99 protein-coding genes, 2 tRNA genes, 3 rRNA genes, 1 pseudogene and 1 riboswitch (1 of these 106 running past the window's edge) are annotated in these 113,127 nt (G+C 71.6%); of the genes and pseudogenes, 55 read left to right on the forward strand and 50 right to left on the reverse strand.

The features are described from left to right. Window positions 1-732 precede the first annotated feature (732 nt). The 4 genes from DNK56_RS36085 to DNK56_RS19115 all read left to right on the forward strand — a co-directional run bounded on the left by DNK56_RS36085 (window position 733) and on the right by DNK56_RS19115 (window position 5,592). On the forward strand, window positions 733-2,334 hold the full coding sequence (locus DNK56_RS36085) for an IS1634 family transposase (protein WP_241989718.1): 1,602 nt from the start codon (window positions 733-735) through the stop codon (window positions 2,332-2,334). A 150-nt stretch (window positions 2,335-2,484) separates the two neighbouring features. Beyond that, window positions 2,485-3,861 (forward strand): IS1380 family transposase, encoded by a 1,377-nt coding sequence (locus tag DNK56_RS19105; RefSeq protein WP_111329981.1) that lies wholly within the window; start codon window positions 2,485-2,487, stop codon window positions 3,859-3,861. A gap of 198 nt (window positions 3,862-4,059) precedes the next feature. Then, window positions 4,060-5,319, forward strand: coding sequence for an IS30 family transposase (locus DNK56_RS19110; RefSeq protein ID WP_111329923.1), 1,260 nt, complete (start codon window positions 4,060-4,062; stop codon window positions 5,317-5,319). 199 nt (window positions 5,320-5,518) lie between these two features. After that, window positions 5,519-5,592, forward strand: a tRNA-Lys gene (locus DNK56_RS19115). Window positions 5,593-5,681: 89 nt separating this feature from the next. Here the strand turns inward: DNK56_RS19115 and DNK56_RS19120 are convergent. The 4 genes and pseudogenes from DNK56_RS19120 to DNK56_RS19135 form a co-directional block, all read right to left on the reverse strand. Continuing rightward, window positions 5,682-6,236: a peptidoglycan-binding domain-containing protein gene (locus DNK56_RS19120; protein ID WP_111339393.1), complete on the reverse strand. Its 555-nt coding sequence runs from the start codon at window positions 6,234-6,236 to the stop codon at window positions 5,682-5,684. Between the two features lie 111 nt (window positions 6,237-6,347). After that, window positions 6,348-7,798: pseudogene (locus tag DNK56_RS19125) on the reverse strand (protein kinase domain-containing protein). Further along, on the reverse strand, window positions 7,795-8,538 hold the full coding sequence (locus tag DNK56_RS19130; RefSeq protein ID WP_111336411.1) for an FHA domain-containing protein: 744 nt from the start codon (window positions 8,536-8,538) through the stop codon (window positions 7,795-7,797). The pseudogene DNK56_RS19125 and the gene DNK56_RS19130 overlap by 4 nt, the downstream one beginning before the upstream one ends. 157 nt (window positions 8,539-8,695) lie before the next feature. Beyond that, entirely contained in the window at window positions 8,696-9,112 is a 417-nt protein-coding gene (locus DNK56_RS19135) for an SHOCT domain-containing protein (protein ID WP_111336414.1), read from the reverse strand. Window positions 9,113-9,316: 204 nt separating this feature from the next. Between DNK56_RS19135 and DNK56_RS19140 the strand changes: the two genes are divergently transcribed. From DNK56_RS19140 to DNK56_RS19150, 3 genes are all read left to right on the forward strand, one after another. Beyond that, a tRNA-Met gene (locus tag DNK56_RS19140) sits at window positions 9,317-9,390 on the forward strand. 186 nt (window positions 9,391-9,576) lie between these two features. Beyond that, window positions 9,577-10,743 carry a PP2C family protein-serine/threonine phosphatase gene (locus DNK56_RS19145; protein ID WP_241989995.1) on the forward strand — a complete coding sequence of 389 codons (1,167 nt, stop codon included), beginning with the start codon at window positions 9,577-9,579 and terminating at the stop codon, window positions 10,741-10,743. Between the two features lie 211 nt (window positions 10,744-10,954). Then, a riboswitch (cyclic di-AMP (ydaO/yuaA leader) is annotated at window positions 10,955-11,108 on the forward strand. Between the two features lie 11 nt (window positions 11,109-11,119). Beyond that, window positions 11,120-12,292, forward strand: a complete 1,173-nt coding sequence (locus DNK56_RS19150) for a M23 family metallopeptidase (RefSeq protein ID WP_241989996.1) — start codon at window positions 11,120-11,122, stop codon at window positions 12,290-12,292. A gap of 61 nt (window positions 12,293-12,353) precedes the next feature. Here DNK56_RS19150 and DNK56_RS19155 read toward each other — a convergent pair whose 3' ends face one another. From DNK56_RS19155 to DNK56_RS19170, 4 genes are all read right to left on the reverse strand, one after another. Beyond that, window positions 12,354-13,832, reverse strand: a complete 1,479-nt coding sequence (locus DNK56_RS19155) for a PrsW family intramembrane metalloprotease (RefSeq protein ID WP_199564809.1) — start codon at window positions 13,830-13,832, stop codon at window positions 12,354-12,356. Window positions 13,833-13,885: 53 nt separating this feature from the next. After that, window positions 13,886-14,731, reverse strand: a complete 846-nt coding sequence (trmB, locus tag DNK56_RS19160; RefSeq protein ID WP_111336420.1) for a tRNA (guanosine(46)-N7)-methyltransferase TrmB — start codon at window positions 14,729-14,731, stop codon at window positions 13,886-13,888. A gap of 24 nt (window positions 14,732-14,755) precedes the next feature. Further along, window positions 14,756-16,006, reverse strand: coding sequence for an L-2-hydroxyglutarate oxidase (lhgO, locus tag DNK56_RS19165; RefSeq protein WP_111336423.1), 1,251 nt, complete (start codon window positions 16,004-16,006; stop codon window positions 14,756-14,758). Window positions 16,007-16,117: 111 nt separating this feature from the next. Then, window positions 16,118-17,689: a sporulation protein gene (locus DNK56_RS19170; RefSeq protein ID WP_111336426.1), complete on the reverse strand. Its 1,572-nt coding sequence runs from the start codon at window positions 17,687-17,689 to the stop codon at window positions 16,118-16,120. A 1,266-nt stretch (window positions 17,690-18,955) separates the two neighbouring features. On the opposite strand from DNK56_RS19170, the gene DNK56_RS19175 reads away from it, so the two are divergent. Continuing rightward, window positions 18,956-21,067: an asparagine synthase-related protein gene (locus DNK56_RS19175; RefSeq protein WP_111336429.1), complete on the forward strand. Its 2,112-nt coding sequence runs from the start codon at window positions 18,956-18,958 to the stop codon at window positions 21,065-21,067. Window positions 21,068-21,131: 64 nt separating this feature from the next. Next, window positions 21,132-24,638, forward strand: coding sequence for an AfsR/SARP family transcriptional regulator (locus DNK56_RS19180; RefSeq protein WP_111336432.1), 3,507 nt, complete (start codon window positions 21,132-21,134; stop codon window positions 24,636-24,638). Here the strand turns inward: DNK56_RS19180 and DNK56_RS19185 are convergent. Both DNK56_RS19185 and DNK56_RS19190 read right to left on the reverse strand, forming a co-directional pair. After that, entirely contained in the window at window positions 24,625-26,610 is a 1,986-nt protein-coding gene (locus DNK56_RS19185; RefSeq protein ID WP_199564820.1) for a sigma-70 family RNA polymerase sigma factor, read from the reverse strand. The two genes, DNK56_RS19180 and DNK56_RS19185, sit on opposite strands and share 14 nt — an antisense overlap. Window positions 26,611-26,858: 248 nt before the next feature. Next, complete coding sequence (locus DNK56_RS19190) at window positions 26,859-27,728, reverse strand: helix-turn-helix domain-containing protein (RefSeq protein ID WP_199564810.1); 870 nt, start codon at window positions 27,726-27,728, stop codon at window positions 26,859-26,861. A gap of 338 nt (window positions 27,729-28,066) precedes the next feature. Between DNK56_RS19190 and DNK56_RS19195 the strand changes: the two genes are divergently transcribed. Together DNK56_RS19195 and DNK56_RS19200 are read left to right on the forward strand one after the other, a co-directional pair. Next, on the forward strand, window positions 28,067-29,464 hold the full coding sequence (locus DNK56_RS19195; RefSeq protein WP_111336441.1) for an NAD(P)/FAD-dependent oxidoreductase: 1,398 nt from the start codon (window positions 28,067-28,069) through the stop codon (window positions 29,462-29,464). A gap of 191 nt (window positions 29,465-29,655) precedes the next feature. Then, window positions 29,656-31,317, forward strand: coding sequence for an ATP-binding SpoIIE family protein phosphatase (locus DNK56_RS19200; protein WP_111336443.1), 1,662 nt, complete (start codon window positions 29,656-29,658; stop codon window positions 31,315-31,317). 9 nt (window positions 31,318-31,326) lie between these two features. Here DNK56_RS19200 and DNK56_RS19205 read toward each other — a convergent pair whose 3' ends face one another. Next, window positions 31,327-32,622: an MFS transporter gene (locus tag DNK56_RS19205; protein ID WP_111336445.1), complete on the reverse strand. Its 1,296-nt coding sequence runs from the start codon at window positions 32,620-32,622 to the stop codon at window positions 31,327-31,329. Between the two features lie 157 nt (window positions 32,623-32,779). Here DNK56_RS19205 and DNK56_RS19210 point away from each other — a divergent pair, with 157 nt between their 5' ends. From DNK56_RS19210 to rrf, 4 genes are all read left to right on the forward strand, one after another. After that, a complete protein-coding gene (locus DNK56_RS19210) occupies window positions 32,780-33,334 on the forward strand; it encodes a MarR family winged helix-turn-helix transcriptional regulator (protein WP_111336448.1) in 555 nt (184 codons plus the stop codon). A gap of 701 nt (window positions 33,335-34,035) precedes the next feature. Next, window positions 34,036-35,561 (forward strand): 16S ribosomal RNA (locus DNK56_RS19220). Between the two features lie 301 nt (window positions 35,562-35,862). Next, a 23S ribosomal RNA gene (locus tag DNK56_RS19225) occupies window positions 35,863-38,988 on the forward strand. Between the two features lie 81 nt (window positions 38,989-39,069). Next, window positions 39,070-39,186 (forward strand): 5S ribosomal RNA (gene rrf, locus DNK56_RS19230). The 16S, 23S and 5S rRNA genes sit together here, the layout of an rRNA operon. Window positions 39,187-39,246: 60 nt before the next feature. Here the strand turns inward: rrf and DNK56_RS19235 are convergent. From DNK56_RS19235 to DNK56_RS19250, 4 genes are read right to left on the reverse strand one after another with little or no spacing between them, the layout of a single operon-like run. After that, on the reverse strand, window positions 39,247-39,912 hold the full coding sequence (locus DNK56_RS19235) for a response regulator (RefSeq protein ID WP_111336451.1): 666 nt from the start codon (window positions 39,910-39,912) through the stop codon (window positions 39,247-39,249). Further along, entirely contained in the window at window positions 39,909-41,183 is a 1,275-nt protein-coding gene (locus tag DNK56_RS19240) for a sensor histidine kinase (protein WP_446750471.1), read from the reverse strand. Before DNK56_RS19240 ends, DNK56_RS19235 begins: the two co-directional genes overlap by 4 nt. 32 nt (window positions 41,184-41,215) lie before the next feature. Next, complete coding sequence (locus tag DNK56_RS19245; RefSeq protein WP_111336455.1) at window positions 41,216-42,004, reverse strand: ABC transporter permease; 789 nt, start codon at window positions 42,002-42,004, stop codon at window positions 41,216-41,218. Continuing rightward, window positions 42,001-42,951, reverse strand: a complete 951-nt coding sequence (locus DNK56_RS19250; RefSeq protein WP_111336458.1) for an ATP-binding cassette domain-containing protein — start codon at window positions 42,949-42,951, stop codon at window positions 42,001-42,003. Before DNK56_RS19250 ends, DNK56_RS19245 begins: the two co-directional genes overlap by 4 nt. A 167-nt stretch (window positions 42,952-43,118) precedes the next feature. Here DNK56_RS19250 and DNK56_RS19255 point away from each other — a divergent pair, with 167 nt between their 5' ends. Next, the gene (locus DNK56_RS19255; protein ID WP_111336461.1) at window positions 43,119-43,676 is read left to right on the forward strand and encodes a GNAT family N-acetyltransferase; all 558 of its coding nucleotides are present in this window, start codon (window positions 43,119-43,121) and stop codon (window positions 43,674-43,676) included. A 10-nt stretch (window positions 43,677-43,686) separates the two neighbouring features. On the opposite strand, the gene DNK56_RS19260 is transcribed toward DNK56_RS19255, so the two are convergent. The 9 genes from DNK56_RS19260 to DNK56_RS36475 form a co-directional block, all read right to left on the reverse strand. Beyond that, entirely contained in the window at window positions 43,687-45,333 is a 1,647-nt protein-coding gene (locus DNK56_RS19260; RefSeq protein WP_111336464.1) for a type IV secretory system conjugative DNA transfer family protein, read from the reverse strand. Between the two features lies 1 nt (window position 45,334). Next, complete coding sequence (locus DNK56_RS19265) at window positions 45,335-46,753, reverse strand: ATP-binding protein (RefSeq protein WP_111336467.1); 1,419 nt, start codon at window positions 46,751-46,753, stop codon at window positions 45,335-45,337. 39 nt (window positions 46,754-46,792) lie between these two features. Then, a complete protein-coding gene (locus tag DNK56_RS19270) occupies window positions 46,793-48,343 on the reverse strand; it encodes an SCO6880 family protein (protein ID WP_111336470.1) in 1,551 nt (516 codons plus the stop codon). Next, window positions 48,340-49,686, reverse strand: coding sequence for a hypothetical protein (locus DNK56_RS19275; RefSeq protein WP_199564811.1), 1,347 nt, complete (start codon window positions 49,684-49,686; stop codon window positions 48,340-48,342). The genes DNK56_RS19270 and DNK56_RS19275 overlap by 4 nt, the downstream gene beginning before the upstream one ends. Continuing rightward, entirely contained in the window at window positions 49,676-50,542 is an 867-nt protein-coding gene (locus tag DNK56_RS19280; RefSeq protein ID WP_111336475.1) for a hypothetical protein, read from the reverse strand. The genes DNK56_RS19275 and DNK56_RS19280 overlap by 11 nt, the downstream gene beginning before the upstream one ends. A gap of 154 nt (window positions 50,543-50,696) precedes the next feature. After that, window positions 50,697-51,005: a hypothetical protein gene (locus tag DNK56_RS19285; protein WP_111336477.1), complete on the reverse strand. Its 309-nt coding sequence runs from the start codon at window positions 51,003-51,005 to the stop codon at window positions 50,697-50,699. A 294-nt stretch (window positions 51,006-51,299) separates the two neighbouring features. Next, window positions 51,300-51,974, reverse strand: a complete 675-nt coding sequence (locus tag DNK56_RS19290; RefSeq protein ID WP_111339396.1) for a DUF402 domain-containing protein — start codon at window positions 51,972-51,974, stop codon at window positions 51,300-51,302. Between the two features lie 89 nt (window positions 51,975-52,063). Next, entirely contained in the window at window positions 52,064-52,501 is a 438-nt protein-coding gene (locus DNK56_RS19295) for a DUF6892 domain-containing protein (RefSeq protein ID WP_111336479.1), read from the reverse strand. Between the two features lie 77 nt (window positions 52,502-52,578). Further along, a complete protein-coding gene (locus tag DNK56_RS36475; RefSeq protein ID WP_111336481.1) occupies window positions 52,579-53,382 on the reverse strand; it encodes a DUF4232 domain-containing protein in 804 nt (267 codons plus the stop codon). A gap of 341 nt (window positions 53,383-53,723) precedes the next feature. On the opposite strand from DNK56_RS36475, the gene DNK56_RS19305 reads away from it, so the two are divergent. From DNK56_RS19305 to DNK56_RS19340, 8 genes are all read left to right on the forward strand, one after another. Beyond that, complete coding sequence (locus DNK56_RS19305) at window positions 53,724-54,887, forward strand: hypothetical protein (RefSeq protein ID WP_111339397.1); 1,164 nt, start codon at window positions 53,724-53,726, stop codon at window positions 54,885-54,887. 188 nt (window positions 54,888-55,075) lie between these two features. Beyond that, entirely contained in the window at window positions 55,076-56,323 is a 1,248-nt protein-coding gene (locus DNK56_RS19310) for an RNA-guided endonuclease InsQ/TnpB family protein (protein WP_111336483.1), read from the forward strand. 30 nt (window positions 56,324-56,353) lie between these two features. Beyond that, a complete protein-coding gene (locus DNK56_RS19315) occupies window positions 56,354-57,967 on the forward strand; it encodes a hypothetical protein (protein ID WP_111336485.1) in 1,614 nt (537 codons plus the stop codon). A gap of 171 nt (window positions 57,968-58,138) precedes the next feature. Beyond that, entirely contained in the window at window positions 58,139-58,564 is a 426-nt protein-coding gene (locus tag DNK56_RS36100; RefSeq protein WP_241989998.1) for a hypothetical protein, read from the forward strand. Further along, on the forward strand, window positions 58,561-60,360 hold the full coding sequence (locus tag DNK56_RS19325) for an alpha/beta hydrolase (RefSeq protein WP_111336487.1): 1,800 nt from the start codon (window positions 58,561-58,563) through the stop codon (window positions 60,358-60,360). The genes DNK56_RS36100 and DNK56_RS19325 overlap by 4 nt, the downstream gene beginning before the upstream one ends. Then, complete coding sequence (locus DNK56_RS19330) at window positions 60,357-60,824, forward strand: hypothetical protein (RefSeq protein ID WP_241989999.1); 468 nt, start codon at window positions 60,357-60,359, stop codon at window positions 60,822-60,824. Before DNK56_RS19325 ends, DNK56_RS19330 begins: the two co-directional genes overlap by 4 nt. An 80-nt stretch (window positions 60,825-60,904) precedes the next feature. Then, window positions 60,905-61,912: a C40 family peptidase gene (locus DNK56_RS19335; protein ID WP_274578648.1), complete on the forward strand. Its 1,008-nt coding sequence runs from the start codon at window positions 60,905-60,907 to the stop codon at window positions 61,910-61,912. Window positions 61,913-62,153: 241 nt separating this feature from the next. Continuing rightward, window positions 62,154-62,882 (forward strand): phosphatase PAP2 family protein, encoded by a 729-nt coding sequence (locus tag DNK56_RS19340; RefSeq protein WP_111336489.1) that lies wholly within the window; start codon window positions 62,154-62,156, stop codon window positions 62,880-62,882. A 69-nt stretch (window positions 62,883-62,951) separates the two neighbouring features. On the opposite strand, the gene DNK56_RS19345 is transcribed toward DNK56_RS19340, so the two are convergent. Both DNK56_RS19345 and DNK56_RS35465 read right to left on the reverse strand, forming a co-directional pair. Further along, entirely contained in the window at window positions 62,952-64,541 is a 1,590-nt protein-coding gene (locus DNK56_RS19345) for an FAD-binding oxidoreductase (RefSeq protein ID WP_111336491.1), read from the reverse strand. 40 nt (window positions 64,542-64,581) lie between these two features. Continuing rightward, window positions 64,582-64,755 (reverse strand): hypothetical protein, encoded by a 174-nt coding sequence (locus DNK56_RS35465; protein ID WP_199564812.1) that lies wholly within the window; start codon window positions 64,753-64,755, stop codon window positions 64,582-64,584. 247 nt (window positions 64,756-65,002) lie between these two features. Here DNK56_RS35465 and DNK56_RS19350 point away from each other — a divergent pair, with 247 nt between their 5' ends. Then, entirely contained in the window at window positions 65,003-65,863 is an 861-nt protein-coding gene (locus tag DNK56_RS19350; RefSeq protein WP_111336493.1) for a hypothetical protein, read from the forward strand. Window positions 65,864-66,048: 185 nt separating this feature from the next. Beyond that, complete coding sequence (locus DNK56_RS19355; RefSeq protein ID WP_111336495.1) at window positions 66,049-66,297, forward strand: hypothetical protein; 249 nt, start codon at window positions 66,049-66,051, stop codon at window positions 66,295-66,297. 20 nt (window positions 66,298-66,317) lie between these two features. On the opposite strand, the gene DNK56_RS19360 is transcribed toward DNK56_RS19355, so the two are convergent. Next, entirely contained in the window at window positions 66,318-66,695 is a 378-nt protein-coding gene (locus DNK56_RS19360) for a metal-sensitive transcriptional regulator (RefSeq protein WP_111336497.1), read from the reverse strand. A 200-nt stretch (window positions 66,696-66,895) separates the two neighbouring features. Between DNK56_RS19360 and DNK56_RS19365 the strand changes: the two genes are divergently transcribed. Together DNK56_RS19365 and DNK56_RS19370 are read left to right on the forward strand one after the other, a co-directional pair. Continuing rightward, window positions 66,896-67,516, forward strand: a complete 621-nt coding sequence (locus tag DNK56_RS19365) for a DUF47 domain-containing protein (RefSeq protein WP_111336499.1) — start codon at window positions 66,896-66,898, stop codon at window positions 67,514-67,516. A gap of 5 nt (window positions 67,517-67,521) precedes the next feature. Next, the gene (locus DNK56_RS19370) at window positions 67,522-68,520 is read left to right on the forward strand and encodes an inorganic phosphate transporter (protein ID WP_111336501.1); all 999 of its coding nucleotides are present in this window, start codon (window positions 67,522-67,524) and stop codon (window positions 68,518-68,520) included. A 110-nt stretch (window positions 68,521-68,630) separates the two neighbouring features. Here the strand turns inward: DNK56_RS19370 and pstB are convergent, their stop codons facing one another. The 11 genes from pstB to mshD form a co-directional block, all read right to left on the reverse strand. After that, window positions 68,631-69,407 (reverse strand): phosphate ABC transporter ATP-binding protein PstB, encoded by a 777-nt coding sequence (gene pstB, locus DNK56_RS19375; RefSeq protein WP_111336503.1) that lies wholly within the window; start codon window positions 69,405-69,407, stop codon window positions 68,631-68,633. 27 nt (window positions 69,408-69,434) lie between these two features. Next, a complete protein-coding gene (pstA, locus tag DNK56_RS19380; RefSeq protein ID WP_111336505.1) occupies window positions 69,435-70,520 on the reverse strand; it encodes a phosphate ABC transporter permease PstA in 1,086 nt (361 codons plus the stop codon). Next, complete coding sequence (gene pstC / locus DNK56_RS19385; protein WP_111336507.1) at window positions 70,517-71,503, reverse strand: phosphate ABC transporter permease subunit PstC; 987 nt, start codon at window positions 71,501-71,503, stop codon at window positions 70,517-70,519. Before pstC ends, pstA begins: the two co-directional genes overlap by 4 nt. A 137-nt stretch (window positions 71,504-71,640) precedes the next feature. Continuing rightward, window positions 71,641-72,774 (reverse strand): phosphate ABC transporter substrate-binding protein PstS, encoded by a 1,134-nt coding sequence (pstS, locus tag DNK56_RS19390; RefSeq protein ID WP_111336509.1) that lies wholly within the window; start codon window positions 72,772-72,774, stop codon window positions 71,641-71,643. Window positions 72,775-73,004: 230 nt separating this feature from the next. Beyond that, the gene (locus DNK56_RS19395) at window positions 73,005-73,418 is read right to left on the reverse strand and encodes an NUDIX hydrolase (protein WP_111336511.1); all 414 of its coding nucleotides are present in this window, start codon (window positions 73,416-73,418) and stop codon (window positions 73,005-73,007) included. Next, window positions 73,415-74,440: a CHAD domain-containing protein gene (locus DNK56_RS19400; RefSeq protein WP_241990001.1), complete on the reverse strand. Its 1,026-nt coding sequence runs from the start codon at window positions 74,438-74,440 to the stop codon at window positions 73,415-73,417. The genes DNK56_RS19395 and DNK56_RS19400 overlap by 4 nt, the downstream gene beginning before the upstream one ends. Beyond that, a complete protein-coding gene (locus tag DNK56_RS19405) occupies window positions 74,427-76,679 on the reverse strand; it encodes an RNA degradosome polyphosphate kinase (RefSeq protein ID WP_111339401.1) in 2,253 nt (750 codons plus the stop codon). Before DNK56_RS19405 ends, DNK56_RS19400 begins: the two co-directional genes overlap by 14 nt. A 253-nt stretch (window positions 76,680-76,932) precedes the next feature. After that, window positions 76,933-77,706, reverse strand: a complete 774-nt coding sequence (locus tag DNK56_RS19410; RefSeq protein WP_111336515.1) for a hypothetical protein — start codon at window positions 77,704-77,706, stop codon at window positions 76,933-76,935. Then, on the reverse strand, window positions 77,703-78,593 hold the full coding sequence (locus tag DNK56_RS19415; RefSeq protein ID WP_111336517.1) for an ABC transporter ATP-binding protein: 891 nt from the start codon (window positions 78,591-78,593) through the stop codon (window positions 77,703-77,705). The genes DNK56_RS19410 and DNK56_RS19415 overlap by 4 nt, the downstream gene beginning before the upstream one ends. Continuing rightward, entirely contained in the window at window positions 78,590-79,000 is a 411-nt protein-coding gene (locus DNK56_RS19420; RefSeq protein ID WP_111336519.1) for a GntR family transcriptional regulator, read from the reverse strand. The genes DNK56_RS19415 and DNK56_RS19420 overlap by 4 nt, the downstream gene beginning before the upstream one ends. An 88-nt stretch (window positions 79,001-79,088) precedes the next feature. Beyond that, on the reverse strand, window positions 79,089-80,027 hold the full coding sequence (mshD, locus tag DNK56_RS19425; RefSeq protein WP_111336521.1) for a mycothiol synthase: 939 nt from the start codon (window positions 80,025-80,027) through the stop codon (window positions 79,089-79,091). A gap of 214 nt (window positions 80,028-80,241) precedes the next feature. On the opposite strand from mshD, the gene DNK56_RS19430 reads away from it, so the two are divergent. From DNK56_RS19430 to DNK56_RS19440, 3 genes are all read left to right on the forward strand, one after another. Beyond that, window positions 80,242-82,119, forward strand: coding sequence for a bifunctional metallophosphatase/5'-nucleotidase (locus DNK56_RS19430; RefSeq protein WP_111336523.1), 1,878 nt, complete (start codon window positions 80,242-80,244; stop codon window positions 82,117-82,119). Window positions 82,120-82,282: 163 nt separating this feature from the next. Beyond that, window positions 82,283-82,729, forward strand: coding sequence for a helix-turn-helix domain-containing protein (locus DNK56_RS19435; RefSeq protein WP_111336525.1), 447 nt, complete (start codon window positions 82,283-82,285; stop codon window positions 82,727-82,729). Window positions 82,730-82,767: 38 nt separating this feature from the next. Then, a complete protein-coding gene (locus DNK56_RS19440; protein WP_111336527.1) occupies window positions 82,768-83,310 on the forward strand; it encodes a PIN domain-containing protein in 543 nt (180 codons plus the stop codon). Window positions 83,311-83,336: 26 nt separating this feature from the next. On the opposite strand, the gene DNK56_RS19445 is transcribed toward DNK56_RS19440, so the two are convergent. The 5 genes from DNK56_RS19445 to DNK56_RS19465 form a co-directional block, all read right to left on the reverse strand. After that, window positions 83,337-84,746: a HAMP domain-containing sensor histidine kinase gene (locus DNK56_RS19445; RefSeq protein ID WP_111336529.1), complete on the reverse strand. Its 1,410-nt coding sequence runs from the start codon at window positions 84,744-84,746 to the stop codon at window positions 83,337-83,339. Further along, window positions 84,743-85,474, reverse strand: a complete 732-nt coding sequence (locus DNK56_RS19450; protein WP_111336531.1) for a response regulator transcription factor — start codon at window positions 85,472-85,474, stop codon at window positions 84,743-84,745. The genes DNK56_RS19445 and DNK56_RS19450 overlap by 4 nt, the downstream gene beginning before the upstream one ends. A gap of 77 nt (window positions 85,475-85,551) precedes the next feature. Next, entirely contained in the window at window positions 85,552-86,565 is a 1,014-nt protein-coding gene (locus DNK56_RS19455) for a S1C family serine protease (protein ID WP_111336533.1), read from the reverse strand. Between the two features lie 157 nt (window positions 86,566-86,722). Beyond that, window positions 86,723-87,769 (reverse strand): LacI family DNA-binding transcriptional regulator, encoded by a 1,047-nt coding sequence (locus DNK56_RS19460; RefSeq protein ID WP_111336535.1) that lies wholly within the window; start codon window positions 87,767-87,769, stop codon window positions 86,723-86,725. A gap of 24 nt (window positions 87,770-87,793) precedes the next feature. Further along, window positions 87,794-88,579 carry a response regulator transcription factor gene (locus tag DNK56_RS19465; RefSeq protein WP_111336537.1) on the reverse strand — a complete coding sequence of 262 codons (786 nt, stop codon included), beginning with the start codon at window positions 88,577-88,579 and terminating at the stop codon, window positions 87,794-87,796. Between the two features lie 242 nt (window positions 88,580-88,821). Between DNK56_RS19465 and DNK56_RS19470 the strand changes: the two genes are divergently transcribed. The 8 genes from DNK56_RS19470 to DNK56_RS19505 all read left to right on the forward strand — a co-directional run bounded on the left by DNK56_RS19470 (window position 88,822) and on the right by DNK56_RS19505 (window position 94,249). Further along, window positions 88,822-89,646, forward strand: coding sequence for an alpha/beta hydrolase family protein (locus tag DNK56_RS19470; protein ID WP_199564813.1), 825 nt, complete (start codon window positions 88,822-88,824; stop codon window positions 89,644-89,646). A gap of 64 nt (window positions 89,647-89,710) precedes the next feature. Next, window positions 89,711-89,965, forward strand: a complete 255-nt coding sequence (locus tag DNK56_RS19475) for a MoaD/ThiS family protein (RefSeq protein ID WP_111336539.1) — start codon at window positions 89,711-89,713, stop codon at window positions 89,963-89,965. 10 nt (window positions 89,966-89,975) lie between these two features. Beyond that, the gene (locus tag DNK56_RS19480) at window positions 89,976-91,226 is read left to right on the forward strand and encodes a hypothetical protein (RefSeq protein WP_111336541.1); all 1,251 of its coding nucleotides are present in this window, start codon (window positions 89,976-89,978) and stop codon (window positions 91,224-91,226) included. 168 nt (window positions 91,227-91,394) lie between these two features. Continuing rightward, a complete protein-coding gene (locus DNK56_RS19485) occupies window positions 91,395-92,090 on the forward strand; it encodes an LmeA family phospholipid-binding protein (RefSeq protein ID WP_111336543.1) in 696 nt (231 codons plus the stop codon). 199 nt (window positions 92,091-92,289) lie between these two features. Then, window positions 92,290-92,397: a putative leader peptide gene (locus tag DNK56_RS36790; RefSeq protein WP_353962123.1), complete on the forward strand. Its 108-nt coding sequence runs from the start codon at window positions 92,290-92,292 to the stop codon at window positions 92,395-92,397. Window positions 92,398-92,550: 153 nt separating this feature from the next. Continuing rightward, window positions 92,551-93,396 carry a sulfurtransferase gene (locus DNK56_RS19495; RefSeq protein WP_111336545.1) on the forward strand — a complete coding sequence of 282 codons (846 nt, stop codon included), beginning with the start codon at window positions 92,551-92,553 and terminating at the stop codon, window positions 93,394-93,396. Between the two features lie 74 nt (window positions 93,397-93,470). Next, on the forward strand, window positions 93,471-93,758 hold the full coding sequence (locus DNK56_RS19500; protein ID WP_018101653.1) for a DUF1416 domain-containing protein: 288 nt from the start codon (window positions 93,471-93,473) through the stop codon (window positions 93,756-93,758). Window positions 93,759-93,919: 161 nt separating this feature from the next. After that, complete coding sequence (locus DNK56_RS19505; protein ID WP_111336547.1) at window positions 93,920-94,249, forward strand: DUF3099 domain-containing protein; 330 nt, start codon at window positions 93,920-93,922, stop codon at window positions 94,247-94,249. Window positions 94,250-94,256: 7 nt separating this feature from the next. Here DNK56_RS19505 and DNK56_RS19510 read toward each other — a convergent pair whose 3' ends face one another. Next, the gene (locus DNK56_RS19510; protein ID WP_111336549.1) at window positions 94,257-94,619 is read right to left on the reverse strand and encodes a DsrE family protein; all 363 of its coding nucleotides are present in this window, start codon (window positions 94,617-94,619) and stop codon (window positions 94,257-94,259) included. Window positions 94,620-94,725: 106 nt separating this feature from the next. Between DNK56_RS19510 and DNK56_RS19515 the strand changes: the two genes are divergently transcribed. The 6 genes from DNK56_RS19515 to ygfZ all read left to right on the forward strand — a co-directional run bounded on the left by DNK56_RS19515 (window position 94,726) and on the right by ygfZ (window position 99,604). Beyond that, on the forward strand, window positions 94,726-95,565 hold the full coding sequence (locus tag DNK56_RS19515) for a hypothetical protein (RefSeq protein WP_111336551.1): 840 nt from the start codon (window positions 94,726-94,728) through the stop codon (window positions 95,563-95,565). Continuing rightward, window positions 95,562-96,380: a hypothetical protein gene (locus DNK56_RS19520; protein ID WP_111336553.1), complete on the forward strand. Its 819-nt coding sequence runs from the start codon at window positions 95,562-95,564 to the stop codon at window positions 96,378-96,380. The genes DNK56_RS19515 and DNK56_RS19520 overlap by 4 nt, the downstream gene beginning before the upstream one ends. Beyond that, window positions 96,377-97,192: a hypothetical protein gene (locus tag DNK56_RS19525; RefSeq protein ID WP_241990002.1), complete on the forward strand. Its 816-nt coding sequence runs from the start codon at window positions 96,377-96,379 to the stop codon at window positions 97,190-97,192. Before DNK56_RS19520 ends, DNK56_RS19525 begins: the two co-directional genes overlap by 4 nt. A gap of 270 nt (window positions 97,193-97,462) precedes the next feature. Further along, entirely contained in the window at window positions 97,463-98,035 is a 573-nt protein-coding gene (locus DNK56_RS19535) for an FABP family protein (protein ID WP_111336555.1), read from the forward strand. A gap of 98 nt (window positions 98,036-98,133) precedes the next feature. Then, window positions 98,134-98,616, forward strand: coding sequence for a Fur family transcriptional regulator (locus DNK56_RS19540; RefSeq protein WP_111336557.1), 483 nt, complete (start codon window positions 98,134-98,136; stop codon window positions 98,614-98,616). A gap of 22 nt (window positions 98,617-98,638) precedes the next feature. After that, a complete protein-coding gene (gene ygfZ, locus DNK56_RS19545) occupies window positions 98,639-99,604 on the forward strand; it encodes a CAF17-like 4Fe-4S cluster assembly/insertion protein YgfZ (RefSeq protein ID WP_111336559.1) in 966 nt (321 codons plus the stop codon). 18 nt (window positions 99,605-99,622) lie between these two features. On the opposite strand, the gene dtd is transcribed toward ygfZ, so the two are convergent. Further along, window positions 99,623-100,072 (reverse strand): D-aminoacyl-tRNA deacylase, encoded by a 450-nt coding sequence (gene dtd / locus DNK56_RS19550; protein ID WP_111336561.1) that lies wholly within the window; start codon window positions 100,070-100,072, stop codon window positions 99,623-99,625. 117 nt (window positions 100,073-100,189) lie between these two features. Here dtd and DNK56_RS19555 point away from each other — a divergent pair, with 117 nt between their 5' ends. From DNK56_RS19555 to DNK56_RS19565, 3 genes are all read left to right on the forward strand, one after another. After that, entirely contained in the window at window positions 100,190-100,819 is a 630-nt protein-coding gene (locus DNK56_RS19555; RefSeq protein ID WP_199564814.1) for an RsiG family protein, read from the forward strand. A 48-nt stretch (window positions 100,820-100,867) separates the two neighbouring features. Beyond that, complete coding sequence (locus DNK56_RS19560; RefSeq protein ID WP_111336565.1) at window positions 100,868-101,854, forward strand: asparaginase; 987 nt, start codon at window positions 100,868-100,870, stop codon at window positions 101,852-101,854. 88 nt (window positions 101,855-101,942) lie between these two features. Then, complete coding sequence (locus DNK56_RS19565) at window positions 101,943-103,196, forward strand: GNAT family N-acetyltransferase (RefSeq protein WP_111336567.1); 1,254 nt, start codon at window positions 101,943-101,945, stop codon at window positions 103,194-103,196. Window positions 103,197-103,257: 61 nt separating this feature from the next. On the opposite strand, the gene DNK56_RS19570 is transcribed toward DNK56_RS19565, so the two are convergent. After that, window positions 103,258-103,968 carry an N-acyl homoserine lactonase family protein gene (locus DNK56_RS19570; protein WP_111336569.1) on the reverse strand — a complete coding sequence of 237 codons (711 nt, stop codon included), beginning with the start codon at window positions 103,966-103,968 and terminating at the stop codon, window positions 103,258-103,260. A gap of 55 nt (window positions 103,969-104,023) precedes the next feature. Here DNK56_RS19570 and DNK56_RS19575 point away from each other — a divergent pair, with 55 nt between their 5' ends. From DNK56_RS19575 to DNK56_RS19590, 4 genes are all read left to right on the forward strand, one after another. Then, complete coding sequence (locus DNK56_RS19575) at window positions 104,024-104,383, forward strand: VOC family protein (RefSeq protein ID WP_111336571.1); 360 nt, start codon at window positions 104,024-104,026, stop codon at window positions 104,381-104,383. Between the two features lie 86 nt (window positions 104,384-104,469). Then, window positions 104,470-104,859, forward strand: a complete 390-nt coding sequence (locus DNK56_RS19580; protein WP_111336573.1) for a helix-turn-helix domain-containing protein — start codon at window positions 104,470-104,472, stop codon at window positions 104,857-104,859. A 50-nt stretch (window positions 104,860-104,909) separates the two neighbouring features. Then, window positions 104,910-105,569: a hypothetical protein gene (locus DNK56_RS19585; RefSeq protein WP_111336575.1), complete on the forward strand. Its 660-nt coding sequence runs from the start codon at window positions 104,910-104,912 to the stop codon at window positions 105,567-105,569. Between the two features lie 117 nt (window positions 105,570-105,686). Further along, window positions 105,687-106,022 (forward strand): DUF2516 family protein, encoded by a 336-nt coding sequence (locus tag DNK56_RS19590; RefSeq protein ID WP_111336577.1) that lies wholly within the window; start codon window positions 105,687-105,689, stop codon window positions 106,020-106,022. On the opposite strand, the gene DNK56_RS19595 is transcribed toward DNK56_RS19590, so the two are convergent. From DNK56_RS19595 to DNK56_RS19605, 3 genes are all read right to left on the reverse strand, one after another. Next, window positions 106,004-107,347 (reverse strand): PP2C family protein-serine/threonine phosphatase, encoded by a 1,344-nt coding sequence (locus tag DNK56_RS19595; protein WP_111336579.1) that lies wholly within the window; start codon window positions 107,345-107,347, stop codon window positions 106,004-106,006. The genes DNK56_RS19590 and DNK56_RS19595 overlap by 19 nt on opposite strands. 268 nt (window positions 107,348-107,615) lie before the next feature. Next, window positions 107,616-108,698: a C40 family peptidase gene (locus tag DNK56_RS19600; protein WP_111336581.1), complete on the reverse strand. Its 1,083-nt coding sequence runs from the start codon at window positions 108,696-108,698 to the stop codon at window positions 107,616-107,618. 287 nt (window positions 108,699-108,985) lie between these two features. Beyond that, window positions 108,986-109,765: a class I SAM-dependent methyltransferase gene (locus DNK56_RS19605; protein ID WP_111336583.1), complete on the reverse strand. Its 780-nt coding sequence runs from the start codon at window positions 109,763-109,765 to the stop codon at window positions 108,986-108,988. Window positions 109,766-109,975: 210 nt separating this feature from the next. On the opposite strand from DNK56_RS19605, the gene mshA reads away from it, so the two are divergent. From mshA to DNK56_RS19620, 3 genes are all read left to right on the forward strand, one after another. After that, window positions 109,976-111,340, forward strand: coding sequence for a D-inositol-3-phosphate glycosyltransferase (gene mshA / locus DNK56_RS19610; protein WP_111336585.1), 1,365 nt, complete (start codon window positions 109,976-109,978; stop codon window positions 111,338-111,340). A 57-nt stretch (window positions 111,341-111,397) separates the two neighbouring features. Next, window positions 111,398-111,922, forward strand: coding sequence for a YbjN domain-containing protein (locus tag DNK56_RS19615; protein ID WP_111336587.1), 525 nt, complete (start codon window positions 111,398-111,400; stop codon window positions 111,920-111,922). A gap of 227 nt (window positions 111,923-112,149) precedes the next feature. After that, the gene (locus tag DNK56_RS19620) at window positions 112,150-112,953 is read left to right on the forward strand and encodes a hypothetical protein (RefSeq protein ID WP_111336589.1); all 804 of its coding nucleotides are present in this window, start codon (window positions 112,150-112,152) and stop codon (window positions 112,951-112,953) included. A gap of 7 nt (window positions 112,954-112,960) precedes the next feature. Here the strand turns inward: DNK56_RS19620 and DNK56_RS19625 are convergent, their stop codons facing one another. Then, window positions 112,961-113,127, reverse strand: the 3' portion of a protein-coding gene (locus DNK56_RS19625) for a hypothetical protein (RefSeq protein WP_111336591.1). It continues 76 nt past the right edge of the window; only the last 167 of its 243 coding nucleotides appear in the window; its start codon lies off the right edge, out of view — the gene reads right to left on this strand; it ends in the stop codon at window positions 112,961-112,963.

Genomic DNA, 113,127 nt, shown 5'->3' on the forward strand with positions numbered 1-113,127 from the left:
AATTTGAAGTCGGCTGGCGTTTATTGCGTCGACATCGCAGAGGTTCAAGAGGTAAACCTCAGAGCCGTTGACGATTCTCAAGTTGAGGACGACGAAGAGCGTCCTCCGGCACATGCCTTCGTTGACTTCAAGGCTGTTGCGAGCCCCAAGCAACGGAAGAAGCGAGCGAGCCTCTTGCGCGACAAGGCAGAGAAGCGAGGGTGGCAATACGGGCCGACAGTTTGAGGGATTTTCCTTGGCAACCAGCCGGCGACCGCGGGCCGCGCCATGGCGTACTGGAACGACTGGGGGACACGCCGTGAACACTGGGATGCATCCTTCGGGCGCGGGCCTGGCCTCGTAGAGGTTGGATTTTGTGGTCTCAATTCTGGTCTCATTCATCCCCGTCCGACCGCGTTCAGACGAGGCCACCCCGAACGTTCCGCCGCAGGTCAGGACACGTACGGCCCCCGCCGGACCCCCATACGAACATTTGGAAAGCGTGTTGGGGGCAACCCCTCACGAGTTCGAATCTCGTATCCTCCGCCAGTGCCTCACCGGGCACGTTGTCGAAGGGCCCCACCGCTTGCTTCAGTTCTAGTCCCGTACTTCGCGGGTCGTTGATTCGTATGGTGTGACCGGTCTGGGAGTGTCCCGGGCCGGTCGTATGGCGTTGGTCCGGATGTGTCGATGACTTCCCGGTCCCCGCGGCCACGATCTGAGCGTCAGCGCCTTGAAGTGGTGGTGACGTCCGTGGTGGAGAAGCGTCTGGGCGCTCTGCCTGTCGCTGCCGAGTTTCTGCGCCGGCTGGACGTCGCGGGGATCGTCGACGAAGTGTGTCCAGGCGGTGCGAGCGCCCATCTGACGCACGGGCAGGTCATCGAGGCACTGGTGGCCAACCGGCTGACCTCGCCCGCACCACTGGTGCGCGTCGGGGACTGGGCGAGGACCTGGGCGGTGGAGGAGGTCTTCGGTATCACGCCGGACCTCCTCAATGATGACCGCCTGGCCCGCGCCCTGGACGCGATCGCTCCGAAGCTGGAGGTCATCGCGGGCACGGTCGGCGCTCGGGCGATCACCGAGTTCGGGATCGATGTCTCGCGGCTGCACTGGGACATGACCAGCATGTCCGTCCATGGCGCTTTCCCTGCCGAGGAGCAGGACGAGCGGTACCCGCTCATCGCCTGCAACGGGCATCCAAAGGACCGGCGCGTGGATCTGAAACAGATCCAGTCCGGGCTCGCGGTCTCGGCCGACGGCGGTATCCCCGTCCACTCCCGGGTCTTCGACGGCGCCGCGGCCGAGGCCAGCCAGGTCGTCGGGGCGATGAAAGACCTGCGGTCGATGGCCGGCACCCACGAGTTTCTGATGGTCGCCGACTCCAAACTGGTGTCCTACTCCAACATCACCGCCCTGCTTGAGGCCGGTGTGGAGTTCATCGCGCCCGTCCCGGCCGCGCAGATCAAGGACGAGGTCTACGCGGTCCTGGATCCCCAGCAGGCGCAGGCCGTCGACTGGGTGCCCGGGCGGGACGAGAGGAAACCGGAGACGGAACGGGAGACCTACCGAGTCCTGGAGGACATTCACACGCTGACCGGGCGCCGCAAAAGCGACCCGTCGCTGACGGTGCGCCGGATCCTGGTGCATTCCACCGCCGTCGCGGCCGGCCAGCGGGCGGCCCGGGCCAAGCGACTGGCCAAGGCCGCCGAAGACCTCGACAAGCTCGCCGGTGCGGCAGGCGGACGGCACTACAAGACCCGGGAGAAGATCGTCGCCCGGATCGGCGTCGTCACCGCCAAGCGCCGTGTCACCTCCTGCCTGCGCTGGCAGATCACCGCCGACGAGCAGGGCACCCCGGGCCTCACCTGGCACTTCGACCAGGACGTGCTGGAAGCCGAAGCCGCCGTTGACGGCTGGTGGGCGCTGATCACCAGCGTCCCGGCCGAGAAGGCCGGACCCGCCCACGTCCTGATTCAGTACAAGGGCCAGGGCACCGTCGAGCGGCGCTACCACGACTTCAAGGGCCCCCTCGCGGTCGCACCGGTCTTCGTGCAGCACAACCGGCGCGTCGCCGCGCTCATCCAGGTCATCTGCCTGGCCCTGCTCGTCTTCTGTCTGATTGAGCGGCAGGTCAGACGCGCTCTGGGCCCCGACGAGACCATGGCCGGCCTCTACCCGGACAACCGACGGGTCCGCCCTACCGGCCGCATGATCCTCTACCACCTCGGCGAACTCACCCTCCGGATCGGAAACGTCACCGACCCGCCAACCGTCCAGATCAACCGCGGCGTCCAACTCCACCTCCTCGACCTCCTCGACACCGACATCGGACAAACCCGCTGGCCACAGACCTGAAACGGTCACCCGCGAAGTACGGGTCTAGCCTCGGGCTTTCATGAGGTGGGCTGTCCGAAGCGTGATCGAAAACGTGAGAAGTGCTCCTGACCTGCAACGATGGGACTTGTCGAAGGTCCAGATCGTGCCGTGGAAAGAAGCACTTCTCAGGTGAAGAAGCGTATCGGGTCGTACCCGCGTATCCGCATCGAGGGCGGCGGCCGGGCGGTGGTCTCCCAGGCCGGGGGCGTGCTGCTGGTCGAGACGGTCCGCAAGGCCGGGCTGGACACCGCGATATCCGCGGCGCTGGCGCCGTGGCGGAAGGCTCGGGCGGTGCACGACCCGGGCAAGATCCTGCTGGACGTGGCCCTCGCGGTCGCGCTGGGCGGCGACTGCCTGGCCGATGCCGGGATGCTGCGGGCCGAGCCGGCCGTGTTCGGCCCGGTGGCCTCCGACCCGACCGTCTCCCGCCTCGTCGACACCCTGGCCGAGTCCGGCCCGAAGGCTCTGAACGCGATCCGGTCCGCGCGGGCCGAAGTACGCGAACGAATATGGAAGTTGGCGGGATCCTCGTCGCCGGACGCCTCCGGGCAGGTGATCGTCGACCTGGACGGGGTGCTGGTACTGGCCCACTCCGACAAGCAGGACGCGGCCGCGACCTGGAAGAAGACCTTCGGACATCACCCGCTGGTGGGCTTCGTCGACCACGGAAGCGGCGGCACCGGCGAGCCGGTGGCCGCGCTGCTGCGGCCCGGGAACGCGGGCAGCAACACCGCCGCCGACCACATCACCACGGCCCGACTCGCCCTGGCCCAACTGCCGAACAAGTACCGGCGCGGACGCCAGACGCTCATTCGTACCGACTCCGGCGGTGGCACCCACGAGTTCGTCGCCTGGCTCGCCCAGCGGGGCAGGTGGCTGTCGTACTCGGTCGGCATGACCATCACCGACGCCATCCACCAGGCCGTCCTCAAGATCCCGCCCGCCGCCTGGACAGTGGCCGTCGAACCGGAAGGTGAGATCCGTGACGGCGCCTGGGTCGCCGAACTCGACGGTGACGTCCTCAAGGGCTGGCCGCAGGGGATGCGGCTGATCGTCCGCAAGGAACGCCCGCACCCCGGCGCCCAGTTGCGCCTCACCGATGCCGACGGACTGCGGCTCACGGCGTTCGCGACCAACACCACCGGCGTTCCGATCGCCGCACTCGAACTCCGGCACCGCCAACGCGCGAGAGCCGAGGACCGCATCCGAAACGCCCGCGCCACCGGCCTGCGCAACCTGCCACTCCACGACGCCGCACAGAACCAGATCTGGCTGGAGATCGTCCAAATCGCCCTCGACCTGCTGGCCTGGATGCCCATGCTCGCCCTCACCGGGCAAACCCGCAGGTGGGAGCCCCGGCGGCTGAGGCTCCGACTGTTTTCCGCCGCCGCTCAGCTCGTCACCACCGCCCGCCGCCGACACCTGAGATTCGCAGGCCACTGGCCCTGGACCGACCTGATCACCGACGCCATCGCCCGACTCGAAGCTCTCCCGAACCCCGGCTGACCAGCACGTCCCCGCCCCTGCGAGCAGCACCACCCCGACCGGAGCCGTGGAACCCGGCGCCCACCCGACGCGACAGCCGGGCCATCAGCCTGCCCGCCACCCGCCCGAACAGCCGAAACGGCCCGCCGGAGGAACCGACGGACCGTCACGAAAGATCGAGGCTAGTGGTCGTCGCAACACCCCAGCTCAAGGGGTGTCATGGACTTCGAAATCCGCAAGGACAGGAACCGGCAGGGGCGCAAGCCGTTGACCCGGGAACGGGCCGCATACTTCCAGCTCATGGAGCAGGGTTACAGCACCCGGGAAGCGGCCCGGATCGTCGGCATCGACCGCCGCACGGGCAAGAAGTGGCGCAACGGTCACAAGAGGGGCCGCAAGGCAGTTCCTCCGATCTACCCGCAGCACGGGCACGGGTCCGTGGCTGCGGGAGATCTGGAGGCGCCGTCTTGCGGCCCCTCGCGGTTTCTCCAGGAGCGCGACCGCATCCACATTGCCGACCGGCTGCGCGAGAGGGCGTCCATCCGGCAGATCGCCGCCGAGCTGGGCCGCAGCCCGTCCACCATCAGCCGCGAGATACGCCGCAACCGGCGGACCATGCCCAAGGGAGGCTGGTACTACCGGCCTCACACCGCCCAGGCCCGCGCGGACGCCCGCCGGCCCCGCCCGAAGACCGGCAAGATCGGCCACAACCCCGAACTGCGGGACTTCATCCAGGACCACCTCACGATGCGGTGGAGCCCTGAGCAGATCTGCCAGGCTCTGCGGGCACGCTTCCCCGACCGGCCGGAGATGCACGTGACCCACGAGACGATCTACCAGGCCCTCTACGTCCAGGGCCGCGGAGAACTCCGCCGGGAGCTGACCAAGTCCCTGCGCACGGGCCGGGCCCGCCGGCGTCCGCGGCGCCAGGCCCACAAGCGCACCTCCCGCCCCATCAAGGACATGGTCCTGATCAGTGAACGCCCTGCCGAAGCCGCTGACAGGGCCGTCCCCGGTCACTGGGAAGGCGACCTCATCATCGGCAAGGACGGCCGCTCCGCCATCGGCACCCTCGTCGAGCGGGCCACCCGCTACGTGATGCTCGTGCACCTGCCGATCGGGCACAGTGCTGTCGCGACCCGCAACGCGCTCGCCGCCACTGTCCAGGCCCTGCCGCCGCATCTATGGCGTTCCCTGACCTGGGACCAGGGCTCGGAGATGGCCGCCCACAAAGCCTTCACCGTGGCCACGAACATCCCCGTCTACTTCTGCGACCCGGCCAGTCCCTGGCAGCGGGGATCGAACGAGAACACCAACGGCCTGCTGCGGCAGTACTTCCCCAAGGGCACCGACCTGAGCGCTCACACCCCCGACCACCTGGAGCTCGTGGCCGCCGAACTCAACAGCCGCCCACGCAAAACGCTCGGCTGGGAAACCCCAGCCGAGCGCCTCGCTAAGCTACTGGACCTAGCCAGCTGACCAGCAGTGTTGCAACGACCCCTCGAATTCGCCCCCGGACGGGCCCGCTTCCGCATGTTCCGGCGAAGTCCGCGCTCACGCCCGCCACGCCGTACCGGAGGATCTGCACCGGCTGGAACCCCCCGTCCACCGCGCCGCGCGGCCGATACCCGATCGGCTGCACGGCCGGGGCGGGCTATGCTCGGGGGTGATGTGCCGAGGGCCGTTAGCTCAATTGGTCAGAGCAGCGGACTTTTAATCCGTTGGTTGTGGGTTCGAGTCCCACACGGCCTACCGAACATCGGGGCGGAACGCTCCCCCTGAACAGCGAAGGAGCGCCCCGTCCGGCTTGTGCCGGGCGGGGCGCTCCGTCGTGTGCGGGGTCAGTCGCAGTAGTTGGCGGTGTACGAGGCGAAGACCGGGCTGCCCTGGTCGCGGTCGCCGTTCTTGTAGATGATGTAGCGGCCGGTCGTGGCGCGGAGCAGGTCGAGGTCGTGGGCGGCGCCGTCGTAGCGGACGCGGAGGGACTTGCCGTCGGCGGTGCTGCCGGAGACGTAGCGGAGCTTGCTGTCGGCGTGGCCGAAGGTGTTCTTGCCGACCCGGCCGTCGGCGCTCAGGCCCCAGGTGGCCTGGAGCTTCTTGGTGGCGTACGTGGTGTTGGGGCCGAAGTTCCCGTCGATGTCCGAGAGGTCGAAGTCGGAGCCGTTCGACTCGTTGGCGCCCTCGGCCCACAGGATCTGCTGCCAGAGGCAGACGGCCGACGAGCTGGAGTAGGACGAGCTGGTCAGCTCGCCCTCGTCGCCGAAGTCGTCCGTCCAGGTGCCGGCGCCGCTGATGTAGCCGCCGCTCGCCGAAGCGGAGGCGGGCGAGGCGCTGACCGCCAGGGCGGTGGCGGCGAGCGTGGCCACGACGGTGGCGCCGAGGCGGGTGCGTGTCATGCGGAGGTTCATGGGTCTGTCTCCCCGTTCGTCCGGTGCTGCGGGCGTCTGCAGGGACATCGTGCGGGCGGTGACCGGCCACGGGTACCTGCATAGTTGCAGGGTCCGGGGTCAGGACTCCGCCGGGCCCTCGCGCAGCGCGCGCCAGGTCGCGGGGCCGACCATGCCGTCGGCGTCCAGGCCCGCCCGGGTCTGGAACGTGACGACGGCCCGGTGGGTCATCGGGCCGAAGTCGCCGTCCACCTCGCCGACCTCCGTGACGCCGTGCAGGTACCGCAGGAGGCATTGCAGCTCGCGGACCTGGCTGCCGCCGTCGCCGCGCTGGATGGTGAAGTCCCAGGTGCCGCTGTTGCCGGCCATGTAGCCCGTACGGTGCGAGGCGTCCTCGTACAGCACCGTCCGTTCGCAGGTCGGCGGCTCGGCCGCGGCCGCGTCCGGGTCCCAGGGCGAGGCGAGCAGCAGCGCGGCCGTGCCCGCGACCCCGTGCCCGCGACCGCAGCCGCGAGGCCCGTGACGAGGGCGGGGCGCGTCCACTGCCGGGGCCGCAGCCTGGGCAGCCGGGCCGAGCGTGCGGCACCGGCGGCGGCCTCGACCCGGCGGAGCAGGTCCTCGGTGCCGGTGGCGCGGGCACGGTGGTCCGGGGCGAGGCAGTCGTGCAGGATGTCGCGCCAGGCGTCGGGGAGGGCGGGCGAGAGCCGCAGCCCCTCGGTGCCGCGCGCGTACCGGGTCGCCGCGTCGGCGCGGGCCTCGGCGGAGGCGCCGGGGAGCGGGAACTCGCCGGTCAGGACGACATGGGCGAGGACGCCGAACGCCCAGACGTCGGCGGAGGGGCGGATGCGGGTGCCGCGCTCGTCGACGACGGGCCAGAGCAGTTCGGGCGGGGTGTAGTCGGGGGTGGCGAAGGCCGGGGTGTAGGCGTGGGTGCCCTGCATCTCGGCCGCCATGTTGAAATCGGCGAGCCGGGCGGAGCCGTCCGCCATGAGCAGCACGTTGGCCGGCTTCAGGTCGCCGTGCACCCAGCCCGCGTGGTGCAGCTGGTGCAGGCCCTCGCAGACCTGGGCCAGCAGGGCGGGCCCGGCGTCGGGAACGGCGGTACGGGCCAGCAGGGCGTCCAGGGAGCCTTCCGCCCGTTCCAGTACGAGGACGGTCGCGCCGTCCAGTTCGGGGTGGTCCGGGTCGTCGACGGTCAGGGTGTCGTACATCCGGATCAGCCGGGGCGAGCGCAGCCGCCGCAGCAACTGCACCTCGCGCTCGGCGAGGTCGCGCAGATGCTCCAGCTGGCGCGGGGTGCGGGTGCCGGTGGGCAGGAACTTGAGCGCGGCCCGGAGCGGGGGTCCGCCGTCGTGCGCGTCCTCGGTGCTCCGCCCGGCCCGTGCGCCGCGTGCGCCCCTGACGCCCCGTCCGTCCAGCCCGTCCCGTCCGTCCCGCTCGTCCTTCGGTTCCCGGTCGCGGGTCGCTTCGTACACCGTGGCGAACGCGCCCGACGCGATGGGTTCGCGTACCTCCCACGGGCCGACGCGGTAGCCCCTGGGCACGGGCACCGCGTACGGCGGCGCGGTCATCGCGCGGCCTCGGCGCGCGCGGGGCCGAGCACCACGAGGTCGTCCTCGCGGACCAGGTCGAAGCGCAGGGCGAGGGAGGCCAGGGACTCCTTCTTGCCGTGGGTGCGGCGGCCGGGCTCGGCGGTGTCCGCGTCGGGCCGCAGCCGGAGCTTGAGGGCGAGGTAGTCGATGTTCCAGTACACCGCCGAGCGGCTGGCCTTGGGCCAGCCGGGGCGCAGCCGCTCCACGATCTCCTCGACGGCGGGCAGCGGGGCGTTCGGCTCACCGCGCAGCCGGCGTTCGCACAGGGCGACGAGGACGGCGAAGTACCGTTTGGTGCGGTCCAGGGCGAACGCCGGCAGCGTACCGACGCCGTCGAGGCCGTGGCGGCGCACGCTGCGGAAGGCGTGCCGGGGCGCCCAGACGTCGAAGGTGAGCAGATCGCCGGCGGCGGGCAGGGTCACCCGCGACAGCTCGAACGGAACGGGCGCTTCCACCCGGCCCGGCGGCACCTTGACGTGTTCGCCGGCGCCCTCCGGGTTCTCCACGACGTAGGTCTGGTCCTCGCTGAGGTTGCTCAGCAGCCAGAACGTCCGGTGGGCCGTGATCTCACCCGCGTTGCGCGGGACGCCCGGGTGGTCGATGAGGAGGTCGCCGGGCCCGTGGCAGGCCCGGCCGAAGGCGACGCGTTCCCCCGAACCGATCCTGAGCTGTTCGGCGACGCTGCCGCACGAGGGTGGCACGATGATGACGCTGTACATGGAGTCGTCCCCCTTCCCCGGCTGCCCGGGGTCGTTCTCTCCAGCCAACTTTTCGGCAGAGTAGGGGAGTCGCGGGGGGACGGACGACGCATTCGGGCGGCCCGGCGCGTCATCCGGCGCGGGGCGCCGGGGCCGCTCGCCGGGCCGCCGGGTCCGTTCAGACCAGGAGCTTCGACTTCGCCCGCTGGTACTCGTCCTCGGTGATCGCGCCCTTGTCCTTGAGGTCGGCGAGTTTCGACAGGTCCTCGACGTGGTTGCCGCGATGGCCGCCGCCGCCTCCGCCGCCGTCCGTTCCCGCCGCGTCCCTGATGTACGCCTTGAAGGCCGCGTCGCGTTCCTTCGCCTCCTGGATGTCCCGCTTGCCCATGGACTTGCCGCGGGCGATCACGTAGACCAGCACGCCCAGATAGGGCAGCACCAGCGCCAGGATCAGCCACCCCGCCTTGGCCCAGCCGCTCAGGTCATGGCTGCGGAAGATGTCCATGATGACCCGGAAGAGGAGGAAGAGCCACATGATCCAGAGGAAGAACCAGAGCATCGTCCAGAACAGGTTGAGCAGGGGATAGTCGTCCATCGTCCACTCCCGTTGTCGCCGTCGAATGACGGTGAATGACTGCGAATGACTGAATCCAAAATCAGTCATATCACCACATTCACTCCACTGCTCGGCGGTGCGGACCGGGCGAGGGGGCCCGGGCGATGAGAGGGGCGGGGCGGGGCCGGCCGTCGCGCCGTGGTCATCGGGGCCGCGAACATGCCGTAGAGTTGTGTTCACCGACGCGGGGTGGAGCAGCTCGGTAGCTCGCTGGGCTCATAACCCAGAGGTCGCAGGTTCAAATCCTGTCCCCGCTACTGAACGATCAGGCCCGGCACGCAGACAGCGTGCCGGGCCTGACGCATGGTGGGGCCCCGGCGGGCCGGTGGGTAGGCGCGGCTTCGCCCCATCGGCGGCCGAGGAGTCGCCCGCCGGCCGTGCTGCGGCGAGGCTGGAGGGGGTGCGCGGTACCGTCCGCGGCAGCACCGGGCAGGAGACCGCAGGTGGGGAAGTGGGCGCGACGGTGGCGAGGACGCGGCGGCGACGCGGGCAGCCGCCGGTTCGTCCGGGTGCTTCCGGTGGCCATGATCGTCGTCGGGGTGGTGTTCGACCTCCTCACCCCGGCCGCCTTCACCGCCGTCCCGATCTTCGCGGCCGCCCCGCTGATCGCCGCCCCCTTCTTCGGTACCTGGTCGACGATCCGGATCGGGGCCGCCGCGCTGATCGCCGTCGCCGGCATCCGGATCGGCACCGGGGCGCTGGCGGGCGCGGTCCCGTTCATCGAGATGCTCACCGTGCTCACGGTCGCCGTCCAGGCCGTCGTGATCAACCGGGTCGTGCTGCGCGGCAACGAGCGCCTGGCGTCCGCCCGGATGATCGCCGAGACCGCGATGCGGGCCGTGCTGCCGGTGCCGCCCGAGCGGATCGGCGGACTCCAGGTGGCCGCGCGGTACGAGGCGGCGCAGGCGGACGAGTTCGTCGGCGGCGACCTGTTCGCGGCGGCCGGCACCCCGTACGGGGTACGCCTGCTGCTCGGTGACGTACGCGGCAAGGGGATCGAGGCGGTCGGCGCGGTGGCGGTGGTGATCGGCGCGTTCCGGGAGGCGGCCGAGCAGGAGAAGTCGCTGGCGGGGGTGGCGCGGCGGCTGGAGCGGGCGCTGGCGCGCGAGTCGGCCCGGCGGGGCGATCCGGACGCCGGTGAGGGGTTCGTCACCGCCGTGCTCGCGGAGATTTCGCCGGGCGCGCGGACCGTACGGATGGTCAACCGCGGCCACCCCGACCCGCTGCTGCTGTACGGGGACGGGGCGGTGGAGGCGCTGACGCCCTCGGAGCCGGCGCTGCCGCTGGGCATGGACCTGGGGGTGCGGGCGGACCGCCAGGACGAGTGGGGGATGCCGCCCGGCGGGACGCTCCTGTTCTACACGGACGGCCTGTCCGAGGCGCGGGACGCGGACGGCGTCTTCTACGACCCGGCGGAGCGGTTGCGCGGGCGCCTGTTCCCCGGCCCCGAGGAGCTGCTGTCGGCGCTCGCCGACGACGTGCGGCTGCACACCGGGGGCGAGTCGACGGACGACATGGCGCTGCTCGCGGTCGCCCGGCAGGCGAAGGGACAGCCCGACCGGCGCAGGACGGTGAAGATCGTCAAGCGGGACACCACCCTGAGTGACTGAGGGGCCCCGCTGCGCATAACATTTGACGCACCGTCAGAAACCGCGTAGTGGGTGAACGCTGATCAACTCGCCCGGTTCCGCCCGGTTCTGTCCCGTAAAGTCCAGGCCGTAGGCATGAACGATCAGTGGGAACAGCTTGGAATCGGAGCCGTCTGTCTATTAACGTTCGATAACGCAGCGCGGTTGTCCCAGCCGCCGTCAGTGGCGGCACCGTGCGCGAGCGCCGAATTCCGCAAGGGAACCGGGGAACCACCAACATGGGGTGAATCGGGCGAACCTGCCTTCACAAGAGGCGGAGGAACCCGTAGGAGACCTTCCTGCTCCGAACCCGTCAGCTAACCCGGTAGGCGAGAAGGAAGGAAAGGAGTGCGCCCGCGTGGCGTCCAACAAGCCTGCCCCCGAAGCCCCCTCACGGTTCGTGCCCGAGTACGGCGCCGACTGCGCGGCCACCCCCGGCACCCCGTACTTCCCGGAACAGGGCGGCGACCACGCCACCGATCGGGGCAACGGCTTCGGCACCGACGCCGGTTACGGCAGCGGCTTCCGCACCGAGGAGACCGCCCCCGAGCGCAGCTGGGACGAGTGGAACCCCACCGAGGAGACCGTCCGTCCCGTCCGGGGCAAGCACCGTGTCGCCAAGCAGCGCAACGCTCTGGCCCGTAGCTCCACCGTCCTCGGTGTCGGTGTCATCGCGGCCGTCGGTGCGGGAGGCATGGCCACCGCGCAGAGCAAGCCGCCGGTCTCCATCTCTCTTCCCGATTCCATCCAGGACAATCTCCCCGACGCCAAGTCCCTTCCCGGCGTAGGTGCGTTGTTCTCCGGCGAGGCCGAGACCGAGGCCCCCGCCACCACCACGGCCGCCGCCGCTCCGCTGACCACCGCCGGTATCACCACCGCCGAGGCCGAGCAGGGCACCACGGACGCCGGTGAGGCGCTGCGTGCCCGCATCCTCCAGCAGGCCGAGCAGCAGTCCGCCGCCGCCGACGCGGAGGCCAAGGCGGCCGCCGAGAAGGCCGCGGCGGAGAAGGCCGCCGCCGAGGCGAAGAAGCAGCAGGACGAGGCCGAGGCCAAGGCCGCCGCCGAGAAGAAGAAGGCGGAGGAGGAGGCGAAGAAGAAGGCCGAGGACCTGCGCCTGGCCAAGCTCGCCGCCAGCTACTCCCTCCCGACCTCCTCGTACACGATCACCTCGACCTACGGCCAGGCCGGTTCGATGTGGTCCTCCGGCCACCACACGGGCCTGGACTTCGCGGCCCCGACCGGTACGCCGGTCAAGGCGGTCCACGGCGGCACCATCACGTCGGCCGGTTACTCCGGCTCGTACGGCTACCGCACGGTGCTGGAGCTGGAGGACGGCACCGAGGTGTGGTACTGCCACCAGTCCTCGATCGGTGTCTCGATCGGCCAGAAGGTCACCACCGGCGACACCATCGGCCGGGTCGGCGCGACCGGCAATGTGACCGGCCCGCACCTCCACCTCGAGGTCCACACCCCGGACGGCACGGGCGTCGACCCGATGTCCTGGCTCCGGGCCCGCGGTCTGAACGTCTGAGCCCCGCTCGACGGATCGCGGCCCCACGAACCCCGGCAGCCCTGACGCACACCCCCCGACGTCAGGGCTGCCGGTCTGTGTACGGGTAGGGCCCGCCGTACGGATTCGGGACGCGGTACGAGTACGGGACGCTCGCGTACGGGTACGGGTACGGGTACGGGTGCGGGGTGCCGGGCGGCCGGCGGTGCGTGGCGCGGGCCGCGTACGCCAGGGCGGGGCCCGCGATCTCCCGGCGCTGCCACAGATGGTGCAGCAGCTCCAGCTCGCGGGCGGCGAAGTCCGGGTCCGCCGTGCCCCGGCGGGCCTGCCGCCGCAGCAGGCCGAGGGACGTCGCGAACGCCTCGTACTCCGCGACCGTGCGCGCCGCCGCCCTGCCCCGCTCCTTCGCCCCGGGCGGGGAGAAGGAGGCCGCGTGGGCCGGGTGGTACGGATGTCCGGGGAAGCCGCCCGCCGCCTCGTACCTGCGGCGGGCCGCGTTCCGGGCGAGGGCGCGGGCCCGCATCGAGGCGAGGGCGAGCGGTTCGGCCGGGGAGATCCATCCGGCCTCGGCGTACGCGGGCAGCTCGACGGCCAGGGAGCGCAGCTCCCGGCGGCGGGCCCGGATCACCAGCCAGGTCACCACGCCGAAGACCGGCACCATGAACGTTCCGTAGACGATGTAGAAGCCGTACCGGCCGAAGGTCGCCGAGCCGTTCCACAGGGCGTGCATGCCCATCGCGAGGAGCAGCCCGCCGAGCGGCGCCGCGATCCGCCGGACCCGTCCGCCGGGCGCGGCGCTCGCGGCGATGCCGAGGCCGATGCCGGTCAGCACGGTGAAGAGCGGGTGGGCGAAGGGCGTCATCACGGCCCGTACGAGGAACGTCGTCACGGTCGCCGAGGCGAAACCGGAGTCCGTCTGCTGGTCCTCGCCGAAGGCGTTGCCCAGATAGAGGATGTTCTCGGTGAAGGCGAAGCCCGTCGCGGTGAAGCCGGCGGCGACCGCGCCGTGCACCACCCCGGTGAACTCCCGTCTGCGGAAGAGGAGGAGCAGCAGGACGGCGGCGCCCTTCGCGCTCTCCTCGACGATCGGGGCTATGACCGTGGCGCCCAGGGTGTCCGCGTTGGCCGGGTCGGTGCCGGCTATCCACCGGGTCGCGAAGGAGTTGGCGAGGATCGCGACCAGGGCCGCCGCGCACGCTCCCCAGGCGAACGCGAACAGCAGGTTGCGCCATGGGCCGGGATCGACCCGGTCCAGCCAGCGGAACGCGGTCATCAGCACCGGGACGGGCAGCACGGCCAGGCCCAGGCCGACGAGGAAGCCCTCGGTCCCGGTCTGGTCGCGGACGAGGGCGAGGATCACCACCCCGCACAGCGCCAGCAGCGTGAAGACCGCGACCACCCGGAACGTGCGGTTGCGCCAAAGCGCGCCGACGCGGCGGGGCCGGTAGCGCCACTGCTCCCGGCCCGGCACGGCGGCCAGGATCTCGCCGACCCGCTGCTCCTGGAGCACCGGGACGGACGGCTGATCCCGCCGTTGTCGCTGAACAGACCCGTCGGACACCCTTCGCACCCTAACGAGCGGCACCGACAGCGGCCACGGTGCGTCGGGACGGGTCAGACGCGGGCGAAGAGGAGGTCGTGGACCACATGGCCCTTCCCCAGGCCCTGGCCCTCGAAACGGGTCTGCGGCCGGAACGCGGGGCGTGGGGCGTAGCCGCCGCCGGCCACCGTGTTCTCGAAGCGGGGGTGGGCGGTCAGCACGTCGAGCATCTGCTCCGCGTACGGCTCCCAGTCGGTCGCGCAGTGCACGATCGCGCCGGGCTTGAGCGGGCCCGCCACCAGGTCCAGGAACTCCGGCTGGATCAGCCGGCGCTTGTGGTGGCGGCTCTTGGGCCACGGGTCGGGGAAGTACACGCGCAGCCCGTCCAGGGACTCCGGCTCCAGCATTTCGCGCAGCAGGATGATCGCGTCCCCGTTGGCGACCCGGACGTTGGTCGAGCCGTTGCGGTCGGCGAGCCCGAGGAGGTTGCCCTGGCCGGGCGTGTGCACGTCCACGGCGAGGATGCCGGTGCCCGGATCGTCGGCCGCCATCCGCGCGGTGGCCTCGCCCATGCCGAAGCCGATCTCCAGCACCACCGGGAGCCCGTCGAACATCGCGGGCAGGTCCAGGACGCGCAGCCCGTCGATGTCCAGGCCCCACTTGGGCCACAGCCGTTCCAGGGCGTTCTGCTGGCCGGGCGTGACCCGGCTGCGGCGCGGCTGGAAGCTGCGGATGCGGCGCTCGTGGTGCGAGCCGGCCGGGTCCGCCGCGGGTCCGCCGGGGAAGCGGGGCTCCTGGCGCATCCGGCGTGCCCGCTCCAGGGACGCGATCCGCAGGTCGTCCGGGATTCCGGCGGTGGTGGGCGTGGTGGTGCCGTCCGGGCCGGTGGGGGTGCCGGGCGTCGGGCGGGAGGGGTTCATGGGCTCAGACACAATGCCCTGATTCTACGGGGCGGCCCGGAGGCGGGGCGTCCGTTCGGTGGCCGCCCCGGCCCGGAGCAGCGCCCGGCGGGCCACCTCGCGGCCGATGGGCAGGGCGGCGGTGGCGGCGGGCGACGGGGCGTTCAGCACATGCACGGTGTGCGGGGCCTCGCGGATCAGGAAGTCGTCCACCAGGGTGCCGTCCCGGAGGACGGCCTGGGCGCGGACCCCGGCGGGCGAGGGGCGCAGATCGTCCTCGGTGACCTCGGGCAGCAGGCGCCGGACCGCTTCGGTGAAGGCGCGCTTGGAGAGCGAGCGGTGCATCTCGCCCGCGCCGTAGCGCCAGTGCCTGCGGGCGATCCGCCAGGAGCCCGGCCAGCTCAGTGTGGACAGCAGCTCGCGGGGCCGGACGACCGAGCGGTCGTAGCCCTCGCGGGCCGCCGCCGGCACCGCGTTCGGGCCGATGTGCACGGAGCCGTCGAAGCCCCGGGTCAGATGGACGCCGAGGAAGGGGAACGCCGGATCGGGCACCGGGTAGACGAGCCCGCGCACCAGCTCGGGCCGCGCCAGCTCGTAGTACTCCCCCCGGAACGGCACGATCCGCATCCCCGGCTCGTCGCCCGCCAGCCGGGCGACGCGGTCGCAGTGCAGCCCGGCGCAGTTGACCAGGACGCGGGCCCGGACCACCAGGCCGTCGGCCGTGCGCACGGCGACGCCCCAGGGGCGGCGGTCGATCGCCGTGACCTCCGCGCCGAACCGGATCACGCCGCCCGCGCCGCGCACCTCGTCGGCCAGGCGAGCGGCGACGGCCCGGAAGTCGCACACGCCGGTCGTGCCGACCCGGATCGCGGCGAGGCCCCGGACCTTCGGCTCGTACTCGGCGATCTGCGCGGGGCCCAGCTCGCGCACCGGCAGCCCGTGCTTCCGGCCGCGCTGGACCAGGGCGTGCAGCCGGGGCAGCTCGGCGCGGTCCGTGGCGACGATCAGCTTGCCCGTGACGGCGTGCGGGATGGCGTGCTCACGGCAGAAGTCGACCATCTCCGCGCCGCCGGTCAGCGCGTACCGCGCCTTGAGCGAGCCGGGCGGGTAGTAGATCCCGCTGTGGATCACCCCGCTGTTGCGGCCCGTCTGATGGCGGGCGGGGCCCTTCTCCTTCTCCAGGACCGTCACCCGCGTCCCCGGCGCGGTCCGGGTGAGCGCGTACGCGGTCGACAGGCCGACGATCCCGCCGCCGATCACCAGCACGTCGCAGTCGTACGCCGCGTGCGTCATCATCACGCCACCTCCCACCCCGATAGTGCACTGACCCACTGACAACGCACTCAAACCCGCACGGCCCCGGTGGCGCTTCCCCGGAGCGGAATCCCCCCGGCCGGCGCCGGCTCCCTACGCCTGGGCGACCAGCAGGGGGCGGGCGCGTTCGCGCAGCTCGGCGACGCGGGGCTCGTCCCCGTACGGCTCCAGCCGGTGCAGCAGGTCGCGTACGTACTCGGTGGTGCGCGCGGAGGAGATGCGGCCCGCCACCTCCACGGCCCGCGTGCCGGCCGCGCAGGCCGCGTCCAGGTTGCCCGACTCCAGCTCGGCGACGGCCGACACGACGAGCCGCAGCCCGTGCGAGCGGACGAACTCCTCGGTGGGCCGGGACAGCGCCTGTTCCGTGAAGCGGCGCACCTGGCGCGGGGCCTTGAGGTCGAGGTGGCACTCGGCGGCGTCGGCCGCGAATCTGTCGTACGAGTAGAAGCCCAGCCAGGCCGGGTCGGCGTCGCCCTCGCGGGACCGCTCCAGCCAGCTCTCGGACGCCTTGAGCGCGGCCCCCGCGGCCGGCGCGTCGTTCGCCTTGGCGTGGGCGCGGGCCTCGACCAGGCGGAAGAAGCTCATGGTGCGCGCGGTCGCGAGGCCCCGGTTGCGCTCGACGGCGGCCTGCGCGAGGTCCACGCCCTCGTCGGCGAAGCCGCGGTAGGTCGCCTGGAGCGACATGGACGCCAGGACGTAACCGCCGAGCGGTACGTCGGCCGCCGCCCGGGCCAGGCGCAGGGCCTGGATGTAGTAGCGCTGGGCCGCTTCCTGCTGGCCGGTGTCGAAGGCCATCCAGCCCGCGAGCCGGGTCAGCTCGGCCGCCGCGCCGAACAGCGCCCGGCCGACCTCGTCGCTGTACGAGCCGAGCAGCAGCGGAGCCGCGTCCACGCGTAAGCACTCCGGGACCATCGAGGAGCGCCAGTCGCCGCCGCCGTACTTGGAGTCCCAGCGGCGCGCGTCCTGGGCGGCCTCGCGCAGCTTGGACACGTCGCTGTGGCCCACGCGCAGCGACGAGGCGTCGGCCGCGGCGTCGGGGCCGGGCTGTGCGGGGATGAGCAGGCTGTGGCCGGGGGCCGGCGGGGCGCCGTTGCCGGCGGGGGCGCCGGGCTGCGTGGGTGTGCCGGCGGCGCCGTGCGCCCCCGGTGCGCCCTGTGCGCCGGGCGGCTGTCCGCCGACCGCCGCCGGGGTCCGCGCGACCGACGGGTCGGCGGGGGATATCAGCCAGCGGGACGCGGGCGTGGCGTACGCGCTCACGGAGAAGGAGCCCGCGAGCGACTGCCAGATGCCACCGCCGCCGGCCCGGCGTCCGGCCAGATCCAGCCGGTACAGCTCCGTCGCCGACCGCACCGCCGCGTCGACGTTGCGCGGGAAGGCCAGGCCGACCTCCGGCGCCGGATCGGCGTCGGCGAGCCCGATCTCGTGCAGCGGGACGGGCCGGCCGAGCTTGGCGCCGATCGCCGCCGCGATGAGATGGGGCGCGGCGCCCTGCGGGACCATGCCCTTGGAGACCCAGCGGGCCACCGACGTCTTGTCGTACCGGAGGGTCAGACCACGCTGCGCGCCGAGGTCGTTGACCCGCCGCGCGAGCCCGGCGTTACTGATTCCCGCGAGGGCGAGAACGGTGCCGAGCTTCTCGTTCGGTCCGCGTTGCTCCCTGGACATGGCCACCCCTCGACACACAGACGGCAGCCGCGTCACCGTCACGGCGCGCGGCATTCGTACCGTGTTCTCCCCAGGGACGAGGCCCGTCACTCCGCCCGCACACGCATTTGGCCGTGCCACGGGGAATATGCCGCCCTGCCGAGAACATCAGTGCACCCAGCGTAGTTCGTCGCATCCCTACCGTTAAGGGCTGGACGTCCGTATGGCGGGATTGTTGTCCACGCAGACGGGACGCGGGGAACGCGGGGACGACAGGCGACGCGAGTGGCGCATGGGACACCAGGGGTGAACACACGACGGAGGAGGGGCGGCGGACGAGCGGAGGCGGGGCGAGAGGGATGAGGGGGCGCGGGGGAGGGTACGCGGAGGTCCGCCGGCCCCCGTCCCCCACCGGCCCGGAGTGGTGTGCGGACCGCTCGCGCCGCTGCTCCGGGCCGCCCGCCGCCGCGCTCCCCGACCCCGCCGACCAGCGCCGACCGGCGCGCGGGTGTACGGGTGCGGAGCCGTTCCCCACCGCTCCCGGCCGCCGTCGCGAGGTCCGTCGGCGGCGGTCCGCGTGTGCCCCCCGGTGTGTGGCCGTGCGCCCGCATGTGCGCTCTGGCCGGGCCCCGGGGGCGGCGCTTGCATGGGTGCTGCGTGGATCGGCTCGCTGTGCTGGAAGCAGGGAGCTGGGGGAAATCGCCGCCTCATTCCCCGCAGGCGGTGGGACCGGTCCGGGAGGCGAGGCCCGCCTCCCGGACCGTGCGTTCGGGGGTGCGGGGGCGTCCTGCGGGGGAGGACGCCCCTGTGGGGCCGGCCGGGCGGGCCGAGCGCGGAAGCGCCGACCGAACACGGGCAGATGCGGATGAACGGGGCGGCCGGTCGGGAGGTCGGCGGTTCCCTCCTCGCGTGAGAATGGCCGGATCTCGACGGTCGGTCGGGGTCGGGCCGGGGGACGCGCGGGCATCCCGGCAGCCGCGCCCACCGCGTGCGGGCCCTGGCCGGAAGGGGGCGTTCGCACCCGGCGGGAACGGGGAACACAACGCCCGCCCGCCGCCCCCGCGTTGCCCTCCCGGACGACGCGCGGAGGCCGCGCGCGGGACGCGCGCCCCGCCGTTCGCCCCGCGGCCTTTGCCAGGGGCGCATGCGCGCACGACGTGCGCCGTCCGTAGCCACTCCCGCACGCCGTTGTCGTGGCAGCATGTCCGCAACGGCGCCGATCGCCACCGGAGTTCTCCGGGTGCCTGCCTGCCGCGCCGTTTTTGTCCACAGCCTGTGGAGGCGGCGATGCGTTGGTTGGTGGGTTGGAGCAGTATCGCCGCGCGCTTCGGCACGGCCGGGGCGGTCGGCGGCGGTGACGACGGGCGCACGATGCACCCCGTGGGCTCCCAACTCCTGTGGAGCGACCCCGATCCGCTCTGGGCGGTCGGCGACTGGCGGCCAGACGAGATCCGCACGATCCGGGTGGACACCGCCGAAGGCGCCCCCACCGTCCGGCTCGCCGTCCTCGGCTGCTGCGGCGCCACCGACGAACAACTGCGCGTCGGCCTCCTCGCCGCGCGCGGCGGCGCCCTGCGCCACCTCACCGCATGGACCGGCAGCTACACGGCCGTCGTCCAGATCGGCCGCCGCATCACCGTCGTCGGCGACCTCGCCGGAGCCCGCCCCGTCTTCTACACACCCTGGGCGGGCGGCACCGCGTACGCCACCGCCGCACTGCCGCTGGCCGACCTGATCGAGGCCCAGCTGGACATCGGGCACCTGGCCGCACTGCTGGCCTGCCCCGAGACCCCGGAGGCGCTGGGCGACGGCACCCCGTACGCGGGCGTGAAACGCATCCCGCCCGGCCACGCCCTGATCCTCCGCGAGGGCTCCCGCGAGATCACCGGCTACGAGGCCGTCGCCTCCCTCGCCGTCGCCGCGCCCGAACTCGACCCGGTGAGCGCCGTGGACGGCGTCCGCGACGCCCTGGTCGAAGCGGTACGCGCCCGGCTCCTGGCCCCCCGCCACGCCCCGGAGACCCTGCCCCCCGACCCCGGCCCGGTCCCCGGCATGGGGCCCGCCGAACGCCGTGCCGCCCGGGGCGCCCCCGTGCCCGGCATCGGCGCCGACCTCTCCGGCGGCAGCGCGTCGGCGACCCTCGCCCTGCTCGCCGCCGGACTCCCCGGACTGCCCGGCACGATCCTGGGCCACGGCACCGGCGCCGGGGAGCGGCTGCTCGCCGTCACCTTCAACGATCTGACGACCCGCGCCCACGAGCCCGAACTCGAACGCGCCCGCGCCATCGCCGCCAACCCCCGCCTGCACCACGTCGTCGTCGCGGCCGGTGAGGAGGCCCTGCCCTACGCCGCGCTGGGCACCGGCGCGCTCACCGACGAGCCCGCCCCCTCCCTCGTCCTCGCCGAACGCCACCGCCGCCGGCTCTCCGCAGGCAGCGCCGACCATTTCGTGGGCGCCGGTGCCCGCCAGGTGCTCGACGCCCACCCGGCCCGCCTCGCCGACCTGCTCATGGACCGGCGCCGACGCCACCTGCTGCGCCCGGTCGCCGCGCTCGCCAAGGCCGAAGGCCCCTCCGCCCAGTCGTTGTTCGTCCCGCTCACGGTCTACCGGGCGGCCCGCCGGCTCGCCCGTACGTCGTACCGGACCGGCCTCGAAACGGCCGCCGGACGGCTGCCCGAGGCCAACCGCCTCGCTCCGGGGCTCGACACCCCCGCCGACGCCTCGCTCGCCGCGCTCGCCTGGTCCCGGCCGGGGCCCGCCGCCCGCTGGCTGACCGGGGAGGCGCTCGCAGAAGTATCGGTTCGTCTCCAGGAGGCGGCGATCCGCCCCTCCTCCGTCCAGCGCCCCGGCGAGGCACGGGCCCGCGCCGCCCTCGCCCGCAGCGCCGCCGACCACCGCATCCTGGAGCAGGCCGCCGAGATCCGCTCCCAGCGGCTCCACGCCCCGTTCCTCGACAACCAGGTCGTACGCGCCGCCCGCGCGCTCCCCGAATCCCTGCGCGTCCAGCCGGGCGCCCGCGCGGCGATCCTGCGCCGCGTGCTGGCCGGCGCGGGCATCCACGAACTGCCTCCCGGCTGGGGCGCGCCCTCGCAGCACACCTCCACCACGGTGACCCGGACCGGGCTGCGCGCCGCGCTGCCCGAGCTGATCGCCCTCTTCGACGCCCCGCTGCTCGCGGACGCCGGACTGGTGGAGGCCCGCGTCGTCCGCAAGGCCCTGCGCGCCGCCTCCGAGGGCGAGCCGCTGCCGCTGGACGGCCTCGCCGATCTCGCCTCCACGGAACTGTGGCTGCGCCGTCTCATCTCCCGGCGCGGCACCTGCTGGACGGGCTCGGCGGCCCCCCGCCAGCGCGCGGTGGCCGGTGGAGTCGTCCCGGCCCGGCGCTCGCTCCAGGGATGAGCCGGGGGCGCCCGCGCCCTTCCGAGCCCTGCTGGCCGGGCACGGTGCAGGACACAATGGTGACGTGCGGTATCTGATCCTGGGCGCCAGCGAGGCGCGAGACGAGAACGGTGACGCGCTGCCCCTCGGCGGCAGCAGGCTGCGCGCTCTTCTCGCCGCCCTCGCCCTGCGGCCGGGCCGCCCCGTTCCCGTCGCCGATCTGGTCGACGACGTCTGGGCGGACGAACCCCCGGCGGACGCCCCGGCGGCCCTCCAGGCCCTCGTAGGCCGGCTGCGCAAGGCACTCGGCCGGGAGGCGGTGGCCAGTACGCCGGGCGGCTACCGCCTGACGGCGGGCCCGCAGGACGTGGACCTGTACGAGTTCGAGCGGCTGGCCCGGCAGGGCGGCGCCGCGCTCGACTCCGGGGCGCTGGAGGAGGCCGCCCACGATCTGCGGAGCGCGCTCGCCCTGTGGCGCGGCCCGGCCCTGGCCGACCTCCCGGACGGCGACCACGGCCACGCCCTCCGCCCGGAGGCCCACCGCCTGGCCACGCTGGAGCGCCGCATCGAGACGGACCTGCGGCGGGTGACGGCCGGCCGGTCCACCGCGCCCGCCTCCGCGGCCTCCGCCGCCGATCTGGTTGCCGAGCTGACGGAGCTGGTCGCCGCCCACCCGTACGACGAGCGCTTCCGGGCGCAGCTCATACGGGCCCTGCGCGCCGACGGCCGACAGGCCGACGCGCTCGCCGCGTACGAGGACGCGCGCCGCGCCCTCGCCGATGGGCTCGGCACCGACCCCGGACCGGAGCTGGCGGCTTTGCACCGCGAACTACTGGCGCCCGCGCCCGCGTTCACACCGGCTGCCGATGTGTCCGCCGCCGCGCGGGCTGCCGGGTCCGTACCGGCTGGTGGCTTCGCCCAGGCTGCCGGGTCCGCATCGGTATCCAGGTCCGCTGAGGCATCCGGGCTTGCTCAGCCTGCCGGGTCCGGTGCCGGGTCCGCGTCCGGTGAAACCGGGTTGTTTCACGTGAAACCCGCCCGGAGCAATCTGCGCCCCCGGCTCACCTCCTTCGTGGGGCGCGAGCCCGAACTCCGCGCCATCCGCGACGACCTGACGCGCTCCCGGCTGGTCACGCTCACCGGCCCCGGCGGCTCCGGCAAGACCCGGCTCGCCGAGGAGGCAGCGGCTCGCCAGGAGCCCGCCTCCGGGCCCGGCGCGGCCCCGCCCGAGGTCTGGATCGCCGAACTCGCGCCCGTGGAGGACCCGGAAGCCGTCCCGGACGCCGTGCTCTCCGCGCTCGGGCTGCGCGAGACCACGCTGCTGCGGGACAACACCCTCGACGGGGCACCCCCGCGCACCGACCCGGTCGATGTGCTGGTGGACCGGCTGGGCCACGGCTCCCGCCCCGCGCCGGTGCTCCTCATCCTGGACAACTGCGAGCACGTCATCGGCGCCGCCGCCTTACTGGCCGAGACCCTGCTGACCCGTTGCCCGCAACTGCGCGTCCTCGCCACCAGCCGGGAACCGCTCGCCGTCCCCGGCGAGTCCGTACGGCCGGTCGGGCCGCTCCCCGCCGACCCGGCGCACCGCCTGTTCACCGAGCGCGCCAGGGCCGTACGCCCCGGATTCGACCCGGAACAGGGGGCCGCGCACGACGCGGACGCCGTCGCGGAGATCTGCCGCCGGCTGGACGGGCTGCCGCTGGCCATCGAACTGGCCGCCGCCCGGCTGCGCCTGCTCGGGCCACGGCAGATCGCGGACCGGCTCGACGACAGGTTCCGCCTGCTGACGGGCGGCAGCCGGACCGTACTGCCCCGGCAGCAGACCCTGCGCGCGGTGGTCGACTGGTCCTGGGACCTGCTGGACGAGGATGAGCGCACGGCCCTGTGCCAGGTCTCCGTCTTCGCGGGTGGCTGGGACCTGGCCGCCGCCGAGGCGGTGATCAGCACCCCGGCCGCGCCCGGCAGGCCCGCCGCCGGCACCGCCGACCTGCTCGGCGCGCTGGTGGACAAGTCCCTGGTGGTGGCCGCCCCGGCGGCCGACGGCGCGATGCGCTACCGCCTCCTGGAGACGATCCACGAGTACGCCACCGAGCGGAGCGCCGAGACCCCGGACGTACGCGCCGCCGCCGAGCGCGCGCACACCGGGTACTTCCTCGCCCTGGTCGAGGAGGCGGAGCCGCGGCTGCGCTCCGGCGACCAGCTGCCCTGGATACAGCGCCTGGAGACCGACCTCGACAACATCCGGGCCGCTCTCCAGCGCACCACCGCGCCCACCGCACCGTCCGAAACGGAGGCCGCCCGCCTGGTGCTGGGCATGGGCTGGTTCTGGTGGCTGCGCAACTACCGATCCGAGGGCCTGTCCTGGACCCAGCGGGCCCGTTCGCTCGGCCCCGAGCCCACCGACGAGTCGGACCCCCGCTTCTGGCCCCGGATGAACCTGCATCTGCTGTGGTTCTTCTACGCGGCGGAGAGCGGGCACTCCGCGATGGCCCACGGCGACACCGGACTCCACGCGCTCGTGACACGGGTGGCCGACGTGTTCGCCGGCTCTCCCACCCACGGCGTGCGCTTCCCCGGTCTGCTCTGGCCGATGACCTCCTATCTCACCGGTTCCTCGGAGGACACGCGGGAGAAGATCAACGAGGCGGTCGACAACGCCCGTGAGCACGGCGAACCGTGGGAGTACGGCGTCATCCTGATGTTCCGCGCGCACATGCTGGTGGACATGCCCGGCGGGATGCCCGGCATCGACGACGACCTCGAAGAACTGCGCGACCTGAGCCGCCGCGTCGGCGACCGCTGGATGCGGGCCCAGGTGGCCAGCGCGGTGGCCGAGGCGGGCATGATGCGCGGGCGTTACGAGGAGGCCCGGACGGCGTACGAGGAGGCGCTGGTGCTGTGCCGGGAGGTCGGCGCCCACGCCGAGGCGCCGTTCCACCTGGCCCGCCTCGCCGAACTCTCCTACCGCACTGGTGACCCGGCCGATGCCCAACGGCGGCTGGATGCCTCGGAGGTCGAGGCGGAGCGCCACCAGGCGCACGACGCCATGGCGTACATCCGCTATCTGCGCGCCACCATGGCGTTCTACCGGGGCGACATCGCGGAGGCCCGGCGGCATATCACCGCCGCGATGGAGGAGGCCGGGCGCGGCGGGCCGCCGTCGCACTTCACGGTGACGATGGCCGGTCTGGCGGCCCGGATCGCCGTGTACGAGCCGGAGCCCGGGGGCGGTCCGGCCGTGGGTGCGCGCGGGCTGGCCGAGTGCCTCGTGGCGGCACGCGACGCGCAGTGCGCCGAGAGCGTCACGGGGCTGCTGGCGGACGGCGCGGTGACGGTCCTGGCGAAGCTGGGCCACCATGCGGCCGCCGTCCGCGTCTTCGCCGCCTCCGACGAGTGGCGGCGGGTGTCGAGCCCGAGGAGCGCGGGGGAGCGGGCCGAGATCGACGCGGCGGCGCACCTGTGCCGCGAGGAGCTGGGCGCCGCCCGCTACGAGCGGGAGCGCACCGCAGGCCGCGCGCTGACCCTGGACGACGTCATCGACGTGCTGGACGAGGTCGTCGCGGAGGGGCCGGCCCTCAGCGGCAGCTGATGCGGGACGCGGCCCAGTCCGCGAGGGCGATTCCGCGGAACGGCCGCTCCGGCTCCACGACGAGGCGAATCCGCTGCTGCCCCTCGACGTTCACCGCGACCGGCACGGCGGGTTCGCCGCCGCGCATCACCGGTGACTGCCACAGCCGCGTACCGTCACCGCCGAACACCGAGAACCGCATCGCGCCGAGCCCGCGCGTCAGGTCGTCGACCCCGGCCATCGCCTCGTACCGGGTGCACTGGCGGTTCAGCTGGATGACCACCGAGGAGCGGCTGCTGACGGTCACCCCGTGCGCGTACCGCGTGCCGCCGATGGACAGGTTGGAGCGCTGCCAGACCCAGCCGCTCTCGCCGATGACGACCTCGGGCGCGGTGTGGTCGCCGACGACGGTGTAGTCCAGCTCGTTGACCTGGTAGACCTCCGGCTCCGGCGCGGGAGGCGGGGGTGTCTGCGTGGGGCTCGGCGTTGGCGTTGGCGTTGGCGTGGGCGTGGGTGTCGGGGTGGGGGTGGGTGTCGGCGTGGGCGTGGGTGGGGGCGGTGTGGGCTTCGGGGGCGTGGGAGCCGGCGGCGCGGGGCGCGGCGGCGTCGGCGCGGGTTTCGGAGGAGTCGGCTTCGGCGGTGTCGGCGAGGGCACGGCCGGCGCCACGGCCGGTGGCTTGGGGACCGGCTTCGCCTCGGGCCGGGGGCTGTCGTCGCCCACCAGGGCCCAGACGAGCCCGGCCGCCGCCGCGACGGCCACCGCCGCCGCGATCCCGGCCTTGGCCGGCGCGCCGAGCCCTTCGGAGGCCGCCGCGCCACCGGCCGAACCCGCCGAGGAGCCCCCGCCGGTCGCCGCCGCGGCGGCACCCGCCCCGGCGGCCCCGGAGGCTCCTCCGGCCACCACTCCGGCGGCCTTGAGGGCGTACCCGGCGGCGAACCAGCCGATGACCGCGACCGGAAGCAGCGCGGGGATACCGGCGTTGACCTGGGCCAGTTCGCCCGCGGCCACCCGGCACTTCACGCACTCGTCCAGATGGCTCCGCAGCCCGCGCTCCGCCCGCATTCGCAGCCCGCCGCGCGCGTACGCGCCGAGCCGGTCCGCGTACCGTGCGCAGTCGCCGCCCGAGGTGAGCGCCTGGCTCACATGGGCCTGGAGGTAGGCCTGCTTGAGCCCTTCGCGGGCCCGGCTGGCCAGCACCGATGTGGCGTTCGCGGTCAGCCCGAAGAGCGGGGCGACGTCGCTGGGCGACTCCTCCTCGACGGTGGTGTGCCAGAGGACCGCCTGCCAGCGCTCCGGGAGGCTGCGGAAGGCCTGCATGGCCATCGACTGCTCGGCCTCGTGCATCGCCAGCACATCCGCGCCGAGGTCGAGGGTGTCCGCGTCCGACACCTCGGACGAGCGCGCGGCCTGGGCGGCGAACGCGGCGAAGTCGTCGACCAGTTGCTCGCGCTTGGCGGTCTTCGTCCAGGCGGCGGCCACATGGCGGACCGCCGTCATCAGATAGGCGCGCACCGCCTCCTCGGGCCCCTTGCCGCCCCGTACCGCCTGCAGGGTGCGGGCGAACACCTCGGCCGTCAGGTCGTCTGCGGTGTGCGCGTCCCGGCAGCAGGTGCGGGCGTAGCGGCGGACGGCCTGGGCGTGGCGCCGGAACAGCTCGTCGTACGCGAGGTCGTCGCCCTCGCGCATGCGCTGGATCAGCTCGGCGTCCGAGCCGCGTCCCGCCCGCTGCATCGGCACGGCGGCCGGCTGCTCCGCCGCTGCCCCTGCCGCCGCCGTGCCCGGGGCCCCGGAGGCGTCCGGTGCGTCGTCGTCGGCGGCGGGCGGCCAGGGGCCCGGCAGGACCGTTCCGCCACTGTCGTCCTCGTCGACGTCGTGGTGACCGGGGACGGCCTGGCTCGGCACCTGATGGCCGGGCGGGCCGACCGCTCTCGTACCGTCGCCCGTGACGGACACACCGTCGTGCGACTCTTCCCTCTGCCCGTCACCGCTCATCGCGGACGCCCCCGTATGCGCCATCGGACCCGAATACCGGGCAAGCGTGCCACAGAGCGCCGAGGAGGCGGGCCCACAGCCCCGCCAACCACTCATCCGGGGACGCCTTCCCCGAATATGAGCCCTGCGCGGCACTCATTCGGGGAAGGGGCGCACACTCGAAGTTGACGTCCGGACCCGCATCGGAGCCGGTACCCGCACGCGCGTCGCGCCCGCCGCCCGTCCCCCGGGCCGCGGGCGCGCACCCGTCACACGGGGCGGGAGCGCAGGCCCTCCAGCAGGATGTCCAGCAGCCGGGACGAGGCCGCCGCCTGCTGAGCCGCGTCCGGCAGCGAGGGCGCCGCCGTCGCGATGACCAGCAGCACGTCCGACACCGTCACATCGCGGCGCAGCTCACCCGAGGTCCGCGCGCGCTCGACCAGCCGCCCCACGACCTCCAGCAGTTCGGCAGCACCGGCGCCCAGGTCCTCGCCGCCCGTCTCCGGAGCGGGCCGCTGCCCGGCCACCCGAGCCGCGCCGGTCTCCTGGCGCTGCTGGGGCACGCGGGGCTCGTCGCCCGCGGCCTCCCCGGCCGCGAGGCCACCGGCCTCGCCGACCGCCGTCGAGTCCTCGGGCTCCACACCGACCCGCAGTATCTGCGGCGGCAGGAGCCGTCCGGCCCCCGACGCCACCGACGTCCGCAGGAAGCGGGAGAGCGCCGACCAGGGCTCGTCCTCCTGCCCGAGCGCGGACCGGGCCTGATCGGTCAGCCGGGAGGTCTCCTCCTCGGCTATCCGGCGCACCAGCACGTCCTTGCTGGGGAAGCGCCGGTAGACCGTTCCCACGCCGACCCTGGCGCGACGGGCCACGTCCTCCATCGGGGCGCCGTAACCCAGCTCCCCGAACACCTCGCGCGCGGCTCGCAGCACGTGTTCCAGATTGCGCTGCGCGTCCACCCGCAGCGGGGCCGACCGCACATGCGCCGACGCGGAACCCATGCCGTTGTTCAGGGGGCTGCCCGCCGCCTGAGACGTGGTCGCCGGGCCGCCCACCCCGTTGAGGGTGCCGACTGCCCCGATGTGTCCGCTTTCTTCAGGCGCGACAGCAGTTGTCGGCCAATGCGATTCCTGAATATCCATAACTGTTCCCCCGGTTATGACGTCTCCCCCCGGAGACTCCCGCCGTGTCTGTCGAGCGCGGACCGATCGTCACCGTCCGACACCCTGACGACATACGAACATAGTTGAGCCAGGGTCAATTCAGAAGAGGGCAGTTCCGCCCGGAGCGCCCCCCGATCGGAGCAAGGACCGGTTGGTCACCACTTGAACCCCGGCCCTGCCGCGTACCGCGATGCCTGACCTGCGGGGCTTGCACACCAACGGTCCGGCCCGCGGAGGCGACCCGTTCACGAAGTCCGGTCACACAATTTGCCGGGGCTGTGGACAAACTCCGGTGCACGTTGCGTCATGGGGTGGTGATGGCTTCAGCTTCCGGGGGCACACCCCCCGGCCCCCCGCCGGGTGCGCGCGTCCTCGTCGTCGGCGGAGGCTACGTCGGGATGTACACAGCGCTGCGTCTCCAGCGGAAGCTGAAGCGGAGACTCAGAAGCGGCGAGGCGGAGATTATCGTCGTCACGCCCGAGCCCTACATGACGTACCAGCCGTTCCTCCCGGAAGCGGCCGCCGGCTCGATCTCACCCCGCCACGTCGTCGTACCGCTGCGCCGCGTCCTGCCGCACTGCACCATCGTCATCGGTGAGGCGAAGAGCATCGACCACGTCAAGCGCACCGCCACCGTCACCACCCTCGCCAGCGGCGAGGACGGCACCGGCGCCCTGGAGATCGAGTACGACGAGATCGTCCTCGCCCCCGGTTCCGTCTCGCGCACCCTCCCCGTCCCCGGCCTCGCCGACCACGGCGTGGGTTTCAAGACGATCGAGGAGGCCATCGGGCTGCGCAACCACGTCATCGAGCAGATGGACATCGCCTCCGCCACCCGCGACCCCGACGTCCGGGACGCGGCCCTGACCTTCGTCTTCGTCGGCGGCGGCTACGCCGGAGTGGAGGCGCTCGCCGAACTGGAGGACATGGCCCGCTACACCTCGCGGTACTACCACAACATCAAGGCCGAGGACCTGAAGTGGATTCTCGTCGAGGCCACCGGCCGCATCCTGCCCGAGGTCGGTGAGTCCCTGGGCCGCTACGCCGTACGGGAACTGCGCGGCCGCAACATCGACGTACGGCTCGACACCCGGCTGGACTCCTGCGAGGACCGGGTCGCCGTCCTCAGCGACGGCTCCCGCTTCCCCACCCGGACCCTCGTGTGGACGGCCGGCGTCAAACCCGCCCCGCTCCTCGCCGCCACCGGCCTCCCCCTGGACGAGCGCGGCAGGCTCGTCTGCACCGCCCGCCTCACCGTCGAAGGCACCGAACACGCCTGGTCGGCGGGCGACGCCACAGCCGTTCCCGACCTCACCGCCGCCGAAACCGGCCGCACCACCGCGCCCAACGCCCAGCACGCCGTCCGCCAGGCCAAGGTCCTCGCCGACAACCTCGTCGCCGCGCTCGACGGCACACCCCTCACCGAGTACCGCCACGGCTACGCGGGCTCCGTCGCCTCGCTCGGACTGCACAAGGGCGTCGCGCACATCTATGGACGCCGGATGAAGGGCTATCCGGCCTGGCTGATCCACCGCATGTACCACCTGAGCCGGGTTCCCACCTTCAACCGGAAGGCACGCGTCCTTGCCGAATGGACACTCGCGGGCCTCTTCAAACGCGAAATCGTCTCCCTCGGCTCCCTGGAGCATCCCAGGGCCGAGTTCGAACTCGCCGCAGGCCGCCGGCCGCGGCCCGACGGGGACGACTGTCAGTAGGGTCCGACACACTGGACGTGTGACCATGGGTGGGCCCGCATCTGCACAGAGTGACCCGGCCGGCAGCAACCGACAGTGACCAGCGAAGACCGCCCCCCGGGGCCGCCGAACACCCTGGCAAGGTGGGACGCCCCGGCAGAGGAAGCAGCCCGCCCGAGCGGACCAGACCGACACATGAGGCCAGAAATTCCGTGAACTTCACGCGTTGGAGCGCCCGCCTCCCCGGTACGCAGCGTCGCGCCGCCCGGGAGGACCACAGCTCCGTACCGGCGGCCCGCGCCGAGTACAACCGGGCCGAACCGGGTACGGGCCCGCCCCGGGACAGACCCGCCGGAAGCCCCCTGCCCGGGGCGCCGGACCTGGAGGACCTCTCCGCCCGCGACATCCTGGGCCGGCTGCCCGCCCTCGTCGCCCTGGTGCACGGCCCCGACCACCGCATCGCCTACGTCAACGACGCCTACACCGCCGCCTTCGGCCCCCGCCCCTGCGGTGCCCCCGCAGCCGAAGCGATGCCCGAGCTGACCGCGATCGGCCTGCTCCCCCTCATGGACCAGGTCCTGCGCAGCGGCACCCCGCGCACGGTCAAGTCCCGCAAGGCCACCGACGGCCGCTCGTACACCGTGACCTGCACCCCCGTACGGCCCGACGAGGAGAAGGGCCGCGACAGCGGAGTCCTGGTGTACGCCGCCGACGTCACCGACCACGCCGAGGCCGCCGAACGGCTGCGCGCCAGCGAGGGCCGCCACCGCGAAACCGCCGTCACCCTGCAACGCTCACTCCTCCCGCAGGAGCTGGAACAGCCCGACGACCTGCGGATCGCCGCCACCTACCAGCCGGGCGGCACGGACGCCGCGGTCGGCGGCGACTGGTACGACGTCATCACCCTCGGCGCCGGCCGCACCGCCCTGGTCATCGGCGACGTCATGGGGCGCGGGGTGCGCGCCGCCGCCGTCATGGGCCAGCTGCGCACCGCCGTGCGCGCCTACGCCCGGCTCGACCTGCCGCCCCACGAGGTCCTCCAGCTGCTCGACGGGCTCGCCGCCGAGATCGACGCCAGTCAGATCGCCACCTGCGCCTACGCCGTCCACGATCCCAACGAGGGGCATCTCGTCTACGCCTCCGCCGGGCATCTGCCGATCCTGGTGCGCGAGGAGGACGGCACGGTGCGCCGCGCCGAGGACCCGATCGGGCCCCCGCTGGGCACCGGCGGCTGGCTCCACACCTCGGGCACGATCCCGCTGCCGCCCGGCTCCACGGCCGTCCTCTACACGGACGGGCTCGTCGAGCGCCGCAGCGAGGACATCGACGAGGGCGTGGCCGCGCTGGAGCGCGCGCTGTCCGGCGCGCGGGGCGCACCACAGGTGGTGTGCGACCGGCTGATCCGCTCCCTGAACGTCACCGCCGAGCACGACGACGACGTGGCGGTCCTGGTCGTCCAGCACCCGGCGCGCACGGGCGCCGCCGCCGAACTGTTCCACAACGCCTCGCTCGATCTGCTCGGCGGCATCGAGGCGGCGCCCCGCGCCCGCTCCTTCGCGACGGGGGTGCTCACCTCGTGGCGCTTCCCGGTGGAGCTGCGCGACCTAGGGGTGCTCGCGGCGGGGGAGCTGGTCGCCAACTCCCTCCAGCACGGCACCCCGCCGATGCGCCTGGGGCTGCGGCGTACGGACCGCCGCCTGATCATCGAGGTGACGGACGGCGACGACCACCTGCCGCGCCGCCGCCGCGCCGACCCGGCGGACGAGGCGGGCCGGGGCATCGAGATCGTCGCCTCGATCGCCACGGCGTGGGGCAGCCGCCGTACGCCGGGCGGCGGCAAGGCGGTCTGGTGCGAGTTCGCCCTGCCGCGGTAGGGGGCGCGGTCAGCGCGCGGCGGCCACGGGGGCCGACGCGCTCTCCGGCATGGACACGGCCACCACACGGGACGGCACATTCGCGAGCGCCGGCTGGTCCTGTACGGGGGTGAGCCGCCGGCCCAGCTTGAGCGCGAGCGCGGTGATCCCGAGCGAGAACAGCACGAACGTCACGATGTACGGGCCGTGCAGCGAGGCGCCCATGGGGCCGCCGACCGCCGGGCCGACCGCCAGCGCGAGCTGCTTGCACAGCGCGAACGCCGAGTTGTACTGGCCCACCATCGACTCCGGCGCCAGGTCCGCGACCAGCGGCGCGACGGTCGGCGACAGCATCGACTCGCCGAGCCCGAACAGCGCGTACGTCGAGATCATCGCGGCCGTCGCCATGGTCTGGCTGCCGTGCCCGAGCCCCGCGTAACCGGCCACGATCCAGGCGAAGGCCCAGATCAGACCGACCGCGGCGATGACCCGGGTGCGCCGGCGGCGCTCCACGAGCCGCAGCACCACGAACTGCGCGATGACGATGACGGCCGTGTTGGCCGCCAGCGCCACGCCGAGCGTGGAGGGCTCGATTCCGGCCGCCTCGGTGCCGTACGCCGCGAGCCCGGACTCGAACTGCCCGTAGCAGGCGAAGAACAGCACGAAGCCCAGCACGCACAGCTGCACCATCGCCCGGTGCGAGAGCAGCACCCGCAGCCCGCCGCGCCCGGCCGCTGAACCCGCCGAGCCTTCCGGCACGGCCGCGGGGGTACGCGGCATCCGCACGGTCGCCGCGATGGCGCCGAGCACCAGGAACATCACCGCTTCGATCAGGAACAGCAGCGTGAACGACGCCGGGCTGCTCGTGTCGACGATCTGCCCGCCGACCAGACCACCGATGCCCAGCCCCAGGTTCTGCAGGAAGAACTGCATGGCGAAGGCCCGCGTGCGGGTGGCGGGGCCGGTGCACCGGACGAGCATGGTGGCCAGCGCCGGCTGCATCACGGCCGTACCCGCGCCGAGCACGGCGGCCGACAGCACAGCGCCGGTGACCTGCGAGGACAGGCCGAGCGCGACAGCGCCCAGGGAAGCGACGGCGGAGGCGACGACCAGGACGGGCAGCGGCCCGCGCCGGTCGATCACCCGGCCCGTGAACGGCAGGACGGCCAGCGCCGCCATGGCGAACACCGCCAGGACGATCCCCGCCGTACCGGCGCCCAGATCCCGTACCTGCGCCACATAGACGTACAGATACGGAACGGTGAACCCGAGCCCGAACGCGCTCAGCGCGCTCCCCAGCTGAATCCGCCGGAGCGCTGCGCCCATTTCCCTGGTCACACTCACCTACCTCAAGCTCTCGAAACCTCTGAGCCGTACCCAAGTGAACGACTCGAACCCGAAGATTTTATCACTAAAGTTAGACGTCGAACACTATGACTCGAAGGACTTCGACGGCTACGGGCGACGTGCCATACTGCGCGCCATGTCTGACACCAGCGAGCCCGGACTCCACGAGCCGAGCCTCGACGAGCAGATCGCCGCCTACCAGCGCGAGTACCGCGACCTGGACCCCCAGGTCGAACAGGTCGTCTCCGCCCTCGGCCGGCTGAACCGCCGGATGAACGTGGCGTACGGGAGACAGCTCGCCACCCTCGGCATCAGCAACGCGGAGTGGGAGGTCCTCAAGACCCTCGTCCTCAGCGGGGAGCCGTACCGGCTGGGCCCCGGTGAACTCGCCAAGCGGCTCGGCCTCACCCCGGCCGCCATGACGCACCGCATCGACCGCATGGCCGGTGAGGGACTGGTGACCCGCGACCGCGACGAGAACAACCGCGTCCGCGTCATCGTCGAGCTGACGGACGAGGGGCGGACGAAGTGGATGGAGGCGATGCGGATGGCGACCGCCTTCGAGGCGGACCTGCTCCAGGACCTCGGGGGCGAGGAGCGCGGACTGCTCGGCGAGATGCTGACGCACCTGCTGCGCCGGGTGGAGCACGCCCAGCCGGACGCCGGCGGCCGCCTTACCGACCTGGACTGACGGGGGCCTTGGGAGGGAGACGGGGCGGGGGTTGACACGCCCTTCCCCGATCCGTAGTGTTCTCCGGGTTGCCACAGAGCCTGAACGGTTCTGCGGCAACCGATCCCGCCGCAACAGCGGCCAACCAAAACTCCGCACGATCTCCCGGCTCGGGAAGATTTCGGCATGCCGAAATTCATTTCGAAAGACTCGATTATGAGTCGCCGGGAAAATCCGCTAGAGTTTTGGACGTCGGAACGGCCCAACGGCCGGGAGGACAAGCCCCGCTGACTGGGAATCAGGCCCGAAAGGATCTGATAGAGTCGGACTCGCCGGAAAGGGAAACGCGAAAGCGAAGACCTGGAACGCGAAAAAATGATTGACCCGCTTCGGCCGGGAATCGGACACGAAAGAGTCTGATAGAGTCGGAAACGCAAGACCGAAGGGAAGCGCCCGGAGGAAAGCCCCCAGAAAGTGTTCTGCGGGTGAGTACAAAGGAAGCGTCCGTTCCTTGAGAACTCAACAGCGTGCCAAAAGTCAACGCCAGATATGTTGATACCCCGGCCTGCTTCGGCAGGTTGGAGGTTCCTTTGAAAGCCCTGTGCGATCCCTTTGCGGATCGGGCAGGCAAAAAACACAGCGAGGACGCAGTGGACGACGGGTCATATTCCGACCCGGTTCGTTCCGCTCTCGTGATGTGTGGTCCCGATTACGGGAAAACATTCACGGAGAGTTTGATCCTGGCTCAGGACGAACGCTGGCGGCGTGCTTAACACATGCAAGTCGAACGATGAAGCCCTTCGGGGTGGATTAGTGGCGAACGGGTGAGTAACACGTGGGCAATCTGCCCTTCACTCTGGGACAAGCCCTGGAAACGGGGTCTAATACCGGATACCACTTTCTCCCTCCTGGGAGAAGGTTGAAAGCTCCGGCGGTGAAGGATGAGCCCGCGGCCTATCAGCTAGTTGGTGGGGTAATGGCCTACCAAGGCGACGACGGGTAGCCGGCCTGAGAGGGCGACCGGCCACACTGGGACTGAGACACGGCCCAGACTCCTACGGGAGGCAGCAGTGGGGAATATTGCACAATGGGCGAAAGCCTGATGCAGCGACGCCGCGTGAGGGATGACGGCCTTCGGGTTGTAAACCTCTTTCAGCAGGGAAGAAGCGAAAGTGACGGTACCTGCAGAAGAAGCGCCGGCTAACTACGTGCCAGCAGCCGCGGTAATACGTAGGGCGCAAGCGTTGTCCGGAATTATTGGGCGTAAAGAGCTCGTAGGCGGCTTGTCGCGTCGGTTGTGAAAGCCCGGAGCTTAACTCCGGGTCTGCAGTCGATACGGGCAGGCTAGAGTGTGGTAGGGGAGATCGGAATTCCTGGTGTAGCGGTGAAATGCGCAGATATCAGGAGGAACACCGGTGGCGAAGGCGGATCTCTGGGCCATTACTGACGCTGAGGAGCGAAAGCGTGGGGAGCGAACAGGATTAGATACCCTGGTAGTCCACGCCGTAAACGTTGGGAACTAGGTGTTGGCGACATTCCACGTCGTCGGTGCCGCAGCTAACGCATTAAGTTCCCCGCCTGGGGAGTACGGCCGCAAGGCTAAAACTCAAAGGAATTGACGGGGGCCCGCACAAGCAGCGGAGCATGTGGCTTAATTCGACGCAACGCGAAGAACCTTACCAAGGCTTGACATACACCGGAAAGCATCAGAGATGGTGCCCCCCTTGTGGTCGGTGTACAGGTGGTGCATGGCTGTCGTCAGCTCGTGTCGTGAGATGTTGGGTTAAGTCCCGCAACGAGCGCAACCCTTGTTCTGTGTTGCCAGCATGCCCTTCGGGGTGATGGGGACTCACAGGAGACTGCCGGGGTCAACTCGGAGGAAGGTGGGGACGACGTCAAGTCATCATGCCCCTTATGTCTTGGGCTGCACACGTGCTACAATGGCCGGTACAATGAGCTGCGATGCCGTGAGGCGGAGCGAATCTCAAAAAGCCGGTCTCAGTTCGGATTGGGGTCTGCAACTCGACCCCATGAAGTCGGAGTTGCTAGTAATCGCAGATCAGCATTGCTGCGGTGAATACGTTCCCGGGCCTTGTACACACCGCCCGTCACGTCACGAAAGTCGGTAACACCCGAAGCCGGTGGCCCAACCCCTTGTGGGAGGGAGCTGTCGAAGGTGGGACTGGCGATTGGGACGAAGTCGTAACAAGGTAGCCGTACCGGAAGGTGCGGCTGGATCACCTCCTTTCTAAGGAGCATCTAGATTCCGCAAGGAATCCAGAGCCACTACGTCGGCAAACGTCCGACGGTGGTCAGCTCATGGGTGGAACGTTGACTACTCGGCACGGCAAGTTGGTTGTCACTAGTACTGCTTCGGCGTGGAACGTGAACAAGTAACGGGTCGGGTCGGGCACGCTGTTGGGTATCTGAAGGTACGGCCGTGATGGTCGTCCTTCGGTTGCCGGCCCCAGTGAACTCGTCCCGGTTGGGATGGGGTGGTGGGTGGCTGGTCGTTGTTTGAGAACTGCACAGTGGACGCGAGCATCTGTGGCCAAGTTTTTAAGGGCGCACGGTGGATGCCTTGGCACCAGGAACCGATGAAGGACGTGGGAGGCCGCGATAGGCCCCGGGGAGCTGTCAACCGAGCTTTGATCCGGGGGTGTCCGAATGGGGAAACCCGGCAGTCGTCATGGGCTGTCACCCGCTGCTGAACACATAGGCAGTGTGGAGGGAACGCGGGGAAGTGAAACATCTCAGTACCCGCAGGAAGAGAAAACAACCGTGATTCCGGGAGTAGTGGCGAGCGAAACTGGATCAGGCCAAACCGTATGCGTGTGATACCCGGCAGGGGTTGCGCATGCGGGGTTGTGGGATCTCTCTTTCACGGTCTGCCGGCTGTGAGACGAGTCAGAAACCGTTGGTGTAGGCGAAGGACATGCGAAAGGTCCGGCGTAGAGGGTAAGACCCCCGTAGCTGAAACATCAGCGGCTTGTTTGAGAGACACCCAAGTAGCACGGGGCCCGAGAAATCCCGTGTGAATCTGGCGGGACCACCCGTTAAGCCTAAATATTCCCTGGTGACCGATAGCGGATAGTACCGTGAGGGAATGGTGAAAAGTACCGCGGGAGCGGAGTGAAATAGTACCTGAAACCGTGTGCCTACAAGCCGTGGGAGCGTCGCGCATCGAGCTTGCTCGGTGCGTCGTGACTGCGTGCCTTTTGAAGAATGAGCCTGCGAGTTAGCGGTGTGTAGCGAGGTTAACCCGTGTGGGGAAGCCGTAGCGAAAGCGAGTCCGAACAGGGCGATTGAGTTGCACGCTCTAGACCCGAAGCGGAGTGATCTAGCCATGGGCAGGTTGAAGCGGAGGTAAGACTTCGTGGAGGACCGAACCCACCAGGGTTGAAAACCTGGGGGATGACCTGTGGTTAGGGGTGAAAGGCCAATCAAACTCCGTGATAGCTGGTTCTCCCCGAAATGCATTTAGGTGCAGCGTCGTGTGTTTCTTGCCGGAGGTAGAGCACTGGATAGGCGATGGGCCCTACCGGGTTACTGACCTTAGCCAAACTCCGAATGCCGGTAAGTGAGAGCGCGGCAGTGAGACTGTGGGGGATAAGCTCCATGGTCGAGAGGGAAACAGCCCAGAGCATCGACTAAGGCCCCTAAGCGTACGCTAAGTGGGAAAGGATGTGGAGTCGCAGAGACAACCAGGAGGTTGGCTTAGAAGCAGCCACCCTTGAAAGAGTGCGTAATAGCTCACTGGTCAAGTGATTCCGCGCCGACAATGTAGCGGGGCTCAAGCGTACCGCCGAAGTCGTGTCATTCCAGCATGTACCCCCAACGGGGGCTGGGATGGGTAGGGGAGCGTCGTGTGCCGGGTGAAGCAGCCGTGGAAGCGAGTTGTGGACGGTTCACGAGTGAGAATGCAGGCATGAGTAGCGATACACACGTGAGAAACGTGTGCGCCGATTGACTAAGGGTTCCTGGGTCAAGCTGATCTGCCCAGGGTAAGTCGGGACCTAAGGCGAGGCCGACAGGCGTAGTCGATGGACAACCGGTTGATATTCCGGTACCCGCTTTGAAACGCCCAGTACTGAATCAGGCGATGCTAAGTCCGTGAAGCCGGCCCGATCTCTTCGGAGTTGAGGGTAGTGGTGGAGCCGACGAACCAGACTTGTAGTAGGTAAGCGATGGGGTGACGCAGGAAGGTAGTCCAGCCCAGGCGGTGGTTGTCCTGGGGTAAGGGTGTAGGACGCACGGTAGGCAAATCCGTCGTGCACATGAGTCTGAGACCTGATGCCGAGCCGATTGTGGTGAAGTGGATGATCCTATGCTGTCGAGAAAAGCCTCTAGCGAGTTTCATGGCGGCCCGTACCCTAAACCGACTCAGGTGGTCAGGTAGAGAATACCGAGGCGTTCGGGTGAACTATGGTTAAGGAACTCGGCAAAATGCCCCCGTAACTTCGGGAGAAGGGGGGCCATTCCTGGTGATAGCATTTGCTGCTTGAGCTGGGGGTGGCCGCAGAGACCAGCGAGAAGCGACTGTTTACTAAAAACACAGGTCCGTGCGAAGCCGTAAGGCGATGTATACGGACTGACGCCTGCCCGGTGCTGGAACGTTAAGGGGACCGGTTAGCTGCTCTTCGGGGTGGCGAAGCTGAGAACTTAAGCGCCAGTAAACGGCGGTGGTAACTATAACCATCCTAAGGTAGCGAAATTCCTTGTCGGGTAAGTTCCGACCTGCACGAATGGCGTAACGACTTCTCGACTGTCTCAACCATAGGCCCGGTGAAATTGCACTACGAGTAAAGATGCTCGTTTCGCGCAGCAGGACGGAAAGACCCCGGGACCTTTACTATAGTTTGATATTGGTGTTCGGTTCGGCTTGTGTAGGATAGGTGGGAGACTGTGAAGCGGCCACGCCAGTGGTTGTGGAGTCGTCGTTGAAATACCACTCTGGTCGTGCTGGATGTCTAACCTGGGTCCGTGATCCGGATCAGGGACAGTGTCTGATGGGTAGTTTAACTGGGGCGGTTGCCTCCTAAAGGGTAACGGAGGCGCCCAAAGGTTCCCTCAGCCTGGTTGGCAATCAGGTGTTGAGTGTAAGTGCACAAGGGAGCTTGACTGTGAGACCGACGGGTCGAGCAGGGACGAAAGTCGGGACTAGTGATCCGGCAGTGGCTTGTGGAAGCGCTGTCGCTCAACGGATAAAAGGTACCCCGGGGATAACAGGCTGATCTTCCCCAAGAGTCCATATCGACGGGATGGTTTGGCACCTCGATGTCGGCTCGTCGCATCCTGGGGCTGGAGTCGGTCCCAAGGGTTGGGCTGTTCGCCCATTAAAGCGGTACGCGAGCTGGGTTTAGAACGTCGTGAGACAGTTCGGTCCCTATCCGCTGTGCGCGTAGGAATATTGAGAAGGGCTGTCCCTAGTACGAGAGGACCGGGACGGACGAACCTCTGGTGTGCCAGTTGTTCTGCCAAGGGCATGGCTGGTTGGCTACGTTCGGAAAGGATAACCGCTGAAAGCATCTAAGCGGGAAGCCTGCTTCAAGATGAGTATTCCCACCAACTTGATTGGTTAAGGCTCCCAGTAGACGACTGGGTTGATAGGCCAGATGTGGAAGCCCGGTAACGGGTGGAGCTGACTGGTACTAATAGGCCGAGGGCTTGTCCTCAGTTGCTCGCGTCCACTGTGTTGGTTCTGAAATAACGAACAGCCGTGTCCATGTCCGGTTCTGTTCAGAATTTCATAGTGTTTCGGTGGTCATTGCGTTAGGGAAACGCCCGGTTACATTCCGAACCCGGAAGCTAAGCCTTTCAGCGCCGATGGTACTGCAGGGGGGACCCTGTGGGAGAGTAGGACGCCGCCGAACAATCATTGTGGGAAAGCCCCGTGCCGCTGGCACGGGGCTTTTCTGCGTTTCCGGGGCCTTTCAGCCCGGTGTCACCAGATGGGTGTCGTACGCCAGGATCACCGCCTGGACGCGATCCCTGGCCCCCGTCTTCGCGAGAACACGGGAGACATGCGTCTTCACCGTCGACTCCGCGAGGTGCAGGCGCTCCGAAATCTCGGCGTTGCTCCAGCCCTGCCCGATGACGGTGAGGATTTCCAGCTCCCGCCCCGTGAGCCCCGCGATCCGCGGGTCCTGGGTGGCGGGTTCGCCCGGCGCGGCCGGCAAGTGCTGTACGTACGCGTCCAGCAGACGGCGAGTCAGGCTCGGGGCGACCACCGCGTCCCCGCCGGCCACGGCCCGTACCCCGGAAAGCAGCTCCTCCGGCAGGGCGTCCTTGATGAGGAAACCGCTGGCGCCGGCGCGGAGCCCGTCGTACGCGTACCGGTCCAGGTCGAACGTGGTGACGATCAGGACCCGGGTGCGGGAGCCCGCCCTGATGATGCGGCGGGTCGCCTCGATGCCGTCCAGGAGCGGCATCCGGATGTCCATCAGCACCACGTCCGGCTGGTGCCGGGCGACGAGCTGGAGCGCTTCGTGGCCGTTGGCGGCCTCACCGACGACCGTCAGGTTGTCCTGGCTCTCCAACAGCATGCGGAAGCCGAAACGTTGCATCGGCTGGTCGTCCGCGATGAGCACGGTCGTCACGAGGGGGAGTCCTCCAGGGGGAGCCGCAGCCGTACCTGCCAGCCGGGTCCGGCCGGCGACGGTCCGGCTTCGAGTGTGCCGTCGTACAGGGAGGCGCGGGCGCGCATCCCGGTGATGCCCTGCCCGGTGCCGGTGGCGGATGCCTCCGAGGCCGGGCGCGGGCTGCCATTGTCCGTGATGAGGGCTTCGAGGGCGCCGGGCCGGTGGTCCAGGGTGACTTCGGCCGCGAGTTCCGGTGCCGGGTCCGCGTGTTTCATGGTGTTCGTCAGGGCTTCCTGCACCACCCGGTACACCGTCAGCTGCCGCCCCGGACTGGGCGCATGGGGCGGCGGTGTCCCCCGTACACACAGCCGTACGGGCAGACCTGCCCGGCGTACGCCGTCCAGCAGTGCGTCGATGTCGTCGAGCGTGGGCTGCGGGGTGCGGTCGGCGTCCTCCGGGTCGTCCCGCAGCACACCGAGCAGCCGGCGCAGCTCGGCGAGGGCCTGGCGGCTGGTGGTGCCGATGGCCTGGAACGCCTGGGCCGCGCGTTCCGGGTTGCGGGCTGCGGCGTACGAGCCGCCGTCGGCCAGGCCCGTGATGACGGAGAGGTTGTGGCCGATGATGTCGTGCATCTCCCGGGCGATGCGGGTCCGTTCCTCGGCGGCGGCGAGGCGGGCCTGCTGGTCGCGTTCGCGTTCCAGCCGGTCGGCCCGGTCGACCAGGGCCTCCGTGTACTCCTTGCGCGTGCGCACCACGATGCCGGCGAGGGCGGCGATGGCGAACATCCAGACGTGCGGGAGCAGCAGCTGCGACCACTCGTCCGGGAAGCGGGCCGAGGCGATGACCAGCGGGGCGGCGATCAGGGCGCCGGATCGGGCGAGGGTGCGCATCGGCAGCCGTACCGCGATGTTGAAGACCGCGATCTCCTGGAGCAGCGATGCCTGGACGACCGCGCCCGTCCAGGCGTTGGCCAGGGAGAACGGTGCCATGAAGGCGAGCACGGCCAGCGGGTGGGAGCGGCGCCACAGCAGCGGTGCGGAGAACGCGACGCTCATCGTGAGCACCAGCGGCGTCGGCACCTGCGCGTCGATGGCGACCGTTCTCCAGCCGCCGGTGGAGACGTCGAGTACGGCGAACAGCACCCAGAACGCCGTGAGCGTGCTGTTCCAGACGGCGGGGCGGCGGCGGTCGAAGGCGCGGACGCGCTGGAGCAGGCGTTGCAGGTGCCGGGTCAGCGGGGTGGGGCCGGAGGTGGGCGGCGGCAGCCGGTCCGTGGCGTCGTCCGTCACTCGTACCCTCCGGCGTTTCCGCTGCGTACGGTTCATGCGTCCCGGCGGCGCAGGAGTACGGCCGCCGCGACCAGTGTGGCCGAGGCCCACAGGAGCAGGGCGAGCAGGGCGGGGCCGGGTGCGGCGGCGTCCGGCAGCGGGGTCGAGGAGCCGAGGACGCCCGCGGCCTGGGTGGGGAAGTAGCGGACGGCGGTCTCCACGATGTCGTACGGGAGCATGGTGATGACCTCGGGGAGGATCATCACACCGCCGACGAAGGCGCCGATGGCTCCGGGGACGGAGCGCAGGAGGGCGCCGAGGCCCAGGGCGATCAGGCCGAGGAGGGTGACTCCGGCGGCGTTCCCCGCGATGGCGCGCAGTACACCAGGATCGGTGAGGGAAGCGGCCTGGTCCGTGTCCTGGAGGAAGTACTGGGCGGTGACGAAGGTGAGGAGCCCGGTCGCGAGCATGAGGATGAAGACAGTGGCTGTGAAGACGGCCGCCTTCGCCCACAGGACGGGGAGCCTGCGGGGGACCGCGGTGAGCGAGGCGCGGATCAGGCCGGTGGAGTACTCGCCCGCGGTGACGAGGATGCCCAGGACCACCGTGCAGAGCGAGGCGAGGAGTGAGCCGTAGAGGACGAGGATGACGGTGTCGACGTCCGAGTCGCCGCCGTCGGAGGAGTAGGTCGCGCCCATGGCGATGCCGACGCCGAGGACGAGGGCGACGGCCAGGCCCAGGGTGATCCAGCTGGAGCGCAGGGTGCGCAGCTTGTGCCATTCGGAGTGGAGCACCCGCGGAGGTGTGACCCGGTAGGGGTGGGGAAGGGCGGTGGCGGTCATGCGGGGGCTCCGGTCGGTGCGCTCGGTGTGGTGGATGCGGGGGCGGTGGTCCGGTAGTCGACGGACTCGTGGGTGAGGTCCATGAACGCCTGTTCGAGGGATGTGGTGCGTGGGGTGAGTTCGTAGAGGGGGATGGCGTGGGCGGCTGCGGTGCGGCCGATGTGTTCGGCGTCCGTGCCGCGTACGTCCAGCCGGTCGGAGCCGGGCGCGGTGGTGATGTCGATGCCGGGGCCGTGCAGCAGGTCGCGCAGGGCGGCGGGTTCGGGGGTCACGACGGTCACGGAGCCGCCGCCGGCGGTTGCGGTGAAGTCGGTGACCGTGGTGTCGGCGAGGAGGCGGCCGCGTCCGATGATGACGAGGTGGTCGGCGGTGAGGGCCATTTCGCTCATCAGGTGCGAGGAGATCAGGACCGTGCGGCCCTGGGCGGCCAGGTCGCGCAGGAGGGTGCGCATCCAGAGGACGCCTTCCGGGTCCAGGCCGTTGACCGGTTCGTCGAGGATGACGGTGGCCGGGTCGCCGAGCAGGGCGGCGGCGATGCCCAGGCGCTGGCCCATGCCGAGCGAGAACCCCTTGACGCGCTTTCCGGCGACGGCGGTCAGTCCGGCGAGGCCGATGACGTGGTCGACGCGGCCTCGCGGGATGCCGTGGGTGTGGGCGAGGGCCATCAGATGGTGGAAGGCGGTCCGGCCGGGGTGGACGGAGCGGGCCTCCAGCAGGGCGCCGACCTCGGTGAGGGGTGCGCTGTGGGTGGTGTAGTCGCGGCCGCCGATCGTGGAGCGGCCTCGGGTGGGGGCGTCCAGGCCGAGCAGCATCCGCATGGTGGTGGACTTCCCGGCGCCGTTGGGGCCGAGGAAGCCGGTCACGGTGCCGGGGCGGACGGTGAAGTCGAGATCCTGGACGACGGTGGTGTCTCCGTACCGCTTGGTGAGTGCGTGTGCCCTGATCATGTGCTCGACGCTACGGAGCCGGCGCGGGGCGGGCGTCGGACCGGGGGCGGGAGGTTTACGGCCGCGTAGTACCGGGGTACGACGCCGCGCCGGGGCGGTCGGCCGGGGCTGCCCGGCCGGGGGGAATCCGTTTGCGTGGTCGTCGCGGCGCAGGTCAGGATCGGCGCATGGACTACGAGATACGGCCGGTGCGCGCCGACGAGTGGCAGTCGGTGCGGGACCTGCGGTTGGCCGCGTTGCGGGACCCGGTCGCCCCGGTGGCGTTCCTGGAGACGTACGAGCAGGGCCTGGAGCGGTCCGATGAGGCGTGGCGGGAACGGACGGTGGACGCCTCCGATGAGGGTGCGGGCCAGGTGCGGCAGTTCGTCGCCGAGGGTCCGGACGGTTCCTGGGCGGGTTCGGTGACCGTGCTCGTCGAGGGCCCGGATGTGGAGGCGCGTTTCGGGGAGCCGGCCGCGGTGAACCAGGGGCATCTGGTCGGTGTGTTCGTACGGCCGGAGGCGCGGGGCGCGGGGGTGGCCGACGCGCTGTTCCGGGCGGCCGTGGACTGGGCGTGGTCGCTGGAGAAGCCGCGGCTGGAACGCGTACGGCTGTATGTGCACGAGCACAATCCGCGTGCCGCCGCGTTCTACCGGAGGTTTGGCTTCGCGCCGACCGGGGAGACCGTGCCGATGCCGGGTGATCCGGCGGTGCGGGAGCTGGAGTACGCGCTGGCGCGGCCCTGAGCGCCGCTGCTCACAGGGTGCTGGGTGTGCGGAGCTGCTGCGTCCAGTGGGAGCGGGCCTGTTCCGGGGAGCGGAGCAGGGCGACGGTGTCGAGGCCGCGGGTCTGGCCGGTCCGCAGGAGTTCCGGCAGCCGGGGCAGGGGTGCGACGGCCGCGATGTCGTCGAGGACGAGCGTCATTGGTGGGTCGAGCCGGCCGTCGGATGACCGTGCGGCCATGCGGCGGCCGTGCTCGACCACGTCTGAGGCGAGCGCGGTGAGCAGGGGCATGGTCCCCGGGCCGGTTCGCGGGGTCTCGATGGATTCACCCACCACATAGAGGCTGCCCCCTTCGGCCGCGAAGGAATCCAGCGCGAGGGTGTCGGCCCGGTTGGGGGTGCAGGCGTCCCGGACGTGGACGGAGGAGAGCGCGACGAAGGCCCGTACCGTCAGTTCCTGGGCCATTTCCCGGCGTTCGGGGTGTCCGGTGAGCGCGGATTCCAGGAGTCCGGCGAGGCCGGGGGCGGCCTTCGGGTGGGTGCGCAGCAGGCGGACCGGTTCGTGGGCGTTGCCGCCGCCGGCCCAGCGGTGGACCTGGCGGAAGGGGCGGCCGTCGATGGCGGCGGCGTGCAGCCAGCAGCGCAGCAGGGTTTCGGCGGTGTCGGCCGTGGCCGCGTCGGTACGGCCCTGGGGCCGGACGGGGGCGAGGAGCGCGGCGGCGCGGGAGGCCGCGCGGTCGGCGTCTTCGCAGCCGGTGGTGGGGGCCCAGTGCAGCCGGTCCGGGGTGTCGCAGAGGTGGCCGGGGTCGTAGACGAGGACCGGGCCGAGCTTGGCGCGGGCGTCCTTGGTCTCGGCCCACAGGCTGGGGTCGGCGGTGACCACGAGCACGGGTCCGTCGGCTTCGTGGATCGCCTGGAGGGCGGTGGCCCGGCGGGTGGGGGCGGGGCCGTAGAGGACGAGCGGGGTGCGCGGGGCGGGCACGGCGGCCGGCGGGGGGTGTGGTGCCGCGGGGTGCGGAAGGGCTTGGGCTTGGGTCTGGGCCTGGGGGACGGGTGCGGTTTCGGGGCTGTGTTCCGTGGGAACGGGGGGCGCCGGTACGGGGGCGGGGCCGGGGGCGTCCGGGGCCGTCTTGCCGAAGGGGTCGGTGGGCTCCGGTGCGGGTTCGGGGAACGCCTGCTCGTCCGCGTACTCCCGCTCCTTGTTCCACCGGCCGCGCTTGCGGCCGGTGGACTGCCGCAGACGGCGCTGTGCCCGCTGCTCGCGGAATGCCTGCTCGTGGCGGGCGAGGCGTTCGGTTCGTTCCGTGCGGCGGTGGGCCAGGACGGCCCGTGAGCGGGTGATGACGCCCATCACGAAGATCGACAGCACCGCGAGCACCATCAGTTCGCCGATGAGCAGGCCCCAGAAGAGGCCGTAGCCGGAGAGTTCGGCGGGTGGGGTGTTCGGCCAGGCGGCGGGGAGGTCGTGCGGGGCGTCCAGCAGCCGGCGCAGGGCCAGGGGTGTTTCGGTGAGGGTGACGCCTTCGGGCCAGGCGCCGTGGGCGAAGAGGCCGGCGAGGCCGGTGGCCGTCCACGCCATCAGGGTCAGGCCGAGAAGGAATACCAGCAGCCCGATGAGCAGGCCGTCGGGGATGCCGCCCCCCTTGCCGTCGCCGGACGTCGCGCCGCCGCTCCCTGCCATGTCATGCCACCGTTGACTCGGACGACTCGTTCAGCCGCTGTTGGTTCTCGATCCTGGCCGCGCGTTCCTCGGCTTCGAGGTCGGCGGCCCGTACGTCGTCCGGGATCTGGTCGTCGGCGGACGATTCGGTCATGGCGCGGTCGGTGAAGACGAGGGGGCGTTCGGCTTCGGTGATCAGGTGTTTGACGACCTGTACGTTGCCGTTGACGTCCCAGACCGCGATGCCGGGGGTGAGGGTGGGGATGATCTCGACCGCCCACCGGGGCAGTCCGAGGACCCGGCCGGTGGCTCTGGCCTCGTCGGCCTTCTGGGCGTAGATCGTGCGGGTGGAGGCCATCTTGAGGATGGCGGCGGCCTCCCGCGCGGCGGCGCCGTCGACCACGTCGCTGAGGTGGTGGACGACGGCGACGAAGGAGAGCCCGAGGCGGCGGCCGAACTTGAGCAGCCGCTGGAAGAGCTGGGCCACGAATGGCGAGTTGATGATGTGCCAGGCTTCCTCGACCAGGAAGATGCGCTTCTTGCGGTCGGGCCTGATCCAGGTGTGTTCCAGCCAGACGCCGACGATCGCCATCAGGATGGGCATGGCGATGGAGTTGCGGTCGATGTGCGAGAGGTCGAAGACGATCAGCGGGGCGTCCAGGTCGATGCCGAAGGACGTCGGGCCGTCGAACATGCCGCGCAGGTCGCCGTCGACGAGCCGGTCGAGGACGAGGGCGACGTCCAGGCCCCAGGCGCGTACGTCGTCGATGTCCACGTTCATCGCCTGGGCGGATTCCGGTTCGGGGTGGCGCAGCTGCTCGACGATGTCGGTGAGGACGGGCTGGCGGTCGGTCGTGGTCGCGTTGACGTAGGCGTGGGCGACCTTGAGCGCGAAGCCGGAGCGTTCGTCGAGACCGTGGCCCATGGCGACTTCGATGATGGTGCGCAGAAGGGCGAGCTGGCCGGTGGTGGTGATGGCGGGGTCGAGCGGGTTGAGCCGGATGCCGCCGTTGAGGGCGGAGGTGGGGTCGAGGCGGATGGGGGTGAGGCCCAGCTCCTCGGCGATGAGGTTCCACTCGCCGACGCCGTCCTCGCCCTGGGCGTCCAGGACGACGACCTGGCGGTCGCGGAAGCGGAGCTGGCGGAGCACGTACGTCTTCTCCAGGGCGGACTTGCCGTTGCCGGATTCGCCGAGGACCAGCCAGTGGGGGGCGGGGAGCTGCTGCCCGTACAGCTGGAACGGGTCGTAGACGTAGCCCTTGCCGGAGTACACCTCGCGGCCGATGATCACGCCGGAGTCGCCGAGGCCGGGGGCCGCGGTGGGCAGATAGACGGCCTGGGCCTGGCCGGTCGAGGTGCGGACGGGCAGCCGGGTGGTCTCCACCTTTCCGAAGAGGAAGGCGGTAAAGGCGTCCGACAACGCGGACAGCGGATCTCGCATGGCGTGACTGACCTCCCTCTCGGTGTCGCGGGCTGGTGGCTAGTGGCGGATGCCGGTGGCGAACGGCAGGGTGTTGACGAAGGCGCGGTGGTGCTCGCGGTCGCACCATTCGAGCTTGAGGTACGACTTTCCGGCGGAGGCGCGGATGGTCCGCTTGTCGCGGGCGAGGGCCTCGGGGGAGCGGGACGAGACGGTGATGTAGCCGACGAGGTTGACTCCGGCGGCGCCGCTGGCGAGGTCTTCGCCGCGCTGGTCGAGGCGGCCGTGGGCGGCGATGTCGCGGGGGTCGACGGTCCGGTTCATCTTGGCCTGGCGGCTGGCCTCGGCGTCGTCGTTGGTCTTCTCGGTCAGCATGCGTTCGATGGCGATCTCGGTGGGTTCGAGGTCCATGCAGACGGCGACCGTGCGGATGACGTCGGGGGTGTGGACGAGGAGCGGGGCCAGGAAGTTGACGCCGACGGGGGTCATCGGCCACTCCTTCACCCAGGCCGTGGAGTGGCACCAGGGGGCGCGGGTGGACGATTCGCGGGTCTTGGCCTGGAGGTAGGTGGGCTCGACGGCGTCGAGCTCGGCGGGCCAGGCGTTGCGCCTGGTCATGGCCTGGATGTGGTCGATGGGGTGGTCCGGGTCGTACATGGAGTGCACGAGGGAGGCGAGCCGGCTCTGGCCGAGGGGCTGGCGGACCCGGATGTCGGCCTCGGCGAGGCGGGCGCAGATGTCGGTGAGCTCGCGGGCCATGACGACGGCGAGTCCGGCGTCGCGGTCGAGCTTGCGGCCGGTGTGCGGGCGGGCGGCGCGGGCCATGGCGTTGGCCTCGGCGGCGAGCTCGCGGTTGAAGTGCATGCAGGCGACGAGGTAGGCGCGGTGCTGCTCGCTGGAGGTGGAGACCATGGACTGGAGCTGGTCGTAGGAGTCCTGCAGCCAGCGGGGGGAGTTGTGGTCGCCGCGCTGGGCGACGTCCTTGGCGTGGGCGTCGGGGTCGGCGGGGAGGGTGCGGGCGAGCATCTGGAGGCGGGTGACGAAGCCGTCTCCGTTGGCGACGTGCTTGAGGAGGGTGCCGAAGCGGTCGACGAGGGCTTCCTGGTCCTCGCTGTCGCGGAGGCCGACGCCGGGGCCCTCGATCTCGATGGCGGCGGTGACGGTGCGACGGTCGGCGTGGAGGAGGACGGCGATCTCGTCGGGGCCGAAGGGGGCGGAGAGCCAGTTGATGCGGCCGATGCCGGGGGGCGGGCCGATCTCGACCTCGCGGCCGTCCGCGCGGGTGCCGGCTTCCATGGCGGAGGAGCGGTAGGTGGTGCCGCGGCGCAGGGAGCGCTTGTAGCTGCGGTTGATCTCGAACCACTTGTAGAAGGTCCGGTGCCGGTACGGGACGTAGACCATGGCGATGGCGAGGAGCGGGAAGCCGGTGAGCAGCACGATGCGCAGGGAGAGGACGGGGATGAGTAGGCCGCTCATCATGCCGAGGAACGCGCCGGCGATGATCAGGGCGATTTCGCCGGTCTCGCGGTTCTTGCCGACGATCGCGTTCGGCCGGGCGCGGCCGATGAGATACGTACGGCGGGGCGCGATGGGATGGGACTGGGTGCTCAACGCCCGCCACCTCCTGTGCGGTTGTTACCTGTGTTGCCTGGACTGCCGGGTCCGCGGGTGCCGCGGCTGCTGTGCGGGGTGCCGGAGGTGGGGCCGGAGCCGCTGCGGGGCGGGGGTGCGGAGGTGCCGCCGCTGCCGGTGTTGCGGGAGCTGTGGGCGGCTACTCCGCCGCTGACCGGGTTGGCGGGGCGGGCGCCGCCGCTGCTGCTGGTGTCGCCGCTGTTCTGGCCGCCGCGGCTGCTGTGGGTCTTGATGCCCTGGGAGACGAGGGCGGCGGGGGAGCTGATCATGGCGGCGGCCTGGGAGCCGTCGGTGGCCTGCTTGCGGTTGGTGCGGGCGCCCTGGATCTCGTCGCCGAAGCCGGGGACGAAGCGGTAGATCATGCCGGAGGCGAAGATGGCCAGCAGGATGATGGCGAGGCCGGAGACGACGGCGGAGAAGGCGTCGGGGCCGTCGTCGGAGGAGAGGGCGCCGGCGAGGCCGAGGACGATGACGATGACGGGCTTGACCATGATGACCGCGATCATGATGCCTGCCCAGCGGCGTACGTGGCCCCACATGTTCTTGTCGACGAGGCCGGCGTAGACGGCGGTTCCGAGGAGGGCGCCGACGTAGAGGAGGGCGGCTCGGATGACGAGTTCGAGCCAGAGGATGCCGGCGGCGAGGATCGAGACGAGGGAGACGACGATCAGCATGATCGGGCCGCCGCCGATGTCGGAGTCCTTTTTGAGGGCTTCGGCGAAGGAGCCGAAGAAGACGTCGGTCTGGCCGCCGGAGGAGGAGGCGATGACTTCGGTGACGCCGTCGGTGGCGGAGACGATGGTGTAGAGGATGAGGGGGGTGAAGGCGGAGGCGAGGACGGTGAGCCAGAGGAAGCCGATGGCTTCGGAGATGGCGGTGGTGAGGGGGACGCCGCGGATGGCGCGCTTGGCTACGGCGAGGAGCCAGAGGACGAGGGTGAGGACGGTGGAGGCGGCGAAGACGATGGCGTATTGCTGGAGGAAGCGGGTGTTGGTGAAGTCGACGTTGGCGGTGCTGTTGACTGCGTCGCTGAGCTTGCCCACGATCCAGGCGGCGGCGTCGGCGCAGCCGCGGCCGAGGGAGGTGAGCGGGTCGAGGGCGGGGTCGGTGCTGTCGGGCGGAGTCGCCTTGCTGGGACTGGCGTCGCCTTCGCAGTAGTCCTTGGCGAGCCCGACGATGAGGTCGCAGGCTTCGTTGCCCTCCTTGCTGGGTGACGGAGAGGGCGAGGGCTCTGCCGAGGCTCGGGAGGCGAGCAGGATCAGCAGAGGCAGGACGCTCAGTGTGGTCAGGGAGCGCATGCTCCAGCGACGGCTATCGGGCATAGACGAAGCCTCCGTATCCGTCCACCGCACCGGCGATCTCGTCGGCCGAGGAAGCGCGGTTGTCACCACTGACCGGGGTGGGGCCCTCCGTCTGGCTCGATGACTCGATCTTCCAGTCGTTCCCGACCCACTTGAGTTTCTCGGAGATCGTGAACCAGGTCTCCGTCACCGGCTTCGTGGACCCCTCACCGGCCATACCGACGAGTCCGGTGCACCACACTTCCACCGTGGCCGAGTCTGCGGACTGTTCGACCACCTTCGTCCCCACGGGGACCGTACGTGAGACGAACGTCAGACCAGTGGGAGCACTGCCGTCCTCGTTCAGACCCACGTTCTTGAGGAAGCCGGGGGAGTAGGCCGTGTCGAGATCGGTGGTCAGCTTCTCGATGACACCGGGATCGTGAGTGGCCTGCACGATGGCCCGGCGGGAAGAGGCGACGAACATCTCGGCGGAGCCCAGGGCTACTGCGTAGTTTGCGGCTGCGCTTTCTGCGCCCTGTTTGTTGTGGGCGAAGCCCGAGGGGATCGTGCCGTTCTTCGTTGTCACCGGTTTGGTGCCCGTGGCCGACGTCGGGGCGGCGGCCGCCTTGTCGCCGGAGCCGGTGCCCGACTTGCCGGACGGGCTGTCGTCGTCGCCCATGTTCGCGAAGGCGATGGCGCCCAGCAGGAGGATCACCACGCCGGCGAAGGTGATGAGGGAGCGGGAGTTGCGGGCCGGGCGGCGGGGGCCGTAGGCGTCGCCGGCCGGCCCGTCGGGCAGGCGGGTGCGGGTCTGGCGGGTGCCGCCGATGGTGCTGTAGGCGTCGCTCGACCGACCCGCGTCGTTGCCGTAGCCGTCCTCGTCGCCGAGACTCATGCCGCGTACGCCCCCTCAACCGTTGCTCGAACCGTGTCCTGGTACGACGGTAGCCGTGCTGCTCTCCGCGCGGACGCGGTGTGGTGACTCGACATCAGGGGTACGCAACCTCTGCCGGTGGGCACGACGGACGGATGGGAGGGGTGACGCTCGGTCAGACGGCCATCCCGTAGACAATGGTGAACAGGGTCCCCAGCGATCCGATGATGAACACACCGGTCAGGCCGGCCACGATCAGCCCCTTGCCCTGTTCCGCGCTGAACGTGTCGCGCAGCGCCGTCGCGCCGATGCGCTGCTTGGCCGCTCCCCAGACCGCGATGCCGAGGCACAGCAGGATGGCGATCGCCATCACCACTTCGATCATCACGCGAGCCTCGTTGCCCAGGCTTCCGAACGGGCCCCAGTTCGGGGCGATTCCGCCGATGATGGTGGTGATGTCGCCCTTTTCAGCTGCCAGGATCATGTAAGTCACCGCCCCTGTTGGGTAGTTCGGCGCCCGTGCCGCATGGCACGGGTCACCCTCTATCTTCGCTGATGAAACTGCTTTCGTACGACGACTTCACGGCTCTCTTTACCCGGATCTCGCACGTTTGACCGGTCTGACCCCCCTGACCTGCGGATCGAATCGGTGTATGGGCGAAATGTGTATGGTTACTCTGTGTATCACGGAGAGTGACGTCGGGCAATGATCGTCATTTCGCCAGATCGGCCGAGAGGGCCCAAAGGGGTCGAATCGCACCCCTCGGGGCGCGGGATGTCAGGTCGCGGCGTCCGTGGGCCGGAGCAGGGGGTGACGCGGAGTGGGCGGCCGGGCCGGGGTCTTCCAGGACGGGGGTGGCCGGAAATCACACCAGGAGCCGTCGAAGGGAAAGGTTCCGGCCTCGGCGAGCTGTGCGACCGTCGCTCCTTCGGACCGGATCGCCAGCGCTTCCTCGGCCGTCCAGTACGCGGGGTGGCCGGTCTTCTCCGCGAAGGACTGCTCGTCCTTCCAGCTCCAGGTGCGGTCCGGTGCGACGTTGATGTCCAGCTCGTGGTCGGTGATGTCGATGTCGGCGCCGTGGTGGACGCGGCGTTCGAGGTTGACGTACCAGCCGCGGAATCTGTGTCTGCGGCCGAAGAGCCACAGCACCGAGTGCGCCGCTCCGGTGGGCTGGTAGAAGAGGGCGTCGCCCATCGGCCAGCGGCCCGGGACGACGGGGAAGCCCTCGGGTGGGCGTTCGCGCGGGTCGATCTCCCGCAGATGTGTGATGCCGCGCGGCAGGGCGGTGTGCCACATCGGGGTGCCGGATTTCATCCACACCAGCTGCCCCGCGTCCGTGCGTTCGACCAGGCGCACCGGGACGGAGGCGCTGAGATGGCCGCCTATGAAGAAGTTCCAGTGCAGGATCTGGCCCGGGACGCCGCTTGCGTTGTCCTTCTTGTCCTCTTTCATGTATTTGATCATGCCCGCCGTGCGGGCGGCGGACACGTACGGCCGGGCTCCGCACCGCCGGTGACGGTGTGTGAGCCCGTGCCGGCGCGTCAGTCGGTGGCGATACCCCGGCTCGCGAGGACGTCGGCGTCGAACGCCATACCCAGGCCGCAGTCGTCCACACCGCTGATCAGCCGCAGGTTGGGCAGCAGGTCCAGGTCGTCCAGGGAGCCCACGTCGAAGAGGTCGTCCTCGCCGTCCCAGACCGGGGCGCACTCCTGGTAGACCTCCAGCCCGCCGTCGAGGGTCAGGGTGTCCACGGTGGCCAGCAGCTCCGTGCTGATCTCCAGCGCCTCGAAGTGGGCGCGGGCCTCCTCGAAGACGGTGTGGGCGAGGTCGTTGTCGTAGGCGTAGGTCTGCGGGTCCGTGTCGATGCCCTTCGCCTTGAGGCAGTCGGCTATGCGGAACACCGGGGTGAGCTTCTCGTCCTCGTACATGAGTTTCTCGATGACGAGCAGCTTGAAGTTGAAATCGCGGAAAGCCGGCATGCCACGGATCGTAACGGTGCCCTCCGACAGACCGCCGCGGTCTGTCGGAGGGCACCGTCACCATGGCCGGGTACGGGTCAGGGCTTGGTGTTCGCCTGCTTCATGGAGGCCACCGCGTCCGCGACCGAGGACTCGTACAGGCCGAGCTTCGGGGTGCCGACCTTCACGTCCGGGCCGAGCGGGAAGTTGAGCTGCTCGGCGTTGGACATGTTGTCGCCGTCCGCGAGCACGTTCAGCTCGTTGACCCAGGTCACGCCGTTGCCGCCGCCCGGGTTGAGGTCGATGACGGCGATCGCGGCGGTCTTCGGCTTCACCGGGTACGCCGGGGGGCCGCCCAGGCCGCCGGGGACGAGCGGGGTGATGTCGCCGCTGTGGTCGGAGGCGTTCGCGGCGCCCAGGGAGACGCGCGGGTAGTAGCTGAGGCCGCAGGAGTTCTTGCCGGTGTTGTTGACCTCGATGACGTGCTGGGTGGCCGAGCCCTGGCGGGCGTACACGCGCACCGACAGGTCGGAGCTCTTGCAGGGGTGCTTGTACGCGTAGCTGTCGCTGGTGTCGCCGCCGCCCGTCGAACCGCCGGTCTTCGCGGTGCTCCCCTTGGAGCCGCCCTTGCTGGAGGTGACCTTCTCGGTGGTGCCGCCGGTCGTCTTCCCGCTTTCGGCCTGCGTGGAACCACCGGTCTTCGCGGCGTCCCCGCCCTCGGTTCCGGCGGTGTCGGTGGCCGTGGTCGTGGCCTCGGCGGAGACGGACGCGGCGCTGTCCGCGGGGCCGGCCGACTTGGTGCCGCTGCCGTCCCCGCCGCAGGCGGTGAGGGCGAGGGCGAGCACGGCGGTGACGGCGGTGCCGAGGGCGGCGGTGCGCTTGCGGTTGCGGATCGTACGCATGGGAATCCCCGATTGTGTGGCGGTCGATGGTCGGTCGGTGGCCAGAACCCGGAACCTGCGGCGAACCGCTCCCCCTCCGGACCTTCTGACATGGGAAGCTTCCCGCGCGCCGCTCATGTTCCGCTAACGCCTCCCTGACGTCCCGCTGACGTCCCTCGGGGCGGGCTGCGGGCGGGCTGCGGACGGGTCTGTGGGCGGGCTCGCGGGCGGGTCTGCGGACGGGGGCGCGGACGGGTGTCCGCCGTGTTCCGGGGGGTTCGGTACGGGGCGTGCGTGACTTCCGCGGTCCGATCACCGTTAGATGTGATGTGCCCAAGCCCGTCGTGTCCGCCGTGCCGCCCGTGACGACCGCTTCCACCGGGGACGGTGCCGTCGCCCCGCCGCCCTTCCTGCTCACACCGCATCAGGGCGAGAGCGCCCGTGCGCTCCTGTCGTACGTGGCCGCCCTGCCGCTGCAATCCGTCGACGCCCAGCTCCTCGCCGCCGTCGTGGCGATCCGGGCCGCCCGGACGGGGGTCGGCAACCTCACCGGTACGGACCTGCGGTCGCTGCGGCTGGAGGACCCGGTGGGCGCCGTGGCGGAACTGACCGCCGCGGGCTGGGAGGTGCCCGCCCATCTGGTCGGCGGCGACCCGGACAAGCCCGCCGGCATCCTCGTGCCGGACATGGCCCCCGGCCCCGGCCATGTGCTGCCGCTGGGCAAGGACGCGCGGTCGCGGGTGTCGGGCTGGTGCCTGCGTACGCGGCTGGCCAAGCCGGTACGGAAGGGCTCGTCGGCGGTCCGGCTGGCGGCGCTGTTCCTGGCGGCCCACTGCTCCGCCGAACTCGTCGGCCACGCCCCGGCCGATCTGCCCGTCGCCTGCTACCCGGCGGTGCCCGTGCTCCTGGAGAAGGGTTTCCTGGCGGAGGTGACCGGGAAGAGCTACCGGCTCGGCCCGGCCGTGGGGCACCTCGCGGGCCTGTTCCGTACGCCGGAGGAGATCGCCGCGCTCGCGCGCGAGGCGGAGGAGCGCAGGGCGGCGCGCGAGGCGGCGGTGAGCGCCGAGGCGACGCCGGAGAGCTGGGCGGAGTGGAAGGCGGACGTCAGCCCGGCGCTGCTGCGGCATGTGGAGGCCGTCGAGACCTGCCGGCTCTGCCGCCTGGCCTTCCCCCGGTTCGCGAACGCCTTCATGTCCCCGCCCACCCCGCTGCCCATGCCCCGGTCGGCGCTCGACGCCTACGAGACCTGGCGGACCGGCCACCCCGACTGCGGGCGCGAGGCGGCGCAGTTCACCGTGGCGTTCCGTACGGGGCACGGCCACGGCCCGTCGTACGGCCAGCTGTGCAAGGGCCTGGGCTGGAAGAAGCTGTCGCGCGAGCTGCGCGGGGTCATCGTGCGCACGCTCATCGAGGAGGGCTGGCTGACGTCCACGCCTCCGGTGCCCTGGACCCTGCGGCCGGGCAGGACCGCCCACGCCCAGGGCATCGTGCTGCCCGGCCAGATGACCCGGCCCGGCGGTCGCTGAACTGCCCGGCGGTCGCTGAGCGGGCCCGGTCCCCGGGTGTCAGTCCTGGCGCCGCCGGGAGGCCAGGACGTCCCATCCACCAGGGCAGGAAGGAGGAGGCGTTGAGGCGTAGCCGTCGGCGCTTGTTTACGTGACTGCCTGACTTGTTCTTTCTGCCGTTGTCGGTGGGGCCTGTTAGGTTGCGGATAATGGCGATGACAGCGGCAGTTGAGCGGGTTTCCGGGCAGGCCCGGCATACCTTCCGACTGCGTGTGTCGTCGACCGCGCGGGCGGGTCTTGAGGCGGAGTGGGCGCGGTGTCGGTGGGTGTGGAACGAGTGCGTGGCGATGTCCCGCAAGGTCCACGCCGCGAACCGGGACGCGGCTGAGAAGACGACGTGTGGTCCGGTGCGGCTCGACAGGTTGCTGACGGAGGCGCGGCAGTCGATGTCCTGGCTGCGCGCGGGTGCTTCGGTGCCGCAGCAGCAGGTCGTCCGTGACTTCGCCACGTCACGTGCCAAGGCGGTCAAGGACATCGAGGCCAGGGTGCCGGTGCGGCGGCGGGCCGGGATGCCCCGGATGAAGCGCAAGCGGGACGCACGGCCCACGCTGAACTACACCCGGCGCGGATTCCGCCTCAAGAAGGGCCGTCTCCATGTCGCGGGCGGCATCGCCCTGACGGTCGTCTGGTCCCGTGAGTTGCCGTCCGTCCCTTCCAGCGTGCGCGTCTACCAGGACAGCCTGGGCCACTGGTACGCGTCGTTCGTCGTCACCGCCGAGACCGAGCCGCTCCCCGCCACAGGGCGTGTGCTCGGCGTGGACTGGGGCGTGAAGGAGACCGCCACCACCACATCCGACGCCCACGACCTGCCCCATCCCGAACACGGCAGGAGCGCGGCGCAAAGGCTTGGGCGTTATCAGCGGATGATGGCCCGCCGCCGCCCCGCCAGGGGCAAGGCCGCCTCCAAGGGCTATCGCCACGCCCGGCGGCAGGCCGCGAAGGTGCACAGGAAGGTGGTCCGGCAGCGGCAGGACACCGCCCGCAAGTGGGCCAAGGCGGTGGTCCGCGACCACGACGCCATCGCGGTCGAGGACTTCCGGCCGAAGTTCCTGGCGAAGACCAGCATGGCCCGCAAGGCCGCCGACGCCGCGATCGGCGCCACCAAGACCGCCCTCATCGAGATGGGCCGCAAACACGCACGTGACATCCGTCTCGTGCATCCCGCGCACACCACCATGGACTGCGCACAGTGCGGAGCGAGAACCAAGCACGCACTACCTCTCTCGGAACGTATCTATACCTGCACCGCGTGCGGAGCCGTGTCCCCCAGGGACAAGAACTCCGCCCGCGTGATGCTGGTCCGGGCTGGTCTCAACCCGGCTGGTGCCGATCGTGCAAGAGCCGGCGGACCGCAGGTCCCCAGCCAACGTGAGCCAGAAATCCCCGCCCTTTCCTAGGGCGGGGAGGATGTCAAATAGCCCCAGGTGATGATTGCCGCCGAGCGGACGGCACCGTCCGTGTCCCGCCGGCTGGCGGCCCTCGACCCGCCGCTCAGGTATCGCTCCGTCCGCCTCGTGCTCGCCGGGCTGCCGGTGGAGGACGAGGAACGGGCGAGGGCCCTGGCGCGGGTCCTGGTGTGTACCGGTACGGGCCACCTGGCCGTCTGCACCGGGCTCGCCCTGCTCACGAGGCTGGGGGAGCCGCAGGACGTGCCGTACCTCCGCACGCTCGGGCTGCTGCGTACCCTCGCACGCCCCGTCATCCACGCGCTGGACGCCATCGACCGGCCCGCCGCGGCCGAGCTGGAGCTGCGCGGCCACGAGGGCGCGCCGGTCTTCCGGCCGCTGCTCGCCGCCGTCGCCTCCGGCGACCGTGGAGCCGTACGGGAGTGCCTGGTGGCGCTGCCGGGGGACCTGGCGCCGGAGGCGGCGCGGCGGGTCGCGGAAGCGGCCCGGTTGGCGGAGCTGATGGCCGCGGCGGACGGGCCGGTCGCGGCGGACGGGGCGGACGCCGGGCTGGTGGCGTGCGCGGGGCGGCTGCTGTTCCGCATGACCGGTCAGCGCGACTACCGGCCCGAGATCCTCTCCTACCGGGACACCCCTTACGCGTACGAGGCGTTCGCGCGGGGCGCCTCGCTCCTGGCGCCCACGCTCGACCACCAGGCGCTGCTGCTGTCCGCCCTCCAGGAGCTGCGCACGGGTCCTGCCATGCTGCACGACTGGGGTCCGGGGCGCTGGGAGGCGGCGCTGGCGGAGCTGACGGCCGTTCTGGAGCGGCCCGAGTGGCGGGCGCTTCCCGCGTACGAGGGGGAGGAAACCGGCGTACGGAGGCGGCTCGCGTGGATGCGGCGTACGCGGGCGCAGGTGCTGCGTGCCCCGTACGAGCCCGCGCCGACCGCAGTCCCCTCCGGGCCCCCCGCCGCAACTGCCTCCTCTTCCCCTTCCGGATTCTCGCGGCTGGCCATCGAGATCTGTGAGCGGGACCCTGATGATCCGGACACCATCGAGGCGCGTGTCCTCGTCGACGGGCTGCCCGTCGTGCCCGCCTACTTCGGCCGGGGGCCCGCCGACTCCCCCGAGCGGCTGCTCGACACGGGAGCCCTGTGGGCCACGGGCGAGCCGCGCGAGGTGCGGCTTGCCGAGGCGTACTGCACGGAGGGGTGCTGCGGCGCGCTGTACGTCACCGTTCGGCGCGACGGGGATCAGGTGGTCTGGTCCGGGTGGCGTTCCCCCGTGCCCCCGGGCGGTAAACGCGAGCTGCCGGAGTTGCGGTTCGAGGCCGCCGCGTACGACGCGGAGGTGGCCCGTGCGCGGGACGACGGCAGCTGGATGTGGCCGGCCCGCCGGACCGCCCGTCTGATCGCCGCCGGACTGCGCGAGCGGCCGGACCTCCTCGCGCGGTGGCACGTCCGGTTCGGCTGGGCCACCACGACCTTCCGGGAAGTGGACGAGACGCTGATCAGCCTCATGTATGACGCGGAGGACGGCTCCGTCCGCCAGCTCCTGTGGCGCGTCCCCGAGGACGGCACCCCGCCGGAGGACCGCGCGGCGGCCGCACTGCGCCGACCGCTCACGGAGGACCCGAGGGGGTACGGGCGCTGAGCGCCTGTCCATCGTTCGGGTGATCCCCGCGGGCGGGGGAATGCGCCGACCGGGCCGGGGAACGGGGGTCCTCCCGTTCCCCGGCCCTCCGGCGTGCGGCGTGTCGCGGGTGCCGGGTTTGGCACAGTTCCGCTCCACGATCCAGACGATCCGGCACGAACGGGGCGAACCATGAGCGATACGCGGCAGAGACCGGACGACGGGGCGAACGACGGCGGCCCCGGTTCCACGAGCATCCCCGCCCCCGCGAACGCCCCCACCGACCCCGCCCCCGGGGCCGAGCTGCGGCTCAGTGCCGGGGTGTGGTTGCGGGCCGCCGGGGGCGCCGAGGCCATGGGCGCCCACTTCGGCCCGGTACGCGGTGAGCTGGCGGCCGCGGCCGAGGGGGTGACGGCCGGGACCGCCGGGCTGAACTCGCCGGCCGAGCTGGGCGCCGTCCAGGAGTCCTGGGTGCGCCGCTTCGAGGCCGCGCGCCGGGAGTGCGGGGCCCTCGCGGGGAATCTGCGCGCCGTGGCACGGGCGCACGGCGAGACGAACGACGCCGTCCGGTCGTCGTTCCACCCCGTCGCCCGGCGCACCCACGGGGTCGAGCGGTGACGCTGTCCTCGTCCACGCTGACGTGGGCCCAGCTGCGCGACATCGCGTGCGCCGAGCTGGAGGGCGCGGCCGATGGCTGGGGCAGGGCGAGCAACCGGGCGGATGCCGGGCGGGACCGGATCGAGCGGCAGCTGATGCCGGGTCTGCGCGGGACGCAGCGCGGGGCGGCGGCCGATGCGGCGGTCGGCCGGCTGCGGGAGCTGGGGCGCAACCTGCAGTACGTGTACACCGAGTGCGGGCTGATCCGTACCGCGCTGAACAGCCTGGCGCACGAGATGCGGGGGCAGCAGCAGGTGTTGTCGCGGGCGCTGGCGGAGGCGGAGGAGCTGCGGTTCACCGTGCACGCGGACGGCTCGGTGACGTATCCGCCGGGAGGCGAGGGGGCGGTCGACGGGAAGCCGTTGCCGGGTGGCACGGCCCGGGTGACCGGCGCGCCGGGCCTGTATCCGTCGTCGGGGCTGGTCGCCGCGAACCCGAATGCGGTGCGGGCGCAGGACATCGCGGACCGGATCACCGGGGCGGTGCGGGCGGCGGCCGAGATCGACTGGCGGTTCACGCGGGTGCTGCGCGGGCTGAGGGCGGAGCAGGGCCTGAAGGTTCCGGACCGTACGTGGACCGATGCGGCGGGGGACGCCGCGGCGGTCCGGCGCATGGCGGACGGCTATCTGAAGTCCCTCATTCCGAGGGCCGCGTCGCCGGAGGAGCTGCGGGAGTGGTGGTTCGGGCTGACGGACGAGCAGCGCGAGGAGTACCTGGCGGTGTATCCGGATCAGATCGGCAATCTGGACGGCATTCCGTCGCTGATCCGCGATGTCGCGAACCGGGACAACCTGCGGCTTCTGATCGGGGAGCTGGAGGGCCGGGACGACGAGGTGGCGCGGGTGCGGCTGGAGGGGCTGCGGGAGATCGACCGTCAGGTGAACGGGGGCGGCCGGCCGCCGGTCTATCTCCTCGGCATCGGTGACGAGGGGAACGGCCGGGCGATCGTGTCGTTCGGCAACCCGGACACGGCGCGCAATGTCGCGGCCTATGTGCCGGGGCTGAATACGGCGCTGGACGGGGAGTTCGCCCGGTCGGACCTCAAGCGGGCGCGGGACACCGCCATCGGGATGCATCAGCACGATCCGTCGAGTGCCGCGATCGTCTGGCTGGGGTACGACGCGCCGCAGTTCCCGGACGGCTGGGACACCCTGGACGTGGCCGGTGACGAGCGGGCCGTCCGGGGCGGGGAGAGCTTCAACCGGTTCATGGGGGGCCTGGCGGCCACGAGCGCCTACGAGAACCCGCATATGACGGCGATCGGCCATTCGTACGGATCGCGCACCGTCGGTGCGGCGACCCAGCAGGGTGCCGGGATTCCGGGGGTCGACGACATCGTGCTGGTCGGGAGTCCGGGGGTCGGGGTGGACCGTGCGGAGGATCTCGGGGTGGGCCGGGACCATGTGTTCGTGGGCGCGGCGCGCAACGACATCGTGACCGGAGTGCCGTCGCCGCGCGAAGTGGTCCTCGGGTTCGCCGGCCTGACCAACCTCGGCCCGGCGGGCGGGAAGCTGCTCGGCTACGCGGCCGATCCGGGGGACGACGATCTGTGGTTCGGGCGGGACCCGGCCGGGGAGGAGTTCGGCGCGCGCAGGTTCGCCGTGGACGACGGGCCGTGGATGCTGAGCGGCGGGCGGCCGAACGCGGACGCCCACGCGCGGTACTTCGATCCTTCGCGGGACGCCCTGTCCGCCAACAGCATCGCGTTGATCGCGGCCGGGAGGGCCAGTGAGCTCAACGCCGAGGAACACCGGTGAGTGAAGCGGACATGGACATGCGGGAGGCCGCGGAACACGCGGACGGGATTCTGGACGCGACGCTCGCTGATCTGATGCCGCCGGTCCAGTGGGCGCACGGGCCCACGACGGCGGGCGGGCACGGCGTGACGCGCCGGCGCACGGTGATGACCGTCATCTCCGCCGAGCGCCGGGGGAACTTCCTGGGCGTGGTCGAGCGGGGCTGGCAGCGGCGCGGTATCCGGATCAGGGGGATCAACAACGATCGCCGCTCTCCGGCCGTCTACGCCCGGACGGAGGACGGATTCGGGGTGAGCCTGATCTTCGGGGGCGGCCAGGCCTTCTTCGAGGTGGACAGCCCGTGGGTGACCCTGTCCGAGGTGGCGGAGTGCGCTGTCGCGCCGCACGGGCCGTCGTACGAGGGGGTCTATCCGCTGCCCCGCCCCCATGTGCGCTGCGCCTTCTGGTCGGCCGGCGCTCCCTGAGCGCCCCCTGTGCCCCTGCCCACTCGTACACACCGTCGAAAACCCTCCCGAACCCCGGCCGGATGGGCCATGGTTGACGGGTGCGTAGATTCTGGGTGGCCGCAGGGGTCGGCGTGGGCATGGCCGCGTGTTTCGTGGCGCTGCTCGTCGTCGGGACGTACTCCGCCGCGGCCGGGCTGGTCGGGGGCGGCGGGGGTGCCGTGGCGCTGGCCAAGGGGGCGGTGCCCGCCAAGTACCAGGGGCTGGTCGAGAAGTGGGGCAACCTGTGCTCCGCCATCAACCCCGCCCTGCTCGCCGCCCAGCTGTACCAGGAGAGCGGCTGGAACCCGCGCGCGCAGAGCGCCGCCGCCGCGCAGGGCATCGCCCAGTTCATCCCGGGCACCTGGGCCGGGCACGGGATCGACGGGGACGGCGACGGGGACCGCGACGTGTGGGACCCGGCCGACGCCATCCCCTCCGCCGCCTCGTACGACTGCGAGCTGGCCGGGTACGTGAAGAAGGTGCCCGGCGACCCGACGGACAACATGCTCGCCGCCTACAACGCGGGCGCGTACCGCGTGATCAAGTCCGGCGGGGTGCCGAACATCTCCGAGACCCGGAACTACGTCAGGATCATCCGTTCGCTGGAGAAGAGTTTCGCCCGTCCGGTCGGCCGGGTGCAGCCCTCGCAGCAGGCGGCCGGGGCCATCTACTTCGCGCAGAAGAAGCTCGGTACCAAGTACCTGTGGGGTGGCAACGGCACGCCCGAGCAGGGTGGCCGGTTCGACTGTTCCGGGCTGACCCAGGCCGCGTACCGGACCGTGGACATCGAGCTGCCGCGCGTCGCGAACGACCAGTACAACGCGGGGCCGCATCCCTCGCGCGACGAACTGCTCCCCGGAGACCTGGTGTTCTTCTCCGACGATCTGACCGATTCCCGCGCCATTCATCACGTCGGCCTGTACGTCGGAGGCGGATACATGATCAACGCTCCGTACACTGGGGCCGTCATTCGGTTCGACAAGATCGACACTCCCGACTACTTCGGCGCCACACGTGTGACCAAGGACGGCGCCGCGGCCCTGCCGACCACGCGGCCCGCGGCCTGACCCGCGCATGAGGGCGTTCGGAACTCTCCGTGAAGCCCGGGCCCTGAGCTGCGACGATGTGTCACTCTTCGATAACGTCATCGTGATCATTCGGTGGAGAGTGGAACGTACGCACGGGGCGCGTCGTTCTCTGGTGGGCGCGTCAAGGATCGGCGTGGACGAACCGAACACGGGGGGTTCGTGAACCGCGGCGCACAGGAACGTGCGCCGCAGCAGCAGACAAGGCAAGGGGCCGCAGCAGATGGCTGGACTCGCACTGGATGGGTCGAACCCCGACGTCAGCCTGCTCTACGACATCAATGGGCTCGCCAAGTCCGCTCCGACCTGGTTCGACCGGGTCATGGAGTTCGTCGGAGAGTACGGGATCATGCTCGGCATGGTCCTCGTGGTCCTGTGGTGCTGGTGGAGCGTGCGCCGGCGCGGCACGGCCGAGGATTCGGTGGCGGGGGTGGCCGGGCTCGTCTGGGCCCCCCTCGCGGCGGGCGTCGCGTTGCTCATCAACATCCCGATCCGTGAGTTCGTGGAACGGCCCCGGCCGTTCAAGGACCACTCCGGCCTGGAGGTGCTGGTCGACGGGAAGAACGACTTCTCGTTCGTCAGCGACCACGCCACGATGGCGATGGCCCTGGCCGTCGGGCTCTTCGTCGCCCACCGCAAGTTCGGCATCGCGGCCATCGCGCTGGCCCTGCTGGAAGGGTTCTGCCGCGTCTACATGGGCGTGCACTACCCGACCGATGTCATCGGCGGATTCGCCCTCGGTACGGCGGTCGCGCTGCTCCTCGCGCCCCTCGCGATGATGATGCTGACGCCTCTGGTGACGGCCGTCTCCCGGTCGTCCCGGCTCGGCCCGCTCGTCCGCTCGCGCCGGCCCCTGCCCGAGGCCGCCGACCGGGACGACGCGCTGGGCATCCCCGAGCCCCGGCCCGGATCGGGCGGCGGCTCCGAGGGGGAGAAGGGCCTCGCCGCCTGACACCACCCGCGACCGCATGTGCCCCGGAGCCCCGGCTTCCGGGGCACAGCCGTGTACGGGGCGCGCCGTTCACAACCCCTGCGGGTACGTGAACAGGTCATCCGGGTCGTAGCGCTTCTTGAGCCCCGCCAGCCGGGCCGTCGCCGTCCCGTAGTACGCCGTGCGCCACTGGGTGAGCGAGGGGTCCGTGTAGTTCTGGTACGCCCCGCCGGAGGCGTACGGGCGCATCGCCGCGTGCGTGTCCCTGAGCCAGTTCCGCTGGGCGGTGCCTGGCGCGCCGGCCCGCCAGGCGCCGATGTACTGGGCGAGCATCCGGGAGCGGCGGTGCACGAACGCCGTCGCCCGCGGGTCCACCCGGTTCACCGCCCCGCCCAGCGCGGTCAGCGCGATGGAGCCGCCGCCGCCCTGGTCCGGGCCGAGCCGGGTGAACGCCAGGGCCGCCGCGAGCAGGGCCTCGACGCCCGCCGGGGGCAGTGAGCGGTCGTAGAAGTCGGAGGCGGCGGCGTACGTCTCGCGGTGCAGGGCGCCCTGCGGGGTGCGGCCCGGCGTGGTCCCCGGCAGGTGGCACTGCGCGTCCGTGATGCCCGAGCAGCCCGCGTACACGAGCATCGCCTCGCGGTAGCCGCGGCGGCGCAGCGAGACCGAGGTGGCGGAGGCGCCGATGCGGTCGGCGAGGCGGTCCACGGCGTTCTGCAGGTCCCCGTAGGTGCCGAGGCTGAACGCCGAGACCGAGACGGTCGGACGGGCGCCGCCGGGGCCGGCTTCGAGGTGCGCGGCGGACCAGATCTCGTCCGGCTGGTCCGGGCCCCACTCCTGCCAGGCGGTGACCACGTCCCCGGCGCGCGACCACGGCCACGACATATAGGCCATGACGGTCTGCGGGGCCGGGCGGGTGCGGAAGCGCAGTTCGGTGACGACGCCGAAGTTGCCGTTGCCGGCGCCGCGCAGCGCCCAGAAGAGGTCCGGGTGGCGTTTGGCGTCGGCGGTGAGGGTGCTGCCGTCGGCCGTGACGAGGGTGGCGGAGGTGAGGTTGTCGCAGGTCAGGCCGTAGGCGCGGGCGGCGACGCCATGGCCGCCGCCGAGGGTGAGGCCGGAGATGCCGACGGTGGGGCAGGAGCCGCCGGGGATCGTGACGCCGTGGTCCGCGAGGCCCTGGTAGACGCCGATGAGCTTGGCGCCCGCGCCGATCGTGCCGTCGCCGTTCACGCGGGAGAGGGACGAGACGTCGATGACCAGGCGGCCGGTGCCGCTCGACCAGCCGGCGTAGGAGTGGCCGCCGCTGCGGATGGCGACGGGCACCGAGGTGCGGCGGGCGTACGCCAGGCACTCGCGGACGTCGTCCTCGTGCCGGACGTAGGCGATCGCGGCCGGTTTCTGGTCGTCGAAGCGGGTGTTGTAGAGCTGGCGGGCGGTCGGGTAGGCGGTGTCGCCGGGCCGGATCAGCGGGCCGTCCAGGCTCTCGGCGAGGGCCGGCCAGTCGGTGGCGCCGGACGGGGAGCGGGTGGTGGTGGGGGAGGGGGCGGCGGTCCGGGTGGGTGGGGCGGGGGCCGGGGCGGCCGGGTCCGTCGTGTCGGTGCCCTCGCACGCCGTGGCGGTGGCACCGGCGAGCACGGCGGCGCCCGCCGCGAGGAGGGTGCGCCGGTTCGGCAGGGTCGTCATCGGACCTCCGGGTGGGGAGCGGCGAGGGGAGGGCCGGTGGTCAGGCCGTTGTGCGGTGCTCCTCGGCGTCCGTGCGGGCCCGGTCGCGGGACCGGCGGGCCGGCCCGTACCAGCCGCAGGCGCAGCGGGCGGTGCAGAACGAACCGCGTTCGACGGTGGTGGGTTCATGGGTGGGCCGGGCGGTGGGGGCCTCGGCGGCGTGTCGGTCGTACACCCGACCACGGTACTGGCCGCGGGGGCCGCGCCGGGAGGGTGCGTGAGGAGCCCGGGGCGCACGGGGAGGAGAGCGCGGGGCGCAGGGGGCGCACGGGGCCCCTCCGGAGGGCCCGGCGCCTCCGCCCGGTGGCAATCGGGGTGCAGGACGTTACACGTGACCTGGGTCGTCGTTATGCGAGGCGGGTGGGGCCTTGACAGGGCCCAGGGCATGGGCAAGCGGGACGTCGTTGGGGGATTGGCAGGCGATGGTGGTGCAGCAGCACAGGTCCGGTGGCGGGGCACGCGCGGTGCGTGCCCTCGCCGTGGTGGGCGTGGTGGCGGCCGCCGCCGGGTGCGCGGGCGGCGGGGGTGCGGACCGGGCCACCGCCGCGTCGGACGCCCGGGACGGGGCCGTCGACGCGGTGCGGCGGGCGGCGGTCGTGCTCGCCGGTGACGGGGCCGCGAGCGCCGAGGTGCTGACGTCGATGGAGACGGCCGCCGGCGGCACCCGGCTCACGATCAGGGGCTCGGGCTCGTACGACTTCCGGGCGGCGTCCGGCCGGCTGAAGGTGGTGCTGCCGCCGGACGCGGCGGGCGCGGAGGAGCACCGGCCGATCACGGAGCTGCTGGCGCCGGGCGCGCTGTACATGAAGAACCGGGGTGCCGGGGTGCCCGCCGACAAGTGGGTGCGGATCGACACGACGGCGCTGGAGGACGGCAATCTGGTCACCGGCGGGGTGACCGATCCGCTGGCCGCCGCCGAACTGCTGCGCGGCGCGGAGGCCGTGACGTACGTCGGTGAGACGGAGCTGGCCGGGGTGCCCGTGCGGCACTACCGGGGCACGGCGGACATCGGCCGGGCCGCCCGTACGGCGGCGCCGGGCGCGCGGGCGGCGCTGGCGGCCGCGGCGAAAGGGTTCCGCACCCGGGCCGTGCGGTTCGACGCCTATCTGGACGAGCAGGGCAGGCTGCGCAAGGTGCGCCACCGGTTCCGCTTCGCCAACGAGGGCCCGGCGGTCGAGGTGGTGTCGACGATGCTGTTGTACGGGTTCGGGGTGCCGGTGACCGTGCGGCTGCCGGACGAGCGGGACATTTACACCGGGGAGATCGGGCAGGGGCGGGCGTGAGATGAATCCCACCCGCACCGCAAAGATCCGGCCACCCCAGGAGCCCCGTAACGTCCCACCGGGCCCATCAGGCCCGCCGTTCCCGGCCCATCGGGGGGCGGTGAAATGGTCCGTCCGTGCCATGCGCGGCGCGTGTCGGGCTCTCTACCCTGGAAAGCCGGTGACGGCAGTGAGAGGTGAGTGACGTGGTGACGCTCAGCGCCCCGACCGTGTCGGACCATGTGGCGCTCGCCGAGATCGAGCTGTGCGGGGAACTGATGATCGCGGCGTCGGCGGCGATCGGCGAACGGCTCAGTTCCGAGCGGATCGACGAGGTGCTCGACGTGAAGGTGGGCGCCGACGTCGAGGTGAGCGCCGATGTCAGGGCGAGCACCGATGTGAGGGCGAGCACCGATCGCACCACCGTGCCCCGGCAGGGCGAGTACCGGGGCTGACGGGGCGCGGCCCGGCCGGCTCAGGTGCGCAGCAGGCGGGCGATGGCCTTGGTGGCCTCCTCGACCTTCGCGTCGATCTCGTCGCCGCCCTTGACGGCCGCGTCGGCGACGCAGTGGCGCAGGTGTTCCTCCAGGAGCTGGAGCGCGAAGGACTGGAGCGCCTTGGTGGACGCCGAGACCTGGGTGAGTATGTCGATGCAGTAGACGTCCTCGTCGACCATGCGCTGGAGGCCGCGGATCTGGCCCTCGATCCGGCGCAGCCGCTTGAGGTGCTCGGACTTCTGGTGGTGGTAGCCGTGGATGCCGCGGTCGTGGTCGGTCACGGCCGCGTCGGCGTGGCCCGCGCAGGTCGCCGCGTCCGGTGCGGGTTGCGTTCCCGTGGCCTCGGTCGTCGTCATTGCTGCCTCCCGTTTTTCCCTTTGCCCTGACGTCTATATACCCCTGGCGGGTATATCTTAACGAATTCAGCTGAAACGTGACCGGGGTCCCGTGCTGATCACTGTGCCTGATGCGCGACACTGACAATGCCGGTTAGCCGTGGCCGGATGATGCGCCTAGCATCAGCCTGACCGAATCCAAAGCACCCCGAGGACCCCACGTGCGCTTTCGTCTGACCCCCAGGGAGACGAGCTTCTACGACATGTTCTCCGCGTCCGCGGACAACATCGTCACGGGCTCGAAACTCCTGATGGAACTGCTCGGGGCGGAGCCTTCATCCCGTGCCGAGATCGCGGAGCGCATGCGGGCGGCGGAACACGCGGGGGACGATGCCACCCACGCGATCTTCCATCAGCTGAACTCCTCCTTCATCACGCCGTTCGACCGTGAGGACATTTACAACCTGGCCTCGTCGCTCGACGACATCATGGACTTCATGGAGGAGGCCGTCGACCTGGTCGTGCTGTACCAGATCGAGAAGCTTCCCAAGGGTGTGGAGCAGCAGATCGAGGTGCTGGCGCGGGCGGCGGAGCTGACCGCCGAGGCCATGCCCGGTCTGCGCACCATGGACAACCTCACCGAGTACTGGATCGAGGTCAACCGGCTGGAGAACCAGGCGGACCAGATCCACCGCAAGCTGCTCGCCCACCTCTTCAACGGCAAGTACGACGCCATAGAGGTGCTGAAGCTGAAGCAGGTCGTGGACGTGCTGGAAGAGGCTGCGGACGCGTTCGAGCACGTCGCGAACACGGTGGAGACCATCGCGGTCAAGGAGTCCTGAACCACGTGGACACCTTCGTACTGATCGTGACCATCGGCGTCGCGCTCGGCTTCACGTACACCAACGGCTTCCACGACTCGGCGAACGCCATCGCCACGTCGGTCTCCACGCGGGCGCTGACCCCGCGGGCGGCGCTGGCGATGGCGGCGGTGATGAACCTCGCGGGCGCGTTCCTGGGCAGCGGGGTCGCCAAGACCGTCAGCGAGGGCCTGATCGCGACGCCCGAGGGCAACAAGGGGATGGGCATCCTCTTCGCGGCGCTCGTCGGGGCCGTCATCTGGAACCTGATCACCTGGTACTTCGGGCTGCCCTCGTCGTCCTCGCACGCGCTGTTCGGCGGCATGGTCGGCGCGGCGCTGGCCGGCGGGACGCTGGTGCACTGGGACGGGGTGCTCGACAAGATCGTCATCCCGATGTTCCTGTCCCCGGTGATCGGCCTGGTGGTCGGCTATCTGGTGATGGTCGCCATCATGTGGATGTTCCGGAAGGTCAACCCGCACAAGGCCAAGCGCGGTTTCCGCATCGCGCAGACGGTGTCGGCCGCGGGCATGGCGCTCGGGCACGGTCTGCAGGACGCGCAGAAGACGATGGGCATCGTTGTGATGGCCCTGGTCATCGCCGACGTCGAGTCCCCGAGCGACCCGATCCCGGTCTGGGTGAAGCTCGTCTGCGCGCTGATGCTGTCGCTGGGCACGTACGCGGGCGGCTGGCGCATCATGCGTACGCTCGGCCGGAAGATCATCGAGCTGGACCCGCCGCAGGGCTTCGCCGCCGAGACCACGGGCGCGTCGATCATGTTCGGTTCGGCGTTCCTGTTCCACGCGCCGATCTCCACGACCCATGTGATCACCTCGGCGATCATGGGTGTGGGGGCCACGAAGCGGGTGAACGCGGTGCGGTGGGGCGTCGCGAAGAACATCATCCTCGGCTGGTTCATCACGATGCCGGCCGCGGCCCTGGTCGCCGCCGCGAGCTATGGGGTCGTGTTCCTGCTGTTCGGCTGAGGCCGCTGCCGCACGTGGGTCCGCCCCGCACTCCCGAGGGAGTGCGGGGCGGACCCTTTTCGCCTTGTGGTGGCACCGCCATGCAGCACCCCAAGGCCGTACGGGGCGGCTCAGCCGAAGCGGCCGGAGATGTAGTCCTCGGTGGCCTGGACCGACGGGTTGGAGAAGATGCGCTCCGTCTCGTCGATCTCGATGAGCTTGCCGGGCTTGCCGACCGAGGCCAGGTTGAAGAACGCGGTCCGGTCCGAGACGCGGGCCGCCTGCTGCATGTTGTGCGTGACGATGACGATGGTGAACCGCTCCTTCAGCTCGCCGACCAGGTCCTCGATGGCGAGGGTGGAGATCGGGTCCAGGGCGGAGCAGGGCTCGTCCATCAGCAGCACGTCCGGCTCGACCGCGATGGCGCGGGCGATGCACAGGCGCTGCTGCTGGCCGCCGGAGAGGCCGGAGCCGGGCTTGTTCAGCCGGTCCTTGACCTCGTTCCACAGGTTCGCGCCGCGCAGCGACTTCTCGACGATGTCGGCGAGGGCGCTCTTGCGGTACGAGCCGTTGAGGCGCAGGCCGGCCGCCACGTTGTCGAAGATCGACATGGTGGGGAACGGGTTCGGGCGCTGGAAGACCATGCCGACGGTGCGGCGCACGGTGACCGGGTCGACGCCGGGCCCGTACAGGTTCTCGTCGTCCAGGAGCACCTTGCCCTCGACGCGGCCGCCGGGGGTGACCTCGTGCATCCGGTTCAGGGTGCGCAGGAAGGTGGACTTGCCGCAGCCGGAGGGGCCGATGAAGGCGGTCACCGAGCCGGGTTCCACGGTCATGGAGATGTCGTCGATCGCCTTGTGGCTGCCGTAGTAGGCCGACAGTCCGCTGACGTCTATGCGCTTGGCCATCTGAATCACTGCTGCTTTCCGGCGGGCCTAGCGGCCGGCCTTGGGGGCCTTCCAGCGGGCGATGCCGCGGGCCACCAGATTGAGGATCATGACGAAGGCGATCAGGACCAGGGCGGCGGCCCAGGCGCGGTCGTAGGACGCGGCTTCCCCGACCCGGTACTGCTCGTAGATGTAGAACGAGAGCGAGGACTGGGCGCCTTCGAAGGGGTTGGTGTTGATCAGCTGGCTGCCGAAGACCAGCAGCATGATCGGCGCGGTCTCGCCGGCGATGCGGGCCACGGCGAGCATGACGCCGGTGACGATGCCGCCGATCGCGGTCGGCAGGACCACCTTGAGGATCGTGCGCCACTTCGGCACGCCGAGGGCGAGGGATGCCTCGCGCAGCTCGTTCGGGACGAGCTTGAGCATCTCCTCGGTGGAGCGGACCACGACCGGCATCATCAGGATGGTCAGGGCGAGCGCGCCCATCAGGCCGGACGGCTCCAGGCCGGCGATCAGCATGATCGAGAGGATGAACAGACCGGCCACGATCGACGGGATGCCGGTCATGACGTCCACGAAGAAGGTGACGGCCTTGGCCAGCGTGCCCTTGCCGTACTCCACCAGGTAGACGGCGGTGAGCAGGCCGAGCGGGGCGGAGATCAGGGTGGCGATGCCGATCTGTTCCAGGGTGCCGATCAGCGCGTGGTAGACGCCGCCGCTGGCCTCGGGTCCGAGGACTCCGGCCATGGAGTGCGTCAGGAAGTAGCCGTCCAGGCGTTCGGAGCCGCGGCTGATCGTCGTCCAGAGCAGGGAGGCGAGCGGGACGACGGCGAGCAGGAAGCAGACCCACACCAGGCTGGTGGCGAGGCGGTCCCTGGCCTGGCGCTGGTTATCGACGACGCTGGTGGTGATGTACGAGATCACCAGGAAGAACAGCGCGGAGAGCAGGCCCCACTGCACGCGGCTGTGCCAGCCGGCGGCGAGGGCGAGGCCGACGCCGAGGACGATGCCGGCGGCGGCGAAGCCGAGCGGGGCGAGCCGGGGCAGCGCCCGGCTGCTGAGTCCGGGCTTCGGGGCGGCGGGTGCGGGCACCGGGATCTCCTGGACTCCGGTGGTGGTGGCTTGGCTCATGCGTTGGCCCCCGAGTACTCCTTGCGGCGGGCGATGATGAGCCGCGCGGCGCCGTTGACCAGCAGGGTGAGGACGAAGAGGACCAGGCCGGAGGCGATCAGGGCGTCCCGCCCGAACGCGTCGGCCTCGCCGAACTTCGCCGCGATGTTCTGGGCGAACGTGCCGCCGCCCGGGTTGAGCACGTGCAGGGAGATCAGGAAGCTCGGCGACAGGACCGTGGCGACGGCCATCGTCTCGCCGAGCGCGCGGCCCAGGCCCAGCATCGACGCGGAGATGATGCCGGAGCGGCCGAACGGCAGCACGGAGAGGCGGATGACCTCCCAGCGGGTGGCGCCGAGGGCGAGCGCGGCCTCCTCGTTCATGCGCGGGACCTGGAGGAAGACCTCGCGGCTGACGCTGGTCACGATCGGCAGGATCATGACCGCGAGCAGGATGCCCACGGTGAACAGCGAGCGGGCGACGCCGATCTCGGTCTTCTCGAAGACGTACGTCCAGCCGAAGAACTGGTCGAGCCAGAGGTTCAGCCCCTCCAGGTACGGCACCAGAACGAGGGCGCCCCAGATGCCGTAGACGATGCTGGGGACCGCGGCGAGCAGGTCGATGACGTACGCGATCGGGCCGGCCAGCTTGCGCGGGGCGTAGTGCGAGATGAACAGGGCGATGCCGACCGAGACCGGGACCGCGATGGCCATCGCGATGACGGAGCTGACGACGGTGCCGAAGAGGAGGACGGCGATGCCGAAGACGGGCGGGTCACCGGCCGGGTTCCAGTCGAAGGTGGTGAGGAAGTTGCCCTCGTTCTTCGAGATGGCGATCGCGGCGCGGTAGCTGAGGAACACGGCGATGGACGCCATGATCACCAGAAGCAGGATGCCGGAACCGCGCGACAGTCCGATGAAGATCCGGTCGCCTGCGCGGCCCGTGGACCGGGGGCGGGAGCGCCCGGCCGATGGGGTTTGTATCTGTGGTGTGGTGGAAGCCATGGTCTTTCCGGTCTGTGTGGGGGAGCGGCACGCTCCCCTGGCGGCGGTGCACCGGAGGGGCTGGGGCGCGGCCGGTCCGGAGGGGTGTTCCGGACCGGCCGCCGGGCGCGTCGTGCGCGTCGTTCGGCGTGTTCTCGTTACGAGAGGCCGGCGACGGTCTCGCGGACCTTGGCGTTGATCTCCTCGGGGATCGGCGCGTAGCCGGCCTCGCTGAGGAGCTTCTGGCCGTCCGCCGAAGCGGCGTAGCCCAGGAAGGACTTCACGGTGCCGAGGGTGTCGGCCTTGTTGCCGGTGTCGCAGACGACCTCGTAGGTGACCAGGACCATCGGGTAGGCGCCCTCGGCCTTGGTGGTGTAGTCGAGTTCGAGCGCCAGGTCCTTGCCGGTGCCCTTGACCTTGGCGGCGGCGATGGCCTTGGAGGCGTTCTCGGAGGTGGCCTTGACCGGGGCGGAGCCGCCGGTGTCGATGTCGACGGTGCTGATCTGCTGCGAGGTGGCGTAGGAGAGCTCGAAGTAGCCGATCGAGCCGTCCACCTGCTTGACCTGGCTGGCGACGCCGGAGGAGCCGGACGCGGCCTGGCCGCCGGGGGCGGGCCACTTCTTCTCGGCCTCGTACTTCCAGTCCTGCGGGGCGGCCGCGCCCAGGTACTTGCCCAGGTTCTGCGTGGTGCCGGAGTCCTCGGAGCGGTGGAAGGGCTGGATCGGCTTGTCCGGCAGCTTGGCGCCCGGGTTGAGCTTGGCGATCGCCTCGTCGTTCCACTTCTTGATCTTCGTGTCGAAGATCTTGGCGAGGGTGGGGGCGTCCAGGGTCAGGCTGTCGACGCCTTCGAGGTGGTAGCCGACGGCGATCGGGCCGCCGACCATCGGCAGGTTGATGCCCTGGCCGGTCTTGCAGATCTTCTTGGAGTCGGCGACCTCTTCGGGCTTCAGCGCCGAGTCGGAGCCGGCGAAGCCGACGGTGCCCTGGTTGAAGGCGACGATGCCCTCGCCGGACGAGGAGGAGTTGTAGTTGATCTCCACGCCGGAGCAGGCGGCCATGTACTCCTTGACCCAGAGGTCCATGGCGTTCTTCTGGGCGCTGGAGCCGGAGGCGCGCAGCTGGCCCTTGGCGCCGTCGCACTTGACGTTGGACGCGGCCTTCGTCTTGCCGCCCGTGGCGGAGGTGTCGCCGCTGTTGTCGTCGGAACCGCACGCCGTGAGGACCAGGGCGCCGGAGACGGCGAGGGCACCGAGCGCGGTGGCACGAAGCCGGTTCTTGCGCTGAAGCTTCACTTTCGGGTGTTCCTTCCAGGAGCCGCCGCGGCTTTTGTTGCGGGCGGCGTGCGACGCGGGTGGTGCAGTGGCTGGTGCCTGCACCCGGTAGGTCTGAAATTAGGCAGACCAGGTGACGTGGTTGACGGGGGTGAGTGAACGGCGGGTGAACCGTGGCGGGCGGCCCGGTTCCGCCGGCTGCGGGCCGGGTGCGGGGCCCGGAAACGCGCGGCGATCGCGGCGCGGCGGGGTTACGCGCGGGGCAGGGCGCCCAGGGCCGCGTCGAGCAGTTCGCGGTCGCGCGGCCGGCTGAGCCGGGTGCGGGCGGCGGCGGGCGGGAGCCACAGCACGGCGTCCACCTCGCGGTTCGGGACGAAGGAGCCCGCCGTGGCCTCGGCGGACCAGTACGTGACCTCCTTCGGGCGGCCGTTGACGGCGTACCGGACGACGGGCAGCACGTCACCCGGCACGCAGTGGTGGCCCGTCTCCTCCAGGACCTCGCGGACGGCCGCCTCGCGCGGGGACTCGCCGCGCTTCAGCTTGCCCTTGGGGAACGACCAGTCGTCGTAACGCGGCCGGTGTACGAGGCACAGCTCCACACCCGCGGCGGATGCGGGCGGGCGGCGCCACAGCACGCAGCCCGCCGCCCGCACCGGCCCGCTCACGACCGCACCGCGCCCGTCGTCGCGCCGGTCACCGTGTCCGCGGCCGCCCGGGGCCAGCTCTCCCGGAACACCGCGCGTGCCGCCTCCACCTCGTGGCGCTGGTCGGCGTGCAGCACCCCGAGGGCGTACGCGGTCGCCGGCGCGATCCGCGGCGTGCGGGCGGCGGCGGCCGCCGCGCCGGCCGCCTCCACCGCGTCCCGGTGCAGATCGAGGGCGTGGACCGGGGCGGCCAGCCGGGGATCGGGGGCGCCGTGCACCACTTCGTGGGCGTAGCGGTGGAGGCGCAGCAGCAGGCGGGTGTGGTGCCAGGGCGCGTCGTGCGCCTCGTTGTACGGCTCCGCCGACTCGTCCGGGGGCAGTGCGGCGACGGCCCCGCGCAGCCGCTGCTCCGCCCGGTGGGCCGGATCGCCGAGCACGTCGGCGGCGGGGCCGGTCGCGGTGGGCGCGAGGGGGACCTCGGAGGCCAGCAGCGCGACCGTGTCGGCCACGGCGTGGAAGCGGGCGGAGCCGAGGGCCTGGAGGGCGGCGGAGTGGGCGCGGGTCCGGGCGAGGGTGAGTTGGCGCTCCAGCAGCGCGCCGGCGCGGGCGGCGCCGAGGACGGGCCGGCCCTTGTCGCCGGGGGTGCGGGCGGCCGGGAGAGCGGTGCCGCCGGACAGGCCGTGCAGCGCGTCGAGGAGCCGGACCAGCCGGTCCGCGTAGGCGTGCTCGCGGGCCAGGGTGGTGGAGAGCCAGGTCAGCTCGGTGTGCAGCTGTTCGGCCCAGAGGGGGTCGAGTGCGGTGCGGAAGGTGCGCAGGGTGGCGCTGATCCGGCGGGACGAGCGGCGCAGGGCGGTGGCGGCCTGTTCGGCGGTGCGCGATCCGGCGTCCGTGGGGGCGGTGTTCTCGCGGTGCAGGCGCAGGCTGCGCAGGAAGTCCGCGGCCTGGGTGCGCAGATAAGGGCCGAGGACCGCCCCCGCGGTCACGCCGGTGATGCCGGGGGCGTGGGTGGGGGCGGTCTGGGGCTGGTGGTCAGGGCGTCGCACGCCGGCGCCTCCGGGCGTCAATGAGCATTTCCTGTACGTGCCGCAGGGGCTTGCCGTCCGGGTCCACGGAGTGCCGGGTCCAGTTGCCGTCGGGGCCCAGGTGCCAGGAGGCGGTGGTGTCGGCCATGCCGGTCTCCAGGAGGCGGCTGAGGGCGGCGCGGTGGGCGGGGTCGGTGACCCGGACGAGGGCTTCGATGCGGCGGTCGAGGTTGCGGTGCATCATGTCGGCGCTGCCGAACCAGACCTCGGGTTCGCCGCCGTTGCCGAAGGCGAAGACCCGGGAGTGCTCCAGGAAGCGGCCGAGGACCGAGCGGACCCGGATGTTCTCGGAGAGGCCGGTGACGCCGGGGCGGATGGCGCAGATGCCGCGTACCCAGATGTCCACGGGGACGCCGGCCCGGGCGGCGCGGTAGCAGGCGTCGATGATCGCCTCGTCGACCATCGAGTTGACCTTGATCCGGACGTAGGCGGGGCGGCCCGCCCGGTGGTGGGTGATCTCCTTGGTGATCCGGGAGACCAGTCCGTCGCGGAGCGACTTGGGGGCGACGAGCAGCCGGCGGTAGGTCTCGCGGCGGGAGTAGCCGGAGAGCCGGTTGAAGAGGTCGGAGAGGTCCGCGCCGACCTGCGGGTCGGCGGTGAGCAGTCCGAGGTCCTCGTAGAGCCGGGCGGTCTTGGGGTGGTAGTTGCCGGTGCCGACGTGCGAGTAGCGGCGCAGGGTGTCGCCCTCCTGGCGGACGACGAGGGAGAGCTTGCAGTGCGTCTTGAGGCCGACGAGCCCGTAGACGACGTGGCAGCCCGCCTCCTCCAGTTTGCGCGCCCACTTGATGTTGGCCTGCTCGTCGAAGCGGGCCTTGATCTCGACGAGGACGAGGACCTGCTTGCCGGATTCGGCGGCGTCGATGAGGGCGTCCACTATCGGGGAGTCGCCGGAGGTGCGGTACAGCGTCTGCTTGATCGCGAGGACGTCCGGGTCACCCGCGGCCTGTTCCAGGAACGCCTGTACGGAGGTGGAGAAGGAGTCGTAGGGGTGGTGCAGCAGTACGTCCCGCTCGCGGACCGCGGCGAAGATGTCCGGCGCGGACGCGGATTCGACCTCGGCGAGGTCACGGTGGGTGCCGGCGACGAACTTGGGGTACTTCAGCTCGGGCCGGTCCAGCGACGCTATGCCGAACAGCCCGGTGAGGTCGAGCGGGCCGGGCAGCGGGTAGACCTCGGCGTCGGACACCTTGAGCTCGCGGACCAGCAGGTCGAGCACGTACGGGTCGATGGACTCCTCGACCTCCAGGCGCACCGGGGGGCCGAAGCGGCGTCGCATCAGTTCCTTTTCCAGGGCCTGGAGCAGGTTCTCGGCGTCGTCCTCCTCGACCTCCAGGTCCTCGTTCCTGGTGACCCGGAACATGTGGTGCGCCAGCACCTCCATGCCGGGGAACAGCTCCTCCAGGTGGGCCGCGATGACGTCCTCTATGGGGACGTAGCGCTGCGGCGACGCCTCCAGGAAGCGGGTGAGCAGCGGCGGGACCTTGACCCGGGCGAAGTGGCGGTGGCCGCTGACGGGGTTGCGTACGACGACGGCGAGGTTCAGCGAGAGGCCGGAGATGTACGGGAAGGGGTGCGCCGGGTCCACGGCGAGGGGGGTGAGGACGGGGAAGACGCGCTGGCGGAAGAAGGTGAACAGGCGGGCCTGCTCCTTCTCGGTCAGCTCGGGCCAGCGGATGAGCTGGATGCCCTCGTCGGACAGGGCGGGGGCGATGTCCTGCTGGTAGCAGGCGGCGTGCCGGGCCATGAGTTCCCGCGAGCGGGTCCAGATCAGGTCGAGGACCTCGCGGGGCTGGAGGCCGGAGGCGGACCGGTTGGCGACCCCGGTCGCGATGCGGCGCTTGAGCCCGGCGACCCGGACCATGAAGAACTCGTCCAGGTTGGACGCGAAGATCGCCAGGAAGTTGGCCCGCTCCAGCAGGGGTGTGGTCGGGTCCTCGGCCAGCTCCAGGACGCGTTCGTTGAACGCGAGCCAGCTGCGCTCCCGGTCCAGGAACCGGCCCTGCGGCAGCTCGTCGCCGTCCTTGTCGGGCTCGTAGGCGTCGGCGTCCGCGTCGATGTCGGGGTCGAAGTCGGCGGCGGTGGACAGGGCGGCCCCCCGCGAGGAGGGGGCGACTGCGTGCGGCCGGTGTGCGGCGAGGGAGCCGACGGACGGCTGGGCGGCGTGCTGGACCGGGACCTCGGAGCTGGGCTGCTGGCTCATGAGCCCATTGTTCCGCGCGGAGCGCTCCGGGGGCGCGTCGGAGGCGGACGAGATCGCGTGGACGGCGCGGTCGGAGCGCGTTCTGCCGGGATTCCGACCGTTGCGGGGTGTCGGCACAGCTGGCTGCATCCTGCGAGGCTCGCAAGGCCGTCTGAATGCCCGGTAACGACGACATGACGTACGGGCAGCGCTGGGCGGACCGTGTGTGGGACCTCGTCCGGGGCGCCCGCCCCGGACGAGGTGCGCGAAGGCGTCAGGCGTGGTAGCGCCGCAACACCCGGAAGGCGAGCGCGGTGACCCCGGCGGCGAGCAGGAGGACGATGCCGGTCTCGGCGAGCTGGAGGGGCCAGAAGTTCCCGGCGGGCCGTACGGCGCGGGTGGCGAGGGCCACCAGGAGGCAGGCGACCGCCGCGAGCGCCATCGACCGCAGGGCGCGTCCGAGCAGCAGCGCGACGAGCGCGCCCAGGGCGAGGCCCAGCAGGGTGTGGGCGACGGGTACGGGCCCCATCGAGTCGTACACCCACCACTCGGACGAGCCCAGCGGATAGTGGGTGTCGTGTGTCCGGGACACGGTCCACGCGTACACGGCGGACAGCAGGGTGACTCCGGCCACGGCGAACGCGCCGGTCACGGCGAGCTTGGCGGCCAGCCACCGGGCCGGGCTGACGGACTGGCCGCAGGCGAACCGGTAGCTGCCGTCCTCCAGTTCCCGGCCGATCACGGGCCCGGCGACGAAGAGGCCGACGAGGGCGGGCAGGGCGGCGACGGCCAGGGCGGCGTACCGGAAGAGGTGGTTGTACTGCAGCTCGATGCTGAGCAGGTGGCGCACGGGGATGCCGCAGCCGGAGACCGTGTGCCGCACGGAGCATCCGGTGCCGGCGAAGTCGTCGGCCGCGGCGGACGTGAACCACCAGGCGCTCGCCGCCAGAGCGGCCCCGACGAGCGCGACGGCTCCCCAGCCCCACAGGACGAAGCGGTGCTGCCGGACCACGATCCTGGCCGGACCTCGCAGGTTCAGGGTGCTCATGCCGTCACCGCCTCTCGGGTCGTCGCGCTCGGGGTCAGGAGTGCTGGGGCGTCCGGGGAGCGGAGGTGGGCGAGGAGGAGTTCTTCCAGGGTGGGTTCGGAGCGGGTCCAGGACGGGTCCACGGTGCCCTCCGGGCGGACCAGGGCGGTCAGGGCGCGGCCCGTGGTGCGGGATTCGACCACCGTGTGCGGGGCGAGGTCGCGTACGGGGCCGGTGAGCAGCGCGTGGGCGGCGATCAGGTCGTCCGTCTCGCCGCCGAGGCGGATGTGGCCGCCGTCCACCAGGAGCAGGTAGTCGCAGGCGCCCTCCAGCTCGCTGAGGATGTGCGAGGACATGACGATGGTGGTCCGGTGCTCGGCGGCCTCGGCCATCAGGGCGCCCATCAACTGGTGACGGGCGAGGGGATCGAGGTCGGCCATCGGCTCGTCCAGGAGCAGCAGTTCGGCCCGTTTGCCGAGCGCCAGGGCGAGGGCGAGCCGGGTGCGCTGCCCGCCGGAGAGCGTGCGGACCCTGGCGTCGGCGGGGAGCGGCGCGGCGATGCGGGCGGCGGTCTCCCGGTCCCAGCGGGACGGGTTCAGCTCGGCGCCCGCCCACAGCGTTTCGGAGACCGTCAACTGCGGGTAGAGCGGCTTGTCCTGTGCCACGTAGGCGATGCGGGCGCGCACGTCGCCGGGTGCCTCGCCCAGGACCCGGAGCGTGCCGGCGGCCGGTCGCAGGAAGCCGGCGGCGAGGGCGAGCAGGGTGGACTTGCCGGCGCCGTTGGGGCCGACGAGCGCGCATACGGCGCCCGCGGGCAGCCGGAACGCGCAGTCGCGGAGCGCCCAGCCGCCTCCCCGGCCCCGGTATCTCATGCCGAGGCCCCCGGCCTCCAGCGCGGTACCCGTCATCGGTCCTCGTCCCCCTCGAATGTGCTGTTCAGTACGGCGGTGAAGAGCGCGCCCACGTCGTCCCGGTCGAGCCCCGCGGCCCGTGCCCGGCCCGCCCAGTCGGCGAGTTCGGCGCGCAGCGGCGCGTCGTCGGCGGCCGCCGCGCCGCCCAGGGACCGGGTGACGAAGGTGCCGAGCCCGCGCCGGGCCTCGACGAGCCCTTCGCGTTCCAGCTCGCGGTACGCCTTGAGCACGGTGTTCGGGTTGATCGCGGTGGCCTCGACCACTTCGCGGGCGGTGGGCAGCCGGTCGCCCGGCTCCAGCAGGCCCAGGCGCAGGGCCTGTTTCGTCTGCTGGACGATCTGGAGGTAGGTGGCGACGCCGCTGCGCCGGTCGATGCGGAACTCGACTGCCGCGGTCCGAGCCATCTGCACCCTTTCACTAATTGAGTAGTGAAAGGGTGGCGTAAGAAGGGGGCGGCGTCAAGCGGCGCCGCCCCCGGGCGAGTTGAGGGTCTCAGGACTCCGTGCGGTACATCAGGTCCACCTCGTGGGTGGTGAAGCCCATGCGCTCGTAGACCGCGAGGGCGGCCGGGTTGTCCGCGTCGACGTAGAGCATCGCGGTCGGCAGGCCCTCGGCGGCCAGATGGCGCAGGCCGATCGCGGTGAGGGCCTTGCCGAGGCCGCCGCCCTGGGCGTCGGGCCGGATGCCGACCACGTACACCTCGCCGAGCCGTTCCCCGGCGTGCACCTTCGTCCAGTGGAAGCCGATCAGTTCGGTGCCGCCCGAGCCGTCCTCGCGTTCGGCCAGGAAGAAGCCCTTCGGGTCGAACCAGGGCTCGGCCTTGCGGTCGTCCAGGTCGCGCTGGGTCAGGGAGCCCTGCTCGGGGTGGTGGGCGAAGGCGGCGCGGTTCACGGCGAGCCAGGCGGCGTCGTCCTCGCCCGGCACGAAGGTGCGTACGGTGACGCCCGGCGGCAGGGCCGGCTCGGCGAGGTTCAGCGGGCTCAGCGGACGGCGCAGCTGGCGCAGTTCCCGGAACAGGGAGAGGCCGAGGACCTGGGCCAGGTGGCGCGCCGAGGCCTTCCCGCCGTGCGCCCACACCCGCAGCCGCTTCCCGGTCGCGGCGAGCAGGGCGGCCCCCAGGGCGCGCCCGTGGCCGTGGCCCCGGTGCGCGGGGTGCACGACCAGTTCGGCGGCGGGGGCCTCCACGGGGTCGGTGTCCTCCAGTTGCGCGTACCCGGCGAGCACGCCCCCGGCGGACAGCAGGAAGTGCCGTACGCCCTCCCGCCGCCCGCCCCGCAGTTGCAGCCGGCCCTGCTCCGACACGGCCTGCCGGCCGTCGGACCGCGCGGCCTCGGCGAGCAGGTCGAGCACGGCCGCTGCCTGGTCGGGGGAGAGGGTGTCGAGCGTCTGGATCTCGCGTCCGGGGGCGGGGAGGGGAACGTCAGTCGTCATGGGTACGAGCGTAAGCGTCCGCCGGGCGGCGCCCCGGGTGCTCGCCCCGGTCCGGCCGGATGAGGTCACCGGCCCACTGGGCTCACCCATTTGGGCCATTGGTCCCGTTCCGACTGGGCGGCTACCAGTTCGTAACCCCGCACACCTGTCGCGCTACGCGCGTTGACTCTAGGCTTCGGCTCGAATTCCACCCGCTGAACTCACAAGGGGATCGATGTCAGCGACACCGCAGAAGAACCGCGCGTCCCGGCGGGTGCTCGCCGCCGCGGCCGGTCTCGTCACCGTGGGCGCGCTGGTCGCCGCCATGCCGGCCGGCGCCCAGGAGCGCGGTCACGGCAAGGGCCACGGCCACGGGCACCACACGCCGGCCCGGACCGTCGACGTACAGCTGCTGTCCTTCAACGACCTGCACGGCAACCTGGAGCCGCCGGCCGGCTCGGCCGGAACGGTCAACCGGACGCAGCCCGACGGCACCGTGAAGCAGGTCCCGGCGGGTGGCGTGGAGTACCTCGCCACCTCGCTGCGCAACGCCCGCAAGGGCCACCCGTACTCGATCACCGCCGCCGGCGGCGACATGGTCGGGGCGAGCCCGCTGCTGTCGGGCCTCTTCCACGACGAGCCGACCATCGAGGCGCTGAACAAGCTCGACCTCGATGTGACGAGCGTCGGCAACCACGAGTTCGACGAGGGCGCCGGCGAGCTGGCCCGCCTCCAGAACGGCGGCTGCCACCCGGTCGAGGGGTGCTACGAGGAGGGCAAGACCTTCCGGGGCGCCGACTTCCCGTACCTCGCCGCGAATGTGACGGACGAGAAGTCCGGCAAGCCGATCCTCAAGCCGTACACGGTGTGGAAGAAGAACGGCGTCCGGATCGGCTTCATCGGGGTGACCCTGGAGGGCACGCCGAACATCGTCACGGCCAACGGCGTCAAGGGGCTGAAGTTCCACGACGAGGTCGAGACGATCAACAAGTACGCCAAGGAGCTGGACCGCCAGGGCGTGAAGTCGATCGTCGCCCTGATCCACGAGGGCGGCGCGCCCGCCTCCTCCGCGTACGACTACGACTGCGACAGCCCGGGCGCCGGTGACGGCATCTCCGGGCCGATCACGGACATCGCCAAGGGCATCACGCCCAAGGTGGACGCCCTGGTCACGGGCCACACCCACCAGGCGTACGTCTGCACGATCCCGGACCCGGCCGGCAACCCGCGCCTGGTCACCTCGGCCGCCTCGTTCGGCAAGCTGTACACGGACACCACGCTCACGTACGACCGGCGCACCAAGGACATCGTGCGCACGGCCGTGAAGGGCAGCGGCAAGCACGGCTCCAAGCACCACGGCCCGCAGCCGTCGAACCCGGTCTCGGCGAACCACCTGGTCGGCCGCGACCAGAAGCCCGCCCGCGACATGTCCGACCTGATCGCCCGCTGGAACGCCCTCGCGGCCCCGATCTCCAACCGTCCGCAGGGCTACATCTCCGCCGACATCAACGGCCGCGGTTCGACCGCCCTGGAGAAGCCGCTCGGCGACCTCATCGCGGACGCCCAGCTCGAAGGACTGGCCCCGGCCGACAAGGGCGGCGCGGTCGTCGCCCTCATGAACCCGGGCGGCATCCGCTCGGACCTGGTGTACAAGGCGTCCGGCGGCGAGGGCGACGGCGTCGTCACCTACGGCGAGGCGTTCACCGTGCAGCCCTTCACCAACATGATGAACGTCGTGGACCTGACCGGCGCCCAGCTGGTGACCGCCCTCCAGCAGCAGGTCAGCGGCTCGAACGAGGCCAGCCCGAAGATCCTCCAGGTCTCGAAGGGCCTCACCTACACGCTGGACATGACGAAGTCCGGCGCGGACCGCGTCGTCACCGAAACGATCCGCCTGAACGGCGAGGCGATCGACCCGGGCAGGACGTACCGCGTCGCGATGAACGAGTTCCTGGCGGGCGGCGGTGACGGCTTCGCGGCGCTCGGACAGGGCACCGACAAGCTCGTCGGCGCCTCCGACCTGGACCTGTTCAACGCCTACCTGGCCGCGCACTCCTCGGCCTCGGCCCCACTGACCCCGCCGGCGGCGGACCGGATCACGGTCGTGAAGTGACCACAGCCGCTGTGCGGTAACAAGAGGGTGCAGTGCATGGAGGATGCGCGGGCCGGGGTGGATCGCCCTGGCCCGCGCATCCTCACGGTCTGCCCCTGGGCGTGCGTTTGCGTTTCTTTCGAATTGTGCGATGCTTGGTCCACTCTCATAAGGAGACCGAGCCATGCACAGTACTGCGGAAGACCGCACACTCCTGCCCGAGCACCGTAAGGAGATCGCCGAGCTCAGGTCCTTTCTCGACCGAACCCCGGCAGCTGTCGAGCCTGCTCTGCTCCGAGGTCCCGACGGGTCCACCCACAGCTTGCCTTCAGAAGTCTACGAGGCGCTCATGGCCGTCGTGCGTGCCCTGTCGGAGGGCAAGGCGGTGACGGTGGCGCCGGTGAACACCACGCTGACCACGCAGGAGGCGGCCGACCTTCTCGGAGTGAGCAGACCGACCTTCGTCAAGATCCTCGACGAGGGGGGCCTGCCGTACAACAGGCCGGGGAGGCACCGCAGGGTTCTCCTCTCGGATGTCCTCGACTACAAGGAGAAGCGGCGAACACAACGCCGTAGGGGACTGGACGACCTCGTCAGACTGACCGAGGAGTCAGGCCTCTATGGTGACTGATCCGCCTGACCTGTTCCCGCCGAGCCGACTGGAGCCATGTGCAGCGCGTCGTCCTGGACACGTGTGTCCTGTACCCGAACTACCTCAGAGACACCCTGCTCCGGTTGGCGGAGGCGGAGCTGTACGAGCCGCTCTGGTCCGCCGGAATTCTTGACGAGCTGACCAGGAACATCGCTGAGCGGATCGGTGACCTCAAGGCCAAGAACCTCGTCGCCGCCATGGCGGGAGCGTTTCCGGAAAGCATGGTGACGGGGTACGAGGCGCTCATATCCGTCATGACGAACGACCACAAGGACCGGCATGTCCTGGCGGCTGCGATCGGCGGTCACGCGCACGCCGTCGTCACGCTGAACCTCAAGGACTTTCCCGCGGCGTCGTCCGATCCGTACGGGATCGAAGTCCTGGACCCCGATGAATTCCTTCTCGACATGCTCGACCTCGCCCCCGCGGAGATGGTCATGGTCCTGCGTAAGCAGGTGGCCGACTATCGGCGCGAACCTCGTGACCTGCACGGGCTGCTCGACCGGATCGGCACCGGCGGGGCATCGCAGTTCGCGGCCGAGTTCCGCCGCCGCCTCTGAGCCACGGTGAGCGCGGGGACCCGCCGTCATCCCGCCGGCGGCGGCTGCGGTGCGCCCGGCAGGCTGATCGTGGCCTCCGTGCCTCCGCCGTCCGCCGGGTGGAGGGAGATCTCGCCGCCTGCCTGCCGGACCGTACGGGCCACGATCGACAGGCCCAGGCCGGAGCCCGGCAGCTGGCGGGCGGACGGGGAGCGCCAGAAGCGCTCGAAGACGTACGGGAGTTCGTCGGCGGGGATGCCGGGGCCGCGGTCGCGGACCGTGAGCCGGCCCCGGTGCAGCACCACGTCGATCGTGCCGCGTGCCGGGCTGAACTTCACCGCGTTGTCCAGCACGTTGACGATCGCCCGCTCCAGGGCGGCCGGTTCGGCCCGTACGTACCAGGGGGCCAGGTCCTCCGTGATCGTCAGCTCCGGGCCCCGCAGCCGGGCGCGCCGGAGCGCGGCGCGGGTGACGTCGTGCAGGGCCACCACCTGGAGCGGGCCGGGCTGGGCGGCGTCCGGGCGGGCCAGTTCCTGGAGGTCGCCGATGAGCGCGGCCAGCTCCGTCATCTGCGCCTTGACCGAGGACATCAGCGCCCTGCGGTCGTCCGGCGGGATGGCGCGGCCCGTCTCGTCACTGCGGGCCAGCAGCTCCACATTGGTCCGCAGCGAGGTGAGCGGGGTGCGCAGCTCGTGGCCGGCGTCCGCGATGAGCTGCGCCTGCCGGTCGCGGGAGGTGGCCAGCGAGGCGGTCATCGAGTTGAACGACCGGGACAGCCGGGCGATCTCGTCCTCGCCGTCGGCGGGGATGCGGACGGTCAGGTCCTCGGTGCGGGCGACGTGTTCGACGGCCCGGGTGAGTTCGTCCACCGGGCGCAGCCCGGACCGGGCCACCCAGAGCCCGGCGGCGCCGGCGCCGACGACGCCGATGCCGCCGACGAGCAGCAGGACCCACGCGAGCCTGGACAGCGGCTTGTCGATCTCGCCGAGGGGCCGGGCGATGGAGACGGCGAGGCCCTCGGGCGCCTTCACGGGAGCGGTGTAGACGCGCATCCGCACGCCCTTGACGTCGGTCACGGTGTGCATCGCGCTGGGCTCCCGGCGGTTCGCGACCGCGAGGTCGGCCGCGCTCACCGGGAGCCGCGAGGAGTCGGGCGCGAGGCAGACCCCGCCTTGCGCGGTGATGAGCTGGACGGTGAAGCCCGTGTAGGGGACGGGCTGGACCCGGCCAGTGCCCTGGCAGTAGTCGTACAGCTGGTTCAGATAGCGCTCGTCGACCACGGTGCTCCGCAGGGTGGCGTCCTGCTGTTCCTCCAGCTGTTCCCGCGTCAGGAACCAGCAGGTCACCGCGACCGCCGCGACCGCGACCGCGACCGCCGTGGCGACCAGCAGGGCGAGGCGGGAGCGCAGCGGCAGCGCGCGGATGCGGCCCAGGGGGCCCGGCCGGGTGGCCGTCATCCGTCGCCCCCGCCGGAGCGGAGCGCGTACCCCACACCGCGCACGGTGTGGACGAGGCGCGGTTCGCCGCCGGCCTCCGTCTTGCGGCGGAGGTACATCACGTACACGTCCAGGGAGTTGGAGCTGGGCTCGAAGTCGAAGCCCCACACGGCCTTGAGGATCTGTTCGCGGGTGAGGACCTGGCGCGGGTGCGCGAGGAACATCTCCAGGAGGGTGAACTCGGTACGGGTCAGCTCCACGCGCCGGTCGCCCCGGGTGACCTCGCGGGTGGCGAGGTCCATGCGCAGGTCGGCGAAGGCGAGCACGTTGTCGTCGGGGACGGGGCCGCCCGCGGCCGTCGCGTACGAGCTGCGGCGCAGCAGGGCCCGGATGCGGGCGAACAGCTCGTCCAGCTCGAACGGCTTGACCAGGTAGTCGTCGGCGCCCGCGTCGAGCCCGGTGACGCGGTCGCCGACCGTGTCCCGTGCGGTGAGCATCAGGATGGGCGTGGTGGCGCCGGTGGCGCGGATGCGGCGGGCGGCGGTCAGGCCGTCCATGCGGGGCATCTGGATGTCCAGGACGATGAGGTCGGGGTCGTACGACTCCGCCGCGGCCAGCGCGTCGAGTCCGTCCACGGCCACCTCGGTGCCGTAGCCCTCGAAGGCGAGGCTGCGCCGCAGCGCCTCGCGTACGGCGGGCTCGTCGTCGACGATGAGGATGCGCTGCGGATCGTCGTCGGCGGGGCTCATCGCTGTCTCGTCCTCTTCTCGTGCGGTACGGGGCCGGGGCGCGGGGCCCGGCCCCCAGTTTCGCAGCCCCGTCCGGCTCAGGAGCCGCTGCCGGACCGGAGGGTGTCGAGGTCGGCCTTGAGGGTGTTCACCGGGATCGCGAAGCCGAGGCCGACGCTGCCGGCGGCGGAGCCGCCCGAGCCACTGGCGGAGCTCGCCGCGTACATGGCCGAGTTGATGCCGATGATCTCGCCGTTCATGTCGATGAGCGCGCCGCCGGAGTTGCCGGGGTTGAGCGAGGCGTCGGTCTGGATGGCCTTGTACGTGGTGGTGGACTCGCCGGTGCTGCCGTTGAACTGCTGTCCGCCGAACTCGAACGGCCACTGCCGGCCGCCGCCCTGCCGCTGGTCCTGGCCGCTGTCGCCGTCCTTGGCGACCGTGACGTCGCGGTCGAGCGCGGAGACGATGCCGCTGGTGACGGTGCCGGTCAGGCCCTCGGGGGAGCCGATGGCGACGACCTGGTCGCCGACCGCGACCTTCGAGGAGTCGCCGAGGGTGGCGGTCTTCAGCCCGCTCGCGTTCCGGAGCTTGATCAGGGCGAGGTCCTTGTCGGCGTCGGTGCCGACGACATCCGCGGTGTACGTCCTGCCGGTGCTGAGGGTGACCTCGATCCCGGAGGCGCCCGCGATGACGTGGTTGTTGGTGACGATCTCGCCGTCCGGTGTGATGATCACGCCCGATCCGGTGGACTGGCCGGCCGTCGAGGTGGCGCCGATCTCCACGATGGTCGGGGAGAGGGCCGCCGCCACACCGGCCACGGTGCCCTTGCTGGTCTGCGAGACGGTGGTGCCCGGTACGACGCCGGAGCCGGCGGCGGTCGGGGCGCCGCCGTCGGTGAGCCGGCCGATCACGGTGGCGGTGCCGCCGCCGACGATCGCCGCCGCGACGGCCACCGCCGCGAGGAGCGCGACGGGCCTGCGGGCCCGGCGCCGGGGGGCGGGCGGGGCGGGCGGGACCGGCTGGTACGACGGCGGCGGGGGGTAGGCCGCCTCGCCGTTGCCGTACGAGGGGTACATCGGGTACTCGCCGCTCGGGCGCTGGCTCTCTGTCATGCCCTTGAGACTGTCCGGCCCAGATGAGAGAAGCGTGAGTACGCCCTGAGAAGCCCGGCAGAAGTGCGTATGCCCGATATAAAGGCCGGGCACCGGACAGCGGCCGGTCCGGTACGCCGGTGGAGGAGCCGGTCCGGTGCGTTCGTGCGGCGGCCCGTTACGGCAGGGCGCGGTCCGTGGGCTTCCCGCAGCCGCACGAGCGGCGGACCACCAGCGCCGAGGGGAACTGTTTCAGCCGCTCCCGGCGCGATCCGGACACCCGCAGCGAGTCGTCGAGGACCAGGTCCACCGCGGCCCGCGCCATCGCCGGGCGGTCCGAGAAGACCGTGGTCAGCGGCGGATCGGTCAGCCCGGCTTCCTTCACGTCGTCGAAGCCGGCGACGGCCAGCTCGCCGGGCACGTCGATGCGCAGCTCGCGCGCGGCCCGCAGGACGCCGATGGCCTGGTCGTCCGTGGCGCAGAAGATCGCCGGGGGCCTGTCGGGGCCGGAGAGCAGCTCCAGCGCCACCCGGTAGGCGTCGTACCGGTTGTAGGGGGCCTGGAAGAGGCGGCCCTCGGTGCTGCGGCCCGCTTCGTGCATGGCGCGGCGCCAGCCCTCGATGTGGTCGGCGACCGGGTCGCCGACGGAGGGGGTCTCCTCGGTGCCGCCGAGGCATGCCACGTACGCGTTGCCGTGCTCCAGGAGGTGGCGGGTGGCGAGCTGGGCGCCGCCGACGTCGTCCGTGACGACGGCGACGTCGTCGATGGCCTCGGGGCGCTCGTGCAGCAGGACGACGCGGGCGTCCCACGCCTCTATCTCGGCGGCGGCGCGCTCGCTGGGGCCCTGGCTGACCAGGATCAGCCCGGAGACCCGCATGCCGAGGAAGGCCCGCAGGTAGTGGACCTCGCGTTCGTCGCGGTAGTCGGAGTTGCCGACGAGGACCATTTTCCCGCGCTCGGCGGCGGCCTGTTCGACCGCGTGGGCCATCTCGGCGAAGAACGGCTGCCGGGCGTCCGGCACGATCATCCCTATGAGATCGGTCCGCCGCGAGGCCATCGCCTGGGCGACCCGGTCGGGCCGGTAACCCAGCTCCTTGATCGCGGCGAGCACCCGCTCGCGCGTGGCCGGGGCGACCGGCCGGGGTCCGTTGTTGATGACGTAACTGACCACCGCGGTGGACGTCCCCGCCAGTCTCGCCACATCGTCCCGCGTCACCTTGGCCACGCGCCGCAGTCTACGCGGATGGAACTACCTCTTGGCAGGCCGGACCGGCGCTTTCTCCGTGACGTCGGCTACGGCCGGCTGCTCCGAACGGGGGACACCCCGCGCGGCGGTCCTGTCCTCGTCGGCCGGCCGCTCGGTCTTCTCGGGGGCGACGAACCGGTAACCCACGTTCCGCACGGTGCCGATCAGCGACTCGTGCTCGGGGCCGAGCTTGGCGCGCAGCCGCCGTACGTGCACGTCCACGGTCCGCGTACCGCCGAAGTAGTCGTAGCCCCAGACCTCCTGGAGCAGCTGGGCGCGGGTGAAGACCCGGCCGGGATGCTGCGCCAGATATTTGAGCAGTTCGAATTCCTTGAACGTGAGATCGAGTACCCGGCCCTTGAGTTTCGCGCTGTAGGTCGCCTCGTCCACCGAGAGATCACCGTTGCGGATCTCCATCGGGGAGTCGTCGGCGCCGATCTGCTGCCGGCCGGTCGCCAGCCGCAGCCGTGCCTCGACCTCGGCGGGGCCGGCCGTGTCCAGCAGGACGTCGTCGACGCCCCAGTCGGCGGTGACGGCCGCGAGCCCGCCCTCCGTGACGACGAGGATCAGCGGGCAGCCGGGCCCGGTGGAGCGCAGCAGCTGGCAGAGCGAGCGGATCTGGGGCAGATCGCGGCGCCCGTCCACGAGGATGACGTCGGCGCCGGGGGTGTCCACGAGTGCGGGACCCTCGGCGGGCGCCACGCGCACGCTGTGCAGCAGGAGGCCGAGAGCGGGCAGCACCTCCGTCGAGGGCTGGAGGGCGTTCGTCAGGAGCAGCAGGGCACTCATCGCCGCCCACCTGCCCGGTTCGTCGGTCGTTGTTCGTGCTCGGTCGGCTCGCCCATGACTCGGTTCTCCTCGTTCCCTGCGAGAGGGGCACTCCCGGACGGGGGTCCGGGGGAGTATGCGGCTCTGCTTCGTACGCTGGTTCCGCTGAGCTTGTCGAAACGTCGCCGTAACAACGTCCCGGAAAGCACAAAAGGACTCGGGGGCTGCTTTGCCCGAGTCCTCTTCACAGGAGAATAACCCACATGAGTTCTGTGTCCGAGGGGAGAATTCCGGATTCCCCTGTTCGCTCGGTCACGCGCGGTCCGGTGCGGGCCGTGTTGCGCGCGGACGACGGGACCCGGATCGAGGCGGTGTACGACCCGTGTACGGCGGGCGACGGCGAGGGTGCCCCGGCCGGTGATCCGGGGCCGGCGATCGTCGTCGCGCACGGGTTCACCGGTTCGGCGGACCGCCCGGCCGTGCGGCGGGCCGTGCGCGCGTTCTCCCGGTACGCGGCCGTGGTGACGTTCTCCTTCCGGGGCCACGGCGGCTCCGGCGGGCTGTCCACGGTGGGCGACCGCGAGGTGCTCGACCTGGCCGCCGCCGTCGACTGGGCGCGCTCGCTCGGGCACCGGCGGGTGGTGACCGCGGGCTTCTCGATGGGCGGCTCGGTGGTGCTGCGGCACGGCGCGCTGTACCCGGGCGGGGCGGACGCGGTGGTGTCCGTGAGCGCGCCGGCGCGCTGGTACTACCGGGGTACGGCTCCGATGCGCCGGCTGCACTGGATGGTGACCCGGCCGGAGGGGCGGCTCGTCGGGCGCTACGGGTTCGGTACCCGCATCCACCACCGGGCGTGGGACCCGGTCCCGCTCTCCCCGGTCGGGGCCGCCGCCCTGATCGCCCCGGCGCCCCTGCTGGTCGTGCACGGCGACCGCGACCCGTACTTCCCGCTCGACCACCCCCGCATGCTGGCCGCCGCGGCGGGCGACGCGGGGGAACTGTGGCTGGAGCGCGGGATGGGGCACGCGGAGAACGCGGCCGACGAGAGCTTGCTCACCCGCATCGCCGACTGGGCGGTCCGGGCGTGAACGATGATGGGCAGCCGGTGCCCCCGAACCGGCACCGACCGAATGGGACGAAAGGAGCGCCGCCATGCCCGCCGGAACGATCCGATACTGGGCGGCCGCCAAGGCCGCGGCCGGGACCGCGGAGGAGCCGTATGCCGCCGCGACCCTCCAGGAGGCGCTCGACGCGGTGCGCGAACGGCACCCCGGCGAGTTGAGCCGCGTGCTGCTGAGGTGTTCGTTCCTCATCGACGGCGACCCCGTGGGGACCCGCGGCCATGAGACCGTACGCCTTGCCGAGGGCGGCACGGTCGAGGTGCTCCCGCCGTTCGCAGGAGGGTGAACCGCAGCACATGAGCAACAGCGATCAGCAGCATCCGTACGACCCGTACCGGGGCCAGGACGCGGCGTACCAGGACCCGTACGCGTACGGCCAGCAGCAGCCGCAGCAGCCTTACGGCCAGCAGCCCCAGCAGCCCTATGCGCAGGACGCGTACGCCCAGGACGCGTACGGACAGGACGCGTACGGACAGGACGCCTACGCGCAACCGCAGCAGGGTTACGGGTATCCGGCCGCCCCGTCCGGCCAGGGGGTCGCCGCGCAGACCTGGGAGGGGCAGACCTGGGACACGCAGTACCAGCCGCCCGTCCCGGCGGCGGAGCCCGCGCCACAGGCCCCGCAGTACCAGGCCCCGCAGGCCCCGGCCCCGCAATACGCGGCCCCGCTCGGCACGGGCTCGTACCCGCTGCCGCCGGAGGTCCGTCCGGAGCCCGAACCGGCACCCGAGCCCGGTGTGAACGCCGCCGCCGACGGGTACGGGCCGGCCACGACGCTCGGCAACGCCCGGATCACCGACGCGCAGCGCGCCCGGGCCGAGGGGCGTTCCCCGATCATCGCGCCGGGAATCCAGCCGGCCGCGATCACCGCGGCGCTCGGGCTGCTGCTGGCGCTCGGCGCGGCCATCGGCTCGTACGCCCTGCTCGTCCCGCTGGTGCTGCTCCAGGCGGTGACGGCGGCGGGCTGGTTCCGGCTCAACGGCATGTGGCCGGCCCGGCAGGGCATCGCGCTGGCGTTCGCCGGCGGTCTGGTGGCCGATGTGGCGCTGCTGGCGGCCGGCCGGGAGAACGGTCCGGCCGCGATCATCGGCACGCTCGGTGTGTGGGTGCTGCTGACCGTGGTCCTCCAGCTGCGCAGCCGGGCGGGCGCCGACGAGCGGATGCAGGGGCTGATGGCCACCGTCGCCTCCGCCGCGCTCGCGGTGCTGGCGGCCGGGCACCTCGCGGCCGTGCCGGACGCCGTGACGGTGGGCGCGGTCGCCGTGGCCGCCGCCGTGGTCGTACGGGCGCTGCCGCTGCCGGAGCCGGTCACGGCGGTGGCGGCACTGGCCGTCGCGGCGGTGGCGGGCGCGGTGGCCGGGGCGGTCACCGATCTGGGGGCGAAGGGCGCGCTGCTGGGCCTCGCGGCCGGGGTGTGCGCGCTGATCGGGCTCCGGGCGGCCAGCTACGACTACCCGTCACGCTTCGTCCACATGACGGCGGGTGTGGCGCTGCCGCTGACCGCGGCCGCTCCGGCCGTCTACCTGCTGGGCCGCGTCCTGGCGTAGTCGCGAACCGCTCGGATACGTAGCTCGTCGTACGCATGACGAAGCCCTCCGCGGGGAACCGTTGGGGGGCTTTCGTTCGTCGCTCTCGCGGGGACGTGCCGTGCGGTCGACAGGAGGCTCGCGGGCCCCGGGGGGCCGTGGGTACGGCAGGTGGGGGGAAGAGACAGCATGCGCGCACTGCGAATACCGGTCATCGTCCTGGTGGTCCTGGCGGCGTTGTTCATCGCCGTGGACCGGGTGGCGGTGTACGTCGCCGAGTCGCAGGCCGAGGGCCGGGTGAAGGTCGAGGGCGCGCGGATCGGGTCCACCGACATCTCCATCAAGGGCTTCCCGTTCCTCACCCAGGTCGCCGGCTCGGAGCTGGACGAGGTCGAGGTGAGGCTGACCGGGGTCGAGACCCGCGCCGGCGGCCGCTCGCTACGGATCTCCACCATGAAGGCCGAGCTGCGCGACGTCCGGCTGACCGACGGCTTCTCCGGCGCCACCGCCGCCCGCGCCACCGGCACGGCGGTCATCTCGTACGAGGACCTGACCAAGGCGGCCAGTGACGGGGTCACGGTCGAGTACGGCGGCAAGGGCAAGGTGAAGGTGACCGGGACCGTCGTCATCCCGATGCTGGGGCGCACGGTCTCGCGCAGCGTGCTGTCCACCGTCACGCTGATCGACGGCCGCACCGTCCGCGTCCACGCGGACAAGGTGCCGGGCGAGGGCATCCCCGGTCTGGAGCGGCTGGTCCGCGAGAAGACCGACTTCGAGCGCGAGGTCGGCGGGCTGCCGAACGGCCTGCGGCTGGAGAAGATCCAGCCGACCGCCGAGGGCCTGGAGATCGCGGTGACCGGCACCGATGTACGGCTGGCGGGTTGACCGGAGCGGTGCGCGGGTAGCGGCTCACCCACATAGTGAGACGGCCGCGTCCGGTCCGCAGATGGCCGATCGTTCCGGCGTGGCGCCCGGGGTGTCCGGGGCCGTCCGAGCGGTCGCTTATCCCGCACTACGGACAATCCTGTCTCAGAATGCGACACAACGGTGACATGTCCGCCCGTACATCCCTACGATCGGACCCATGCAGTGCTCTATTAGCGGTCTCCCGCAGCGGGGACGGGCGGATCTCACGAAGCGGCGGGCAGTTGACCTGTGCCGCGTCGCCGCCATGCTCTGTCGCACTGTCTGAGCGGGACGTCTCCCGCGTTCACCGGCCCTTCGACCGTACGTCGGGGCCATCGCTCCCGCCGCCCGTGGACACGGACGGCCCGCGCCCAGCACATCCGCATCACGCACGATCCGTGCACCATCTCGCCGCAGACTGCCCCGGAGGAGAAACAGAATGAGCCGCAGTGACGTCCTGGTAGACGCCGACTGGGTCGAGGCCCACCTCGACGACCCGAAGGTCGCCCTCGTGGAGGTGGACGAGGACACCTCCGCGTACGAGAAGAACCACATCAAGAACGCGATCCGGATCGACTGGACCAAGGACCTCCAGGACCCGGTCCGCCGCGACTTCGTCGACCAGGCCGGTTTCGAGGCGCTGCTGTCCGCCAAGGGCATCGCCAACGACACCACCGTCGTCCTCTACGGCGGCAACAACAACTGGTTCGCGTCCTACGCGTTCTGGTACTTCAAGCTCTACGGCCACCAGGACGTCCGCCTGCTCGACGGCGGCCGCAAGAAGTGGGAGCTGGACTCCCGCGACCTGGTGGACGGCGACCAGGTCCCGTCCCGCCCGGCCACGCAGTACAAGGCCCAGCCGCAGGACGAGTCGATCCGCGCCTACCGCGACGACGTCGTGAAGGCCATCGGCACCCAGAACCTGGTCGACGTGCGGTCGCCCGACGAGTTCAGCGGCAAGCTGCTCGCCCCGGCCCACCTCCCGCAGGAGCAGTCGCAGCGCCCCGGCCACGTGCCGAGCGCCCGCAACATCCCGTGGTCGAAGAACGCCAACGACGACGGCACCTTCAAGTCGGACGACGAGCTGCGCGCCCTCTACGAGGCCGAGCAGGTCGACCTGGCGAAGGACACCATCGCCTACTGCCGCATCGGCGAGCGCTCCGCGCTCACCTGGTTCGTGCTGCACCAGCTGCTGGGCCAGGAGAACGTCAAGAACTACGACGGTTCCTGGACCGAGTACGGCTCCCTCGTCGGCGTGCCGATCGAGCTCGGCGCCAACAAGTAAGGCCCCGTGCCACCGGGCCGGCACCCGCCGGCCCGCCAACGACCAGCATGACCACCGACCCGAAGGACTGAACCATGTGTGGAGCAAAGGCCGGCGGCCCCGACGCTTCGACGATCAAGCCCGGTGAGACCACCATCCAGGGCAGCGTGACCCGCGACGGCGAGCCCGTCACCGGCTACGTCCGCCTGCTGGACTCGACCGGCGAGTTCACGGCCGAGGTCCCGACCTCGGCGACCGGCCAGTTCCGCTTCTACGCGGCCGAGGGCACCTGGACCGTGCGCGCGCTGGTCCCCGGCGGCACCGCCGACCGCACCGTCGTCGCGCAGACCGGCGGCCTGGCCGAGGTGGCCATCGCCGTCTGACACGGCACCCGGCGACGCCGATGACCGGCCGAAGGGCCGTACCCCAGGGGGTTTGGACGCTTACCTGGCACGGGTACGGCCCTTCGTGCTGCCCGCACGGGCTCCCGGTTTCCGCCGGCGCAGAACCGGCCGCACGGGCCGATCGGGCCTACGCTGGAGACATGTACCGCCGACGCCGGCGCGCCTACTTCCTGCTGATGGGCGTATGTCTCGTCCTCTTCGTCTCGGCCTGGGCCTTCGTGAGGCTCTGGTCGATGCCCGCCGCCATCGCGATGTGCGTGGTCGCGATGGTGATCCCGCCCGTCGCGGCGATGGTGGGCAACCGCAAGGGGCCCGAGGACCGCTGGTGGGACGAGCCGGGCGCGGGGCAGGAGCAGCCGCCCGATGACGCCCGGCCCGGCGTCCGGCCCGGCAAGGGCGGCGGCGCCACCGGCGACCCGGAGTCCGACGCGTGGTGGGAGGAGCTGGACGGCAGGAGGCGGCGCCGCTGAGCGGCCGTCAGTAGACGAGCGCCTGCACGTCGTCGGCCATGACCTCGCTGACGAAGACCTGCGCCCCGGCGATGCGCACGCCCTCCAGGACGTCCTTCTCGGTGATGTCGCGCCGCGCCGCGCACTGCGTGCACAGCGTGATCCGGCCGCCCGCCTGGATGGACTCGATGAGGTCCGGCAGCGGCGCGGCGTGCGGCAGTTCGAACTCGGCGGCGCGGCCCGGCAGCGCGAACCACGCCGATTCCCCGGTCAGCCAGAGCGAAACCTCCACCCCGCTGGCGACGGCCACCGCCGCCACCGTGAACGCCTGCGAGCAGCGCTCGGCGGAATCGGCACCTGCGGTCACCTTGATCACGAGCTTCTTCGACATATACGGAACTGTAATCGTCGCCCGCACAACCCCATCCCGAACCTGTGGGTCAGTTGTGTGGGCGGATAGCGGAATTCGTGCTTCAAGGTCTTGTGGGGGACCCATTTTGCATCTGAAAGACAGCATTTCCGACGGGCAGCCCGAGCTGCCCGCCGGCACGGCCGAGTCCGAGGAGGGGGAGCAACCGCAGTCCGGGGCGGAGCCCGTCGCCGTCGTGAAGCGGCGCCCGCGCGGGCGTACGACCCTGATCATCGCCGCCGCAGCCGTCCTCGGCCTGGCGGGTGGCGTCGCCGCCGGGTACCGCGTACAGGCGGACCGGGCCCCGACGCCGCTCGCCGCGCTCTCGCAGCCCGGTCTCGCGTACCCGGCGAAGGCGCTGCCCGCGGGCAGCGAGCCGGCCCCGCTGCCGGCCTCGCAGGACCGCAAGGTCCGCACCGAGGGCGACCTGCGCAAGCTCATCGTGCCCCGGCCCAAGGGCTGGCAGGAGGACAAGGGCCTGACCGCTCTCTCCCCGGACGGGTGGCTGGGGGTGGAGGACTACGCCATGAACTTCGAGAACGAGGAGTACATGTACGGCGACCTCCTCGACCAGGGCCTCCGCCGGGTCGCGGGCGCGTCCTGGAAGAAGGGCGAGTACCGCGCGGCCGACGTGTACCTGGTGCAGTTCAGCTCGGGCGCCGCCGCCGCCGCGCACGCGGAGGACCAGCGCTCGTACATGCCCGGGAAGCGGGCCGCCGGCAACGAGGGCACCGCGATCGAGGGCAGCGCCGAGGGCCGCTACTACCTCTTCCCGGCCGAGCGCAAGGCCGGTTACCTGCCCTTCTACCAGGCCAGGGCCATCTTCAGCCGGGGCGACGTCATGGTCGACATCCACATCTACGACAGCGCCCCGATCAGCAAGAAGGACATCCGGACGCTGGCCGAGCGACAGCTGGAGCGCCTGTGAGCGACGAGAACACGCCCGAGCCCGCGGCGGCCCCGGAACCGGCGATCGTCCCCGAGCCCGCTCCCGTACGGAAGCGCCGGGCGCGGCGGGTGGCCCTCGCGGCGCTCCCCGTCGTCCTGGTGCTCGCCGCCGTCGCCGGCGCGGGCGCGTACACGAAGGTCACCGTCGACGGCGCGGACCGCACCGTTCCCACCCGGCTGTGGCAGAAACCCGCGCACGAGCCGGCCAAGGACCCCGCCGGGGACATCGAGCGGGGCCGGTCCACCACCGAACTGAGCAAGCTGCTGCTGCCCGTACCGTCGGGCTTCCGGCTCGGCCCCGACTCGGGCACGTACGGCAACGACGCCGAGATCAGCGGTCCCGCGGCCACCGCGGAGATGAAGGACGGCGGGCGCGGCCTGTCGGGCCGGCAGCGGCGGGAGTTCGAGAAGCGCGTCGACAAACTGCACGTCCAGGGACTGGCCGTGCGCACCTACGCCTCGGACGACAACGACCTGGTCGTCGACACGCAGCTGGTGTGGATGAAGGACAAGAAGGCCGTCCGGGACCTCTACACCTTCCGGCACGAGCTCCTCGACAGCATCGGCGTCCTGCGCGACGGCCCGAAGATCGACGGCCACCGGCGGAACGCCTCCTGCTTCCTCAACCCCAAGGAGGGCAAGCGGCGGGTCGAGGGCATGTTCTGCATGGCGTACGAGGGCGAGGTGATGGTCATCTTCTCGGCGTCCGGGACCGCGCCCTTCCGCAAGGCGGACGTCGCCGAACTGGTGAAGGACCAGCTGAACCACATCACGTCCCCGGGGGAGTACATATGAGCGAGCAGACGGCCACGCCCGCGGTCCCGGTTGTCCCGGTGCCCCGGCCCCCGCGCCGGATGCTGCGTGCCGTGGCGCGGTGGACCACCGCCGTGCTGGTGTTCGGTGCGGTCGGGGCGGGTACGGCGTACGGCATCACGTCGATGGAGCGCACGGACGTGCCCGGCCTGGCGACCGAGAGCGACGGGCGCTGGGACTACCCGAAGCTCAGCCTGCCGGCGCTCCCGGCGGACAGACCGCGCCCCGGCAGCGACGGCAACCCGCTGGAGATCCACTACGCCGACCTGCGCGAACTGCTGCTGCCCGCCCCGGCCGGGGCCACGGTGGACAAGAAGCTCAAGGGCGGCTGGGTCACCCCGGAGCGGTTCGCCTCCGAGTTCCACAAAAGCGCCCGGCCCAGCATCGTCACGCGCCTGGAGGAGGGGACCCTGCGGCACATCGCGGCGCGCGGCTGGACCATGCCGGACGGCACGTCGAACCGGATCTATCTGCTGCGGTTCGGCTCGGCGGAGGACGCCGACGCGTTCCGCGACGCGCGGTTCATCGGGTCGTCGTCGCCCGGTGACCCGCCGATCGACACCCAGGGGCACCTGAACCTGGACGAAAGCTGGAAGGGTGGTGGAAAGGTGGACACCACCGCCTCCTACGTCTACGTCGAGCCGAAGCCCTACGGTTCCGCGCAGGTGCGGGAGGCCTACGTGGTCGCGGGGGACACGCTCGCCCTCGTCGTCCAGTCCCGCGAGGGCGGCGGCGGCACGCCCCGGGTCCCGTTCCACCAGACGGTCATCCTGCAGAACCAGCTCCTGGGCTGACCGGACGCCCCGGAACGGCGGGGCCGGGTCCCACCCATTAGGCTGGGGCCCGGTCCGGTACTGCCCTGTACCGCGCCCTACCGCTCGTCCGAGGAGCTCTCCGTGCTTGAGGCATTCTTCTCCGCCCTGCTGGTCCTGGTCTGCGTCGGCGTCCTCGCCTTCGCCGCCGTGACCGTGAAGAAGCTGTACCAGGGCCAGCGCTGACCACCTGCCCCACCCGCCCGTTCCCGGCCCTCCCGCCTCCCGCCTCACAGATCGACTGAGCCGCTCATGATCGAGATCCCGTCCGACCTGCACCCGGACCTCGTCCCGCTGGCGTTCCTCCTGGGGAACTGGGTGGGCGCGGGCGTCTCCGACTTCCCCGGCGCCGAGAAGTGCAACTTCGGCCAGGAGGTCACCTTCAGCCACGACGGCCGGGACTTCCTGGAGTACACCTCGCACTCCTGGGTCCTCGACGCCGAGGGCGACAAGGTCCGCCCGCTGGAGACCGAGACGGGCTACTGGCGCATCGACAAGGAGCGCAAGGTCGAGGTCGTCATGGCCCGCGACCAGGGCGTCATCGAGATCTGGTACGGCGAGCTGGCCGACAAGAAGCCGCAGATCGACCTCGTCACCGACGCGGTCGCCCGTACCGCGGCCTCCGGCCCGTACAGCGGTGGCAAGCGGCTCTACGGCTACGTCAACAGCGACCTGATGTGGGTCGGCGAGAAGGCGACGCCCGAGGTCGAGCTGCGCCCGTACATGTCGGCGCACCTGAAGAAGACCGTCACGCCCGAGGAGGTCGAGGCGATGGCGAAGAGCCTGGGCGACCTGCCGGACGACGGGATCGCGTTCTTCAAGTAGGCACCTCCGATTCTTCAAGTAGGCACCTCCGAGCAGCCGGCTCCAAGTAGCCCGGGATTCCGCCGAACGGGCCCGCCGCCCGGATCTACACTGGGTCTGTGGTGAGCACCGACTGGAAGACCGATCTCCGGCAGCGCGGCTACCGGCTGACGCCGCAGCGCCAGCTCGTCCTGGAAGCCGTCGACACGCTCGAACACGCGACGCCCGACGACATCCTCAGCGAGGTGCGCCGGACCGCGTCGGGCGTGAACATCTCGACGGTCTACCGGACGCTGGAGCTCCTGGAGGAGCTGGAGCTGGTCAGCCACGCCCATCTGGGTCACGGCGCCCCGACGTACCACCTGGCCGACCGCCACCATCACATCCATCTGGTGTGCCGGGACTGCTCGGACGTCATCGAGGCCGATGTGTCCGTCGTCGCTGAGTTCACCGAGAAGCTGCGCGGCGCGTTCGGGTTCGAGACGGACATGAAGCACTTCGCGATCTTCGGCCGCTGCGCCGACTGCACGGCGAAGGCGGCGCGGCCGGAAGCGGAATCCGCCGGACCGGAGGACGGGCCCGCACCGGCGGCCGGGGCCTGAGCACCAGTCGTAGGCTGGTCGCATGAAGAGCCCCCTGCTGTCCCTGCCCGGCGCCGTCCCCGCCGAGGGTCGCGACGAAGGCGTCGCCGCGCACTACGGCGACCTGTTCCGCGAGCAGCGCGCCCTCGCCGACGGTTCGGGCCTGGTCGACCTCTCGCACCGCGGTGTCGTCACCGTCTCCGGGAGCGACCGGCTGGCCTGGCTGCACCTCCTGATCACCCAGCACGTCACCGAACTCGCCCCCGGCCAGGCCACCGAGGCGCTGATCCTCAGCGCCAACGGCCACATCGAGCACGCCCTGTATCTCGTGGACGACGGCGAGCGGGTGTGGATGCACGTCGAACCGGGAACGCGCCAGGACCTCATCGCCTATCTGGAGTCGATGAAGTTCTTCTACCGGGTCGAGGTCGCCGACCGCACCGAGGACTTCGCGGTGGTGCACCTCCCGGCCGGCTCGATCGCGGAGGCCCCGGAGGGGTCCGTCGTACGCGAGACGCCGTACGGCCGCGACCTGTTCCTGCCCCGCCCCGAGCTGGAGTCGTACGCCGCCGGGCACGGCCCGCTCGCCGGGGTGCTGGCGTACGAGGCGCTGCGCGTCGAGGCGCACCGGCCGCGGCTCGGCTTCGAGACCGACCACCGCACCATCCCGCACGAGCTGGGCCTGATCGGCGTCGCCGTCCATCTCCAGAAGGGCTGCTACCGGGGCCAGGAGACCGTCGCGCGGGTGCACAACCTGGGCAAGCCGCCCCGCCGCCTGGTCTTCCTGCACCTGGACGGCAGCGAGGTGCATCTGCCGGGCCCCGGCACCCCGGTCCGGCTCGCGTCGGACGGGCCCGACGGCCGGCAGCTGGGCTTCGTCACCACGTCCGCCCGCCACTACGAGCTGGGCCCGATCGCCCTGGCCCTGGTGAAGCGGAACGTGGCGGTCGACGCGGAACTGCTCGCCGGTGACACGGCGGCGGCGCAGGAGACCGTCGTCGAGCCGTAGGACGTACCGGAGCGGGGCTCAGACCTCGACGATGACGGTGAACGGGCCGTGGTTCGTGAGCGAGACGCGCATGTCCGCCCCGAACCGGCCCGTCTCCACCGTCGCCCCCAGGGCCCGCAGCCGCGCCACGACCTCGTCCACCAGCGGCTCGGCGACCTCGCCGGGCGCGGCGGCGTTCCAGGTGGGGCGGCGGCCCTTGCGGGCGTCTCCGTAGAGGGTGAACTGCGAAATCACCAGAAGCGGAGCGTTCACGTCCGAGCAGGACCTCTCGCCCTCCAGGATGCGGACCGACCAGAGCTTGCGGGCGAGCTGCGCCGCCTTCTCCGGGGTGTCCCCGTGGGTGACCCCCACCAGGACGCACAGGCCCTCGCCGGTTATCTCCCCGACGATCCGGGAACCCCCGTCGCCGTCCGCCGCGTCCCTCACCGAGACGCTCGCGCCATCCACCCTCTGTACCACTGCACGCATACAGACCAACCTATCTTGGGCCGAACGGGTACAGAGCAACCTCATCGGGGCCCTCGGGGTGGCACGATGCTCGGGAGGCGGTGCGCCGACGCACCGGTCGAGGGGATGGACACAAGCATGAGCACCCATGGAACCGGGCAGTTCCCGGCCGCAGTGCCGGTCGCGCGTCCCGGCGTCAGCGGCGGCACGGGCCCCGGTACGAGCATCAGCACCATGCGCCCGCCCGTACAGCGGACCGGGCAGGGCGACGAGGCGGGCGACGGCGCGGCCCGGCCCGACCTGGGCGCGCTGCGGCTGCCGGAGCTGCGCGCGCTGCGCCGCGACGCCCAGCGCGACGAGGCCGACCTCAGCTATGTGCGGCGGCTCGTGCAGGGCCGGATCGACATCCTGCGCGCCGAACTGGCCCGGCGCGCGGGCCCGGAGGCTCCGGTGGTGGACCGGCTGTCGGAGATCCTCGCCGACGCCCCGTCCCCGCAGCGCTCCTCCGCCCGGCACGTCACGCTGTCCACGCCGCGCAGCGCGGAGTACCGCAGGCTCGCGGCCGAGACGCTCGCCGAGGTCGAGCTGTCCGACCTGGACGCCCGGACGGACGAAGAGCTGCACACCGCGATGGGGCGCCTCGTCCGCTACGAGCAGCAGGTCTCCCGGCGCCGGCACCGGCTCCAGCGCACGGCGGACGGGTGCGGTGCGGAGATCGCCCGCAGGTACCGTGACGGGGAAGCACACGTAGACGACCTGCTCGTTTGAGGCGATCCCTCCGGGGGCGGGTCCACCGCCCGTTCCCGGAAGGCCGCCATGACCCCCAGCGCAGCCCGTACGCCCGCCCCCTCCGACGCCGCCCCCTGCCTGCCCGTGCTGGCCGAGGTCGTACGGTCCGGTTTCACCGAGGGGCACCACCGGGGCTCGCTGGTCGTGCTCGCCGCGGACGGCAGTGTGGAGCTGGCCCTCGGTGACCCGGCGGCCCCGGTCTTCCCGCGCTCCTCGAACAAGCCGATGCAGGCGGCGGCGGTGCTGCGGGCCGGGCTCGACCTGTCCGGCGAGCGGCTGGCCCTGGCCGCCGCCAGCCACTCCGGCGAGGGCTTCCACCTCGACCTCGTACGCAAGATGCTCGGCGAGCACGGTCTGTCGCCCGACGACCTGCAGACCCCGCCGGACCTGCCGCTGGACCCGGTGGAGGCGGAGACGTACCTCGCCTCCGGCCGGGTCCGCGACCGCCTCACGATGAACTGCTCCGGCAAGCACGCGGCGATGCTCGCCGCCTGCGCGGTCAACGGCTGGGACCTGGCCGGTTATCTGGACCCGGCGCATCCGCTCCAGCGGCTGGTCCACCAGGTCGTGGAGGAGGCGGCGGGCGAGCCGGTCGCCGCCGTCGGCACGGACGGCTGCGGGGCGCCGCTGATGGCCGTCTCGCTGGTGGGGCTGGCTCGCGCGTTCCGGAGTTTCGTCCTGGCGGAGCCGGGTAGTGCGGAGCGCCGGGTGGCGGACGCGATGCGGGCGCACCCCGAGTACGTGGCGGGCACCCGGCGTCCCGACACCTGGCTGATGCGCGAGGTGCCGGGCGCGCTGTCCAAGATGGGCGCGGAGGCCGTCCAGGCGGTGGCCCTGGCGGACGGCAGGGCGCTGGCCTTCAAGATCGACGACGGTGCGACGCGGGCGCTGGGCCCGGTCCTGGCCCGCGCGCTGGGGCTGCTGGGGGTCGATACGCCGGTGGTCGCCCGGATCGGCCGCGCGCCGCTGCTGGGCGGGCCGGCGGAGGTGGGGGAGATCCGGGCGGTGTTCTGAGCCTTCGCCCTTCCCCGCGTACGGGTGTCCGAACCGGGCGCGCCAAAACCAGGCGACATCCCGCGCCGCGCTCCTTAGCGTGTGGCGCATGACCGACCTCGATATCCGTCCGATCACCCCGTCCGAACTTCCCGACTGGCTGCGCGCCCTCAACACCGGGTTCCTGCGGCCGCCGACGCCCACCGACGAGCAGGTGGCCGGGCACCGGAGCCATATGGACATCGCCCGCACCCGGGGGGCGTTCGACGGGGGGCGGTGCGTGGCGACGTTCCGCTCGTTCGCCCAGGAGCTGACGGCGGTGGGCGGCGCCGCGGTGCCGGCCGACGCGATCACCAACGTGTCGGTCTCCGCCACGCACCGCAGGCGTGGTCTGCTGACCCGGATGATGGCCGCGGATCTGGCGGCGGCGAAGGAGCGCGGCGATGTGGCGGCGACGCTGATCGCCGCCGAGTACCCGATCTACGGACGGTACGGGTTCGGCCCGGCGGCGACGGGCACCGAGTGGGAGATCGACACCCACCGCACCGGCCTCGACCGGCAGCGCCGGGTCCCGGCGGACGGGGACGGCGGCCGGATCGACCTGGTGGACGGCGCGGAGGTCCGCAAGCTGGGCCCCGGGCTGCACGAGCGGCTGCGGGCCTCCCGGCACGGGGTGGTGGACCGCGACGAGCGCTGGTGGGAGCAGGCCACCGGCGAGTCGCCCTCCCCGTTCCACCCCTGGGTCGAGCCCTTCTCCGTCGTGTACCGGGGGCCTGACGGCACAGTGGACGGCCTGCTCAGCTACCGCGTCGACGAGACCTGGAGCGATGCCAAACAGCCGCTGAACGGTGCGAAGGTCAGCGACCTGATCGCGGTGACCCCGGCGGCGGAGCGGGCGCTGTGGCACTACCTGTGCTCGGTGGACTGGGTCTCCACCATCCGTACCGGCCTGCGCCCCGCCGACGACCTGGCGCCGCTGCTGCTGCCGAACCCGCGCGCGGCGCGCGTGGTGACGCAGGCGGACTTCCTGTGGGTGCGGGTCCTGGACGTCGTACGCGCCCTGGAGGCCCGTACGTACGCGGTGCCCGGCTCCCTCGTGCTGGAGGTCCGGGACGCGGCGGGCCTCGCGTCCGGCCGCTTCCACCTGGACGCCGGTGCGGACGGCGCCGCCTGTGCGCCCACGACGCGCTCGGCGGACCTGGCGATGGACGTACGCGATCTGGGCACGCTCTGGCTCGGCGACGAGTCGGTGCTGCGGCTGGCGGCGCTGGACCGGGTGGAGGAGCTGACGCCGGGCGCGGCGGCGCGGGCGGACGCGCTGTTCCGGGCGGCGCGGCGGGCGTGGTGCCCGGACGGGTTCTGAGCGCGATGGCGTTCGGGGTGGGGCGGTGTTCGGGGTGGGGTGGCCGGTGGGGCGGCCGGGGTCAGTGGGCTTGCGGCCGTGCCGGTTCCCAGACCGAGCAGTCGTGGGCGAACAGCACCCGGCGCGGGTCGAAGTCGGCGAGTCGGTCCAGCCACGGGCGGTAGGGCGGAAGCGGGGGCTCCACGCCCTCGCGGGCCGCCCGGCGGGCCAGGTGGTCGGAGGCGAAGTGGGAGGCGAAGTCGTGCGCCTGGCCGGCGAGGACGACGGTGCCGTCGCGCTGCCGCAGGACCAGGGACTGGTGCCCCGGTGTGTGGCCCGGCGTGGGAACGACCCGGACCCCCGGCCAGAACTCGGTCTCCCCGGCCACCACTTCGTAGGTGGCGCGGGGGAAGTCGACCAGTTCGTCGACGGTGTAGTCGCCCCGGCGGGCGGTGGCCAGTTCGACGTCCTGGACGAGGATGGGCGTACCGCCGAGGAGCGGGTTGCCGCCGCAGTGGTCGAAGTGCAGATGGCAGTTGACGACGAGGGAGATGTCGTCGAGGCCGACCCCCGCCGCCGCCAGGGCGTCCCGCAGCGGGCGGCGCCGGGGCCGGTAGTGCGCCTCGGTCTCGGGGCCCGCGTCCCCGATGCCGGTGTCGAAGAGGATCAGCCCGTTGTCGTGCCGGACCAGATAGGCGAGGACCGGCTCCACCCGCGGCTCCGGCCCGCCCGTCTCGGACGCGGGCCGGACGAAGTACCCGAGATCGAGCCGTCGTACCGGCATGTTCCCCATACCGGCGAGTGTGCCAGAGTCCCGGACGGCCGTTGACGAGTTGGAGGCTCTGCCCATGGAACTGATAGCGATAACGCTCGACTGCCCCGATCCGCCGGCCCTGGCGGCCTTCTACCAGGCGGCCACCGGCTGCGAGCCGCACCCGAGGTCGAACGCCGAGTTCGCCGGCCTCAACGGCGACGACGGACTCCTCATCGGCTTCCAGCGGGTCGACGACTACCGGGCCCCCAGCTGGCCCGACCAGAACGTTCCCCAGCAGCTCCACATCTGCTTCAAGGTCACGGAGAGCCTGGACGAGGCCGAGGCCCGACTGCTGAACCTGGGCGCGCGCAAGCCGGCCCACCAACCCCACGGCGACAGAGCCCGAGTCCTCACCGACCCCGCCGGCCACCCTTTCTGCATCGTCACGCACTGACGAAATCGCGCGGTGCCGTCGAGGTGTAGCGACACTTTTGCAAGCGGGTGCTTGCAAAAGTTAGCGGTGCGGGGCAGCATCGGGGTATGGCCTCACTCAACGTCGGCAGTCTCGGCGACTATCTGCGTGAGCAGCGTCGCAATGCCCAGCTGTCGTTGCGGCAGCTCGCCGATGCCGCCGGGGTGTCCAATCCCTATCTCAGCCAGATCGAGCGCGGGCTGCGCAAGCCCAGCGCCGAGGTGTTGCAGCAGGTCGCCAAGGCCCTGCGCATCTCCGCCGAGACCCTGTACGTACGGGCCGGGATTCTGGACGAGCGGCAGCAGGACGAGTCGGAGACGCGGGCGGTGATCCTCGCCGATCCGTCGATCAACGAGCGCCAGAAGAGCGTGCTGCTCCAGATCTACGCCTCCTTCCGCAAGGAGAACGGGTTGGACGACGAGGAGCACGCCGACGGCGGTGCCGCCGGTACGGCCTGAGAGTTCCGACCACCCTCACACGAGCCCGATGATCCGGGAGGACCACAGTCATGGCCATCACCGATGACCTGCGCAAGACCCTCACCGACCCCACCCCCCTCTACTTCGCCGCCGGTACCGCCGACCTGGCCGTGAACCAGGCCCGCAAGGTCCCCGCCCTCCTCGAACAGCTGCGTGCCGAGGCGCCCGAGCGCATCGAGGCCGTCCGCAACACCGACCCCAAGGCCGTGCAGGAGAAGGTCGCCGGGCAGGCGCGGGAGGCGCAGGCCACCCTCCAGGCCAAGGTCGCCGAGGTGATCGACGCGCTCGACACCGACCCGAAGAAGCTCGGCGAGATGGCCCAGGACCTGGCGCTGCGCGGGGTCGGCGTGGCCGCCGAGTACGCCGTGCGGGCCCGCGAGACGTACGAGAAGGTCGCCGAGCGCGGTGAGCGCACCGTGCGGACGTGGCGGGGCGAGACCGCCGACGAGATCGTCGAGATCGCCGTCGTCGTCGAGCCGCGCGAGGAGGCCGCGCCGGCCGACGCGGAGGCGGCCCCGGCCGAAAAGCCCGCGACCGCCGCGAAGCCGGCCGGGACCGCGACCACCGGGAAGCCCGCCGCAGCCAAGCCCGCCGCCAAGCCGGCCGCCGCCAAGCCGAAGACCTCGGCCAAGAAGGCGCCCGCGCGCAAGCCCGCCGCGAAGAAGGCCACGCCGCCGGCCGGCGAGTAGCCGTGCCGGCGCCCGGCAGGTGTGCCGGGGCGACGGGTGGGCACATTCCGGGTGGCCCGGTCGTTGTCCCGGTACCTTGGCCGCGAGGCGTTACCCACTGACTAGGCGGTACACATCATGTTGCTCGAAGGCTTCAACTCGTTCCTCGGGCTGCTCTACACGGCCATGCTCGTCCTCGCCGTGGTCGCGCTGGTCATGGCCCTGCTCGCCCGGGAGGACGCATACCGCGCGGCGGACAAGCAGAAGAAGTCCTTCTGGCTGATCGTCCTCGGCGTCGCGGTGGCGGTGAACCTCTGGGTGCCCTTCCTGTTCCTCCAGCTCGCCGGGCTGATCGCCAGCATCGTCTTCTTCGTGGACGTACGGCCCGCCCTCAAGGCCGTCTCCGGCGGCGGCCGCCGCAGCGGCGGCTCCAGCAGCGACGGCCCGTACGGCCCCTACAACGGCGGGCGCTGAACCGACCCCGCCGACGACGGCGCCCGGCCGGGGCGCGGGCGCGGAATGCTCAGGTGCGCCCCGCCGCCGGCGGGGCGCAGCCGGGCGGTGGACTCGTCGCGGTCGAGCAGCAGGACCGCGACGTCGTCGGTCAGCTCCCCGCCGTTCAGCTCGCGGGCCCGGGTGACCGCGGCCTCCAGCAGGTCCTCGCCGGTCAGCCCCTCGTCCAGTAGCCGGTTGACCATCGCCACCATGCCGTCCTGGCCCAGCCGTCGCGTGCCCTCACCGACGCGGCCCTCGATCAGGCCGTCCGTGTACATCATCAGGCTCCAGGAGCCGCCGAGCTCCACCTGCCGGCGCGGCCACCGCGCACGCGGCAGCAGGCCCAGGGCCGGGCCGCCGTCCTCGTACGGGAGCAGGTGCGCCGCGCGTCCGTCGCGGGCGATCAGCGGTGCGGGGTGGCCCGCCAGGCAGAGGCCCGCGCGGCGGCCGTCCGGGGCGATGTCCACCATGCAGAGCGTCGCGAAGATCTCCTCGCTCTCCCGCTCGTGTTCGAGGACCTGCTGGAGCGTGGACAGCAACTCGTCGCCGCACAGCCCCGCCAGGGTCAGCGCCCGCCACGCTATGCGCAGCTCCACGCCGAGCGCCGCCTCGTCCGGGCCGTGGCCGCAGACGTCGCCGATCATCGCGTGCACCGTGCCGTCCGGGGTGCGGACCGTGTCGTAGAAGTCGCCGCCGAGCAGCGCCCGGCTGCGGCCCGGCCGGTAGCGCGCCGCGAAGCGCAGGTCGGAGCCGTCGAGCAGCGGGGTGGGGAGCAGTCCGCGTTCCAGCCGGGCGTTCTCCTGGGCGCGCAGCCGGGACTCGGTGAGCTGGTGCTGCGCGACGTCGGCGCGTTTGCGGGCGACGGCGTAGCGGATGGCGCGGCTCAGCAGCCGGCTGTCCAGCTCGCCCCGGAAGAGGTAGTCCTGCGCGCCGACGCGGACGGCCTCGGCGGCCAGCTCGGCGTCGTCCTCGGCGGTGAGGGCGAGCACGGCGTGCCGGGGCGCGATCCGCAGGACGTGCTTGAGCGTGGCCAGCCCGTCCGCCTCGCCCTCCCGGTCGCCCCGGGTCTCCGTGCCGGCGGGCAGGCCCAGGTCCAGCAGGATGCAGTCCACGTCGTCGGTGAGGAGGCGGCCCGCCTCGGTGAGGTTGCGGGCGGCGCGGATGCGGACCCGGGCACCGGCCGCGGCGGACAGCTCCGGGGCGGTGAAGGTGCCCGCCGGGTCGTCCTCGATGACCAGGAGCGTGAGGGCGGTGCCGGAGCCGTTCTCCGTGGTGGAGTCCTGCTGCGGTTCGGGTACGGGCATGGGTTCGGTCTTCCTTCCCTCCCCCCGAGGGCGCGGCGGAGCGACGATCGACGATCCGCCAGACGGGGACCATAGCGGTCCGGGGCGCGGGAACGGAATGGCGACCCGCAGGCGCCGTCCGGCATATGCGCCGCCCTAAGCCGCGTCCCCCTGCGGATCAGTCGTGATGAACCACCCCGAAGCCGCCCTCGACGTGCCCTCGAAGTACCCCCGGCGGGCCCTCGGCGGCATGACGAACCTCACGCCGCCGCCGTCCGCCCGGGGGCTCCTACGCGTCGGGGCGGACCACGCCGAGTATCCGCATGGAGCCCGCGCCCGCGAGGGTGACGTCGCGGCCGGGACGGGGGGCGTGCACGATCCGGCCGTCGCCCACGTACATGCCGACGTGCGTCGCGTCGGCGTGGTAGATGATCAGGTCGCCGGGGCGCATGTCCCGGATGGCGATGTGCGGCAGGAGCCGCCACTGCTCCTGCGAGGTGCGCGGGATGGGGCGGCCCGCCGCCGCCCACGCCTGGGACGTCAGCCCGGAGCAGTCGTACGACTCGGGGCCCTCGGCGCCCCACACGTACGGCTTGCCGATCTGCGCGGTGGCGAAGGCCACGGCCTCCTTGCCGAGCGGGCTCGCCTCGCGGTTGATCTCCTTGAGCGCGCCGGAGCCGAGCCAGGCGTTCTGCGCCTGTTGGGCGGCTTCCCGCTCCAGCGTGCGGAGGCGGGCGCGCTCCTCCTTCTCCAGCCGCGACTCCAGCTTCTTCGCCGCCGCTATCTGCGCGTTGATCTTCTTCTTGGCCTTGGCCTGCTTGACGCGGTCGGCTTCCAGCTTCTTCCAGTTGGTGCCGGCGTCCTTGGTGTACGTCTCCACGTCCTGCTGGGTTCTGGTCAGTTCACCCAGGAGGTCCTTGGTGGCCTGCTGGCCCTGGCGGGCGCGGTTGATTCCGTCGAGGAACAGCTGCGGGTCGCCGCTGAGCATGAGCCGGGCGCCCGGCGGGAGTCCGGCGTTGCGGTACTGCTCGCGGGCCTGGGCGCCCGCCCGGTCCTTGAGCTCGGCGATCTTCTCCCGGCCCTCGACTATCGACCGCGCCAGCTCGACCAGTTCGCCCGACTGCTTCTCGGCCTTCTCCTCGGCGAGGTTGTACGCGTCCGTGGCGGCGCCCGCCCGGCGGTACAGCTCGTCGATCTCCAGGCGCACCTCTTCGAGGCTCTTCCCGCCGGGCGACGCCGGTGTCGCGGAGGGCACGGGCGGATCGGCCGGCCCCGGCAGTGCCGGGGCGGCGAATGCCTGGACCGGCGAGGCGAGGACCGCCAGCGCGCACACCAGAGTGATCGCGGCGGCTCCACAGTGGCGTCGGTACACGAGCTCCCCCTCCGAGCGGTTCCCAACCGGTCGAGCTGTTCCCAAATGATCTGATTAACCGCCAGTAACATGTAGCGCTGGCGCGATCGTGCCACGCCGCACCGAAAAGCAACAGAGGCCGATACACCCCGGCCGTAGGGCACCCGCACACCCCGTCCGTCGCTCCCCGCCGCCCCCGCGATTCCGGTGCCCACTGACTCCGACGAACGATCGCCGTCCGCCGTTCCCACCTCATGGGTGAATCCCGGCGCGAAACGGCGCACCGCGGCGACCCGTGAACGCGCCTCTCACGCCCCCCTGGGCTCCAGCGCCGCCCACTCCACCGTCACCTCGCCCTGGCGCCAGCGCCGTACCCCGTCCGTCAGCGGCCAGTCGGCCGAGAGCGACCGCACCGCCGTGATCCAGCGCTGCCGGGCCCCCAGTGACGCGTACGGCGCGGCCGCCGCCCACGCCCGGTCGAAGTCGCGCAGGAACGCGTGCACCCGCTCGCCCGGCACATTGCGGTGGATGAGCGCCTTCGGCAGCCGTTCGGCGAGATCGGACGGCCGGTCCAGCGAGCCGAGCCGGGTCGCGAAGGTCACCGTGCGCGGACCCCCGGGCCCGAGCGCCACCCACACATGCCGGCGACCGATCTCGTCGCAGGTGCCCTCCACCAGCAGCCCGTCCGGCGCCAGCCGGCCGCACAGCCGCTGCCAGACGGCGGCCACCTCGCCCTCGTCGTACTGGCGCAGCACATTCGCCGCCCGGATCAGCACCGGCCGGCGGGGCAGCGGAATCTCGAAGCCGCCGTGCAGGAAGGCCAGGCCCTCGCGCGCGTACGGCTGCGCGGCGGCCACCCGGTCCGGGGAGATCTCGATGCCGACCACCTCCGTGCGCGGCTCGGCGGTGCGCAGACGGGCCAGCAGCTCGACGGCGGTCCAGGGCGCCGCCCCGTAACCGAGGTCGACGGCGACGGGGGCGTCGGCGCGGCGCAGGGCGGGGCCGTGCGTGGCGGCGATCCAGCGGTCCATGCGGCGCAGCCGGTTCGGATTGGTGGTCCCGCGCGTCGCGGTGCCGATCGGGCGCATGACACCGAGCGTAACGATCCGGGCGGATGCGGTCGCCGGGCGGTCGGGCGATGATCGGGCGACGCGCCAGCTTTCTGCCGTAACGATTCGGCAAAGTGGAAATGAAAAGGGCGGCCGCCGCTGTTCGCCACCTTCGAAGGGATCGTGCGCCCTTCGGTGCCATGCCGTGAACCGTGCCGGTACCGGGGCCCAGCGAGGAGGACGGACGACGTGACCCAGTACGTCTCTCGGCTCGGCACCAGCCGTGGCGCACCGCGTCGCAGGTTCCCCGCAGGACTCGCCGGCTCCTTCGCCGCAGGCCATCGCAGGCCGCGCCGCATCGCGATGCTGTCCGTGCACACCTCCCCGCTGCACCAGCCGGGCACGGGCGACGCCGGCGGCATGAACGTGTACATCGTGGAGCTGGCCAGGCGGCTCGCCGCGATCAACATCGAGGTCGAGATCTTCACCCGCTCCACCACCGGCGGGCTGCCCGCCGCCGTGGAACTGGCGCCCGGCGTCCTCGTCCGGCACGTGGACGCGGGGCCGTACGAGGGACTGGCCAAGGAGGAGCTGCCCGCCCAGCTCTGCGCCTTCACGCACGGCGTGATGCAGGCGTGGGCCGGTCAGCGCCCCGGCTACTACGACCTCGTGCATTCCCACTACTGGCTCTCCGGACACGTCGGCTGGCTCGCCGCGCAGCGCTGGGGCGTACCCCTCGTCCACGCCATGCACACCATGGCGAAGGTCAAGAACGCCGCGCTCGCCGAGGGCGACACCCCCGAGCCCGCCGCCCGCGTCATCGGCGAGACCCAGATCGTCGACGCCGCCGACCGGCTCATCGCGAACACCGCCGAGGAGGCCGACGAACTCGTCCGCTTCTACGACGCCGACCCGCGCTCCGTCGCCGTGGTCCACCCCGGCGTCAACCTCGACCGCTTCCGCCCGGCCGACGGCCGCGCCGCCGCCCGCGCCCGCCTCGGCCTTCCGCAGGACGCCCTGATCCCGCTCTTCGCGGGCCGCATACAGCCGCTGAAGGCCCCGGACGTGCTGCTGCGCGCCGTCGCCGTGCTGCTCGACCGCAACCCCGCGCTGCGCTCCCGCGTCGTGGTGCCCGTCGTCGGCGGCCCCAGCGGCAGCGGTCTCGCCAAGCCGGAGGGGCTGCAGAAGCTCGCGGCCCGGCTGGGCATCGCGGACGTCGTACGGTTCCACCCGCCGGTCGGGCAGGACCAGCTCGCCGACTGGTTCCGGGCCGCGTCCGTGCTGGTCATGCCCTCGTACAGCGAGTCCTTCGGCCTGGTCGCCGTCGAGGCCCAGGCGGCCGGCACGCCGGTCGTCGCGGCGGCGGTGGGCGGCCTTCCGGTGGCCGTGCGCGACGGGGTGAGCGGCTTCCTGATACCGGGGCACGAGCCGGCGGCGTACGCGCGGGCGCTGGAGCGGTTCGCGGCGGCGCCGGAGCTGGTCGCCCGGATGGGCGAGGCGGCGGCGGAGCACGCGCAGCGGTTCGGCTGGGACACGGCGGCGGCCGGTACGGCCGAGGTGTACACGGCGGCGGTCCAGGGCCACCGCAGGCGTACCCGCACCCGCCTCCCGTAACCCTCACCGCACCCGCCCCCGACCGCGCGGCCTCACCGGCTGACGTACGCTCGAAACATGGCTGACGCACCCGTACCGGCAGACGACGAGGGCGTCCGCGCCGCGCAGGTCCTCGAAGCGGTGTTCGCGGATGCCGGGCTCGACTGGGAGAGCCCCGCCCCCGGCAACTACGTCGTCCAGCTCCCCGGTACCCGCAAGCTCGCCACCACCTGCTCGCTGATCGTCGGCGCGCACAGCCTCTCCCTCAACGCCTTCGTCATCCGCCACCCCGACGAGAACGACGCGGCGGTGCACCGCTGGCTGCTGGAGCGCAATCTGCGCCTGTTCGGCGTCGGTTACGCGATCGACCGGCTCGGGGACATCTACCTCACCGGCAAGCTGCCGCTCTCCGTGGTGACGCCCGACGAGGTGGACCGGCTGCTCGGCTCCGTCCTGGAGGCGGCGGACGGCGCGTTCAACTCGCTGCTGGAAATCGGCTTCGCGACCGCGATCCGCAAGGAGTACGCCTGGCGGGTCTCGCGCGGTGAATCCACCCGCAATCTGGACGCGTTCGCCCACCTCACACAGCGCCCCGCCGGCTGACCGCGCGTCACCCCGTACGGCCGGTAAGACCGTTTCGCCTTGGCAATGGGCGCGAACTGATCACGACGACGTCACGATCAGCTGCAATGCCCAAGGTAAAGGATTGCCAAACCACAGCGGCCTCATAGAGTTGGCTCACCCCACGAACACCCCCCATTTCAGGCCGCGCCGAACCCGGTACGGCTGCTCACGTGCGGGCGAAACACCTTGAGACAGAAGGACGGTCCATGCGACCCACTGCCATACGCCGTACCGCCGTTGCCGCCACCGTGATGTCCCTCGCCCTGTTCACCGCCGCCTGCGGTTCGGACAGCGACGACAAGGACAGCGGCAAGGCGGCCGGTTCGTCGGCCCAGCCTTCGGAGAAGGCCGCCGACAAGGGCGCGGACCAGCCCGCCGCGAAGGTGCTGTCCGCCGCCGAGCTGGAGAAGGTCTCGCTCGAGCAGGGTGACGTCAAGGGCCACAAGGTCACGAAGGCCGGCGCGGTCGACAAGATCGACGCCAAGGACGTCACTGCGGACAAGGAGTCCTGCGACGTCCTCGCCGACCTGCTGATGGGCGCCAAGGCCGGTTCGCCCGCCGCCTCCACGCAGCGCAAGGTGATCAGCGAGCCGAAGGCGGACGCCGCCAAGGACAGCGAGGACCTCGACGAGGCGTTCGGCGCCGCCTTCGACATCACGACGACCATGACCACGCTCGCCTCCTACGAGGGCAAGGGCGCCGAGGAGGCGCTGGCCTCCCTGCGCACGGCCGCGACCGACTGCGCGGGCGGCTTCACGATCACCGCCGCCGGTGACAAGCAGAAGGTCACCAAGATCCAGGAGGAGCAGGTCGAGGGCGGCGAGGAGGCCGGCGCCTGGACCGTGACGATCAAGGCGGACGACGGGAACATGGCGCTCAAGCTCGTCGCGCTGCGCCAGGGCAGCACGCTGGCCTCGTTCAGCGCCATGAACCTCGCGGCCGCGGGCACCGGCAAGGACTTCGACCTGCCGACCGCGGTCGTCGACGCCCAGGCGAAGAAGCTCGCCTGACGCGCGCTCAGGGCAGCGGGACGAGCCGTACGACGGTGACGGTCAGGACCGACCCGGAGACGTAGTAGAGCACGATCGCCCCGGCGACCGTCGCCTCACGGCGGTCGTGCTCCCCCTTGACGGCGGTCGAGCCGTGCCCGTACGGCTCGGCCCCCAGGGTCGCCGCCATCCGGT

It is taken from the genome of Streptomyces sp. AC1-42W (assembly GCF_003248355.1).
Classification (GTDB): Bacteria; Actinomycetota; Actinomycetes; order Streptomycetales; family Streptomycetaceae; genus Streptomyces.

Excerpts from the sequence above, each read along its gene's own strand:
- DNK56_RS19450 (WP_111336531.1), bottom strand. The coding sequence starts at position 85,474 with ATGAGCCCCGCCGACGACGATCCGCAGCGCATCCTCATCGTCGACGAC.
- DNK56_RS19315 (WP_111336485.1), top strand. The coding sequence starts at position 56,354 with ATGATTGCCGCCGAGCGGACGGCACCGTCCGTGTCCCGCCGGCTGGCG.
- DNK56_RS19455 (WP_111336533.1), bottom strand. The coding sequence starts at position 86,565 with ATGACAGAGAGCCAGCGCCCGAGCGGCGAGTACCCGATGTACCCCTCG.
- DNK56_RS19535 (WP_111336555.1), top strand. The coding sequence starts at position 97,463 with ATGATCGAGATCCCGTCCGACCTGCACCCGGACCTCGTCCCGCTGGCG.
- DNK56_RS19575 (WP_111336571.1), top strand. The coding sequence starts at position 104,024 with ATGGAACTGATAGCGATAACGCTCGACTGCCCCGATCCGCCGGCCCTG.
- ygfZ (WP_111336559.1), top strand. The coding sequence starts at position 98,639 with ATGAAGAGCCCCCTGCTGTCCCTGCCCGGCGCCGTCCCCGCCGAGGGT.
- DNK56_RS19405 (WP_111339401.1), bottom strand. The coding sequence starts at position 76,679 with ATGAGCCAGCAGCCCAGCTCCGAGGTCCCGGTCCAGCACGCCGCCCAG.
- DNK56_RS19245 (WP_111336455.1), bottom strand. The coding sequence starts at position 42,004 with ATGACCGCCACCGCCCTTCCCCACCCCTACCGGGTCACACCTCCGCGG.
- pstC (WP_111336507.1), bottom strand. The coding sequence starts at position 71,503 with ATGGCTTCCACCACACCACAGATACAAACCCCATCGGCCGGGCGCTCC.
- DNK56_RS19430 (WP_111336523.1), top strand. The coding sequence starts at position 80,242 with ATGTCAGCGACACCGCAGAAGAACCGCGCGTCCCGGCGGGTGCTCGCC.
- DNK56_RS19590 (WP_111336577.1), top strand. The coding sequence starts at position 105,687 with ATGTTGCTCGAAGGCTTCAACTCGTTCCTCGGGCTGCTCTACACGGCC.
- DNK56_RS19280 (WP_111336475.1), bottom strand. The coding sequence starts at position 50,542 with ATGAGTCTCGGCGACGAGGACGGCTACGGCAACGACGCGGGTCGGTCG.
- DNK56_RS19170 (WP_111336426.1), bottom strand. The coding sequence starts at position 17,689 with ATGTCCAGGGAGCAACGCGGACCGAACGAGAAGCTCGGCACCGTTCTC.
- DNK56_RS19475 (WP_111336539.1), top strand. The coding sequence starts at position 89,711 with ATGCCCGCCGGAACGATCCGATACTGGGCGGCCGCCAAGGCCGCGGCC.
- DNK56_RS19250 (WP_111336458.1), bottom strand. The coding sequence starts at position 42,951 with ATGATCAGGGCACACGCACTCACCAAGCGGTACGGAGACACCACCGTC.
- pstB (WP_111336503.1), bottom strand. The coding sequence starts at position 69,407 with ATGGCCAAGCGCATAGACGTCAGCGGACTGTCGGCCTACTACGGCAGC.
- DNK56_RS19350 (WP_111336493.1), top strand. The coding sequence starts at position 65,003 with ATGGTGGTGCAGCAGCACAGGTCCGGTGGCGGGGCACGCGCGGTGCGT.
- DNK56_RS19310 (WP_111336483.1), top strand. The coding sequence starts at position 55,076 with ATGGCGATGACAGCGGCAGTTGAGCGGGTTTCCGGGCAGGCCCGGCAT.
- DNK56_RS19565 (WP_111336567.1), top strand. The coding sequence starts at position 101,943 with ATGACCGACCTCGATATCCGTCCGATCACCCCGTCCGAACTTCCCGAC.
- DNK56_RS19130 (WP_111336411.1), bottom strand. The coding sequence starts at position 8,538 with ATGTACAGCGTCATCATCGTGCCACCCTCGTGCGGCAGCGTCGCCGAA.
- DNK56_RS19465 (WP_111336537.1), bottom strand. The coding sequence starts at position 88,579 with ATGAGTGCCCTGCTGCTCCTGACGAACGCCCTCCAGCCCTCGACGGAG.
- DNK56_RS19290 (WP_111339396.1), bottom strand. The coding sequence starts at position 51,974 with ATGAAAGAGGACAAGAAGGACAACGCAAGCGGCGTCCCGGGCCAGATC.
- DNK56_RS19340 (WP_111336489.1), top strand. The coding sequence starts at position 62,154 with ATGGCTGGACTCGCACTGGATGGGTCGAACCCCGACGTCAGCCTGCTC.
- DNK56_RS19570 (WP_111336569.1), bottom strand. The coding sequence starts at position 103,968 with ATGGGGAACATGCCGGTACGACGGCTCGATCTCGGGTACTTCGTCCGG.
- DNK56_RS19495 (WP_111336545.1), top strand. The coding sequence starts at position 92,551 with ATGAGCCGCAGTGACGTCCTGGTAGACGCCGACTGGGTCGAGGCCCAC.
- DNK56_RS19500 (WP_018101653.1), top strand. The coding sequence starts at position 93,471 with ATGTGTGGAGCAAAGGCCGGCGGCCCCGACGCTTCGACGATCAAGCCC.
- DNK56_RS19605 (WP_111336583.1), bottom strand. The coding sequence starts at position 109,765 with ATGCGCCCGATCGGCACCGCGACGCGCGGGACCACCAATCCGAACCGG.
- DNK56_RS19415 (WP_111336517.1), bottom strand. The coding sequence starts at position 78,593 with ATGACGGGTACCGCGCTGGAGGCCGGGGGCCTCGGCATGAGATACCGG.
- DNK56_RS19295 (WP_111336479.1), bottom strand. The coding sequence starts at position 52,501 with ATGCCGGCTTTCCGCGATTTCAACTTCAAGCTGCTCGTCATCGAGAAA.
- dtd (WP_111336561.1), bottom strand. The coding sequence starts at position 100,072 with ATGCGTGCAGTGGTACAGAGGGTGGATGGCGCGAGCGTCTCGGTGAGG.
- DNK56_RS19485 (WP_111336543.1), top strand. The coding sequence starts at position 91,395 with ATGCGCGCACTGCGAATACCGGTCATCGTCCTGGTGGTCCTGGCGGCG.
- DNK56_RS19360 (WP_111336497.1), bottom strand. The coding sequence starts at position 66,695 with ATGACGACGACCGAGGCCACGGGAACGCAACCCGCACCGGACGCGGCG.
- DNK56_RS36790 (WP_353962123.1), top strand. The coding sequence starts at position 92,290 with ATGCAGTGCTCTATTAGCGGTCTCCCGCAGCGGGGACGGGCGGATCTC.
- DNK56_RS36100 (WP_241989998.1), top strand. The coding sequence starts at position 58,139 with ATGAGCGATACGCGGCAGAGACCGGACGACGGGGCGAACGACGGCGGC.
- DNK56_RS19615 (WP_111336587.1), top strand. The coding sequence starts at position 111,398 with ATGGCTGACGCACCCGTACCGGCAGACGACGAGGGCGTCCGCGCCGCG.
- DNK56_RS19435 (WP_111336525.1), top strand. The coding sequence starts at position 82,283 with ATGCACAGTACTGCGGAAGACCGCACACTCCTGCCCGAGCACCGTAAG.
- DNK56_RS19275 (WP_199564811.1), bottom strand. The coding sequence starts at position 49,686 with ATGCCCGATAGCCGTCGCTGGAGCATGCGCTCCCTGACCACACTGAGC.
- DNK56_RS19505 (WP_111336547.1), top strand. The coding sequence starts at position 93,920 with ATGTACCGCCGACGCCGGCGCGCCTACTTCCTGCTGATGGGCGTATGT.
- DNK56_RS19445 (WP_111336529.1), bottom strand. The coding sequence starts at position 84,746 with ATGACGGCCACCCGGCCGGGCCCCCTGGGCCGCATCCGCGCGCTGCCG.
- lhgO (WP_111336423.1), bottom strand. The coding sequence starts at position 16,006 with ATGATGACGCACGCGGCGTACGACTGCGACGTGCTGGTGATCGGCGGC.
- DNK56_RS19555 (WP_199564814.1), top strand. The coding sequence starts at position 100,190 with ATGAGCACCCATGGAACCGGGCAGTTCCCGGCCGCAGTGCCGGTCGCG.
- DNK56_RS19260 (WP_111336464.1), bottom strand. The coding sequence starts at position 45,333 with ATGGCAGGGAGCGGCGGCGCGACGTCCGGCGACGGCAAGGGGGGCGGC.
- DNK56_RS19205 (WP_111336445.1), bottom strand. The coding sequence starts at position 32,622 with ATGGGCGCAGCGCTCCGGCGGATTCAGCTGGGGAGCGCGCTGAGCGCG.
- DNK56_RS36475 (WP_111336481.1), bottom strand. The coding sequence starts at position 53,382 with ATGCGTACGATCCGCAACCGCAAGCGCACCGCCGCCCTCGGCACCGCC.
- DNK56_RS19470 (WP_199564813.1), top strand. The coding sequence starts at position 88,822 with ATGAGTTCTGTGTCCGAGGGGAGAATTCCGGATTCCCCTGTTCGCTCG.
- DNK56_RS19410 (WP_111336515.1), bottom strand. The coding sequence starts at position 77,706 with ATGAGCACCCTGAACCTGCGAGGTCCGGCCAGGATCGTGGTCCGGCAG.
- trmB (WP_111336420.1), bottom strand. The coding sequence starts at position 14,731 with ATGAACCCCTCCCGCCCGACGCCCGGCACCCCCACCGGCCCGGACGGC.
- pstA (WP_111336505.1), bottom strand. The coding sequence starts at position 70,520 with ATGAGCCAAGCCACCACCACCGGAGTCCAGGAGATCCCGGTGCCCGCA.
- DNK56_RS19525 (WP_241990002.1), top strand. The coding sequence starts at position 96,377 with ATGAGCGAGCAGACGGCCACGCCCGCGGTCCCGGTTGTCCCGGTGCCC.
- DNK56_RS19120 (WP_111339393.1), bottom strand. The coding sequence starts at position 6,236 with ATGACACGCACCCGCCTCGGCGCCACCGTCGTGGCCACGCTCGCCGCC.
- DNK56_RS19210 (WP_111336448.1), top strand. The coding sequence starts at position 32,780 with ATGTCTGACACCAGCGAGCCCGGACTCCACGAGCCGAGCCTCGACGAG.
- DNK56_RS19135 (WP_111336414.1), bottom strand. The coding sequence starts at position 9,112 with ATGGACGACTATCCCCTGCTCAACCTGTTCTGGACGATGCTCTGGTTC.
- DNK56_RS19195 (WP_111336441.1), top strand. The coding sequence starts at position 28,067 with ATGGCTTCAGCTTCCGGGGGCACACCCCCCGGCCCCCCGCCGGGTGCG.
- DNK56_RS19580 (WP_111336573.1), top strand. The coding sequence starts at position 104,470 with ATGGCCTCACTCAACGTCGGCAGTCTCGGCGACTATCTGCGTGAGCAG.
- DNK56_RS19420 (WP_111336519.1), bottom strand. The coding sequence starts at position 79,000 with ATGGCTCGGACCGCGGCAGTCGAGTTCCGCATCGACCGGCGCAGCGGC.
- DNK56_RS19265 (WP_111336467.1), bottom strand. The coding sequence starts at position 46,753 with ATGCGAGATCCGCTGTCCGCGTTGTCGGACGCCTTTACCGCCTTCCTC.
- DNK56_RS19285 (WP_111336477.1), bottom strand. The coding sequence starts at position 51,005 with ATGATCCTGGCAGCTGAAAAGGGCGACATCACCACCATCATCGGCGGA.
- DNK56_RS19345 (WP_111336491.1), bottom strand. The coding sequence starts at position 64,541 with ATGACGACCCTGCCGAACCGGCGCACCCTCCTCGCGGCGGGCGCCGCC.
- DNK56_RS19175 (WP_111336429.1), top strand. The coding sequence starts at position 18,956 with ATGCGTTGGTTGGTGGGTTGGAGCAGTATCGCCGCGCGCTTCGGCACG.
- DNK56_RS19585 (WP_111336575.1), top strand. The coding sequence starts at position 104,910 with ATGGCCATCACCGATGACCTGCGCAAGACCCTCACCGACCCCACCCCC.
- DNK56_RS19560 (WP_111336565.1), top strand. The coding sequence starts at position 100,868 with ATGACCCCCAGCGCAGCCCGTACGCCCGCCCCCTCCGACGCCGCCCCC.
- DNK56_RS19190 (WP_199564810.1), bottom strand. The coding sequence starts at position 27,728 with ATGGATATTCAGGAATCGCATTGGCCGACAACTGCTGTCGCGCCTGAA.
- DNK56_RS19185 (WP_199564820.1), bottom strand. The coding sequence starts at position 26,610 with ATGAGCGGTGACGGGCAGAGGGAAGAGTCGCACGACGGTGTGTCCGTC.
- DNK56_RS19110 (WP_111329923.1), top strand. The coding sequence starts at position 4,060 with ATGGACTTCGAAATCCGCAAGGACAGGAACCGGCAGGGGCGCAAGCCG.
- mshD (WP_111336521.1), bottom strand. The coding sequence starts at position 80,027 with ATGACGACTGACGTTCCCCTCCCCGCCCCCGGACGCGAGATCCAGACG.
- DNK56_RS19510 (WP_111336549.1), bottom strand. The coding sequence starts at position 94,619 with ATGTCGAAGAAGCTCGTGATCAAGGTGACCGCAGGTGCCGATTCCGCC.
- DNK56_RS19480 (WP_111336541.1), top strand. The coding sequence starts at position 89,976 with ATGAGCAACAGCGATCAGCAGCATCCGTACGACCCGTACCGGGGCCAG.
- DNK56_RS19620 (WP_111336589.1), top strand. The coding sequence starts at position 112,150 with ATGCGACCCACTGCCATACGCCGTACCGCCGTTGCCGCCACCGTGATG.
- DNK56_RS19595 (WP_111336579.1), bottom strand. The coding sequence starts at position 107,347 with ATGCCCGTACCCGAACCGCAGCAGGACTCCACCACGGAGAACGGCTCC.
- DNK56_RS19255 (WP_111336461.1), top strand. The coding sequence starts at position 43,119 with ATGGACTACGAGATACGGCCGGTGCGCGCCGACGAGTGGCAGTCGGTG.